Source organism: Streptomyces sp. NPDC060035, from assembly GCF_042736635.1.
GTDB lineage: Bacteria > Actinomycetota > Actinomycetes > Streptomycetales > Streptomycetaceae > Streptomyces.
Window position 1 is genome coordinate 1 of sequence record NZ_JBHWVO010000024.1, and the last position, 114,834, is coordinate 114,834.

The window sequence follows — 114,834 nt, forward strand, 5'->3', positions numbered from 1 at the left end:
GCCCCGGGGCCTCCGTGGCCCGCCGCGGACTTCCCTGCCGCACCGACAGCGGGGAGAGAGACGGCGCGGCAGGTCCTACGAGCGGTCAGCTCCGGTAGACGCCGAACTCGTAGAGCGAGTAACCCCAAGGGGTGCCGCGTACCGAGGTGTTCACGCGTACGTAGCGCGCGTCGCCCGCGACGTCGATGTCATCGATCCCGCCGTTGCCCTCGGTGACGGTGTGCACGGTGGTCCAGTCCTGGCCGTTGTCCGAGGTCTGCAGGGTGTACCCCTTGGCGTATGCGGCCTCCCAGGCCAGCTGCACATGGTTGAAGGCGGTCCTCCCTCCGAGGTCCACCTGCAGCCACTGCTGGTCGGCCCATTCGCTCGCCCAGCGGGTGTCGAAGGACCCGTCGACGGCGTTGCCCGCGGGGCAGGGGCAGCCGACACTGCCGGGCTGGAAGGTGGACGCGGTGGCGGGCTTGCCCGCCGCCACGTTCGTACCGCCGACTTCCGGGGGCACGACCGCGAAGGACTTCGTCTCGATTCCGACGTTGCCCCTGCCGTCCGAGGTCTTGAGGTAGACCTTCCACACACCGAGCCGGTCGGGCGCGGTGATCTCGAAGGTGCCGTTGCCCTTGTCCGTGAACCGCGCGTCCGTCAACTGACTGCTGTCGTCGACGTACTTGCTGCCGAGCAGCACCTGATGGGTGAGCGCGTCACCGTCCGGATCGGAGACCGATGCCTTCACGGTGAACGGCTTGCCCGCCTGGACCGCAGAGGCGTTGTCGACGGTCATGCCGGTGATCACGGGCGGCGTGTTGTCGCCCGAGGTATCTGCTCCGTACGCCTCCTTGACCGCGTAGTACGAAAGCCTCTTCTGGCCCGCCGGGAGCAGGTTGAACCAGACACCGCCGAAGTCGTACTCGGTGCCGTAGTGGAAGAGCGTCGCGCCGAGCGCCACTCCGGTGTGACCCGTGATGCACTGCCACGCCCTGCCGTAGCCCTCGGCCTTTGCCACGTCGGCCGGCTCGTCCGGTACACCGTTGGCGTCGTCCGGTACCTCCCACTCGCCGGCGGGGCCGCCCTCGGTGACGATGTAGGGCTTGTCGAAGCCCCCGTCCTGCCAGGTCCGGCGGATGTCGCAGACGGCACCGTAGGAGTTCACGGCGTACAGGTCGAGGTCGGGCGCGTTCTTCTTGTAGTACGGCCAGGCGCCGGTCCACGCGTCCGTCGAGGTGACGGGGTGGTTGGGGTCGACTGCGTGGATCTTCTTGGTGATGTCATTGACGAACGTCGTGTACGCGTTGCGCTGCTGCTCCAGGGCGTCCCCGCTGTAACAGTTCTGGAGGCCGAGTACGGACTCGTTGCCGACGTTCCACATCAGGACACCCGCATGGTCCTTGTAGGCCTCCACCCACCTGGGGAACTCGGCGAGCATGTTGTTCTTGTAGTCGGTGTCCGTCAGGTAGTTGACGCACCCACCGCTTCCCGGCCCGCCGCCCGGCTGGAGCCAGAACCCTGCGATGACCTTGATCCCGTTGTCGGCAGCGGTGTCGAGAAGTGGTTTCGTCGTGGCGTCCGTGCCCCAGGTACGAATGGTGTTGACGCCCATTGACTTGACGTCGGGCATGTACTTTCCGGCGTCAGCGACGGCAGGGCCCCAGGTCAGACCCTTGACCGTGTACGGCGAGCCGTCGACGGTGAGCCGCCAGGCGCCCTGCGATCCCTCGACCTTCACGATGCTTCCGGCCGCCTGCGCTGCGGGCACGGGCATGATGGCCGCTCCGGCGGCGACGAGGGCGGCCACGGCGAGGCGGGCCGTCGTACGCCTGCGGCCGCGGGCCGACAGGTTGAGACGTGGCATCTTCATGGGGGGAGACAGCTCCTTGCGGGAGTCGGTGAACCTTGGAGAGCGCTCTCCCTGATGGGCACACCGCACCCATCAGGGAGAGGCGCTAGGGGTCAGGGAAGTTCGTAGTTCTCGTCCAGGGCGGCACCCTCGCCGGGGTGGTTCTGGTCATAGCCCCGGGCGTCGCACTGGAGACCGCCGACGACGCAGTGGCTGACCATGGCGTTCAGCGTGGCATCGTCCCAGGCGTTGAAGAAGTCGTAGTGGAAGGAGTGGCCCGTACCGCTGGCCAGCCTCACCTGCGACATGTCACCGTTGACCGGCCACGCCATCTTGAACTCGATCATGGGCAGGGCGACCGGATGCGTCGTCGGGCAGACGTTCTGGTTGGCCCCCTGAGCACCCGGATAGGCCATGTGGGCCTTGTGGTCCGGGGTGTCGAGGTTCTTCCCGTCCCAGCAACTGGGCGCCTGCATACGAAGGTTCAGCTGCACGTCCGGGCGGGACGGGCAGGTGACCGGGAAGTCGAAGTTGTTGTAGCTCTCTCCGCACTCCCAGCCCTCCACCTTGCCCGGATGATTACGGAACTCCTCCAGCGTCTGCATCGGACTGCCGACGACGAACCGCAGCCCCTTCGGGAAGGGCCTGACGCTCCTGTAGTCGGTCACCCCTGACTTGTAGTAGATGGTCTGCGGACCGACCGGGCGCACCTCCTGGTCGCCGTTGTAGAGGGTCGGCATCCAGTACGCGGACAGGTCACCGGGTGCCTTGCAGGCGGTACCGCCCGCACCGAGCGAGGCGGTGGTGCTGTTCTCGTCCGTGGTGTCGTTGCCCATGAAGGTGTGGTTGTGGGACTTGCCGGTCTGGCCCGGGTAGACGATCGGGTCCACGGAACCGGTGTGGTTGACCGAGCAGTTCGCCTGGAACTCGTGGAAGTACCGAACCGGAGGGATCTCGGTGGACGGCTGCACCCCGGTGACCGGCGGATTCGCCGGAATGTATCCGTCGCCGTCCGGATCGTCGCCCGACGGAACAGGATCGGCCGCCGCCATGACGTGCCCCTGCAGGACATGCGACGCCGCGGCGGGCCGGCCGGCCGTCTGCGGTGCGGCATCGGCGGTTCCGGCACCGGCGTTCGTGATCGCGGTGAGCCCCAGGGCCACCAGGGCCAGCGCCGTGGCGACGATGAGGGCGGACACCAGAGTGGTTCTGCTGAGTCTTTCGGCCATGCGGACCTCCATGCCGCTCTTCATCCGCGCACATCGGGTGCGCAGTGGGGGGAGAGTGGAGCTGGATGGTGCACCACGAAGAGGCCCGCCCAGTGCGGCTCGAGGCCGGGATCTCCTCGCGGAAACCTTCTGGGAGAGCGCTCTCCAAAGCGGTGCCAGTGTTACGCCGCCGCTGAGAGCGTGTCAATAGTCTGTGAACGGTGCGCCGTGCACAGGCAGTTGGTGCCGGGCCGGCGGAGATGGGCGGGAGTGCCGGAGACCAGACGGTGGACCTGCGAGGAGGACAGCGTGATGCCGCGTTCGGTCAGGTGCGGCATCAGTTCGGCGACGGCGAACATGCCGCGGGCGGCCATCAGCTCACGCGGGCGCCACCAACAGCTGATCCGGCGTGGCATCAGGAGGTTCTTCCCGGCCGCAGAGAGCCTCGACGGTGGCGTCCAGGACGCGACGCAGAGAGCAGGTGCGGAAGTCGGAGGAGACGCCTAAGGGTGGAGTCGGGTATGGAAACTGCCTCAATGCCCGGCCCCGAGAGGCTTTGACTGTCAGGGAGTCGCTGGATGGAGCCCGTACTCGGCCAGCCACTGGAGAAGATCGTGGCGAGAGGTCTCGACAAGGCGGCCTCCGGTGAAGCGGGCGTCGTCAGTCACCTCTGCCACGCACTCCGGAGGCGGCACGAAGGATTGAGCCTCCTCGTCGGTGGTGAACTCGCCCTCTGCTAGGACCAGGCCCTGCAGAGGGCCGTCGAAGACGTCAACACCCAAGGGAGGCACGCTGAAACGCGTCTTGGACAGCACTGCGGCCGGCAGTGGGGCGAGCAGGTCGTACTCGGCCGACGACAAGTACGTATTCGTGATCAGTCCCTGAACCGCGCCTCGCCGAGAGACCGGCACCTTCTGGGTGAGCTTGAGCTCGCAGTCGCCGTCCGACCGCTCGGCGCGTCGCAAACGCAGGCGCGTTCCCACCAGATAGCGGTCGGTGATCATTCGGGTGACCGTCACCGCTGACGGTTCCGGCGCTTCAGCCAGCAAGAACCGCCGCTCCCGCTCGACGCGCGCGTACTTTCCCGGGTGAACCGTCTGACCTTGGACCCCGCCGGCCTTGTCCATCATGAAGACAGCTTCTCAGCTGGTTCTGCTCGCATTGCCTGCGTACTTCAGTGGGATCGACCTCTCCGAGTCGCCGAAACAGCCAGAATTTCCGGGCGAGCAGCTGATTGCGACCCCGTGATCATCACCTCGAAGACCTGCTCGTCCGGCCGCAGCAACGGCAGACCGTTTACCAGGTACAGCCGAGCAGACCCCGGAACGAGGCCGTCTCCGCCCATCCGCCACCACTCTCCGTCTGTGACGCGAGAATTTCGCATCAGATGCAACTCGGAGGCGTCTTCGCAGTTCCATCGCTCGATGGAGTGAGACCCACAGGTGTCCGCCGATGAGACAGCTGCCTTGATTCCCAGGCCAACGTCCCTGATGGGCCGCTTCCATGCGGTCCTGGGCCCACTTCCAGGGCGGGTGTCGCCTATTCGCATCCGATGCAATGGGCGTCGGCAGGAACATCGGCCCAGCGGTTGTCAGTGAGATTGCTTTTGAAGAGGGCCCCAGGTCAACGACTCCCCCAGAGGGTGGTTTGTTAGGCTTTGATTGTTTTACTGTCACCTGATGGTGTGGGCGCGGGCGGAACCTTTCTGTCCCCGATCCTCCAAGGCATGCACGGGCTCCCTCTGAAGACTGCTTCCGGCTGGTCCGTCCAGGTTTTTGTGCCGCGTCAAGGGGCACCGGTGCTCACTGGTCGGGGTCGGACCAAGTCGACACAAGGGCTCGCCGATCCGGAAAGCGGGGACCGGAGACCATCTCCTGGGTCGTCTCACCGTTGAGCCAGCACATGTGCTCGGGGCCGCCGTCGCCGGTGTCGAACAGGCAGCACACTCCGCCGCTGGCGGCGGTGAGGTCGGTGAACACCTCCCTGACGCGGGCCGACCGCGCGAACATGCGGCTCATCGCCGACGTCGCTGCCCAGAACTCCATCGATGCGTAACGAGGGTGCAGAAAGGACTGGAACCGGATCGTCAGGTAGACGTAGCCGATTTCGACTCGCCCGTCCTCCTCGGTTTCATGACCGTATGTCTCTGCGTACTCGCGCACCGCGTCATCGACGCCGAACATGAGGGACGTGTCGAGCTCGAGCGTGCTGCTCGTGGAGCAGTCGACCGGCTCGCTCTTGGCCTGGGATGTGAACGGGAGGACGAGCCGGTCACCGCCGGGCAGTGTCAGCTCGAGCGGCGGCACTCCACGGGTCGGTGGCGCCAGCTCGGCCAGATTGGCCAGCCCCCTGGCGATGTTCCGGGGACGCAGGTAGATGTCGTAGCCGTAGGTCAGCCCCATTCCTCCCCCTCCGCTGGGCCGAACCGCACCTTCTCATGACCCGCCCCTGGGGCGCCTGCCGGTTTCGGTCCTCGTACCTGCCCTTGGTCCATCGGCGAGGTCCAGCCAATTCGGCTCAGCATGTATCACCTCCTGCCGGCCGAGCGGCGGTGACGGCGCGTCGCTGTGCAGCGGGGGTGGGGCAGTCCGTGGCCGCTACCCCACCCTGGGAGGGGTCTGCGGCTGATCCGGGAACACTGCGACCTCGGCTGAGCCGTGCCGACGGGCAAGCGTAGCCGCGCTGTCCGCCGCCTGCTGCGGAGCAGTCGCAAGGGAGGGTCTGCGGGACCGGACAGGGCGGGCGACAGTGGGCCGGGAGTAGTGCACGGTCCCAGTCGATGCGCGAACGGTCTGCTGCGGCAGGGGGCCACCCTGCTGCCGCAGCAGACCGTCGCGTTGCCGCCGGATCGCCGGGCAACCGGCGACGGCGTGGGCCAGGACCGGGTAGGCCCTGCGGAGCGTCAGGCCGTGTGGAGCGTCAGCCCGTACCGGTTGAGGATCTCGTTGATGGGCTGGTGCCAGGTCTCACCGCCGCCGCTGCAGTTGCCCCACCCGCCCGAGGTGACACCCTGCGCCTGGTCGCCGCTGATGAACGAGCCGCCCGAGTCACCCGGTTCGGCACACACGCTGGTCTTGGTCATCTGGTGGACGGCGCCCTGGCTGTAGTTCACCGTCTCGTTCTTGGCGAGTACGTTTCCGCAGTGCCAGTGTGTGGTGGAGCCGGAGCGGCAGATCGAGGCGCCTATCGGAGCCTCGTTGGAGCCGCGGACCAGCTGGTCGGAGACGGTGCCCCAGCCCAGGACGACCGGGACGGTCCACCAGCCGCTGCCCACGTTCACCCAGGCGTAGTCGTTGTCCGGGAAGGACGATCCCTGGAAGTTGCCGATCGCCGAGCCGTCCCAGCCCCTGACCGCGCCACCGGCCTGGCCGCAGTGCCCGGCCGTGACGAAGCCGCCGTGCACCGAGAAGCCGATGGAACAGCGCACGTTGCCCGTGTAGTACGGGTCGCCGCCGACCGTTCCCGCGGCGAAGGTCTGCGGGGCCGCGGCGGTCTGCTTCACCGTGACCGGCCCCGCCTTCCGCGCCTCGGCCACGAAGGCGCGGACATCGTTGTCACCCTGCTCGGAGGCGACGACGTTCACCACGACGCTGTTCGCCCTGGGATCGACGTGCCAGCTGCTGACCCCGCTGGGCGCGGAGAGTGCGTCCAGTCGGCTCTTGGCCGCGTCGAGCTGCTTCGCGGTGTGGTCGACGAGGCGGACGTCCGCACCGGTCGCCCGGACGGAGCGGGCCGTCCCGCTGTCGGTGACGGCCACCGTCAGCCTGCCGCTCTCCGCGTCGAACCAGGAGCCGCCGAACGATGCTCCCGCCGCACGTTGCGCTGTGCCCTGCAGGGCCGTTGCCGACTTCTCGGCGGTGAGCCGGGCCTCGGCCTGGCTTTTCGTCAGACCCAGGTCCTTCTGCATCGCCGCGATCAGGCCTGCGGCGGCCCGGGGTTCGGCGACGGAGGGGGAGTCCGCCGCGCTCGCCTGGGTGAGGCCGGCGGTTGCCCAGGTGCCGATGATGAGCAGGGCGGACAGACCGGTCCGCACCATCGTCGTATGTCTCAAGGGAGTGCCCCTTCGTGTTGTTCCAGCATCGTGGGGGTGGAACAGGAAGCATCCGAGGGTGCTTTGAGAGCGCTCTCAGAAGTGCCGCATCGGACTGTAGTCCAGTTCGATGGACAGGTCCATGCCAATGACAGCTCAGTCGAGTGGTGTAATCATCCGGCGAGTCGTCAGCGGTCCTACCGTCACGGGAAGCACACGCCCGAGAGAGCGAGAGGAGCAGGCGATGGCCGGATCACGCCACAGGCAGCTGAGAGCCGGAATCACCGGCGCCCTGGCCGGCTCGACCGCACTCCTTCTGCGCGCCTGCGGCGCGCGCATCGTGCGCGATGTCCGCGAAGGCAGAGGAGCGCTCAAGTTGCCGCCGCTGCAGTCCGGGAGCCCGGACCGACCGGGTCAGGGTGCCAGCAACGGGAGTCCGGCCCCGCGCCACCCCGTACGGAACCTCTCCCACGCGCCGCCGGAGTCTCCACCGGCGGTGTCCCAGATCCTCACCGCACCCGTGGAACCGCTGACCGGCGGCCAGCCCGGATCGCCGGTTTCGGCGAAGTCGGCCCATGCGCGCATCATGCGCCTCGACAGGTCGTGATCGACGGAAGCCGGAGGGCCTCCCACGAGGAAGTGGACGCTCTCCTCGTCGAGGTTGCCGAAGGCGAACGGGATGTCCGCACAGTGCCAGGCCCGGACCGGTTCGCCACGGCCACCGCGCTGCCGGGCGAACCGGGACAGGAAGGCCCGGCCGCCTGCCCCCGCGTGGGATTCGGCGAGTCTGCTGCTGTACTCGCCGAACAGCATGTCTCCGTACACGGCAAGGTAGACGTCGAGTACGGGAGCACCGGGCATGAGCGTGCGGTAGCCGTCCAATAGCGATGCGGGCAGCCGGAAGTCTTCCGCGAAGACAGCGAGTTGCTCCTCGGTGGTGATCTTCGCGCTGCTGCCTACGGCGTCCAGCAGCCAGTACTCCTCGGTGGTGTGACAGACCAGCAGGTCCACATCGGCCGCTGGGCGGGCGGCGAATGCTGTCAGCGGGTCCAGGGGAAGCGTGTCACCGTCCGCCACCGGTCCGTAGATCGCCGGGTCGTAGTGGCGGCTTCCGGATCCGGGGTCGCGGCGGTAGCCGTCGGCCACGGCGTCCGAGGCGTCGACGAGGTCACCCGGAGAGGCGGAGACCAGGCCGTCGTACGTGGCCGGCACGCCCGCGGCAGCGGCCACCTCCCTTGTGGTGCGGGCGGCGGATTCCGGAGAGGCGCAGGAGTTCACAGCGCTGTGGGCGATGGCGCGGCGGAACAGGCCGCGCGCCCGGTCCATCGCCATCAGGCAGGCCACCGATGTCGCTCCGGAGGACTGTCCGGCCACGGTGACGTTGCCGACGGCGCCGCCGAACGCGGGGATGTGGTCCCGCACCCACTCCAGGGCGGCGATCTGGTCGAGCAGGCCGCGGTTGTCCGGGCAGGACTCCCCGCCGACGGGCGGGACGTGGCCGAACCCCTCGAAGCCGAGACGGTAGTTGAGCGTGACGACGACAAGTCCGTGACCGGCCAGGGCGGTGCCGTCGAAGTCCGGCTGCGCGGAGGAGCCGAAGACATAGGCGCCGCCGTGGATCCAGACGAGCACCGGGAGCGCGTCGCCGACGCCGCCCGGGGTCCAGATGTTGAGGCTGAGGACGTCCTCGTCGCCGGGTGACCAGCCCGGCGCTCCGGGCAGTTGTGCCGACTGCGGGGCAACGGGGCCGAACGCGGCACAGTCCCTGATGCCGTCCCAGGCGGCGGCAGGGCGCGGGGCCCGGAACCGATCGGCGCCGAACGGCGGGGCGGCGTACGGGATTCCGCGCAGCACGACGACTCCGGGGTCGCGCGCGGTCCGCCGTCCCCGGACCGCTCCGGACCTCGTCCTGAACACCGTCATCCGCGCTCCCCCGTTGCGTCTTCGGCCGACCTTCGGACGGCGCGGCGTCAGCCTTTCATCGGGCGGGCGATCCGGGCCAACACCAAGATCGCATCCGTTGACGCATTCCTGATGTGAATCAGCGCCCGATCCGGTGGAGTCGCCTGTCCCGCCGGATCTCGGGATCTACAGCGGGCCCTGCAGCAGGGCGAATTCGCGCACAGTGGCCATGTCGCTGAACGGAAGCAGCTCGTCGCCGACGATCTGGTGGGGCTCGCTTCCCTTGCCTGCGATCAGCACGATGTCGTCCGGGCCCGCCGCGGACAGGGCGAAGCCGATGGCCCTGCGACGGTCGGCGAAACGTTCGAACGGGGTGCCGGACGCCTCGATACCGGGTGCGACCTGGTCCAGGATCGCCTCGGGGTCCTCGTGGCGGGGGTTGTCCGAGGTGAGGACACACAGGTCCGAGTGCGTACCGGCGATCGTTCCCATCTCGGCCCGCTTGGTGGTGTCCCTGTCGCCGCCGCAGCCGAAGACGGTGATGACCTTGGCCCGGGCGAAGCCGCGGATGGTGCCGAGCACTTTGTTCAGCGAGTCCGGGGAGTGGGCGTAGTCCACGATCACCGACGTTCCCTGCGGGGTCGTCAGGCGCTCGAACCGGCCCGGGATCTGCGGCATCCGTTCCAGCGCGGCGACCAGCCCGGCCAGATCGTGCCCCAGGATGTGACAGGCCGCCACCGTGGCCAGCGCGTTGGCCACGGAGAACCGGCCCGGCGAGGGGATCGCCGCCGGGTACTTGCGGCCGTCGTGGTGCAGGGTGAAGCGGGTGCCCGAAGCGTCGACGGTGAGGTCGGTGGCCCGGTAATCCGCATCGGTGTCGAGGGCGTACGTGGTCACCGCACCGGGCATCATCGCGTGGATGCCGGCTCCCACCGGGTCGTCGGCGTTGACCACGGCACGCCGGCACAGCCCCTGGAAGAGCCGGAGCTTCGCGTCCCGGTAGTTCTCCATCGTTCCGTGGTCGTCCAGGTGGTCCTGGCTCAGGTTGGTGAAGACCCCCACGTCGATGAAGGTGCGGTCCACCCGGTGGTTCAGCAGGCCCATCGACGTGGCCTCCAGCACCACGCTGCCCACTCCCCGGTCGCGCATGCACCCCAACAGGTACTGCAGGTCGGGCGATTCCGGTGTGGTCAGCACGGACTGCGGCATCGGGATCAGCTCGTCGCCGATGCGACTGCCCGCCGTACCGATGACACCGCTTCTCACGCCCTCGGAGATCCGGAGCACGGACTCGACCATGTACGAGACCGAGGTCTTCCCGTTGGTGCCTGTGATCGCCACCATGTCCATCTGCCTCCCCGGCTCGCCGAAGTAGCGGGAGGCGAGGACCGCGGCCGCGACTCGGGTGTCCGGAACCCGCACGACGCAGACGTCCGCGTCTGTCACGGGCAGCACACAGCTGTCGTCCACGACGACCGCCACCGCGCCCCGGGCAAGGGCCGGGGCCACGGATCCCGGGCCGCCCTCCACGTGTCCCGGCACCGCGATGAACAGCGATCCCGGTGCCACCCGGTCCGCGTCGAAGGTCGTTCCCGCGGTGATCAAGGTCCTCTCCGGGTCGCCCTGGAGGAGGTCGTGGTCCTGCCCGGCCAGCAGCGCGCTCAGCTTCAAGATGTTCCCTTCGAGGGTGGCTGTGGCCGTGGTGGGGCCGTCGCCGGGACGCAGCGACGGCGGTGCGCCGAAGCTGCGGTGGTGAAGTGGAGCCCGTGCGCTGTGCGACGAGCGAAATGCGACGTGCGATGGGTGAGATGCGATGTGCTCGGCGGAGCAGCGGGACGGGGCAGAGCCCGGTCAGGAACCGCTGAAGATCGCTAGCCGTGCCCGTGCAGGGCGCTGCGGCAGCTCGCGGACGCACCGGAGGCGGCCTGGTGCAGGCACTTCCCCATGACACTGATGCGACCCATGAGCCGAGTGTACGTCCGGTCAGGTGATCCGGATTCCGCTTCGCCTCGGTGAGAGGGCTGTGTGGCCCGGTCAGGGGCGTACGGCCGCCCCCGCCGCGTTGACGCACCGAGCAGCGCAAGGGTGAACGGATGGCTCGGTGCGGTGAGGATCTGCTCTCCGGGGCCCTCCTCGACCACCTCGCCGCCGTCCGGTACGGCGATGCGCGCCGCCGGTGCGGCTGAGCACGACGCAGGGGCCGTCCCCTCGCCGGATCAGTGCGGCGAACAGGTCCAGCAGGGAGCGCCGGGCGACCGGGTCGAGTCCCGAGGTGATCTCGTCGCACACCAGCACCCGGACCGGGGCGCTCCCGGCGCGGTGGTGGGCGACGAGCCGGTCGACCCGCAGCACCTCCGTGCCGGGGCTCCCGGCGGATCTCGTGCCAGGTCCTCATGACGCCAACTCCTGGGACACCCCGTGCTCCACCGCAGTGCGCTGCCGCACGCCGAGCCCCGGCCGACAGGTCGTTCCCACAGAGCCGTCGGTGCCGCCGATGCCGGTCCAGGGGTCGTGGGCGAGCAGCAGGTGCCCGTCGAGGTCGATCCAGCGGGCACGGTCGGCAATATGGACCGCCGGGGCGATACCGAGGGTGCTGGCGGTCAGACAGCCGAGCATCAGGTCCGTTCCGCTGCCCTCGATCAGGGCGGCGATCCGCAGCGCGGCGTGGACACCGCCGCACTTGGCGAGTTTGACGTTGATTCCGTGGACGCGTCCGGCGAGCCGCCGGGCGTCCTCGTAGGTGACCGCGTCCTCGTCCGCGATGACGGGCAGCGGGGACCGGGCCGCGAGTCGCGCCAGGGCCTCCGGGTCGCCGGGGGCGAGCGGCTGTTCGACAGCCTCGATGCCGAGTTCGGCGAACCGGGGCAGGAGCGCGCGCGCCTGGCCGACGGACCAGGCCCCGTTCGGGTCGAGGAGGAGCCGGGCGCCGGGGGCTGCCGCGCGGACGGCGCGTACCCGGTCCAGATCCGATTCCTGGTCCCGGTCGCCTGCCTTGATCTTGATGACGGAGAACCCGGCATCGGCCAGCAGTCGGGCCCGGGCTGCCGCCCTGCCCGGCGAGGTGAGGGAGATCGTACGGGCGGTGGCGGCCCTCGGCGCCTCGGGGGACCCCAGGAACCGGTGTACGGCGGTGGCGGTGCGCTTGCCGACCAGGTCGAGGAGCGCCGCCTCTGTGGCCGCGGTCACCGCGGCGGGGGTGTCCGGGGTGGTGAGCTCGCCGACGCGCAGTGCGTGCAGTGCGGTCTCCGGTCCGGCGAAGCGGGTGAGCCGCCCGCCGATCCCGGCCATGAGCCGTTGCAGAGTGCGGGTGTCGAGGCCGTAGAAGATGCTGGTGACGGCCTCGCCGTGACCGCTCAGCCCTTCGTGTTCGACGGTCAGCCGCACGGCGTCGCGCGCGGTCATGGTCGAGCGTGAGATGCGCAACGGCTCGGCAAGGACGAGCCGGCCGGTGTGCTGGGTGACGTTCACCGCTGCCTCTCCAGGTGTTCCGCGAGCGGGTCGGTGACGGTGGTGCACCTGGCCCATCCGCCGGAGTCGGCGGTGCGCGGGTGCGGGATCTCGACGGGATCGGTGGCCGCGAGGTCCGGGTCGATGCCGTAGGCGGTCGTGAAGTCGTCGTCGTAGACGCTTCCGAGGTAGCGGTGCGGCCCGTCGGGGAAGACGGTGGCGACGGCCGCACCCCGATGGGTCCGGGCGGCCCACGCGGAGACGCGTGCGACGGCGCCGGTGCTCCAGCCGCCGCTGACGAAGTTGCCCCGGGCGAGGCGCCGGCAGGCGTCGGCGGCCTCGGCCGGACCGATCCAGTGGACCTCGTCGAAGGCGTCGTAGGCGACGTTGCGCGGATGGATGCTGCTGCCGAGCCCCCGCATCAGGCGGGGTGCGGCGGGCCGGCCGAAGATGGTGGAGCCGGTGGAGTCGACGGCGATCATCCGCAGGGCGGGCCAGTGCCTGCGCAGTGGTCCGGCGATTCCGGCGCTGTGCCCGCCGGTGCCGACGCTGCACACAAGGATGTCGAGGTGGTCCAGCTGGGTCGCCAGTTCGGCGGCGAGGGAGGCGTAACCGGCGGTGTTGTCAGGGTTGTTGTACTGATCGGGCCAGTACGCGCCAGGCAGTCGGCCGAGCAGGTCGTGCAGCCGTTCCAGCCGGGCGCCCTGCCAGCCGCCCCGGTCCGCCGGACGGTCGACGAGCTCCAGCCGGGCTCCGTACGCACGCAGCAACTGCCGCATGGAAGGCTCGAGTTCACTGTCGCCCACCAGGACTACGGGGTGACCGAGCGCCTGCCCCGCAACGGCGAGGCCCATGCCGAGTGTGCCGGAGGTGGACTCCACCACAGGGGCTCCGGGGCGCAGTTCGCCGCGTTCCTCGGCTCCGAGGAGCATCGACACCGCTGCCCGTGCCTTCATGCCGCCGACGGCGTGCCCTTCGAGCTTGGCCCAGAAGCCGGGGTGGGGTGCCGGGAGTCCTGTCGTGATCCTGGCCAGCGGTGTGCGGCCGAGAAGTGCGAGGAGCTCGCGGTGGGGAGCGAGGGTCCGCAGTGCTGCCGTGGTCACAGGGTGCCCCCGTCGTCCGCCGGGTGGGGGTGGACGGTGCCCGGTCCGCCGTCGTCCGCCGGATGGTGGCGGAACGTACCCGGTCCGCCGTCGTCCGCCCGGTAGCGGTGGACGGTGCCGGGTCCGCCGTCGAGCCAGAAGAAGGGGTACGGCTCCGCACAGACCGCGGCCACTCCGGCGCCGAGGAACCGGGGCAGCACCGCGCTCCCTGTCTGGGCGAACATGACGAGGGGCTTGTCGTGGTCCAGGGCATGCCGGCGCAGCGGATCGAAGGTCCCGTTGCCGAGCGTCATGCCGGAGGCCAGCACCGCGTCGCAGTGTGCGATGGCCTCCAGGGCGTCGGTGGTGACGGGTTCGCCCCATTCGGTGGTGCCGCCCTTCAGGTCGCACGGAAGGCCTGTGAGGCCACGTGTGCGCAGTTCCGCCAGCAGGGAGTTGACGACTCCGACGAGCAGAACCGTGCCGCCGGGGGCGACAGCCAGCAGATCGACGACGGCCTTGGCCCGCGCGCGGGAGCGCTCGATCGACGTCCCGGCGGGGACGTCCACCGCCTGCGCTCCGCCCGCCCGGGTGTGCGGGAGGACGTCCATCAGGTAGGCGTCCAGCGCCGCGACCCGTACCGGCAGCAGCGGGTGGACGAGGAGGCCGGCCACGTCCGCACCGGCGCAGTCGTCGACCGTTTCGGCGGGGAGGGCGCCGGGTTCGACGGAGCACGAACCGATGGCCCGGTCGAGGCGGAGGCTGAGGACCTCGTTGCGGTACCCGCCGCGCCGCCCATCGTGCCGTACGGCCTGGGACGTCGTGAAGGCCACGGCGATCCGGCGGGTTCGGGGATCCGGGCCCAGTTCCCCGTCCAGCGCACGGTGCACGAGCGCGTCGAAGGTGAGTGCCCCGGCCTCGGCGAGAGGGGTCGTCGTCATGACCGCACAAGCCGGGGGCGCAGGCCTGCCAGCAGCAACTCGACGCGGTCGCGGGCACCGAGTCCGGCGGCGTCGCCTGCCATGACGTGGCCCAGATAGGCGTTGTTGCTGTCTACCGCCTCGACCTTCCGTCCCGGTTCGGCGAGCTGGATTTCGAGCACTCCGTCGGCGTCGCGCATCCCGGCGGCGCCCTCGACGGATGCCAGGGTGCCCGTGGTGTCCGGGACCAGGAATCCGATGGCAGCACTGTGCAGCCCGGTGTCGCGCCGACGGAGATCGGGCTCGCGACCGAGCGCCACGTCGACGCAGGCGGCTGCGAGGTCGATGCCGGTGACGTGACGTACGAGTTCGGTGATGCGGTTTCCTGCTGGGCGCGGGTTGACCTCCACGACACGGGGCCCGTCGGCGGTCAGCTTGATCTCGGTGTGCGCCACGACGTCGTCGAGTCCCAGTGCGGCTCCGGCGCGTACCGCGGTGCCGGTGGCGGCAGCGATCCCGTCGGGCGTGAGGTCGGCCGGGAACATGTGGCCGGTCTCGACGAAGGCCGGCGCACCGCCGATGCTCTTGTCGGTCACTCCGACGACATGGGCCGTGCCTGCGTACGTCACGGTCTCGACGCTGACTTCGGGGCCCTGGAGGAACTCCTCGAGCAGGATGTGGGCCGTGCGGCGTTGTCCGCGGGCGTTGACGGGGAAGGCCTGAAGGGCACGGCAGGCCGCGGCCAGCTGTGCCGCGTCGTCCGCACGCCGCACGAGCATGCCCGCGCACAGGTCCACCGGCTTGACCACCAGCGGGTAGCCGATGTCCCGCGCGGCCTCGGCTGCGGCGACCGCGTCCTCGCAGACCGCGAATCTGGGTCCCGGGACGCCGGCGGCGGCCAGGAGTCGGCGGGTGGCGTCCTTGCGGCAGGCGTTCTCCATCGCTTCGGGCTCCGGGCCCCGAAGGCCGAGCCGGGCGGCGATGCGGGCGGCCGTGGGCAGGTAGTAGTCGCAGGAGGTGATCACTCCGTCGAAGGTGAGGGCTCCGTGCAGTCGCTCGGCCGACGGGAGCAGCACACCGATGTCATTGGTGGGTGCTGTGATGACGTTTCGCGCGGTGAGCAGCGGATGGTCCGTGCCCTCGGGTGCGGAGCGGAGGTAGTGCTGCAGGTCGCGGGTGAGGAAGGTGAAGTGATGCCCGCCCTCGTCCAGTGCCCGCGGCAGCAGTCTGCTCATCGATCCGACCCAGCTCTCGACCACCAACAGGTGAGCCACGAGCTCCCCCTTCTCACAGTGCCGTTGGGAATGGCGGCAGGCGGAACCCACCCCCGTGCGGGGGCTGCCCTGTCCGACCCCTCACACGCTATCGATAATCGTTTTCATTGTCATCTAAGGCTTCGTCATGACCTTCCGGACACCGCTTCCGTTGCGGCCACCGCTGGACCGGAGTGGAATTGCATACAGGGACTCGGAAAGGGCGTGACGAACCCCGGCGCCCCGCGGACGCGGCGGCAGCCCCACACCCCCGGAGCGAAAGGAACACACCATGACCGACACCGACCGGGGGGACGACGTCTACCAGCCCCAGGAACCGGAAGCCTCCGACCCCGATGACCTGCTCGATGTGGAGGACACCCTGGACACCTCCGGGATCACCGACGTACTCGACGAGGGGTACTCACCGCCCGATCGGCCATGGGCGGTCGACGACGAGGGCACCACCGCGACGGAAGGGCACACGGGTGAATCCCTCGAGGGCCGCCTGACCAGGGAGATTCCCGAAGTCTCAGAACCCGGAGACGGGCCTGGAGATCTGGCCGACGGTGACGGCGAGCTCTACGACACGGAAGTGGGCACCGACCGCGCCGGACGCCTCACCCAGGAGGGCGACGGCCACGTTCCGGCCACGCTCACCGCCCAGGACGTCGGCATCGACGGTGCGGCGGCATCGGCCGAAGAGGCGGCGATGCACCTGATTCCCGAGGAGGTGGACCTCCTGGGCGAGGAAACAGCCCTCTGAACACCCTTCCGCCGAAACCCGTATCCCTGACCGGCATCCCCGAACAGATTGCAGGAGCACACAGATGAGCGGCACTGCACAGATCGGCGTCACAGGACTCGCGGTAATGGGCCGCAACCTGGCCCGCAACTTCGCCCGCAACGGCTTCACCGTCGCCGTGCACAACCGCACCACCGCGAAGACCGACGCCCTCGTCGAGGAATTCGGCACGGAGGGCACCTTTGTCGCGGCGCATACCCCTCAGGAGTTCGTCGCCGCGCTGGAGCGCCCACGCCGTCTGGTGATCATGGTCAAGGCGGGTGACCCGACCGACGCCGTGATCAAGGAATTCGCCCCGCTCCTGGACGACGGCGATGTCATCATCGACGGCGGCAACGCCCACTTCGAGGACACCCGTCGCCGCGAGAAGGAGCTGCGCGAGCGGGGGATCCACTTCGTCGGCGTGGGCATCTCCGGCGGCGAGGAGGGTGCGCTGAACGGGCCGAGCATCATGCCGGGCGGCTCCAAGGAGTCCTACGCGTCCCTGGGGCCGATGCTGGAGAAGATCGCCGCCAAGGCGAAGGACGGCTCACCGTGCACCACCCACATCGGGCCGGATGCCGCCGGGCACTTCGTGAAAATGGTCCACAACGTCGCGTAGTTTGGCGAAGCCGCAGTTCAGGGCCATGCTCACGGGTGCCCAGTCAGCAAACACCCAGCATGAGTCAGGAAACGCGCACCATGGCAACCCCGCTCGTTCGCGGCATGGGCAGCTTCTTCAAGAACTGCCGCTGCACCCGTCAGAACCGCTGCGCACATCCGTACGTCGTCCGATACCGCGACGGGACGGGCCGTCAGCGTGAAGAGACTGGGTTCACCACCCAGCAGGACGCCCTCGACCGCCTGACCAAGGTCTACAATGAGAAGCGCCGCACACCAGAGCGGCAGGCCGCGTCCCAGCGCGAGATAGGCCGGCACCGATTCGGTCCGTACGCGGCCTCATGGCTGGCCCGGCAGCGTCACTACACGTCTGGCAGCGTCCGCACGGTGAACCAGGTCCTGAAGAGTCAGGTACTCCCCGTCCTGGAATCCCGTCGGGTCAATACCTTCACCTCAACGGTGATCGACGACTTCATCATGTCGATGGAAGAGCGGTCGGTCGGTTTGGGCGCCCAGCAGAACGCCTACGACACCCTCAAGAAGATCTTGCTGGATGCCTATCGCCGTGGAGGCATAGCGGAGGACCCGTTCGTTGGCGTCGTCTCCCCCGAGTACATCCCACGCAAGATCACCATCCCTACCTTGGACGAGATCCGCGCGCTCAAGGAGGAAGGGAGCGAGGAGCTGCGTTTGGTCATCGATCTCATGCACGGCTGTGGACTACGCAACGGGGAAGCCTACGCCGCGAACCTGGAACGTCTTGTGGCTGACGACGTGTACCGCATCACCGAGCAGATCGATGGCAGGACACGCCGAACCGCGCGCCTCAAGCACCGAAAGCCAGGAGAGTTCCGCGAGTCTCCGCTGCCGGCCACCGTGCGCGACTCGGTTCTCACCTTTGCGGAGAACAAGGGAGTGGAGGAGAATGGCTACCTCATCCGCACACAACGATCCTTGCACTGGGGACACTCAACTATGCAGTACCAGTGGTGGTCAGCGAGGAAGAAGGCTGGCATCACCCGAAAGCTCAACCCGTATTCACTGCGACACTTCTTCGCCTCGAACTGCCTCTCCAAGGGTGTTCCGATCACCGACGTCGCAGAGTGGATGGGGCACAGCAACATCAACATGACTTTCAGGATCTACCGCCACCTCATGCCGGCCTCGGTAGGTCGGGCGGCTAGGCTCCTCAACGAGGGACTGTGAAGCACTTAAAGACGAAGGGCCGGGCTTATGCCCGGCCCTTCATGCGGTCTTCTGCTGTTGGGCCCACCGGTCCAGGTCGGCCACCTTGAACTTCAGCTTGCCCCCGAAGTAGTACCTAGGGATGCCGTGCCTTCGGGACTCTTCGGTACATCCAACGTTCCGTCATGTCGAGATAGACCGCTGCGGTAGCGACTCCGATGTAACAACGCTCCATTCACTGTCTCCTCACATGGTCCGACGTACGGTATACACGCCCTCTTCGGCCGCACCAAGTCACCCCCACCTTGAAGGTAGACGCAGCCGACGAAGTACGGGGGTCCGGACGATCTGCACGGGCACCGGCCTGCCCACGACCGCGACATCGCCTTGCGATTCGCCCCGCAGAGATCACCACTACTTGGTGCCGACAAAACGCGCGCCTACGCGTCTCCGAACAGGCCTTAACGTGACGCGCGGGCCAGACCGCGCTCCGCACGGACCGAACGGTCGTGTCACAGAGCGCCGCCGACCATCCGGGGAACATCGGCGACACTATGACAGCCCCCCAGCCCGCGATCGTCTGTACCTCGTAAGCTCGGTAGCCCGTTCCACCATGGCGGTCGACCGAACTGCCGAAGACCACGAAACCGGAAGTAGGCAGAGCCACAATGAGCAGTACAGCGCAGATCGGTGTCACTGGACTTGCCGTCATGGGGCGCAACCTGGCCCGGAATTTCGCACGCAACGGATACACCGTTGCTGTGCACAACCGCACGGCCGCTCGCACCCACGAACTCGTCGAACAGTTTGGCGATGAGGGTGATTTCGTCGCGACCGAGAGTCCCGAGGATTTCGTGGCAGCCTTGGAAAGGCCACGACGCCTGGTTGTCATGGTGAAGGCCGGACAGGCCACGGACGCGGTGATCGCGGAGTTCACGCCTCTCCTGGAACCCGGCGATGTGATCATCGACGGAGGCAACGCGCACTTCGCAGACACGCGCCGCCGAGAGCAAAAGTTGCGCGAGCACGGCATCCACTTCGTCGGCACCGGCGTCTCCGGCGGCGAGGAAGGAGCGCTCAACGGACCGAGCATCATGCCAGGCGGCAGCAAAGAATCCTATGACTCACTTGGGCCGATGCTGGAAAAGATCTCCGCGAAAGCCAAGGATGGCGCCCCGTGCGTCACGCATATTGGCCCTGACGGCGCCGGACACTTTGTAAAAATGACACACAACGGCATTGAGTACGCGGACATGCAGCTCATCGGCGAGGCGTACCAGCTGCTCCGCGACGTGGCCGGATACTCCCCCGCGCAGATCGCGGACACCTTCCGCGCCTGGAACACCGGGCGCCTGGACTCCTACCTCATCGAGATCACCGCAGAAGTGCTCTCGCATGTCGATGCGGCGACCGGTAAGCCCTTTGTGGATGTCGTGCTCGACCAGGCGGAGCAGAAGGGCACCGGCCGCTGGACCGTGCAGATCGCCCTCGACCTGGGCGTTCCCGTCTCTGGCATCGCCGAGGCCGTCTTCGCCCGCTCCGTCTCCGGCCACGCGGCCCTCCGTGATGCCTCACGCCACCTCGCCGGACCGACCGCCCGCAAGCTCGGCGAGGACGAGGCGGCGGCATTCGCCGACCAGGTCGAGCAGGCACTCTATGCCTCGAAGATCGTCGCCTACACCCAGGGCTTCCACGAGATCGCGGCCGGCAGCGAGCAATACGACTGGAACATCGACCTCGGCAAGGTCGCCGCGATCTGGCGCGGCGGATGCATCATCCGGGCCGCGTTCCTCGACAGAATCACCAGCGCCTACGAAGCCCAGCCTCAGATGGCGAGCCTCCTCTCCGACAAGAGCTTCGCCGAAGAGATCGCCGCCGCACAGAACGACTGGCGCACCGTGATCGCCACCGCCGTCACCCAGGGCGTCCCCACCCCCGCGTTCGCCGCCACCCTCGCCTACTACGACTCCCTGCGCGCCGAACGCCTCCCCGCCGCCCTCACTCAAGGCCAGCGCGACTACTTCGGCGCACACACCTACCACCGCATCGACCGCGACGGCGCCTTCCACACCCTCTGGGGCGGCGACAAAACCGAAGTCGAAAGCTGACCGACACCCGCAAGAGCTGATGAGGGTGCATCAGCCCAAAGCATGCGGCGCCCCTCCCCGCTGGGAATGCTTCTGCATCCTTCGATTACTCCCCTTGTACTGATCACGGGAGGGGACGCTGGTCGCTGATTCGTGCCCGCGCCAACTCGCGTGCACGATCGGTTCTCTGCTGGTGGGTCATCTGCGTGGGCAATCCGTCTACCGACGTCTTCGCCGCCAGCAGGTTGAGCAGAACGGGCAGCAGCTCTGCGTAGCCGTCCCGCAGTTACGGCGATCTGCGGCAGGCCGGCCTCCCGGGTGGGCACGGACTGCCGGGCCACACGCTGGAGTTGGGTGAACGCGGACCATGCCCTCCTGTATCCGGCTGCCAGCCGTCGCGATCAGCGGCACGCCGGCATCCGGTGCTCGCGGGACTGTACGTACGCCGCCTCCAGCCGGTCGCCGGTGCGCTCAGCGAGCGAGCCACCGAGGTAGCCGAACTCGAAGGCGATCAGCACGGCGTCCGTGCCCTCGATACGGGCCTCCGGTGGCCCGCAGCGCCCCGGTGAGCGTCAGGAGGGCCCTAGCGGCACGGAGGTCTCGTCGCGCCAGTCCCCGACCAGCGCCCGACGACCTCGCTTAGGACTGCGTCCTGGTCTGTCGCCCTGGTCACATCGACGTATGCCTCGCGCGCGTACACCCGCGACACCCCCGGTTCCACCCCGCACAAGGCACCGCCCCGGCGCTCCACGCACAACAGGACAAATATGAACGGAACGGGCCGCAGAGGCTCGGGCACGCGGTGCCGCGCTCGCGTCAGACGTGGGACGCAGGTTCACCGGCAGCCACTGGGCCGGCACGCATATGGGAGACCCCCTGCCGCAGGCCACACAGATCCACTACGATCTTCACACTAGCTGCACTGACGGGGAGACTCGGTGATGCTTCTCCATCGATGTTCGATGCGCCCTCCAGGGGTCGGGCTTGTTTAGGCGAACACCGCAAGAACGTGAATGGTCGCACCAATGAGCCCCACCCTCTGCATAGACCTCTCGAACTGGCATGCTGGGAAAGCATGTTGGGGATACGGTGGTCGACTTGGGCAAGGCGGCTATTACCTCATAATCAGGCTGTCTGAAGATCCGCACCCTGCGACGAGTTAGCAGACAGGACATGGAAAGGCGTGGTGAACGTCGGTGGCGGCAGCCAACGGATCGGCATCCCTCCAACCGAAGCCAGGACCAAAGCCCGCCCCACCCAAAGTCCAGCGATGGCATCAAACCCGCACCTCCCCGTTCCCCTGGGAGCAGGACGCCCTCGACCACATCAAGCGGCTCATGCCGCAGACAGAGCCCTACCGCGCCTGGGCCACGTTCTCCTTCACCGCCTCCTCCGGGCGCGTCAATGAGTGCGACCTGTTCATAGCCGTCCCGCGCGGCCTTTACCTGGTAGAGCTCAAAGCCCACCCCGGACGCCTCGTCAACAACGGCTCCACCTGGTCCTTCCGGGGTAGCGACAAGACCCGCACCATCTCCAATCCCCTACACCTGACCGACCTCAAGTCCAAGGAGCTCAAGGGGCAGCTGTTATGGGCCGCCCGTCAGCTCTATCCGCGTCTGCGCATCCCGCGCGTCGAGCCTGCCGTCTTCCTCTCTGACCCCGGGCTGGTCAGCCAGCTCGATGAGGTACAGCGCATCCGTGTCTACGGGCGCGACGGCAGCGCCAGCGGTCTGCCCGGCATCTGGCAGGACTTGCTCGGCGCGCCCCCGCAGCGGGAGGAGCAACGCATCACCGCGGAGTTCGCGCGCCACCTCGACGAGCTGATGCGCAAGATCGGCGTGCGGGCCTCCACTGCACACCTCGATTTCGGTGACTGGCGACTGGCGTCGCGCCCTCTTGACGCCGGCGACACTTGGGAGGACCGCCTTGCCAAGCGCGAGGGCCTGGTCCACGAGGAGGGCCGAGTCCGCGTCTACTTGGTAGAGCTGCAGGCCACCGAGGCGGCCCGTCGTTCCACCGAGCGCGCCGCGCTGCGCGAGTACCAGGTCCTTCAGGGCATGGCGCACCCTGGCATTGCCCAGGCGGTCGACTTCCGCGAGCACCAGGGCGGTCCGGCTATCCTGTTCCGCCATCGCCATGACGACCTGCGGCTGGATGACTACCTTGCCGCGCACGGCGCCCGGCTCAACGACGAGACCCGGCGCAACATTGTCCGTCAACTCGCAGATGCACTGCGCTACGCCCACCGCCGCAGCCTCTACCACCGTGCACTGGCCGCCCGATCGATCTACGTCACCGCGCGGCCCGGCGGCGAGCAGCCGGTCTTGCGCATCACCGACTGGCAGAGCGCTGCGCGCGATTTCGAAGCCACCTCGCTGAGGTCACTGGGCAACAGCCCGCTGGGCGGGGAGCACATCCAGGACGCCGCCGAGGTGTATCTCGCCCCTGGCTTCGACGAGGAGTACGCGGACCCGGTCGAACTCGACGTCTTCGGCCTGGGCGCGGTCGCCTACCTCATCCTCACCGGCACCGCCCCTGCCGCCCGCCGTAGCGAGCTGATGGCCCGGCTGGGTGCTGACGGCGGCCTGCACCCCTACGCAGTCAGCGACAGCATCGCTGCTTCCCTGGATGAACTCGTCTATCAGGCCACCCGCGGCGACGCTGCTGACCGTCTGGCTTCCGTCGATGCCTTTCTCAAGCAGCTCGACTCAGCTGAGCAGGACGTCAACGCCCAGGCGGCCACGGCCGAGGCCGACCCGCTCACGGCGGCTCCCGGCCAGGCCCTCGACGTCGAGTGGACCGTGGTCCGGATATTGGGGAGCGGCGCGACGGCCCGCGCCCTACTGGTGCAGGGCGACCCCGAGGCCGGAGCAGGGGCCCCGCAGCCCCGGGTACTCAAGGTCTCCCTGGATGCTGAGAAGGACTCCCGGCTGCATGCCGAGGCAGCGGCACTCAAGCAGGTGGGCGGCGGCCGCATCGTCCGGCTGCTCGACGGCCCGCGCACGCTGGGCGGGCGAACCGTCCTCGAGCTGGAGTACGCAGGCGAGCAGTCCCTCGCCCAGCGCCTGCGCGGCCAGGGCCGCCTCACCTACGACGACCTGGAGAGCTTCGGCGAGGACCTCTTCAAGGCACTGGAGGAGCTCACCGCCAAGGGCGTCCGCCACCGAGACATAAAACCCGACAACCTCGGTGTCCAGCGCGGCGCGGACGCCCGCGAGCACCTGATGCTGTTCGACTTCTCTCTGGCCGACGTCCCTGACCGTGACCTCAAGGCGGGCACGAAGGGCTACCTGGATCCGTTCCTCGACCACGGGCACCGTCGCGAGTACGACGACTACGCCGAGCACTACGCTGCCGCTATCACGCTGCATGAGATGGCCAGCGGCGAGCGCCCCGTCTGGGGCGACGGTACCGGCGACCCGCGCACGACCAGCGACGCGAACCCGGCACTCGCCGAGGACCTGTTCGAGCCCGGCCTGCGCGAGGTTCTGACTGCGTTTTTTGCCCGCGCACTGCACCGCGACACCGCCCGCCGCTTCGACTCCCTCAAACAGATGAGCGCGGCCTGGCGGGAGCTGTTCACCCACGCCGATGCCGTACCGCCCGCCACCACCCCTGCCACAGCCTCGACGGACGCCGACACCCTGCAGGAGATCCGGGACGCGGCGGCGCTGGCGGCCGAGGCGAAGACCGAGCTGATCGCCGCCGGACTGTCCCCGCGGGCTGTCGCCGTCGCCGCCGACCTGGGCGCGAGTACGGTCGGCGAACTGGTGGCCGTGCCACTGCACCGTTTCTCCCAGGCCCGGGGCGCGGGCGTGCTCATCCGCAATGAGCTGAAGCGTCGTCACAAGCAGTGGACTGCGGCGCTGCGTCGCAAGGCCACGTCCGAGGCGGCAGGACCAGGTGCACGCCAGACTGGCACAGCCGTCAAGGCCGTGAGCCCGTCCGGGAAGTCGGCCGCAGCGACCTCCGAGACGGACGCACAGGTCATCGACCAGATGACCGCACGCGGGTCCGTCGACCAGCTCGCCGCGCTGCTCGCACCCGGACCCACCCGCGCCAATTCCAGCAAGTCCGAGGTGCTGCGCGCGACTCTCGGCCTGCCGGGCGACGGCCCCGAGCCCGATCCGTGGGAGGGGAAGCTCGCATCCTGGCCCACTCAGGTCGCTATTGCCGGCGCCCTGGGAGCCGCGCAGCCCACCGTCTCGCGGCACCACGTCGCCGCCATCAAAGAGTGGGCGGCGACCGGGTGGTTGCAGCACATACGCGACGAGCTCGTCGCCGTCCTGGACGCGGGCGGCCGAGTCATGACCGCTCAGGAACTCGCCGTCGAACTGCGTGTCCATCACGGCGCCGGTGTCGACACCCCGGCGCGAACCCTGGCCAAGGCACTCGCCGTCGTCCGTGCCGCCGTGGAGGCCGAGGCCCTGCCCGACGGCCGGGACGAGGAACACCAGCCGCGGCTGGCGGTGCTGCGCCGCGGCGAGCGGGTGCTCGTCGCCCTGGAGTCGCTCCCGGGTTCGGACGCACCCAGCGCCCCCGACCTAGCCGACTACGCCGCCAGACTGGGCGCGAAGGCCGACGAACTAGCGGCCTTTGATCCCCTGCCGGGACGTGCCTCGGTCGTGCGCGACCTGCGCGCCGTCCCCACGCCTGAAGGCATGGCGCCGCTCGCCGAGACCCGCCTGGTCGCCCTGGCCGCGGCGGGCGCGGCGAAGGCAGCGGCGTCGCCCAGACTGGAGCTCTACCCCCGCGACCTCGCCCTGGACCGGGCACTGCGCATCTCCCAAGCCCCTGCGGGCGTCCGGCGCGAACTGGGCATCACGGTCGAGGACCTGCTCGCCAAGGTCCGTTACCGCTTCCCCGAGCTGGACTTCGGCGCGCCCACCCACGTCACGGTCGAGGACGCCTTGAAGAAGGCGGACTTCCCGCTGGAATACGACTCCGCCGCGCACTGCTTCCGGCCGCCCGCACCCTCGGTGAATGGAACCCAGCTGCGCAGCCGGTCGTCCACGGGCACGGTGACCGCCGCTCGCGGCGCGGCGATCGGTGCGGCAGCGGCCGGACGTGACCCCGACCCACTGCTGGCAGGAAAGCTGCGAGGAGCGGTCGAGCGCGGCGGCTTTATGGCCCTGAACGTGCACCTCAAATACCTCGCGGGCGCGGCCGAGGCAGTGGCCGGGGCCTTCCCGGTGGTGCCGGTGAACCTCGCCCAAGTGTTCCTGGCGGAGTTCCGCGCGCTCGCGGGCGAACGCGGGACGGACTGGACGAAGGTGCTCGGCGCGGACACCACCTTCACGCGCTCGGGCGAGCTGCCCGGGGGCCTGCGCTCGTACGTCTCACGGGTGTGGCCCCGGGTCGGTGAACGGATGGCGGAGACCGCCCGAGAGCGGCAAGGCGAAATGGTGTTCGTGCATTCGGCCGGCCTGCTCGCGCGGTTCTGGGAGGCGGGCGGACGCGAGACGCTCGTCGACCTGCAAAACGCCGCACGGCGTGGCGGGACGAGCCCGCATGGCCTGTGGCTGCTGTGCCCGTCGGAGTCCCCACGCGGAGCATCCCACCTCGACAGACGCACGGTGGAGGTACTGGGGGAAGCCGAGCGGGTGGTGCTGGAACGGTCATTCCTCGACACCTTGAGGGCCGACGCGGCGCAACCGCTGGTCGGCTGAGCGACCACCACCCGGGGGGGGTGGTGTTGCTGTCGTGGTCAATGGAGACGAAGAGGGGTCGGGCGAGTGTCCGGGCGTGGCGTGAACCAGACGGAGCTGCTGAAGGACCTGCGCAAGCAGGTGAAGGCACTTGAGGACGACCTGCGCGCGCGTAGCGAGGTCGTAGCGGAGTACAAGGCCAAGCTGGAGGCCGAGTACGCGCAGGCGCGGGAGGCCAAGCGCACGGCGGCGATGTACGGGGCGTGGCGGGACGAGCGGATCACACAGGTCGCGGCGGCGTGGGTGCTGGCGTGCGTGTTCGTCCGCTTCTGCGAGGACAACCGGCTGATCGCCGACCCGTTCCTGGCCGGCCCTGGCGAAGGCCTGAAGGACGCCGAGGACCGCGACACGGAGTACTTCCGGCTATACCCGGAGAAGAACGACCGCGACTGGCTGATTCACGCCTTCGAGTCGCTGGCAGCGAGCAATCCGGCGGTGGCCGGGTTACTCGATCGCGCGCACAACCCGCTGTGGGAACTGGAACCGTCCTACGAGGCGGCAAGCGCGCTGCTGAAGTTCTGGCGGCGACGCGGACCGGATGGTGAAATCGTGCACGACTTCACCGACGACCTGGTGGTGGGCGAGGACGGCGTCGTCGAGCACGAGGGGCTGAGCACGCGGTTCCTGGGTGACCTGTACCAGGACCTGAGCGAGCATGCGCGGAAGACCTACGCGCTACTGCAGACGCCTGAGTTTGTAGAGGAGTTCATCCTCGACCTGACGTTGGAACCCGCGGTTCGTGAGTTCGGGCTTGAGCCAGTGACGGTCGTCGGCGAGAGACGCAAGGGCTTGCGAACGATTGACCCGGCATGCGGGTCCGGGCACTTCCTGCTGGGCATATTCAAGCGACTACTGGCAAAGTGGAGGGTGGCCGAGCCGGGTACGGATGTCTGGGACCTGATCCGCCGCACCTCAGAATCCGTGCACGGCTGCGACAAAAACCCGTTCGCCGTGTCGATCGCGCGATTCCGACTGCTGATCGCGGCTCTCCAGGCAAGCGGAACGAAGCGGCTCGACCAGGCTCCGGCGTTCCCGATCAATGTGGCAACGGGCGACTCGCTACTTCACGGGCGCGGTTCGGCGGGTATCCAGGGCGACCTACTGTCAGACGGTAAGGCGTTCGCCTACCAGACGGAAGACGTCAAAGAATACGTGGAGCGGTGCGACCTGCTGGGAGTGTCGACGTATCACGTGGTTGTGGGGAACCCACCTTACATCACCGTGAAGGACAAGCAAGAAAACGAGAACTATCGTAGGGCGTATCCCTCCTGTTCACGAGAATACGCACTCTCCGTGCCCTTCGCGGAGCGACTTTTCCAGTTGGCGATCCGAACCACGGGTGCAGATAGGTCGGCGGGCTATGTCGGCCAAATCACTGCGAACTCCTTCATGAAGCGTGAGTTCGGGAAGAAATTGATCGAAGACTTCTTCCCGAGCGATCGCACAGGCATCCACTTTACGCACATTATTGATACGTCTGGTGCATACATTCCTGGGCACGGAACGCCCACGGTGATCCTTGTAGGACGTTGCCATATCCCTCGACAGAGTGAGCCAGTGCGAGCAGTGCTGGGCGTGCGCGGTGAGCCATCTCAGCCGAAGGAGCCCGCTTCTGGTGCAGTTTGGAAGGCGATTGTCCAACAGGTTGACCAACCGTGGAGTGAATCCGAATGGATCTCGACCGAAGACTCCGCCCGGTCCCGCTTCGCTACCCACCCGTGGTCGCTCAGCGGTGGAGGAAGCAACGAGACTCTCGAAGCAATTAATATTCAGGCAGTACGACTGCTCGCCTCACGAGCCGCGCTGATGGGGTTTGTTGCGATCACGGGAGAGGATGAAGCGTTCTTTCTCAATAAGTCAACGGCTGACCGTAAAGCCCTGGAAGCAACTTCTCCAATGGTTACCGGCGTCACCGTGCGAGACTACGCCGCACCGGCCAAATCGGTCGCTTGGCCCTACGCGGGGAATCTGACTAGAAGGCCACTATCGGCATTCCCGGGATTTCATCGCTTCGCGTGGCCAAATCGCCGGATCTTGCAACTGCGAAAGCGATTCGGGATATCAATGGAAAAAATCCCCTCGCTTGCATGGTATGAGTATCGCGAGCTCTATAGAGAGAAGCTCCAATCGCCACTGACAATCACATTCGCAGAGGTTTCAACACACAATCACTTCGCATTAGACAGGGGTGGAAGTCTATTCAGTCAGACTGCCCCCGTGATCAAGCTGCCAGAGAGTGCTACCGAAAGTGAACATCAGGAGTTGCTCGGGTTGCTCAACTCATCGACTGCTGCTTTTTGGCTGAAGCAGGTATGCTTCGATAAGGGCAATGGGGGGATTGGTGGCGGGATCTCCGATGAAATGTGGGAGCATCGATTTGCCTTTAATTCGAGCAAAGTAGGGCAATTCCCGCTTCCTTCGAATCTTCCGCTCACCCTTGGTCGCGCACTCGACAACGCAGCGCAAGAACTCGATACGTACGACAGTGCCGCTGTCTGCACCTCCGGCGGGTCGCCAACCCGCGCCGCACTGGACGCCGGCCGCGCCGCCCACACCGCCACCCGTGAGTGCATGATCGCGCTTCAGGAAGAGCTCGACTGGGAAGTCTACGGTGCTTACGGTCTTGTGCAGCTGAACGGGACAAACGATCATCGTCTGACTGCTCCCGACATCGATGCCGTCCCGCCCGTCAAGCTCGGTGAGCGAGCCTTTGAATTCGTTCTCGCACGCAAGGTTGCCGCTGGGGAGCTGGAGACGGCGTGGTTCAGTCGCCACCACTCGACACCCATCACAGAGATCCCCGCCCACTGGCCCGACTGGTATCGGACCATCGTCCAGAACCGCATTGACGTGATCGAGAAGCGCAAGGACATCGCGCTGATCGAGCGTACGGAGTGCAAGCGGCGCTGGGCATCGGAGCCGTGGGAGAAGCGGGAGAGGGAAGCCCTTCGAACCTGGTTGCTCAAGCGCGCCGAAGACCGTCGCCTGTGGTTTGCGCTTCGTGACGGCTTCGAGCAGCCCCGTCCGCTCACGGTCAGCCAGCTTGCCGACGAGCTCGCCAAGCTCGACCCCGACGTGCTGGCCGTCTCCGCGCTCTACGCCTCCGACCACCTCGGCAAGCGCGACCTGTCGCTCGAAGGGGTCCTGGCGGAGGCTCTCGACACTGAGCACGTCCCCTACCTCGCTGCTCTCCGCTACAAGGACAGCGGCCTGCGCAAGCGTGCCCAGTGGGAGGAGGTCTGGGACCTCCAGCGGGAGGAGGACGCGACCGGCCAGCATCTGAACATCCCCGCCCCGCCGAAGTTCGGCTCCGTCGACTTCGCCAAGACCTCCTACTGGTCCAACCGCGGCAAGCTCGACGTCCCCAAGGAGCGGTTCGTCTCCTACCCGGAGGCCAACCCCGACGCCGACCCCACCCTGCTGCTCGGCTGGGCCGGCTGGGACCACCGCGACCAAGCCCAGGCACTGGTGAACTTCGTCAAGGACCGCACCTCCCAGCTGAGCTGGGGCAACGACCGAGTAGCACCGCTCCTCGCGGGGCTGGCCGAGCTGATGCCGTGGGTGCGCCAGTGGTTCGACACCGACGACGAGGAGTGGGGCGGCAACGCCGCCGAGGAGTTCGGGACGTTCCTGGACACCGAGCGCACAAAGCGCGGGCTGACCGCCGAGCAACTCGCGGCCTGGCGCCCCGCGCCGAAGACCCGGGGCCGCAAGACCGCCGCCCCACGCGCCACGAAGAAGACCGACACCTCCGCCGCCGACACGCAGACGGCCTGAGCGGGAAGAGGGAGACCACCGCCCATGAGTTCCTCCAGTGACGCCCTCCACCTGAAGGACGTCCTCAACCTGCCCAAGTCCGTCCTCGCGGGGGACTTCAAAGTCGAACTGTCCGGCGGCTTCGGCGAGTCCGGGCAGAGGGTACGCGAATACGTCGTCACCGACCAGCTCGAACAGGCGTTCCGCAAGTCCCTCGGCATCGTCAAGGCGGCAGTCCGCGACAACGCCTCTCACGCCGCCTACCTGCACGGCTCCTTCGGCTCCGGAAAGAGCCACTTCCTGACCGTCCTCCACGCGATCCTCAACGACAGCGCGGCAGTCGCCCGCGACAAGCCGAAACTGCAGGCGGTCATCGCCGAGCACGCAGACTGGTTGGCCCAGGAGGGGACGAGGAAGCGGTTCCTGATGGTGCCGTACCACCTGGTCGGCGCCGCGTCCCTCGACTCGGCGCTGCTCGGCGGTTACGTCGCCACCGTCCGGCGGCTGCACCCCGGCGCGCCCGTGCCACCCGTCTACCGCGCGGACGCCGCACTCGCGGATGCCCGCCGGCAGCGCGACTTCCTCGCGGACGACGCGAAGTTCATCCAGTGGCTCGGTGACCCCTCCGGCCCGGGCGCCGCTACCCAGGGCGCCGCGAGCGACGGCGGCGACCTGGACGACCTGGACGCGAAGGCCGCCCCCGAATCCGGCTGGACATCCGCCAGCCTGGACTACGCTTTCGCCGCCGCTCCCGGCGATGAGCTGCGCAATGCGCTGATCTCGGCGCTGATCTCGGATTCCGGTCCGATGGCGTCCTACGCCCGCGGCGCGCAGGGCGACAAGAACGCGTTCCTGCCGCTGGAGAACGGCCTCGCCGTCATCAGCCGGCATGCGCAGAGCCTCGGCTACGACGGGCTCGTCCTCTTCCTCGACGAGCTGATCCTGTGGCTGCAGGCGCACCTCACCGAGAAGGCGATGGTCAACGACGAAGTCAGCAAGCTCGTCAAGCTGATCGAGTCAAGCGACACCGACCGGCCGGTCCCGATCGTGTCGTTCATCTCCCGGCAGCGTGACCTGTCCCAGCTCGTCGGCTCCGATGTGGTCGGCGCGGACGTGAAGAACCTCGAGCAGCAGGTCGGCTACCTCGCCGGCCGGTTCGACGTCGTGAGCCTGGAGGACCGCAACCTTCCCGCGATCATCAAGGAGCGCGTCCTCCAGCCCAAGGACGACGCCGCCCGCGCCGCCCTCGGCAGCGCCTTCGCCTCCGTCGAGTCCTCCGACGCCGCTGTCCGGGAGGTGCTGCTAGATGCGGCCGGGGCGACCCGCGCAGACTGGGCGGACTTCAAGGAGCTCTACCCGCTCTCCCCCGTCCTCCTGAACACCCTGGTCGCTCTGTCCGGGGCGCTGCAGCGCGAACGCACCGGTCTGAAGCTCATCCAGGAGATGCTCTACCGCCGCCGCGAGGACATGAAGCTCGGTGACCTGATACCCCTGGGCGACCTGTGGGACGTCCTCGCGGACGGTTTGGGCGAGGCGTTCACCGACCGCCTGCGCGCCCAGTCCGAGGCCGCGATCCGCTTCCACACCAAGGTCCAGGCGTTCCTCCTGCAGAAGTACGGCTCCATCGAGGATGCCGGCTATCGTGCCGACGACCGCTTCGTGAAGACGCTCCTCCTCGGCTTCCTCTCCCCGGAAGTCCCCGCCTTGACCCGCCTCACCGGTGGACGACTGGCCGCACTCAACCACGGCTCGCTGCGCTCCCGCGCCGTGACGCCGGGCGAGCTGGCGGTGCGTCGGCTCCGAGAGCTGCAGGCGGAGTTCCCCGGCGAGCTTCGCAGCGACGGCAATGACGCCGACCCGGTGTTCACCCTCCATCTGTCCGACCTGGACGTCGAGCCGATCCTTGACGCGGTTGGCGAAAAGGACAACGTCGGGCAGCGCCGCATCTGGGTCAAAGAGCGGCTGTGGGAAGCGCTGAGCGTCCGCGACACGGGCGCCTTCGTGTGCGAGCACGAGGTGGTGTGGCGCGGTACCAAGCGCATCGCCGAGTTCGTCTTCGAGAATGTCAAGGAGCCGGCGACCATGCCGACGACGCAGTTCTCGCCCAGCGTCGAGGGCCGCGTCCGCTTCGTCGTCGACTATCCCTTCGACGAGTCCGACGGACATCCCAGCGATGACACCGCGCGTATTCAGCGGCTGCGGCAGGAGGGCTTCGAAGCTGCCACTGTCGTGTGGCTGCCCTTCTTCTTCTCCCCGCAGCGCTCCGCGCAGCTCGGCCGCCTGCTGAAGATCCAGTACCTGCTGGAGCGGGACCGGCTCGCCAGCTACGCCGCCCATCTGCCCTCCGACGACCAGGTCCGGGTCAAGCACCAGCTCGAGGCCCAGCGCGACACCCTTACCAGTCAGCTCACCGACGTGCTGCGGCAGCTGTACGGGATCGCGAGTGTGGATGAGACGAACGTCGGCGCGGAGACCCCGGACGGGTTGCACGTGTACTCCCTCTACCCGGGGCACTCTCCGCAGCTGCAGGGCGGCGCGCCCTTCGCGTACAACCTGGGCAAACTCGCCGACGGGCTGTTCTCCGCGCTGTACCCCAAGCATCCGGACTTCGACCCTCAGGAGACCCGGAAGCCCGTCACCGCTGGCGAGCTGAAGACGGTCTACGGGTGGATCGCGCGGGCCATGGAGGACGGGTCGCGTCGCGTCGTCGTGGACAGCAAGCAGCTGGGGCTGGTCAAGCGGATCGTGCATCCCCTGGAGCTGGGTGAGGTCCACGATGGGCCGCTGAACGTCGGCACCGAATGGCGCCGCCGCATCGAGCAGCACGCCACTGCGCAGGGTGTCACCGGCGACTACGAGGTCGAGGACATCCGTCGCTGGGTCGCCGAGTTGGGCTGGACCGGCCTTGACAAGGCGGTCAGCAATCTACTGATTGCCGTGTACGTGCTGGTCGCGGACCGCTCCTGGGTCTTCAACGGCTCCTCGGCCGCGGCCCCCGACCTGGACCGTATCGGCCCCGGGTGGGCGCTGCGGGCGCAGGAACTGCCCAGTGAGCAGGAGTTCACGGCCGCGCACGAGCGCGCCGCGGCGCTGTTCGGGGAGAGCGTGCCCCGGGTTCGCTACGCCCGTAACGTCAACGACCTCGCGGCGAAGGTCCGGGCGAAGGCGCAGGGCTGGGAGGCTGCCATCAATGGGCTGCGACGGTCCCTGGCCAACCACCGCGTAGCTCTCGGTCTGATGGACGAGCAGAACGCCCGCGAGACCTCGGTGCGCGACGCCGCCGACCTGATCGCCCGCCTTGTCCGGCACAAGGACGCCACCGCGCTCGTGCGGGAGCTGTCCGCACTGGCCTACCGCACTGCGGACGACGCTCTGGCGAAGGCCATGTCCTCGGCGCAGCAGACGCTGGACGCGCTGGACCGCGTCAAGTGGCAGCTGCTCGACAGCGTGCGCGGCCTCACCAGCCGGGGTGACGGTCTTGCCGACCGGGCAGAGCGGCTGCTTGCGGAGATCGCCGAGACGGCTGCGGCCATGGAGCGCGACCGGGAGCTGGCTCCGGTGCTGAACGGAGCCGAGAGCCGGGCTGTGGACATCATCAGCGAGTCCGGGCGGCTGAACGCCCTCGCCGCGCCCGCGCCCGCCCCGTCACCCACGGCGGCGTCTGTTCCGGACCCGCGGGGTGCGGACCAGGTGAGCCTGACCGTCCACGGCCAGCCCCCGCTACCCGCTCAGGCGCAGCCAGCACCCGAGGCGCCCGCAGCACCCACTGCCGCCGCCGTTCCCCCCGCCCGGCGGCGCCGCCTGATCGTCGCGACCAGTCCCGGCAGTCTCGGGCCCGAGCTCGAGCAGGTTCTGGCCGAACTGGCCCAGCAGATCCGCTCCCACACGGCTGCCAAGCCCGGCACCGCCATCGAGATCGGCTGGCAGGAAGTGGAAGGTGGTGCGTCATGACCCAGGCGAGTACGGGGACCACGGTCCCCGAAATCGACCAGCGTGCTGTCGAAGCCCTGCTGTGGACTGCGCTCCCGCACGCCAAGGGCTCTCGTCTGGTGCTGGTTCGCGGCCGTTACCGCGAGGGCGCACCGGGTGAGTTCACCACGCGTCTCGTCACGGATACGGCGGTGGACGGTAATCCGGAACAGCGCCGGGTCCATGTCAGCCACCAGTCTTCGGTACTCGGCATCGTGGACGCCTGGCAGAGCCATCTCGCCCGGCATGCCGACGGCGTTGGTGGCCGCGACGTCCTCGTCATCACCACCGACGCTCCCGACACCCGGCCGATGCCGCTGGACTTGCGCGGGGAGGCCATCGGCCGCTCCCTGCTCACCGTGGACCGCGTCGAGATCGTCAAGCAGCGCTTCAGCGCGGTGGACGTCGACCCACGTATTCGTCGCGAGCCCTGGCTCGCCGACGCACTGCTCGCCGCAGAGCCGGCCGGCGGATGGCTCCCCGTGGGCTCCGTGCTAACCCTGGACGCTGCCATGCTCGCCCTGGTGCACGCCCGGATCGGCCTGGGCGACGGCCTTTCGACCGACGCTGTGCCGCTCGATGTGGAGGCCCTCCTTTCTTGGTCCCGCTCCCCCGGCGGCCCGGCACGCTTCGCGGACCTGCAGGTCGAGGAACGTGCTGGCCTGACCAACTGGCTGGAGCGCACGGTCGGCGACTCGGCTCCCCTGCTGCTCGCCCTGGCGCAGGCCGGACGCGGCGAAGACGCGATGGCCCTAGGCATCGTCGCCGCCGCCCTCACAGGGCCGAGGGCCACCGCGGACGCAGCCCTGGCTGTGGGAGCTTTGTTCGGTTCCGTTCCCTTCCGGCCGGACGAGCTGCGCCACTACACCCTCGCCGTGGAGGGCGTCCTCGCCCGGTGGGTCACCCAGGCCACAGCGGGTGGTCCGCGAAGTGCCGAGGCGCGCACCCGAGTTCTGGATGTCTTGGAGCAGGCCGACCGCTTGGCGGATCGGGCAGGTCTGCGCGAGGCCCTCGCCGACAGCGGATTCCTTCCCTCCGGCTTCCGCGCCCGGCTTAGGGCACTCGCCGCCGCTCTCACCCCGGCGCCCGACCAGCGCACAGTTGCGGCAGGTGAAGCCGCCCTGCACCAGTTGAAGAGTCATCACCTGGCGGCCCTGCTGTTCTCCGAGCAGGTACACCTCGCCGAGATGGCTGTACGCCTCGAGCGCTGGCTAACGACCCCGGAGGCCGGTCTTGCATCCGGCTCCGGGGCGGTGGGCGCAGCAGTTCACGCCCACCTCGGCGACTGGGGCTGGGCCGACCGTGCCCTGAACCGGCTGTGGGCGGGGGACGGGGCAGCGGACCCACACGTCAACGAGGCATACCGAGTGGTCCACGACGCCGCCCGTGCCCGCCGTGACCGCCTGGACCGCACCTTCGCCAAGGCCCTGGCGGCCTGGGCGCAGCACGCCACCAGCACCGCTCCCGACGGGGCGCTGCTGGTGGAGGACGTGCTGCGGCGCGTCGCTGTGCCGCTCGCTGCGAAGCGACCCCCGTTGGTCCTGCTTCTCGACGGCATGAGCAGCGCGGTCGCCACCCAGCTCGGTGAGGAACTGGGCGCGCCGCGCTGGATGGAGGCCGCGCCGGATGCCGGCCGGCGGGCCGCCGCCGTCGCCGCGATCCCGTCGATCACCACTGTCAGCCGCGCCACGCTCCTCACCGGCGGCCTGGTTTCTGGCGGTCAGAGTGTGGAGAAAGACGGGTTCGTCGCGTTCTGGCGCAAGCGGCGGCATGAGGCGGTGCTGTTCCACAAGGCCGACCTGCCCGGCCCGGCCGGGCACCGGCTCGCGCCCGAGGTCGTCGCGGCCCTCGCAAGCGACGGCGTGGTCGGCGTGGTCCTCAACACCATCGACGACGCGCTCGACCATGGTCAGGAGAACTCTCGGGGCGACTGGACGGTCGGCAGCGTGCGCTACCTGTCCGAGCTGCTCGACGCCGCGCGCGGCCAGGGACGCCCGGTGGTACTGGTCGCCGACCACGGCCACATCCTGGACCGCACCACCGAAGGCCCTGTGCCCGCCCACGGCGTCGAGTCGGCGCGCTGGCGGATCGCCGGGCCCGCAGAGCAGCCCGGTGAGGACGAGGTCCAGCTGGCCGGCCCGCGCGTGCTGGAGGGCAGCGGCACGGTCACCGTGCTGTGGCGGGAGGACCAGCGCTATACCCCCCGCAGAGCCGGCTACCACGGCGGCGCGGCTCTGGCAGAGATGACCGTGCCGGTGTTGGTGCTACTGCCGTCAGTGGAAATCCTGCCAGCCGGCTGGTCGGTGTTGGCCCCGGAAACGGTCACCCCGCAGTGGTGGTACGACTCCGGCCGCGGGCATGCATCCGCACCGCAGCCCACCGTGAAGTCCGGACCGGTCGCGAGGAAGAAGTCTGAGCCGACCCACGCCGGCAACGTTGCGACGTCAACGTCCCTCGGTGCGCTGGTCGTGGACACCGGAGTCTATGCGGCGCAGAAGCAGTTCGTCCGCAAGGGTCCCGAGAGGAAGGCCGTCTCTGCTGTCATCGACGCTCTCGTCGCGGCAGACGGTACGCTCTCGCTCGCCGCGGTGAGCACAGCCGCCGCGTCCTCGGGCGGGCGGGCCCCGCGCAACGCCGAATTCTTCGTCGCGGCGCTGCAGCGGTTGCTCAATGTCGAGGGCTACCCGGTCCTCGGCCTCATCGACGCGGGCGCACGCGTCAAACTCGACATCACACTGCTGAAGGAACAGTTCGGGGTGAAGGCGTAGATGAGCACGGTCTCTGCGGTCAGCCCGGCCCGCCGACGCGAGGTCGTGGACGCACTGCGGCGCGGCACCGTGCCGCAGTCGGGACTCGACCTGTTCGCCGTCGGCCTGGACCGCTTCTCCGGGGCCCTGGACGACGACCTGGCCACCGTGGCGCGCGGCGGCGCCGCCTTCCATGCCGTCCGCGGCGAGTACGGCTCCGGCAAAACCTTCTTCGCCCGCTGGCTCGCCGAGCGCGCCAAGCGCGCCGGACTGGCCACCGCCGAGATCCAGATCTCGGAAACCGAGACGCCTCTGCACAAACTGGAGACCGTCTACCGCCGCCTCACCGAGCGCCTAACCACGGCCACCCACCCGCCGAGCGCGCTGCGAGCCGTGATCGACTCCTGGTTCTTCACCCTCGAGGAAGAGGTCCTTGACGCGGGCGAGACCGACGAGGACGACGCCGACGCGCTCGCCACGGCCGTGGACGTCCTTATGGAACAGCGCCTCGTCGACGTCGCCCGGTCCACCCCGGCGTTCGCCGCAGCCCTGCGCGGCTACCACCACTCCCGCGCAGCAGGCGACGCGCCCACCGCCGAAGCGCTGATCGCCTGGCTCGGTGGACAGAAGTCCGTCGCCGCCGCTGCCCGGCGCTCCGCTGGAGTGCGCGGCGACCTGGACCACTTCGCCGCCCTCGGCTTCCTGCAGGGCCTGCTAGCCGTCCTTAGGGACTGTGGCCAGCCAGGGCTCCTCGTGGTTCTGGACGAGATCGAGACACTGCAGCGGGTCCGCAGCGACGTCCGAGAAAAGGGCCTCAACGCGCTACGGCAGCTCCTGGACGAGATCGACGCCGGACGCTTCCCCGGCCTGTTCCTCGTCATCACTGGAACCCCCGCCTTCTACGACGGGCAGCAGGGCATCCAGCGGCTGCCTCCGCTGGCGCAGCGCCTGGCCACGGACTTCTCGACCGACCCGCGCTTCGACTCGCCGCGGGCCGTGCAACTGCGCCTGCCTGGCTTCGACCTGACCCGGCTCTGCGAGCTCGGACGCAACACCCGCGACCTCTACGCCGGCCAGGCAACCCACCCCGAGCGGATCGCCGACGCCGTGGACGACGTCTACATCGCTCAGCTCGCCACAGCGGTCACCGGCGGGCTCGGAGGCAATGTCGGCGTCGCGCCCCGACTGTTCCTGCGCAAGCTCGTAGCTGACGTCCTCGATCGCGTTGACGAGTTCAAGGACTTCGACCCACGCAAGGACTATGCCCTCACCGTCTCTTCCGCGGAGCTCAGCGACATCGAACGCAATGCCGCCGCATCGAGTGCCGACGACATCGAGCTGGACCTGACGTGACTCGCGCCGAACCGAACGACCCGGTCAGCCGGCTCAACACCGTACTGCTGCACCACATCGTCAATTCCCTCGGCTGGACGTCGCTGCGCCCGCTCCAGCAGGAGGCCATCGACCCGCTGCTGTCCGGAACGGACACGGTGCTGCTCGCCCCCACCGCGGGCGGCAAGACGGAGGCCGCCACATTCCCCCTGCTGTCCAGGATGGCTGCCGAGAACTGGACCGGCACATCCGTGCTCTACGTGTGCCCGCTCAAGGCACTACTCAACAACCTGCTGCCACGCCTTGAGACATACGCATCGTGGCTCGGGCGCACCGCCGCGCTGTGGCATGGCGACGTCTCCCAGCCCAAACGCAAAGCCATCCTCCGCCAGCGCCCCGACATCCTACTGACGACCCCGGAGTCGCTGGAATCGATGCTGGTGAGCGTGAATGTGGACCACTACGCGTTCTTCGGCGGCCTGCGCGCCGTCGTCGTGGACGAGGTCCACGCCTTCGCAGGCGACGATCGCGGCTGGCACCTCCTCGCCGTCCTGGAACGCCTGCAACGCATCGCCGGACGACCCGTGCAGCGCATCGGGCTGTCGGCCACCGTCGGCAACCCCAAGGAACTCCTGAGCTGGCTCCAGGGCTCAGCCGTTGGCACCCGCCCCGCCCAAGTCATCGCCCCACACCTGCGCGCTCAGCCCGAGCCGCCGTCAGGAACGCCGACGGGGCCTCCTCCCGGCGAGGTACAACTCGACTACGTCGCCTCGCTGACCAACGCAGCCACGATCATCGCCGCCCTCCACCGAGGTGAGAAGCGCCTGGTCTTCTGCGAATCCCGACGTCAGGTCGAAGAACTCGGCGAGAGCCTCCGCGCCAAGGGCATCACCACCTTCCTCTCCCACGCCTCCCTGTCCGTGGACGAGCGACGCCGCGCCGAGGAGGCTTTTGCCGACGCCCGCGACTGCGTCATCGTCTCCACCAGCACCCTCGAACTGGGCATCGACGTCGGCGACCTGGACCGTGTCATCCAGATCGACGCCCCCGGCAGCGTTGCCTCCTTCCTCCAGCGCATCGGACGCACCGGACGACGCCCTGGCTCCACGCGCAATTGCCTCTTCCTCGCCGTCGACGAGGGCGGCCTGCTCGCCGCTGCCGCCCTGCTGCTCCAGTGGTCCCGCGGCTGGGTCGAACCCGTCGTGCCCCCGCCCGAACCACGCCACATCGTCGCCCAACAGATCCTTGCCCTGTGCCTGCAGGAACACCGCATCGGTGACAGGCTCTGGCAGGAGTGGTGGGGCGGGCTCGGCCCCTTCGGCTCCGCCGCCGAGCCCATCGTTCGCCACCTGGTCCGCGAGGGCTACCTCGACCAGGACGGCGGGATGCTGTTCATCGGCCCCGAGGCCGAACGCCGTTTCGGATACCGGCACTTCATGAACCTCACAGCCGTCTTCACCGCTGCACCCGAATTCACGGTCCTCAACGGGCGCACCGAGATCGGCAAGACCGACCCCACCCTCCTCACCGAAGAGTGCGCCGGACCGCGACGCCTGCTGCTCGCCGGACGCAGCTGGCAGGTCACCTACATCGACTGGAACCGCAAACGATGCTTCGTTGAACCCGTCGACGGCGGCGGAAAAGCGAAGTGGAACAGCGGCGCACTGCCCATGGCCTCCTTCGAACTTGCCCGTGCCGCCCGCAAGGTCCTCCTCGGCGAAGACCCGCCGATAGCGTTCACCAAACGCGCCGAAGGAGCGCTCGCCCAGCTCCGCCAAGAAAGCACAGAAACCGTCCACCCCGGCGGCAATCTCATCATCCGCGATGGCGAGGGCAAGGACCTGCGGTGGTGGACCTGGGCCGGCCACCGTACGAACGTCACGCTAGCCGCCACCCTGACCCCCATCGCCGACCCCCTCCAACGCGGCAACGACCTCTACGTGCGACTGCGCTCCGACCTCACTCCGCAGATGTGGAAAGAAGCCACATCGCAGGCTGCAGACAGCCTCAGCCTGCCCGAGGTCGACCCTCGCGCCCTCAACGGCCTCAAATTCAGCGCTGCCCTACCCGAACGCCTCGCAGAAGCAACCCTCGCAACACGCCTCGCAGACCTAGACCACGCCGCCCAGGTCCTCACCGAGCCCACACGTTTCCTCAACGTCCACGCCTGACATCAGACGTGCCGGGACGCGCGCTTTGCTGCGCTCGTGGTCATCTCGGGCACCAACAGCACCGTGCGTCGCCTCGCCGAGCCACCGCGCGACGCCTTGCCGATCCGCACATACACCGCGCCGAACTGCCCGAACCGGGCCATGCGCGGCACCCGCCGGAAGTCAACCAGATCCAGGCCGACCGACTCCTGCCGTCGCAACCCGAACGCGTACAGCGTCTTGATCAGCGCGGCATCCCGCATCGCGGGCAGCGCGCCCTTCACCCTGCGCGCCCGAATCGGCTCCACCCGGCTGTCCACCGCATCGAAAAGGTCTGCACCTCGTCATAGTGCAAGGGCCGACTCCGCGGATTACCCTCGTGCTCCGCGACGTGCGGCACCGTGTTCCACTCGTGGAGGACCTGCTGCGGCACCATCCCGAAGCGTCGCTCGCGCTCCTCCGGCCACCCGTAACGCGGATCGCCGACGAAGGCGCAGAACATCTGGATCAAAATCTCGTACCCGTGCGCGGCGGACACTATGATCGGCCGGGTTCCCGAACGTAGATGGCTGATGAACGCCTCTGCCTCAACCGGAGTCCACTGCCACGGGTACAGGTTGGCGCAGTCCGCAAGCCGGCGAACCAGTGCCAGCCGCGGAGCGATCGTCCCGCTCTCCTGCAGGAACCGTGCCCGCTGCTGCCTCCCCCAGCCGTCCAGCATTGCCTGGAACACCGCCGCTTCCGGATCCAACGGACGGACATTCCGAGGCAGGCCGAAGATCGCGGGCTCCGGAGACCTCCCGATCGGCATCGCCCCACCGCCACCGGAGCCCCGACCCTCGACGCGCTACTCGGCCTCTGGACCTGCGAGAACGAAGTCCTCCTGTGAACGCATTTGTTGCATCGTCTGCAATAGCCGCTCATTGGCCACGTCTGCGTAGTGCGCCGACAGCTCGACGCCCACGAACCGACGCCCCTCACGAAGAGCCGCGACGCCCGTTGAGCCGCTGCCGGTAAATGGGTCCAGGACGACTCCGTCCTCGGGGCAGATCTGCACGAGCTGCTGCATGATCTCGACCGGCTTCTGGGTGATGTGCACCCGGTCCTTGCGCGGCTGGGAGGCGATGAAGTGGCCGGGCAGGTACAGGTCCCGGTCCTTCGCTAGGCTGCCCTTGACACCCCAGGTAATGAACTCGGCGGACTGCTTGAACCCGCCCTTGCGCGGCCGGCTGGCGGGCTTGATCCACGGAATCGTGCCGCTCCAGGTCCAGCCCGCCATCTGCAGGGCGTCGGACGTAGTCGGCTCCTGGCGCCAGTCCGAGAAGACGATGGCGACCGAGTGCTCGGTCGAGGCCCGGTACGCCTCGGTGAGCAGGGCAGTCAGCCAGCTCCGATAGCTCCTCTGGTCACGGTTCTCTCCGGGGAAGTTCTGGAGGTCGTGCGCACTGTTGCTGGTGACGTACTTGGCGCGGGCGGTGCGCCCGGTACGGTCCGAGCTGGTCCGTCCGCCGGAGTTGTACGGCGGGTCGGTGATGACGGCGTTGACGCTCTCGTCCGGGAGGGACTTCAGCACGGTGAGGGCGTCGCCTCGGTGCAGCGTGTAGCTCATGTGTGGGGGCCTCTTTCAGGGCACGGCCGGGACTCGGCTCGCTCCGGATGGCGGTCAACAACGTTCGCCTCGAGCAGGGCTGGGCCGGAGGTTAGCCGCGTTTTCCGGCCACACCCAACGAACCAAGTCGTGCTCCGGGACGGGGCCGGGAGCTGTTTGGTGCGGCCGGAATCCCGATCTACTGTCTCACCATGTCATCGGGCCGGAGCCTCGCTCCACCCCAGCTGACCTGTGCTTATCCGTGTTGACTCGTCCGAACGAGCAACGCGGAAGCCCTGATTCCCACTCGTTCCACATGCCGTGAGGAGACCCGGTGTACTGCCTGAGATTACGAGCGCGGCTGGCTGCCGCGCCTGACCTGAGACCGGCGTCCCGGGAGCTACCAACTCCGCTGAGTCGGGCCGCCTCGAGAGGCGGATTCACATCGGCGCGGTGCCGACGGCTTTGCACGAGAAGTCAGCACCGCGCCTCCTACGAACCGCGAGGAGCCGCTGCGATGCAGCATGCCCCGATACCCCCACGCCCCCGCCCAACGCCGTTGCCCGGCCGGCACCGCCGCCTCGGTGAACGGCGGCGGCGATGAAGAAGACCACCGGAGCCATCGTCGGTCTCTTCGCATCCGGTCCGCTACTCCTGGCCGTCCCGATCCTCGCCATCGGCGCCGGGTCTGCCTCGGCCTCCTGCTCGATCGACGGTGCAGAAGCTGTGGATACCGCAGCCGTGGCCGGTCAAGTGAAGGCCATCCTGGACGGCGGCGACATGAGCTCGGTCTCCGTGCCAGGACTGGACGATCCGGCCGAGCAGGTGCCCAACGCCAAGACCATCCAGGCCACCGGCGTCGCGATGAACATTCCGGCCCGCGGGCAGGTCGTGGCCCTGGCGACTGCCCTGCAGGAGAGCGGTCTGCGGAACCTGGCCTACGGCGACCGTGATTCGCTGGGTCTGTTCCAGCAGCGGCCGTCTCAGGGCTGGGGCACCGCGAACGAGATCCTCGACCCGGTGCACGCCTCGACCAAGTTCTACGAGGGGCTGAAGAAAGTCTCGGGCTGGCAGTCGCTGTCCGTCACCCAGGCCGCCCAGGCGGTGCAGAGGTCGGGCTTCCCGAACGCTTACGCCAAGTGGGAGTCTCTGGCCGCTGCCTTGCAGCAGGCCATCGAGCACCTGCTGTCGAAGACCGGCGACGCGTCACCGCGTCCTTCGCCGGCGGGCTCTGCCAGCACGGGCAGCCCTTCACCCAGTACCGCAGGTGGTTGTACTGCCGACGGGGACGGGACCGACTTCGGAACCATCCCGCCCGGCGCGGTGCCGGCCGAGTACAAGATCCCCGCCGACGCTGCGCCGAAGGTCCAGACGGCGATCCGCTGGGCACTCGGCCAGCTCGACACGCCGTATCAGTGGGGTGGGAGCTGCACCGACTCCCATGGGGAGGACCCAATGGGGCGCTGCGACTGCTCCTCCTTGATACAGCAGGCGTACAAGACCTCCGGGGTCACCCTGACACGGACAACGTACACGCAGGTCAAGGACGGTAAGGCGGTGTCGGTCGACGCTCTCCGGCCGGGTGACCTCCTCTTCACCGAGGGGACGGCCGAAGTGCCCGAACACGTCGGCATGTTCATCGGCCAGGGCCTGATCATCCACGCCCCGCACACCGGTGACGTGGTGCGCATCGCGACCCTCGCATCCTGGAAATCGCAGATTCTCGCGGCCCGCCGAGTCGTCTGACCGGCGCTTTCTCCCTCCCCCTTCTTCTTGCACCGCCGCTCCGCCCGCTCGGGCTTTGGGGCACCTAACTCGAACTGGAGTTCGTAAATGTATCTCGCCGACAAGGTCGTCCAGCTCGCCTACGACCCGGGGATCAAGCCGAACGGGGGCGGGCTGCCCGGCCTTGCCGTTCTCAAGCAGGTGATGGGCTCCATCAATCTCTTCGGCATCATCGCCGTGGTCGGCGCGCTCGCCGTCAGCGCGGGCGTGTGGGCTTGGGGCCATCACTCAGGCGGTCACCAGGCCGAGGCCAGTGGGAAGAAGGGCGTGCTGGTCAGTGCGGGTGCAGCCCTCCTGCTGGGTGCCGCAAACGGCGTGGTCGCCTTCTTCAGCACGCTGGGGACGCAGGTCCGCTGATGCCTTCCCGCTCCTCGAGCCCTGGTGGCGCATCTCGCGTTCGCCGCCGGGCGTTGCTCGGCACCGCCGTCCTGGTGGTGCTCGTCGCCCTCGCCGGCCTGGCCGCGTATCTCACCCGCGATGGCAGGGAGCCCTCAAAAGCCTCTGCGGCGCACATGAGTTCACCCTTGCCCTCCTCTTCGACCGCTTCGCCGTCTGGGCCGCCCACACCGAGCGCTCACCCTCATGCCCTGCCGGCCCCGCCGAAGACCCACGACCCGATCGCGTTCGGGAAGGCAGCCGCAGCAGCCCTGTGGTCCTACGACACCCGCGCGTACTCCCAGGCAGAGCTGCTGACCGCTTTGCACGCGTGGCTGACCACCGAGGCCAAGTACGCCGACCCCGCTTCGGTCGACAAGGTCGTTCCCTCGCCTCTTCTGTGGAAGGAGATGGCCGCCAACGGCCAGTTCGCCACCACCAAAGTGAACGAGGGGCACTTCCCGGACTCGTTCACCCAGGCCCTTCAGGCAGACCCCGGGGCGCTCACACAGGCGTACGTCTACGCCGTCACGGTCTCCGGCAAGCAGTCGATCGCCTGGAAAGGGGCGCCCGACGGCGGTGCGGAGAGCCGTGTCACCACCCTCGCGGTCCAGTGCCGACCCAACCAGCCCTGCGCCCTGGTCGGCGTCATGCCGTCCGTCGCGCCCTGACCCCCATTAAGGAAGGAGGTACCGCCATGGGAGTCTGCGACCTTCCACTGATGGACAAGGTGTGCGGCGCCGTCGACTTCGCCACCAACCCCGCAGGAGCTGTCACCGACGGCATCGGAGCATGGATCGCGAGGTCGGCAGGCGAACTGGCCGCCAGCGCTGCGGATCTCGCTGCCAAGACCGTCAATGCGACCACTGCCATCGATCTCAACGCCGGATGGTTCCGGGACAACTACGAACTACTGCTGCCTATCGGGCTCGCGCTGACCGTCGGCACGTTCTGCATCCAGGTGATGTTCGCGGCCTGGCGCCGAGACGAACGCGCCCTGGCCCAAGCGTTCGTCGGCACCATGACCGGCGTCCTCTTCAGCTTCTGCGCCATCGCCTTCACATCCGTCGCCATCACCGTGGTCGACGCCTTGTCTGACGGCCTGTTCCAAGCAGCCAACAGCTCAGTCGACGACGCGATCCGCCGTGTGGTGAAGGTCAACCAGCTGGGAGCGATGTACGGCCTCGGCTGGGGAGTCCCAGCCCTGGTCGCCCTCGGATGCGCGATCGGCGCGTTCCTGTACTGGGGGGTGATGGTCGCCCGCAAAGTCGGCGTCCTGGTCATGGTCGCCCTCGCCGTCTTCGCCGGAGCCGGCGGAGGCTGGGAGGTCGCGAAGAAGTGGCGGCGTGGCTGGATCGAGGCCACCGCGACCCTGGTCGTCTCCAAACTATTGATGACCGTGGTCTTCCTCATCGGCGTCTCGGCTATGGGTAAGTCGGATGCCACGGACGGCATGTCGGCGCTGTCCGACGCGATGGCAGGCATCGTCGTCATGGTTCTGGTTCTGCTGTGCCCGTACGCGACGTACAAGTTCGTCCACTGGGCGAGCGACGGTGGCGGCCACGACGACCTGCACCGCACCGGCGTCGCCGGCATGGCGATCGCCGCAGGAGCGGCGAAGACCGCAGGCAGCCTCGCGATGCAGGCCGGCACCGGGACTCCCGCTCCGCATGGCCCGAGCGAGGTCCCCGGCGCGGGCAGCGATGGTGTCGCCTCCGGCATCAACCCCTCCGGCGGCAACCTCAGCAAGGAGGGCATCGATGCCGGGCCGTCCAAGCCGCAGACCAGCTTCCGGTATGGCGAAGACCCGAACGCTACTGGCGACAAGGGGCGAGCCCTGATCCAGCGACCCGGCATCCCGCCGCTCATCACCCGACCTGACGAGGGCGAAACGGGGGTGCCGCCAGGGGACGCCAGTAGTGTCGTCAGCAGCGCCGGCCAGCTCTCCGGTGGGTCAGCTCCGGTCGGCAGCATGACCCGCGCGGGCACTGCGCCGCCGTCCGGCCCCGCACCTGCGGGAACAGGCAGCCCTGCCGCGCCGCCGCTTTCCACCGGACCGTCGGCCACCGGTTCCCCAACGCCGACGAACTGGATGTATCCCACCCAGCCGCCTTCGGGTGCCTGACGACCACAGCCGGGGGCGGGCTGCGCTCCGCAGCCCGCCCTCCACCCCGCCCGGCCCATCGCCAGAACCGGAGCCCCGCCTTGACCTCCAGAAGAGCGCCGCGTGCCTCGCCCTCCGCCCGCTCCCACTGTCTGGAACCACTATGTCCGGCAAGTCCCAGGCCGAAGCCACCCCGGCCACCGTGAAGTTTCCCCACCGCAGCAGGCGCGGCATCCTGCTCGGCCTGACCGCCCCGCAACTGATCGTCGTAAGTCTCACCGGCCTTCTCCTGCTCGCCGTGATCCTCACCCGCGGCGTGGTCGGTGCACTCGAACTCATCCCCCTCTGGGCCGTCATCGCCCTCCTCGCTTTCGTCCGCCACCGGGGACGCGCGCTGGCCGACTGGGCTCCGATCGTCACTCGATACGTCCTGCGTCGGATGCGGGGCCAGCTCGTCTGGCTCACGCGGCCCTCGCGGCGCCCGGTCCGCGAAGGGCTCCTCCACCTGCCCGGCACCGCGGCCAGCCTGCGCGTGGTCACCGCACCCGACGGCCGATACGGTGCGGTCCACAACCCCCACACCTGCACGCTGACCGCCGTCGTCAACGTCTCCTCCCGCGCCTACGCGCTGCTTGACCCGGGCACCCAGAACGCCAACGTCAACGGGTGGGGACGGGTGCTGGCCGCGCTCGCCCGCACCGGGCAGGTCGCCCGGATTCAGGTGATCGAGCGCACCGTCCCGGACTCCGGTGACGCGCTGCGCCGGTACTGGGAGGAGCACGGCCAGCCCGAGGCCTCCGTGGCGGGCGCGATCTACAGCGAGCTGATCCAGAATGCGGGCCCGGCGGCGGCTCCGCACGAGGCGTACGTCGCCATCTCACTGGACGCCAAGGCCGCACGGCGACTGATCAACCAGGCTGGCGGCGGTCTGACCGGGGCCTTCAGCGTCCTGGCGCAGCTGACCTCGACCTTCGAGCAGGCCGCGCGAACCGCCGGGCTCAACCCGACCGGCTGGCTCACCGCCCGCGAGATCGCGGCCGTCGTGCGAACGGCGTACGACCCCAAGGCCCTTGCAACGCTGGACCTTTGGTCCGCCGCCGGTCGTCCCGAGGCTGAGCCGGCGGCTGCCGGCCCGGTCGTGGTGGTCGAGAAGGCTGACCACATTGCGACCGACTCGGCTGTCCACGCCACGTATTGGGTGGAGAACTGGCCCAGGACCGAAACGTCGGCGGGCTTCCTGCACCAGCTCCTGTTCACTGCCGGGGTCCGGCGCACTCTGTCGCTGTCGTACGAGCCGAAGGGACTGGACGCCGCCCTGCGCGACGTCCAGCGCAGGAAGGCCAGCGTGATCGCCGACGCCGCCGAACGGCACCGGCGCGGCCAGGTCGACTCAGAGGCGGACTCGATCGAGTACCAGGACATCAAGTCCCGTGAGCGCCAACTCATTGCGGGCCACGCAGATGTCGCCCTGACCGGCCTGATGACCGTCTCCGCCGACTCCGAGGAAGAACTCCGTTCCGCCTGCGCGGTCGTGGAGACCGCGGCCGTCGGCGCCCAACTCGACCTCCGGCCGCTCACCTGGCAGCAGGCCGAAGCGTTCACCGCCGCTGCCATGCCGCTGGCCCTCGCCGCCTGATGCCGGCCTCCCTTCCCTCCGAAAGAGCACCCTCATGTCCCGCACCGCCAGCCCGACAGCGCAGGACTTCGTGCCCTTCGCCACCGCCGCGCTCGACTTCCACCGCGCGCTCAACCTTCCGGGCGGCCCTCTCGTCACCACCCGCCCCGAGCTGGACGCCCTGCACTCCCATCTCGTCTCGCTGCACGGCCTGCTCGACGCCCACACCGCCCGCACCGGACAGCTCGTCCCGACCGAAGGCGACCAGCTCCGCGCCGCCCGCACGCGAATCTGGCAGGCCGCGGACCACCTCCACGCCGCCTACCACGCGGCGCCTCGGCCGGGCTCCGGTGAGGTGCCGGAGCGCGAGGCGTGCCAGGCCGGCCTGCCTGCGGGAGCGCCGGAGCTGACCATCTGCCAGCGCCATCAGCGCACCGCGCACCTGGTGCGCCGCCGCACCACCCCGGCCGACCTTCACGCGCCTTTCACTGGCCTCGTCCGCCGCTGACCCGCCTTCCGTCTGGAGAAACCTTCATGCCTCGCACCCGCGCCAGCGCCTCCCACCTGTTCGTCCCCCGCAAGGCATCACGCGCCGAGCAGCGAGCCGCCCGCGCCGGTTTCGCCGAGGCTCGCCGCCAAGCCCGCCTCGCCGGAGCACCGCCCAAGCACCGCGCCGAGGAAGCCCTCGACCCGGAACTGCGGCCGGCCTACCCGCCGTCCGGACGCCCCGGCTCCTCCTCGGCTCGGGGCGGCAGGCTCAGCCAGCCCGCCCACCGGATGACCACCGCCACGGTGTCCGGGGCCTACCCCTTCCTTGCCGAGGGCGGCCTGGGAGCCGAAGGGATCTTCATCGGAAGGGACGTGCATGCCGAGGCAGCGTTCTGTTACGACCCGTTCTCGCTGTACAGCAGCGGCCGGGTCGAAGGCTTCACCAACCCGAATGCCGTTCTCGCCGGGATCATCGGCATGGGTAAGTCAGCTCTGGCCAAGTCGATAGCCACCCGGGCGATTGCCCACGGCTACCGGGTCTACGTTCCCTGCGATCCCAAGGGTGAGTGGACGGCAGTCGCACAGGCCCTTGGCGGCTACAGCATCGCCCTGGGGCCGGGACTCCCGGGCAGGCTGAACCCCCTGGATGCCCCGGCCCAGCCCGCCTCGGTGAGCGAGAGCGACTGGTCGACCGAGGTCCGAAAGCGCCGCCTCCTGCTCCTGGCGGGCCTGGCTCGCACCGTACTGAAGCGCGATCTCCTGCCGATGGAGCACACCGCCCTGGACCTCGCCCTCGACCTGGTCGTCGCCGAGGCCGACGCCAACGGCACAGTGCCCCTGCTCGGCGAAATTGCGCACGCCCTCGGTTCTCCCGAGCGCCTCGACCGAGCCCTCGGCGACCAGGCCGGGCACATGGGGCCCGCCGCACAGGACCTTGCGCACGCCCTGCGCCGACTGGTTCACGGCGACTTGAGCGGAATGTTCGACGCCCCCTCCACGGTGACCTTCGACCCGACCACCCCCATGCTGTCCATCGACCTCTCCCGTCTCGGCGGCTCCGGCGACGACACCGCCTTGGTCCTGGCCATGACCTGCGCTTCGGCGTGGATGGAAAGCGCGCTCGCCGACCCGGACGGCGGCCGACGCTGGGTGATCTACGACGAGGCATGGCGCGTCATGCGGCACGTCGGCCTGCTGGAGCGCATGCAGTCCCAGTGGAAGCTCTCCCGCGGGCTCGGCATCGCCAACCTCATGGTGATCCATCGCCTCAGCGACCTGCTCAGCGCAGGCGATGCCGGCTCACGCGGCCGGGTACTGGCCGAGGGCCTCCTGGCCGACTGCTCCACCCGCATCATCTACCGCCAGGAGCCCGACCAGCTATCCGCTGCCGCCTCGCTGCTCGGCCTCACCGGCGTCGAGACTCAGGCGGTGTCCGCCCTGACCAAGGGCCGGGGCCTGTGGAAGGTCGCGGGCCGAAGCTTCATCACCCAGCACATCCTCCACCCGGCCGAGCGCGAGCTGTTCGACACCGACGCCCGCATGTTCGCCTAGCTCAACTAACGTTCCCGCAAAGGGAGTTGGCCAGCTCAGTCAGCCATATCCGAGCAGACCACCGAGTCCACGCCTGCCGTCCGTTCGCTGCCGCGTTCTCGGTGAGCACAGGCATAGAAACGAGGACCGACCGTGCCCACTTCTCCCGCTTCCAATGAGAACCAGCCACTGACAACCCCCGAGCACCTGGCCTGGCGGCAGCACGTCCCAGCGTTGGCCTCTGCCGCCGCCGGCATCAGGCAGGCGTCCGATGCCTGGGATGCAGTCTCGGACTCCTTCTGCGACGACGACGGCTGGCCCATCAATGAGAAGGGTTATGCGGACGGCAAGGTGACGCGCGACGCCGAAGCGTGGAATCACGTCGAGGTCTTCCTCGCCCACGGCCCCAAGGTGCTGGCCGGTGTCCGCGCCGCCGCCAGCAGTGCCGACTACGTCGAGGGGCCGATCAGCGAGGACCTCCGGCGGCTGCGCGGAATCGACACCACCCTGGAACAAGCAGGCCAGATCCAACACGAGTGGGATCAGGTCATGGCACTCATGGACGGATCGCTCCCCGGCTCGCGAGAGATCTACGCCCGCCGGGCGCAGGAGATCCGCAACTCCGAAGGCTGGCACTACGCCGACGAGTTGTCTTTCCAAGGCCCGGCGCTCGCTCGGGCTGGCGACTACTTGGCCAACCGGGCGGACCCAGGACAGCCCTCGCAGACCGAACGTGCCCAGGTAGCCCTCGCTCGGTCCGCATCCAGCAACCGCGGGACTCCCCCCGCCTCGCCTCCTGCACCGCCCGCGTCAAATCCGACGGCCCCGCGCCGTTCCCGCTGACGCCTGCAGCACCGAGATCTGGCGGGACCAAACCGGCCGATCGCCGAATCCTCATGTAACGCCACCACTCCTACCGCCCCACCGCCTGCGGCTCGCGTCGTCGGCTGCCGGGGCACCCGGCCACGGAGAAGCCACATGCACCCCGATCAGTCCTTGGCCCCCTCCGACGGGAGGGCACGGGCATCACCGCACGCACCAGCAATCCTCCTCCTCTGTAAGCCACTGCCGCCCCGGAGGCGGAGCACGGGTACGGCCGCCTCACCGTTCCTCTTCGGCAGCGCGGATTGGAGTGCACCGACGAGTACGGCCTCAGCGACTACATCGTCCACGTCGGGCTTCCCGACGGTAGTTCGCTGTTCATCTCGCCGCCCCAGGAACCGTCGGGCGACCATCCACCCGGGCATCCCGAGAGCTGGTTGGTGACCCGCGGGCATCCCGACGACTCCGCAGTCCACGAAGTGATCTACGACTCGGAACCAGACGGCCCCCACGCCCCGCACGGCGGCAGTACCCCGAGTCTGCTCGCCGCCGTCGATGCGCGTCTTGATCAGCTCGACGTGCCTCCACGGCTGGCCTCCGCCTCGCCGCGAGTGAGTGCTGCTCCCGCACTCTCGCCGACCTCCCAGCGCACGCCCCCAGCACCGCTGCCAGCGGCTTCGGCCGTACGCCCCGCGCTGCCGCCCGCCCGGCCCTCGTCCATACCCGGTCGCTGACCACTTCCCCCTCGGAGTACGTCATGTCCCGCACCAGCAGAACCATCCCGGCCCTCGACCGCTCCTGCCCCCGAACTTGCACCGGATGGATCAGCCATGCCCACCCACTACGACTCGCTTCCCGACGTCGCAGTCGGCCGCCACCCCGACTACGGCATCGTCGCTGCGAACCCGAAACAACTTGCCGCCAGCACATGGATGTTGAAGGGATTCGGCTTTCACCCCGTACCGGACCAGCCGACGTTGTACGCACTGACCGACCAGCAGCGTGACGGGCAGGGCCGCGCCACCCGGGCGGTTGCGCTGCTGCGCGAGGCCGGCTACCAGGTCGACGTGGACGCCGCGTTCGATCCCTCGCTGGCCTCGGGTGCATCTCCCGCCCGTATCCGGCCCCCGCGTATAGACCCCGACGTTGCGTTCGCCGAGCATCCACAGCTCGGCATCGTCGCGGCCACCAGTGACCACTTCTCCGCACTCGGCGGCCGACTCATCCTAGAGGAACACGGCTGGCGGCTTAACCCGAACCTGGACATCTACACGCTGCCCATCGCCACCAGCCACAGCGAGGCCCTGGAGAAGGTCGTCGGCGCCACAGTGTCGATGCACCGTTCCGACCTCCAGGTCGCGGTGCAACCCCGCCTCGCGCAGAACGTAGCAGCGCGCCGCCCTCCTGCACCCACAACGGCCACGCGCCACGAGCGCGACCAGGGCGTCACCACCCACAGGGTCCCCCTCAGCGGCGCCGCGCTCGCCGCCAGCCCAGCCCGCGCCGGCCTCCTGGACAAGGCACCGGTTCCCGCTCCTGCCGCCTCCGTTCCGGCGGCCCGTCCGGTCGACCCACGCATCGCGTTCCCCCGCAACCGCTGACCCACCTCCCGTGAGGAGCAGTTCCATTGCTGTAGCTGGTAGTTCCGGCTACCAAAAGTTGCGCAATGCGCCAAAGTCCACGGCTCGATATTCTCCGTCCTCGTGGCGGTAGAGACCGGCGGGTGCAACTGCCAGTGGCTCCTGCCAGGCTCTCTGCACAACGACGCTCACCTCGCCCGCATCGCCTGCGCGAACTTCGCACACCGCCACGGCCAGGACGCCCCGGAGCGAGCAGCGGCATCTATCAGCGAGCTCCGGCCGAGCGAAATCGCGGATTCTACGGATCCTCTCTCCCTGACAGCCCGATCACCTGGGCACCTGTTCTCCATTTCCGTTCGAGGTGGACGCCGTGTTCGCCCACCTGCAGCGCGCCAGCGACACCGCCGGTCTGCTCGCGCACCTGTACGGGCCGGGCGAACGCGGAAACCACTCCCGTCCCCGGCTGATCGCGGGCGACGGCCACGGCGCCCCGATCGAACTGCTCGCCAAGTCTGGTTCGCTGCCCTACTTGGCCCATGCCCTCGACGAACCCGTCGAGCGTCTCGGGGCCCGCGCACCGGAACGGCCGACATGGGTCTGCTCGGTCCGCTCCGACCCTCGCCTGCCGGACCTCACCGACTCGCAGTGGGCCACCGTCGCTCGACGCCTGGTGGCCGCGACCGGGGTCGCCCCGCACGGTGATCCGGACGCCTGCCGGTGGATCGCCGTACGCAACACCAGCCCACCGCTCCACACCCGCCACCCCGCGCCCAGGAGACCTACGTGCCTGCACCCTCCATCACCATTACCGCCGAGTTCAGCGGCAGCGTCTTGGCAAAGGGCGCGAGCGACGACCTTTCCGCCACGCTCCTCAAGCACGCCGGCTTTCAGCAGATCGAGGACTGGTATGGCCGACGCCATCGCCTCCCCACCAACACCTCGGCCACTGACCAGGTCGCCATCGCCACCCACGCAGCCGAGATGCTCCGTGCCGCCCGCTACGGTGTCGACCTCGTGCCCTCCCTCGACGTGGCCCCGATGAGCACCCCTGCAAACACCCTCGGGCCCTACGCCGCCGGAGCGGAACTACTCCAGCTCACGGACCGGATCAGGTCAGCCGGGAACGGTATTGACCTGCAGCGGGCGGTCGACCACCTCCTTCATCCCGAGCACGGCGCACTGGAACGTGTCCGGGAAGCGCTGGAGGCGGCAGGCGAGCAGATCAACGGCCTCGACGACGAGGCGTACCAGCTCGCCGACCGGTTCAGCTTCGCTGCGGAGTTCGTCAGCTCTGCTCAGTCGGAACTCGTCGACTCGAATTCCGAGTTGCGTCGTATCGGCAACTCGCAGCATCCCCAGACCGAGACGCGGGCGCTCCCCCCGAAGCTCCCCGGCCCCCGCAGCGCCGCTCTGGCCACGTCGCCCGCATTGGCCAAGGCCAAGATTCCCTCGAACCTCGGCGCCGGCACAGCGGACACCAGCGCGACCGTACGTCCGTCACAGGCTCCCGGCCCTCGGACGCGGTGACCTAGATGATGACCAGTAGAAGAGCGCCGCGCGCCCCGCCCCATCACTCGCCTGCGCCCACTCCCAGGACCCACCATGCCCGCACCGCGTACCAGCGCGCCCTCGACCACCACCGGGTCGGACGCGCTCCTCTACCTCCTCTTCGGCATACTCAGCATCGCGCTCGCCATCGGTTCGCTGGCGTGGCTGACCGGCAGTGTCAGCAACTCACTCTTCGGTTCCGGGCCTTGGGCCCCGTTCAGGGCCACCGACGCGGTGCTTCACCCCGGTGTGCTGTGGCCGCACCTGAGCACCACCGCCCTGCTGGTCGGCGCGCGGATCATTCCCGGCCTGCTGTCCCTCTTCCTCACCATCCTCGGCCTGGTGCTGTGGGTGCACCTGCGCGGAGGCGCGAAGAACGGCCTCGCCCGGAAGGCCGAGCTCGCCCCGCTGCTGGACAAGGAGATCACCGCCAAGGCCCGGAGCCTGCGGCCATCCCTGAGCGGCCGGGAGTGTAAAAGAGGTCGCTCCTGCTGACCGCGGCATTCTGCTCGGCACCCTCTCCCCGGGGCGGGCTGATGTCCGCGCGTCCTGGGAGGACGTGATCGTCGCGATCATGGCTCCGCGAAGCGGTAAGACCTCCGGCCTGGCGATCCCTGCAATTCTCGCGGCGCCCGGCCCGGTGCTGTTGACCTCGAACAAGGCCGCGAACGATGCCTTCACCGCGACGGTGGACGCGCGCGCCGAGGTCGGCACGATCTGGACCCTTGACCCCCAGCAGATCGCCCACCACCCGCGCGAAATGTGGTGGGACATCCTGGCCGACGCCCGCGACCTGACGGGGGCCAAACGTTTGGCTGGACACTTCGTCGCCGCCAGCGTGGACGAGTCGCACGGATCCGACTTCTGGTCCACCGCCGCGAGCAACACGATCGGCGCGTTGTTCCTCGCTGCCGCCAGCCACCGGCGGCCGATCACCGATGTCCTGGCCTGGCTCGCCAGCCCCGCCGACCGGACCCCGGTGGACCTGCTCACGGATTCCGGCCACGACGCGGTCGCCGCCCAGCTCCAGGGCACCGTCTCCGGCGCGACCGAGACCCGCGATGGCATCTATGAGACCGCGAGGCAGTACGCGAGCTGCCTGCTCGACCCGGACGTCGCCGCCTGGGTCACGCCGAGCAAAGCCCTCCCCGAGTTCGAGCCATTCGCGTTCGCCACGTCTCGCGACACGTTGTACCTCCTCAGCAAGGACGGTGGCGGCAGCGCGAGCGCGATCATCGCGGCAGCGGCCGACGCCGTGATGCGCGCAGCCGTGGTTGTCGCCGAGCGCTCCGGCGGACGGCTCGACCCGCCCGCCCTGTGCGTCCTCGACGAGGCCGCCAACGTGTGCAAAATCTCGGATCTCCCCGACTTGTACAGTCACTTGGGCAGCCGAGGCGTCATCCCGATGACAATCTTGCAGTCCTACCGGCAGGGCCAGCGGTGCTGGGGTGAGGCCGGCATGGACGCCCTCTGGTCCGCCGCCACCGTCAAGATCATCGGTTCGGGCATCGATGACGCCGACTTCGCCGACCGCCTCAGCAGGCAGGTCGGTGACCACGACGTCCAGACCACCTCGGTGTCGACCAGCGACGGCGGCAAGTCCACCTCGGTGAGCATGCGCACCGAACGGATCCTGCCGCCCGACGCGATCCGCGCCCTGGCAAAGGGCAAGGCACTGCTCATGGCCACCGGCATCCGGGTTGCCATGCTCGACCTGCGGCCCTGGTACAAGGAGCCCTCCGCAAAGGTGGTCGGCCCGGCCTCCGCCCGCGCGACGAAGGCCATCACCGAACGGGCCATCGCGAAGACCGTCGGCCCCGACGACTCCGGGCTATCGGCATGAGCGCGACCACGCCGCGTCCCGGGCGGCTCGTACGCTCGCCGGTCGTTCTGCGCGACGGCCAGTGGTGGTTGGTCAGCAGGGCCGGCTCGATTCTTGCCACCGATCCCGCGTTCACCAGCATGCTGGACGGCTTCGCCGAGGCGATGGCCGCTGCCGACCAGGCGGTCACCGACCTCCGTGTCCGGCAGAGCGCGCCTCCTCCTTCCGGCGCAGGGGGTCAGCGATGAACCCGCTGGCGAGCGCCGAGCAGGCGGTACTCGGCTCCGTGCTGCTCGACCCGGGCCAGCTCTCGCATCTTGACTGGCTCGCGCCTGATCACTTCTACCGGCCAGTCCACCAAGCGCTGTTCGCCGCGTTGCGCAAGCTCCAAAACGACGGCCACCCCGCATTGGCAGCCGAGAAGGCCGTACCGCTGTCATGGGTGACCGATGCGGTGGACGAGGCCGGCCTCCACGTTCGGGGGCTGACCGCGGTGTATGCCCACACCCTGATCTCGGCCTGCCCGCGTACCGCACACGCTCCGGCGTACGGCCGCATGGTGCTGGAGGGCGCGATCCATCGCAGCATCACGGAACACGCGATCCGCTTTCACCAAGCGGCTCGCGCCGACGCCCTCCAAGGACAGGTCGAGGGAGCCCTGCACTACGCGGACGTTCTGTCCGGGGTGCTCAGCGATCTCGCACGACGTTGGGGAACCGAACCGCGCCCGGTCGCGACTGCAACGCCGCCGGCCACCGCCTCCACCGATCCGCCGCTAGTCCGGGCAGGCCAGGTCGCCGACGACGAGCGGTTCCTTCTGGCCGTCCTGGCTGAGCGGCCGAGGGCCATGGACGAGATAGTGGACTGGCTCCGGCCGAAGGACTTCGCCGACCCAGCCCACGGGCAGCTCTACCGCTGCCTCGGCGCGCTGCACCACCGGGGCGAGCCCATCGACCGCATCACCCTGCTCTGGGAAGCCCAGCGACGCGGTCTACTGGCCGACGGCACGCTGTCCAGCAATCTGCTCACCACCATCTGCGACGGTGTGGGCTCCGGCAGCGCCGAATGGCTCGGCGAGCAGGTCGTACGCTCCTCGGTCACCCGCACCGCGGCAACCTCCGCTCGTGCAATCCGGCACCTGGCGGAGAACGAGGCCCTGGCCCCCGGGCGGCTCATCAATCACGCCCTGCACGCGCTCGGGCCCCTCAACGAAGTGCGCGCTCGCTGGCAGACCGCGAACGGGCACCCCGCTCCGACGGCCCCGGCTCCTTCTACGAACGGGCCTCCCCCTACGCGGATGCACGCCGCCCTCGCCCGCAGCACGCCGCGCCCAGCCCGGCCACCCTCGGCCCGGCCAGGCTCTGCGCCCAGCCCGGCCGCCATGCGACCGCCCTCACGCGGCCACAGCTGAAGCCTCCCCCAGCCCGCCACTCATCCTCTCTCTGGAATTCACCGTGAACAGCACCCCCAGCTCTGACATCCGTGCCATGCGTGCCACGGCCTCAGCCTTCGACGCCCAGCGCCGCAAGCTCCCGGTCCCCGGGAACCACCGCCGCTCGCTCGACGTCGTCGCCAGGCAGATCTCCGAACTCGGTGAGCTGATCACGGACCTGGGCAACGAGATCCTCTTCCGTGACGCCGCACAGGACCACGAAGTCCACACTGCCAGGGTCATCACCAGCTTCGCCTCCGCTGTGCGACCCGTCGGCGAGGCGGCATCCGCGCTCGGGGCAGTCGCCCACCAGCTCTCCTTCCTGGACCAGACCGAGCATCTCCGCGACCAGCCCGGCGCCCAGGATGCTCGGGAGGCCGCAATGCGGGTGATGGACGACGCGCTCGGTACGGCGGACACGGCCCTACGCGATGCGGCCGACTCCCTTCACACCGCGTCGGCGACGGTGTCGCCTCCGTCCGTGCGGCTCCGGGCCGCCCGTAGCCGGTCCACGACCACAACTACCGCTCCCCGGCCCACGCCCCCCGCTGGCACCCCGGCAGCAGCAGCTTCTCCGGGCCGGATCCTACGGAGCCGGTGACATGCAGACGACCATCGCGCGCCCTCCTGGCGGACTGGATCTCGGAGTGCAGTCCGCCCTCGGCGGCACGCTGGCCTGGCACGCAGAGGTCAATCCGGATGCCTCGCGCATCCTGGCCCGCCACTGGCCCGGGGTCCCCAACCTCGGCGACATCACGACCGTCGACTGGTCCATCGTCCCCCGGGTGTGCGTCCTGACGGCGGGTTTCCCCTGTCAAAGACATCTCGGTCGCCGGCCGACGGGCCGGACTCAACTCCCAGACCCGTTCAGGGCTGTGGCTTCACGTCGCCCGTGCAGTCGAGGCCCTCCGACCCTGCTTGGTGGTGATCGAGAATGTGCGCGGCCTCCTCACTTCACCCGCCGGTTCCCCTGGCGACGTGGAACCCTGCCCGTGGTGTCTGGGAGACTCCCCGGGCCAGCCTCCTCTGCGGGCACTCGGTGCCGTACTCGGATCCCTGGCCGACCTCCGGTACGACGCAAGGTGGCTCGTGCTTCGCGCCTCCGACATTGGAGCCCCGCACCGCCGCGAGCGCACCTTCCTCGTCGCCTGGCCCACCGAACCCCCTGCTCAAGACGCCGACCAGCAACATGACGAAGAACGGCGGCTCACAACACCCCTCCAAAAGGAAAAGCGGGGGCCACGGACCGAACCCGGCCAACGAGGTGGAGTGGCTCCTTCTGCCAACCCCGAAGACGTCGGACGACACCAACGGCACACCCAACCAGCGACACGGCAACGGGGACATGGCCCTGCCGAGTGCAGCGGCGTCACTGCTGCCCACACCGCGGGCCAGCGACACGGGCACCCCGGGCCGCCGCCCCAGCAAGGGATGGCGGCCTCCCTCGTCGGCGGTGGTCCTGCCGCTCTGGACGGAATCGGCTCCGGGGGCCGGGCAGCAGACCGGCGATGGGGCGCATACGCAGGCGCCATCACCCGATGGGAGATGCTCACCCGTCCCGCGCCGGCGCCCACCGATACGGCCGGTCGGCTCCGTGCCGACTTCGTCGAGTGGATGCAGGGCCTCGATGACGGTTGGGTCACTGCCACCCCGGGACTCGGACGACCGGCCCAGCTCACCGCGCTCGGCAACGGAGTCGTGCCTCAACAGGCCGCTCGGGCTGTGCAGTTGTTGGCCTCACCACTCCCGCGTTGCCCTCGCTGCACGGCGGCGTAGCACTTCACTACCGGGATTTCCCGGCCGGACCAAGTCGCGGTTTCTCCGGATCCTCTCCCCCATGCCGCCGTCTCACAGATGGAGCACGTCCCCATGGCCGACACCAGCACGACCGCCCCCGTCCCCGAGCCGTTCCGCGTCCCCGACGGGGATCTAGACGATCTCGCCAGCACCCTCGCCAAGACCATGGCCGAGGTCAGGCAGCACGGCGTCATCCTCGACCGCCTGGGCTCCGAGCCCGCTCCGCCCCGGCCCACTGACGAGGCCCCGGCAGCAGAGGCGGCCGACTTCGAGCAGGCAGATGGCCCCACCTCGGTGTTCATCCTCGCCCTGGGTGGGGAGGCCTACGCCGTCGAACTCGCCGCACTCAGCGACTGGGTGAACTACCTCTTCCTCCCGGTGTACGGCCGAGAGATCAGCACGAGTCGCCCGTGGTGCGCGCAGTGGCACGAACACCCTGAGGCCGTCGCCCGGCTCCATGCCCTCTGGCTCGCATGGCAGCAGTTCACTGATGCCGAGGCCGGCCTGTCCGGCCCTTCGTCCTGGCACCGCGACCACCTGGACCAGACGCTGGTTCATCTCCGTGCTCCCGACGGTCCATTCGCCGCGTGCACGACCAGCCCGACCCGGCCCAACCATCGCGTGCTGGCCACCCCCACGCCCGAGCAGTCGGGGCTGGCGGCATGAGCAACGTACTCGACTTCCACCTCGACGACCTCTTGCCTGCCGATGCGGACTCCGAGTACGCAGAGCAACAGTTCTGGGCCGGTGACCTGACGGTTCTAGCCGAACACCACACCACTCCGAACGGCTCCCGCAGCTACGTCGTCACACACGACGGATCGACAACCTGGGGTGTGCCGGGCGAACCTCAGGTAGCTGCGATCAAGGTGGCGCGGGATCTCAGCCTGAACACGTTCACCTTCGAGTTGAGTTATCACGCCACCGTGCCCTTCGCCCAGAACTGGTTGATCGAACGTGGCTGCCCGCCCGAGCGCATCACTCAGGTCCGCGAGGGCTTCATGGACCCCGCCGACGATCTCACTGTCCGGATCGAGCAACAGATCCAGGAGTCGGGTGCCCGGTACGAGGTCCTCGACAGCGAGACATCGGACTTCGACCCGTGTGAGACGTGGACGTTGACCCGCGACTCCAACGCCGATCAGGCACCGATTCGTGCCTTCCTCGAAGTGGGCTACGACGCCCACACATACACGCTGCGCGAGGGTGCCTTCGCCGACGAGGGCGCTGCCCGGCACTGGCTGGACGAACGCAGCCGCCCGCTGCCTCAGCCGCCGGAATACCGCGGTGACGGGTCCGCCCTCCGGACCCGAGCTGCCCTCACCCGGTCGGCCGGCGCCTCCGCGATACCGAAGGCCGGCCTCGATGCGGACAGCGCGCCGTCAGCAGGTACGGCCCAGCGGCCGAGCCCTCGGAGGTCGATATGAGCCGCGCCAGCTTCGCCTTCGCCGCACATCCCGATGCCATCGCCGACCTTCGCGAACTACCCGATGCCATACGTAACTTGGCCCTGCTGGAACTGCAGAACCTGGTCCACGGAAGTGACGACTGCTTGCCTTTGAAGGGCCGTCTCGCAGGCTTTCACAAGGTCTACGTCGACCCGCCCGTCTCCTACCGGATGGTCATCCAGATCCGCTCGGCCCCGCCCAGTTCGAATCACAAGCGCGAGATCTATCTCGTCGCCGCCGGCAGTCGGAAGGACTACGCGGTCTACCGCTCGGCGCACCTGCGCACCGGCCCTCAGCCGGACACCGAGGCAGCCTCCGCCACCGAGGCGCGCGTGCAGGCTGCTCGGTCTCGTTCTCCCCTCGCAGTCGACCAACTGACGGCTGTCCCGACGACTTCTCCAGCGGCAGCCCAGCCCATGGCCGCTGCCTCCCGAAAGGCTCCCCAGCGATGACCGTCGACCGCTCCCCTCTTGCCCGTACCGAACTGGCGGACCTTCTCACCGATGCCGCGCAGAGCGTCTCCGGGATCCTCACCGCCGAATACCCGAAGGCCGCCAGCCGCTCCTACCTGCACCCCGTACTGGGTGCGCTGTCCGCCGGGCCCCGGGTGGTCTGGGAGCTGAACGATCGGTTCGAAGGGTTCGTGGCCGACGAGCCGCGCCCAGCCAAACCGGCGGGTCTCTTCGCTCTGGCCTCCTACGCCTCTGCGCTGGGATGGCTCACCGAGTCCATCGCCGAGCTGACCACCTCGGTTGACCAGATCTGCACGCGCGTGGGCATCCCCACGGAACCGTCGGACCCGGTCATCGCCGCGCCCATCGGTGCCGAGCAGGACACCGAGTTCGATTTCGCCTTCAGCGCGCTGGAGTTGGCGACGATCCGCACCGCTGCCGAGGCTGCCGGTCTCGCGCCTGCCACCTACGTCGAGGTGCTCTCCGAGTCGCTGCTCGCAGCCTCCCGGATCACCGACGCCTGCATGGAGATCTCCAGCGGCCTCCTCGAAGACGCCGCGTACGTCCTCGGCGAGGCGACCGACGACTGCTGGATCGGCGACGGCCCCGACAGCCTGCCCACCCTCGTCCGTTCGCTGCTCGCCCGGATGGAGGCCGCCGAATGAACCCCATGACGCGACCAAGCAGCCCGGCGCCCACCTGTTGCCGAGATGCTCGGCGTCGCACTTTTGGCGAATCGTTGTCTCCGGTTCACCGAGTCCTGTCGGACTGGTCCCGCGCCCACCTGTCGCTCGGTGGCACCGTCATCATCCAGGTCTTCGACGCGGGCCCCAAACGGCCCCACCGTTGATTCGCTGGGTTCGGACGGCATCCAAACCGCAGCTGCCCCGCGCCGAGTGCCCTCTTCAGCCATGCGCCGCAGCCGCAACCGCGGGTGCCGGCGGCCGTGACCGCCCAGCCGGCCCCGTCCCGGGGCCGGTGATCCGGGTGGCACAGAGAGCCAGCGTGTCTCCTCGTTGACCCTGCGCGCCTGTGCAGTCCAGCTGTTCGTTCCGCTGCGCACACGGCCGCAGTCCTCTCCCACGCCCCGGAGTGACTATGAGCACCCGTAATGCCTACGACCCGTACCTCTACCAAGACGTATGGGTCAGCCCCATGTACCTGGCTGGCTCCAACGGGACCGGTGACGCTGGCTTCGCCCCCATCGCCCACTGGCCGCACCACAACCTCGACGACGGCCCCTGCCAGCTCCTCGTCACCTCGCCCGACCAGCGGATTCGGATCGGCTGGTTCGGCGACGACTTCGAGCTGTGGAAGATCACCGCAGCCGAGGACCCCGTTTCCGCACCCCGCTGGACCGCAACCTTCAACCATGTCACCCCGGCCGAGATCGTCGCCGGTCTCACCACCACTCTGGCCCACGACTACAGCGAGGCCACCGACAGCAACGCGCGCTTCCTGACGAACCCGTCGCTGTACTGGGCCGACGCCGTCCGACCGCTGACCGATGCCGGTTGGATCCGCGACGGCGGGGCCGAGCGCGGCACCGTCGAGATCATCGCCCCCGACGGACAGGCAGGCGTCCTGATCGACAACCGTCTCTCGGACTGGGACGACGAAACCATCACGCTCTGGGCCGGCCCACCGGGCTGGGGCACTCGCGCGGAGGCGGCCTTCACGGCCCGCACTCCGTCCCACCTCATTGCCGCGACTGCAGCCGCGATGACGGATGTAGCCCCGGTGATCCGTGAGCGGCATCAGATCGATCGCAAGGTGGAGCACCTGGTCACGATCACCCCAGTCAGCCCAGCCGCCCCTCAGACCCCAAGGGCTCCGACGCCGCTCGACGTGCACCGCACTGCTGTCGCCCAGGCCGCCGATCGCGCCGCACGCGCCGCACGCGCCCCGCAGACTGCCGCCGACCTCCGCGCCATGGCCGCCCGCAGTCGCACCGCGACTTCGACACAGATGCGGTCGAGCAGCCCCGCGCCGGCTCTCGGGGCCAGGCCGCTGGGGAGCACAGCGGTTCCGCGCCACAACCGCTGACCACGGCCCCGGACCTGCCGGGACATCACCTGGACCAAAGCCAGCACCTCCGAAGGCCGGGAGCTCCGGCAATGCCCGACGTCACCGCACTCCACCAGGCCACAACCATGATCGAGAAAGCCTGGGGTCATCCTATCGAGATCTGGAATCCCTCGCGGTCCGTCGCCCCAGCGATGACCCGCTCCTGCGCTCGGCCATGCGCATCCGCTCGGCCCTGGTCATCACCAACAATGCGGTGGACGTGCACCAGGAACGTCTGCACACCCTTACCCGGCCCGGCCCCGTGCCGGCCTCCTACGACCTGGGACGGATCACCAGCTCAGCGGCGGACCTTCGCGTCGCCCAAGCGGTGAGCCGTACGTACCTACAGGCGATCAGCCACGTGATCGAGGCACGTGCAACCGCCGCGAGCGCGGACCGGGCCCCAGCAGTCCGGCTGGCCCAAGCCGCTGTCGCCCCTCCGGGAACGCGCCACGCGCCCTGGGCCAGGTACCCGACCAACCCGCTTCTTCGGCCGCTGTCGGCCCGTCGGTGGCCACCCTCGGGCCGCGCCGCTGATCAGTCAGGCAAGGTCCTCGTAGCGGTGAGCGTCTCCGAAGCGGGAGCCCACCGCGCGGGCCAGCTCCTCCAACGTCAACTCGACCCGACGCCCCTCCGCGACCCGGTGCTCCGCCACCGCGTCCTCGTCCCGCCATCCGTCGGGCTGCGCACCGACAGCCCACTGGCCGTCAGCGACCATCGCGATGTCACCCACCGTCCACGGCCGCCCGGCAGCGCGGATCTTGCCCTCCAGCCCGGCCCCGTCCCAGTGTTTACTCGGCTCCGCCATCCCTGCGCCCCCTTCGGTCCCGTGCGGCCCCTTGCCGCAACCCAGTTACGACGACTGCGTCCGCCGATCCATTCCCGGGGCCGCGCGCCCTCTGCTGACGGCCGCCAGTTCGCCCACGGCAAACGCCGCTTCCCGGGAAAGGACTACGTACTTCGGCACACCGCATGTCAACGTACGGATGTTGGGAAAAGCCACAGGTCAGCGAAGGGATCGTCCAACCGTGAACGCCGCCGCCACCCTCCCGCCCGCCCGCCGTCGTGCGCCCCCCGCCGTGGAAGGCCGCTGCTGGCTCTCCTTCGACCACTGCGCGGGCCCGGTGCTCGACCTTGTCGACGCCCTCGGCTGGGCAATCGTCGACACCCCGGAGGCCAACGTCCACGCGACGAGCCCGGACGGCCGTGTCTACGTCGGCTGGCTCCCCGAGGACACCGCCGCCTGGAAGCGCGGCATCGTCTGGCAGGTCCGGGTACAGCCCACCGAAGGCGACCCGTGGGCCCAGGAGTTCGGCCTCTACACCCCCTCCGAGGCCGTTGCCGGTTTCCCCGCCGCGCTCATCGCCATGCCCAGCCGCTGACCGCGCGCTCCCGACCCCTGTCTCGGAAGGCCCCATGGCAAATACCGCGCCCTTCTCACCAACCACCACGCCGACGGCACTCTCTGCCCGGCGGACCACAAGCACACCAGCTCCAGCAAGCCGCTCCACCTCGACTGCCCCGGTCGCGCGTACACGCAGGCCATCTGCTCGCGCGGCGGCTGGCACATGAAGAAGTCCGGCCAGGGCTACGTCAACGAGAGCCGCAAGCGGCACCTGGCCAGCCACACCCCGGGGCCGAAGGTCCTTCGTGACCTGCTTCGCCTCGACGGTTCCTGACGCCCCACCACCAGCCCCACCTTGCAATCCCGTACCGCTCTCGGAGGTCCCATGCCCCACCACCTGACCGTCGGCCACCTGCTCCGCCAGCTCCAGGACCTTGACCCCAACATGCCGATCCGCCTCGCCATCAACCCTGACTTCCCCTTCACCCACTACCTGGGGGCGGAGGTCGTCGTCCGGGACGGCAAGGCGTTCATCCCCGACGACGGCCAGGAGAACTACCTCCCGGCGGCGGTCAGCGACGCCCTCGCCTGGGCCTGACCCGTCCCACCGACATACCCCGGAGGCTCCTATCTCGTCGCGATCCCGCCCTTCGTACGTCCTTCCGCTGCACTGCCTCGTCGTACGACCCATGCCGAGCAACGTGCGCGGCGCGCTGGTCCAGCGCGTCTCCGCCCTGCCCGACGGACCGCTCGACGTAACCTGGCTCGCCGCCGAAACCCCGAGACTCCCTCTTGGCCGCATTCGCCTTCACTGGGAGCCAGCCTCCCTCGCAGTCTGGGACGTCACGGCCCATCTGGGCCTGGCCACCACCGAGGTGCATCTCGCCTCCTGGCCCGCTGCACCGGACGACTGGCCGCGCCCGGTCCGCCCGACCATCCACGAGGTGCTCGGCCTGTGCGCGGCCCTCGCGGTCGCGGGTCTGACCGAAACCAGAGAAGGCCGCCCCGCGCCCTGCCGCTCACGCGGCAGGGCCAGAACCCAAGATCTTCATGAGTCTTCTAACGGTAGGCGCTGATGGCTGCCAGGTACAGAGCGCACGCGGTGCCGGTCGCGCTGCCTCCGATCAGGAGGGTGAGGGCTGGGCGCGTGCCGCCACGCCAGGCAGCGAAGGCGGCTGCGCACCCGATGTGCAGGGCGAGGGACATCGCCAACAGGAGGGCCAGTACGTGCAGCTGCGTCATGGTGGTCTCTCCGTCATGTGAGTGGGCCCTTCGCATGAGCTGATGACGGAAGACGCTGCCTGTCCTGGGGGCCGTCCTGCCACGCGCTGCAGAGGGTTGGACAGAACTGGTGTTGTTGAGCTGCTGGTCATGGACCTGGCCTTGTAGTGTCCTGTCATGTCCGTTCAGGACATCGGAGAGGCCACGGGGGACGCGGTGGGCAAGGAACCGGACATCTACGAGGACCTGCGGCGTGTGGGCGCGCTCAAGCGGGACAAGATGGACGGGGAACCGGCGGACAACTCTTTGTCCCGGATTCCGGGGGCACCGGCGTCCCGCGACACCGTCGGGGCATGGCTGCGGGGCGACCGATTGCCCCAGAAACCGGGGCCGTTGCTGACCGTTCTGGCGGCGATCCGTGCTGAAGCCGAGGCCAGGGGGCTGTTGCGGCAGCGGGTGGACTCCGGCACAGATGAGACCGTTGCCGATCTACTGGAGCCAGCGCGCTGGCGGCGGAAGTGGGACGCTGAACCCAGGCGTCCAGCGGAGACATCGCAGGACGACGCTGCGCACACGATGGCCCCGGAGCCGTTGGCAAGGGAGGAGTTACCGCGGGCACGCCGCGCCGTGTGGGAGTGGAGTCCACGCAGGCTCGGTGTACACCCGGCCATTTCAGGGTCCGTCGAGGTGACCGAGGATGCCGAGTTCGTTCTGCCGTGGTTCATTCTCCGGGCGCACGACGCTGAGTTGCGTGCCCGCCTGGGGAGTGCGGTGGCTGCCGACGCGGAACCGGTGCTCGTCGTGGTGCAGGGCGGGTCGTGCGTGGGAAAGACCCGTTCCGCCTTCGAGGCTGTTCGGGCGGTGGTGCCGGACGACTTCGCACTTCTCCTTCCGGCGGACGCGGCCAACCTGCTGGAGGTACTGGACGCGGACGCGCTCGGTCCGCGTACCGTGCTGTGGCTGGACGAGGCTCAGCAGTATCTGGATGGCCCCGCGGGCGAGACCGTGGCCGCCAAGCTGCTGCGGCGGCTCGACGCGGTGGGGCCGCTCGTCGTGCTCGCCACGCTGTGGCCCGATCACCACCGCCGTCTCTCCACCGCGCCCTCGGAGGGCCAGAGCGACCCGCACCCGCTTGCCAGGAAACTGCTCGCCCAGGCCCACCGCATCCACGTTCCTGCCACCTTCGTGAGCGAATTGGAGGCGGTACGCCAGGCGGCCCGCCAGGACCGGTCGCTGGCCGCTGCCCTCCAGGCGAGCGACGACGGCCTCGCTCAGGTGCTGGCGGCCGGGCCGGACCTGGTCAGCCACTACGAACATCCGGTCGGTGTCCACGGCGCCTACGGCAAGGCCCTGATTAGCGTGGCCATGGACGCGTACCGGTTACGCGTCGACGGGCCGCTGCCGCTTGAGTTCCTCGAAACCGCCGCCCCCGACTACCTCAGCGACGTCGAACGCGCCGCCGCCGGGCCCGACTGGTTCGACGGCGCCCTCACGCACGCCCGCACCCTCATCAAGCAGACCTCCAGCCCGCTGCAGCCGGTCCCCCGCCGCTCCGGCATGGGCGCGCAGCCCGGCGTCGTACGCCTCGCCGACTACCTTCAGGAGCACGGCCGCCGCACCCGGAAGCTACTGTGTCCACCTGCCTCCTTCTTCCACGCCGCCGCCCGTCACCTCCCCGAGCCGTCCGATCTTCTCCACCTCGCGCTCGAGTGCCGATTCCGGGCGCGGTACCGGCACGCCGCGGAGCTGTACCGTGCCGCCGCCGACTCCCACATCACGGAAGCCCTGACGGCGCTGGCGGAGTTGCGGGAGCATGCTGGAGACCGGGAGGGGGCGGAGCGTACCGCCCGCGAGGCGGCCGACGCCGGGAGCACCAATGCCCTGATGAAACTGGCCCAGTGGCGCGGGGCCTACGGGGACCGCGCGGAGGCCGAGCGGCTGTACCGTGCCGCCGCCCACGCGGGGAGCGCGGAAGCCCTGATGGTGCTGGTACGGCTGCGGGAGCACGCCGGCGACAGAGAGGAGGCCGAACTCCTCGCAGGCCAGGTGGCCAAGGCCGGAAACGCGCACGCCCTCGCTGAACTGGCCTGGATGCGCGACAAGACCGGGGACCGTGCGTCGGCCGACCGGCTGTACGGCGCGGCCGTCACTGCGGGCGGCACCGACGTCTTCATCAACCTGGCCTGCCGGCGCGTGCGCGCCGGAGACGTGCGGGAGGCCGAACGGTTGTACCGGGCCGCGGCCGATGCGGGGAGCACAGAAGCCCTCGTACTGCTGGCCCGGCAGTTGGAACGACATGGGCCACCGTCCGCCAGCTGGTACGAGGCCGAACGACTCTACCGCGCCGCCATCACCGCCGGCCGGACCGACGCCCTGGTGGACCTGGCGGGACTGCGGGAGAACGCCGGTGACCGGGACGAGGCCGAACGGCTCTACCGCGCCGCCATCGCAGCGGGCCGGACTGACGCCCTGGTGAGTCTGGCCCGGCTGCGCGAGAAGGTGGGCGACCGGACAGAGACGGAACGCCTGCACCGGGTCGCCACCCACGACCCTCGCCTCCTCGAGTCCTTAGTCTTCCTGCGCGACATGGACGGGGACGCGGAGGGAGCCGAGGAGCTCGCCCGCCAGCTCGCCAACGACGACAACCCCAACGCACTGGAGGAGATGGCGTCCCGGCGTCTCGCGCTGAAATCGACCGGGGCTGAGCGCCTGTACAGGGCCGCTGCCGACGCGGGGAGCAACGTGGCCGTGAGGGCTCTGGTGAAACTGCACGCGGAGGCCGGCAGCCACGAGGTAGCGGAGAGGCTCGCGCTTCAAACCGCCGTCGGCACCGAGATGTACGTTCTGGCCGATCTGGCGCAGTTCTTTGAAAAGGTCGGCGACCGAGAGCGCGCCGCGCGGCTGCACCAGGAAGCCGTCGACCGTGGCTGGACGGATTCCTTGGACGATCTGGCAAGGCTGGGGGAGGACGCCGGCGACCGGCAGGAAGCCGAGCGTCTGAGACGGGCTTCCGCCGACGCGGGGCACTACCTCTTCGTCGTACCCCTTCCTCCGACCTCGTACGGCCTGAATGCGGACGGATCGCCCGCCGAGCCGTGGACGTGGCCAGAGCCGGGCCTGTCACATCTCTGACGAAGGATGCCCTGGCCTCACAGGACCGGTTTGGGGCGCGGCCGGAGTCGGAGTAAGCCCTGGTCGGCAAACTCGTACTGTTCGAGCAAAGCGCGTACACAAGGGGAATGGGTAGGGGCCTCGTCAACCCAGACGACGACTGAGTCCAGTTCGGCTCGGACGTCGCTGCCCTCACGGTCTCCAGGCCTCGCAGTGTGTCTCGAGGGACGCGGCCGTCTCAAAGTCATGTGACGAGTGGTTCGAACGGGAGACGGCGGCGAAACAGAGGCTGGACCGGGGATTCCAGGGGGTGGCGAGGGAGGCTCTGAGCACGGAGCAGTAGTGACTAGTCCAGGTAGGTGCCGGCGAAGGCCCCATCGAAGCCGAGCGCGGCGAGGCCCTGCTCGACGCTGGGGTAGGTCGTCCCGTCCGGGATGGCGATCAGGGCGTCGAAGTCGGCGCGGCTAATCTCGGGTTCGAGCCACTGGTTTTCTGTGTCAAGTCCGAGCGTGTTGTGCTGGTAGCCCCTCAGAGCCCGGCCGGGTGGCTGGAGAGCCAGGAGGAGTGCCGGTCGCGAAGCCGGTCCCGCTCTTCGGCCGTGGGGAGGAGAACGTCTGCACCGCCGTCATAGGGATGGTAGATGCGCTCCATTCGGGCGTCGGCGATGAGGACACCAGCCGTCTTGTAGTCCGCAACCTCACGTAGCAGGGCGTCGACGCATCCGTGCTGCCAGGGCCGGCGGGCGGCGAAGAGGTGAGAGTAGGTACGGAACTCCGGGTCTGGATCGTCCTGCGTCAGCAAGGTCTGCCAGTAGTCCGCGTCCGGCTGGTGCTCAGGAACGTCGGGCTCCGCTGTCCAAGCGGACGTGATCACATAGACGTCTTTGCTGGCGAACAGCTCGTCCAGGACAGTGTTGTAGCGTTCCAGGATGACGGCGTACTCGTTCTCGTCATCGGCGTACCGCTTCGAGCCTGGCAGGCTGTGGAAACGCACCCACACATCGCGATACCAGTCGCGGAGCATGTAGCCGATGGGAGGACACGCGGGCCAGCGCTGCTGCCACATTTCTGTCAACGCCATCTGTTCGTTCCCAGACACCTGCGGCACTCGTCCTCTCGCCCGGCTGTGCATCAGCAAGCATGATGCCTGCGGCTGATCATCGAAGGAAGCGATTTCCTACTGATGCCGGGCGGCTTCGCCGAGCAGGCTGTCCTGCGGCGGAAGCTGGGCTTCGATGATGAGCACGGTCATGCCCGTGTCGGTCCAGGTCTCGTGTTCCTCGCCGGCAGCCCAGCAGGCGGCCTGGCCCTGAGCCAGAGCCTTGGGTTCGCCGTCCGTGCCGCTTGCCCAGCCCTGGCCGTCCGTGACGATGAGGACCTGGGGAACTGGCGCGACATGCCGGCCAAGGCGTCCCCCTGGGGCGATGTCCATGATGTTCACGGAGGCAGGGCCGCCTCCGCCGTGGACACGGACGCGTCGGACACCGCTGCTGCCGTAGGCGCTCGTCTCCGTGCCAGCGATCGCGTTGATGTTGAGGATCTTCATGGGGTGATTCTGCCGTCGCTCGGGCTGTCGCGGGGAATCACGGCGACCATGGCAGCACCTAAGAGGAACTGCCGGCGGCTCACTCCCGGTTGTGGAGCGGCAGCACGACGCCCCCGGGTTGGCACTGTTCGCGCAGCTGGTGGTTCTCCACTTCCAGGACGTGGATGATCCTGGCGTACTGGTCGACGCGATTGGCGAGCTCGCTCCGGTCGGCCTGGGCCTTCTTCAGCTTCTCCGTGAGGGCGGTGTTCTCCTGCTGCAGTCGGTCCGCGATCTTCGGGCGGCGGTCCTGGGCCTTGACCAGGGCATAGAACAGGTCTTTCAGCCCGGTGTGCTTATGGGTGAGCTTGTTGCGTCTCAGTCCTGCCTCGACGGCCAGGGTTTTGACCGTCAACTGGCCGTCGGAGTGCAGCGGCAGGCCGATCAGGAGGCGGATCATCGCCTGGGCGATCTGCTGGACTTCAAGCGCGTCCTCGGGCTTGAGTGGTCCGGCATGGGTGGCTACTGCATAGACGACGGCGGCAAGATCCGCTTTGTTGAAGGCGGCGGTCTGGGTTGGTGCCTGGGTCTCGGTCACGACAGGCTCTCCGGTGCCGGGAGCGGGCGGGCGGCGGTGGCATGGTGATCGGCGGCGATCTGTTCGAGTTCGGCTCGTCGCTGCTGGAGTCTTTGGCGGATGGGCAGGGGCGTCAGGTCAGCGGCGAGTTCTTCGTCGATGTGGGTGATCTCCTCGCGGATCCGGTGGATGTGGCTGTCGGTGCGGGAGATGTTCGCGCATCCTTTCTGGCAGCGGTTGTGGCTCGGCGTGGTCTGGGCCTGCTTGCCGGTGCCGTTCCTGTCGATCGCGCAAAGTGCTTTCGCTGGATCGTAGTTGCAGGCCAGAAGGGCTTGGTCGTGGTCGAAGACCTGCAGGCGGTAGTTGGCCAGCAGGGCCTTGTGCTGACGTGCGGTGAGGAATCCGCCCGCATAGGTGGCCTGGAACTCGGTAGCGGCTGCGATGTAGCGTCCGGCCGCGGGTCCGCTGACGCCTTCCCCGGCCCGTAGCCGGTCCGCGGCCTGGGCGAGGGCGTCGGCGGTGGCGAGGGCCCGTTCCAGGTCGAGGATCTGAAGCATGTCGACGCGGGAACGTCCTCCGTAGGACTCGGCCAGGGCCGCGGTGAGGTGTCCGTACTGAATCCCGAGAGCGACTCGTCCGCCGGGGCGGCGGTGGACGAACCAGGCGAGGGTGCGCCGGAAGCGGGTCAGGGTGACCGCGCCGTCCGGATCCCCGGGGATCGTCTCGTGGGGCCGGCCGTGGTCCTGGGCCAGGTTGTTCGCCCAGGCGGTGAAGCGCTGGATGTGCTCGCTGGCCATCGAGGGCGTCATCGCGCCGCCGCCGTGCGTTCGGGCGGTCAGGGGCCTCGACAGCTGCCGCGGGAACAGCAATTGTCCGCCCTGGAGGGCTTCGAGGACCTGGACAGCTTGGTGGACGGGCTCGATCGCGGTCCACGGATGTGGGCGAATCTCCCCTTCGGGGATGGTGTTGCCGTCACTGTCCTTGACGCCCTTGAAGTGGCGTCCGGTGATCCGGTAGCGGATGGTGCCCTCGGGCTGCGGCTCGGCGGTGCCGCAGCCTCGTTCCAGGTGTAGGACCTCCTTGGGGCGCATGCCGGTCAGGTAGGCGACCGTGATCAGAGCGGCGGTGCGAAGGTGGCCGGCCAGTTCCATCGCCTCCTCGAAGTCCACCGGCCCCCGCCAGGGACGGCCATCCAGCTGGGCGGTGATCGACACCTGCAGCGGGGCACCGTTCCCGACCACCACGCCTTGGAATTCTTGGGGGCAGTGCTTCGCCACTCCGTGGACCTGTCCCGGGGACACGCCGAGCGCCCCGGCGACGAACCCGGTGTGCAGAAGCGGCGGTTGGCCGTACTGGACTGGCCACCGGCCGGGCTTGCGGATCGCCGCCGCGACGGCCGTCATCCGCGACGAGACGGTGTAGGTCGGCAGCGGCTCTCCGCTGTCGCGCAACTGCCGCAGGTATTCACGGATCCGGGCGCGTCCGCCTTTCACCGAGCCCTCGGCCCGGTTTGCGAGCAATCGTCGCATCTCGTGGTGGGCGGCCAGAATGTCCGGGGCCAGGTCGGTGACCGTGCGAATCGCCCAGACCAGGAGCGGTGACATGACGGCCGGGTGGACGGGGAGCGTGGTGTTCTCCCCGGCGCTGTCTCCGCCCGGACCATAGAAGTCGCGGATCCCCACCGCCAACCAGGGCGGCTGCGGGATGCGGTCGCCCGGCGGCAGGAACGGGGCGTATGCCCACAGCCGCAACAGCGCGAACAGGTCGCGCTCCGCGCTGGTGCGTCCGGTATACCGCAGTCGCAGGACCTGGGCGTACTCCTCCAGCGCGGGACCTGTCACCTGGTCCAGGCTGGCGCAGTGCGGCTCCAGCCACTGAGCGAAGCGCTTCCACGCCTGCAGCGTGTGGAAGCTGCTGGACGGCGACAGCCTCGGCCGGGAGGTGCTGCCCGAACGATGCAGCAGCACCTCCGGCGTGGGAAGGTTCAACAGTGCCCACCCGGCCCGCATGAGTCCGGGCCGAAGAGCCGACGGGACCGCGTCCCAGCCGAAGCTGAGCGCCTCCCCGCTCTCGCTGTGGTCCAGCATCCCCAACGGCCAGCGCATCGCCGCGAAGCGGGGCCGATCCTGCGGCGGAATGCCGGGACGCATCCGCTCCGGCGGGAACAACACGGTGCCAGGACCGGGAATCACCAGCGCCGGGCTGACCGGCCCGCCGGCGTGGGCGGCGTTCGGTGTCACGGGTCGAGTCTCCGTTCGAGCATGTGGTCGATCAGTTCCCGGTCGCGGTCGGTCAGACGGCCCAGCAAAACGGGGAGGGCATGTTCGCTGGTGTGCTCGCGCAGCAGGTCACCCACGCGGGTGTGGTGGTCGGCCCAGTCCGCTCGCCAGGTTGCCGCGTCCACCGCCGAGCGCACTGCGCCAAGAGCCTGGTGGAGGTAGGCGATCCGGGGAAGGTGATGCCCGGTGGCCAGGGCGTTCGGGCAGGCGAAGCACAGCAGGAAGGAGACCGCGCAGGGTCCTATGGCGGTGAACGGGCTGTGCTCGAAGTCCAGGCAGGCGGCCACTGCGGTGTCCAGTGTGCCCGCGGCCACCTGCCCGGCAGTTTCGGGGCTGATACCCGCGTCCCGGGCCACCCGGCCGGCATCGACCGCGTCCGCCCCCGCCTCAGCGGCGACCACGCGCATCCGCAGCCGGGCCCGCGCGTATTCGACCGCCTCAAGCTGGGCGTCGGCCACCACGGCGCCGGACTCCTCACGGACCTGGGCGTCGCGCAGAAGGTAGACGTCCTCGTGCGTCCGCACGGTGTTGTGACGCGGGCCGCCGGACAGCACCTGCACTGTCCGCCGCAACCGCTTCGCGCTGACGTGCAGAGGCTGTCCCTGGCTGACCAGGCCGACGGTGCGGGACCAGTGGTTCACCGCGTGCTCCAGCGACGCGCCGTCGGCGAACCGGTCACCGCCCGGCGTCGCCTTGGTTCGGCGGGCGAACAGGAGCCTTCGCTCCGGCGGGCCGTCGTTGCTCAAGGTGGCCCTGGCCTCGGCAGTAATCTGCAGGACCTGCCGCATCGCCCGCCCCGCCGTTCCCTCGCCCAGGTCCACAAGGTTGTTGCTGCCGTGCCGTAGACGGGGCCCGCGACGGGCCTTGTCCGTCTCCACCCGGTGCACCACGGGAGCGGCACTGTCGCCGTCGGCGTTGGGCCACTGCTCGGGGACATGCATCGTGGCCAGCACGGACAGGTTCCAGCCCTCATGGCAGATCAGCAGAACGGCTGCCGCCGCCATCTCCAGATACGTCGGATACAACAGTGCAAAGCAACCCATCGTGCCGGCCTCCCCCAGCAGACCCCGCACCGGGCGCGAGAGTCTGCGAGCTCCGCTCGTGCCCACCACCGTGTACCGAGCCACGTCCCCGGTCCGGCTCACGTGGTCGAGCAGTCGGCCCCACTGCCACTCCGTGCTGCCCTCGTCGAGCTCGCCGGCCCGCCATCGCTGGAGCAGGTCCACACCCTCGGCGATGCGGATCTCAGCGGCCCTGACCGCCCGCGTCGCGGCGGCGCGGATCATCATGAACTCCGCCCGCGAGTACGACTGCTGCGGTCGGGAGGCAGGACGGGCAATGGGCCGGTCGATGGCCGACCGGGTCTCCGCCGGCAGGCCGTCGACATGCCGGAGCACGGACCGCAGTCGCAGCCGCCGTCGGCAGGGCAGCAGCCACTGCCACCACACTCCCGCACTCAGCTGCGAGACCCGCGCCACTGGCGAGTCAATTTCCGCAGCGAAGCGGAGGAACTGACGCAGCGTCCGCGCCTCGGTGCCGCACGTTCGCGCGCTGTTCCAGAACACCGATGCCCGTGCGAAACCCGCCGCCAGCTCGCGCCGGAAGCCCTCCGGCCCCGGGCAGGCCCGGAAGTCGTAGCTGCCCAGGTCCTGCCCGCCCTGCCCGACCACGTGGACCACCAGGCCGTCCGCGCTGACACGCTCCGGCCGCCGGTAGCCCGCCGACGGCAGGCTCGCCGCCCGCCCGCTCACGCCGACACCGGCTCTGCCACGTCCAGCACCAGGCCGGTGCTGCGGGCCAGCCTGGCCAGCAGTTCGGTATTGTCGGGATGCTCCTCGTCGTTGAGCAGGTTCTCCAACTGCAGCCCCCGCAAAGGCTCCAGATAGATTTCGCGGGTCGTATCCTCGGAACGGTGACCGAGCAGGTCACGGACCATCGACCAGACACTGCCGTAGACGTTCTCGTAGCGTGCCCGCTCCGCCGGGCTCAGCCCCAGCCGCCGGTCCAGAGCATGGTGCAGAGCGACCAGCATGCGCAGAGCCGCGCTGTGCCGCAGCATGTGCGGCGTGGCATACACCCCCAGACCCAGCCGCTGGCACCGCTCGCTGGCGCGGGCGAACACCCGGTTCCAACTGCGGTAGCCCATCGGCATACCGCTCTCTGTCAGCCACAGCATCAACGGCTCCAGCCCCTGCGGGGTCCGGGAGAACAACAGCATCCGCTGCCGGTCGTCCAGCTCGTTCAGCGAAGCACGGCCCATCCGGCCGTCCGCCCCGCTCCAATGCACCTCGCCGCGCTGCCCGATCTCCTCCACGATCCGCAGACCCGCAAGGCGCTCGTACGTTCCGCGGCTCTGAGCTACCGCGACAGCCTGGGCTCGGGTCGACAGCCGGTAGCCATGCGCCGCCCGCAGCGCTGCCTGGCCGATGTAGCAATAGCGTTCCGCCCGCTTGGCCACCGCCCGGCCGATCCGCATCGCGTAGTAGCGCTGCCCCTCCACCTGCGGCAGTTCAGCGGTCAGCAGCGTCCCGCCCTCGCGGCGCCGAACTCCCGTGGAGAACAGCACGTCTGCGAACGCCATGTCCCGGCCGTCGTTGCGGCCCCGGAAGCCCTCGCGCTCCAGCCCATCAAGCGCGCGCCCGCCGAGCCCAACGTCACGCCACAACCGATACGCCCGCGGAGTAAGCCACTTCACGTCCGAGGACCGCACATCACGTGGCGCCAACTCAGCGACCAGCACATCCTCACCCGCTCGGGAGCGGACCGCTCGCATCCGTACCGGACTCGACTCGACATGGCCCCGCAGTTCGGCCCACTCGTAGAGCAGCCGGAGCGCGGCCAGCTCCCGCCCCCACTTCGCTCCACCGATCAGCCGGTCGTTGCCCTGCCCGCGTAGCCGCCAGTCCGCCCAGTTCTCCAGATCCTCGGCCCGCGCCCGGTCCCAGTTCCGCCCCGTCTGCCACAAGAACGTGAAGAACAGCCGGTAGTCCAGGACGTACGACTCCTGCGTCCCCAGCGCCGAGGAAGCGAACCGCGACCGGCGGAAGAACTCGCTCAGCCGGGCATCCACCCGGCCCTCGGGCGAGACCAGGATCGGCTGCTGGCCCCGGAACCCCAAGGCCCGCTCTCGCTCACCGAGGCCCTCCCAACCCGGAACCCTGGAAGCCGAACCGCCCCCGTCCCCGGTCCAGAACAGCGACCACTCACCCGCCACACGCACCCCTCAGATCAGCAACACGACCTGCTGCAACACGGGGAACGTACACGGAAGTGGTGGCTGCAGCGGCAGCAGACCCAGACGTTGCGGCCGTGGTTGATGAGCAGCCAGTCGCGCCGGGCACGGCAGTCCGAGCACATCACGGAGATCCCTCGAAGGGCCAGCTCGCGCGGGTGGCTGAGGCAGCGCGTCGCGCCGGGGCCACTGGGCGGCTGCGTCTCGTACTCGAGCTGCAGCAGGGGATCGGTGCCGCCGGGGAGGACGGGCAGCACGGGTGTCGGCTCTGCGGGGCGGTCGGTGGTTCTGAGCACGAGCGTCATCTCCCGGTCGAGGGCCTTCTGTTTCCATCCGTAACAGCCGGTGGAACCGGTTGTTCATGGGTTTCGCGGAGTCCGGCAGGCCGGTGACCGGCCTGCCGGACTCTGGTCAGCGGCGCAGTGGGCAGTTGCGCGGGTCGGAGGCGGCGGGGCGAGGTGCGGTCGTGGGTGCCGTCCGCGTGCTGGTGCGGTTGGCCGAGGTTTTGGGCTGGCTGGTGCCGGCCTGCGGGCGGCGGGTCGCTTCGCCCGGGTGAGCGGGGAGCTGGGCGAGACGGCGCAGGCGCCATACCAGGACGTCGTTCACGTCCTCGGCGGTGTCGAGTTCGCGCATGTCGATGGCTTGCTGCAGAAGGGCTTTGGGGGCGTGGCCTGCCTGCTCGGCCTGGGCAAGGGTAGCGGCCAGGGCATCGGTCTTCGTCGACGAGCTGACTGCTCGCAGCCCCTCTTCCGGCAGGGCTGCACGGATGGTGGCCTCGTGGGTTCGGCGTTCGGCTTCAGGCAGAGCGCGGCCTTGGTCGCGCAATGCCCGCATGGGCGCGGCGGCAGCCTGGCGGTAGGCGGCTCGCAGGTGCTCGGCGGCCTGTCGGGAGGCGTGGGCCTGCTGGGCGTGGCCACGCGCGGAGTGCCAGCGGGCGGCGGCGAGAGCGACCAGGACCAGGGTGGAGACGAGCATGGCGGTTGTGCCGCCGTCCTCGCCACGGCCGAGAGCGCTGCCGGCCTGGATGATTCCCCGGGCGGCCGAGCGGATCGCCCGGGTGTCGGCGCGTTCCGCTCGAACGTGGCTGCGGGTGGCACGCTCGAAGGCTCGGGCGGCTGCGCCCAGCTCGGCGCGGGTGGCGGCCGGGGAAGTCTGTGCGACCGAGTCCAGGAGCGCTCCGAGCCCCACGAGTTGAGTGGCGGCTTCGTCGTTGTTGCTGTCGAGCACGATGGCGGCCTGCTCGGCGATATCGGTGGCGCTGCGTCGTTCGCGGGCGGGTGGTGACCAGTCCGGTCGGCCGTTGGTGGTGGCCGAAGGTGGTGTCTGGTCAGCAGTGCCGTCGGCCAGGCGGAGGCGGATCTTGGGGAGTGAGAGGTCGGGGGCCAGGGTGGAGCCCGCGAACCAGATGGGCTCGTGGTCGCGATTGCGGTCGCCGGGGAGTGCGACGTTGTAGCCGATGGCATCGCCGGACGGAGCGTTTCGTATCTTCACGCGCAGGCCCGCCTCTCGCAGCCTGCTGAAGAACTCCTCTTCGGTCGCGGCCCCAGCGAGGGCTTGGCGGACGGCTTCGCGGAGCGTCTCGCGCGGAGCCTCAGGTCGGCCGGTGCGCTCGGCCTTGAAACGTTCGGCGCTGGTGGGTGTCTTGGCTCCAGTTCCGTCGCCGGGCTTGAGCCGACGCAGGCCCATCTCCCCCTCGATGCGCCGGCATTCGGCCTGCGCCTTCCTGAAGTCGTAGTTCATCCGGGGCCGGCGCAGATCGCCCCGGACCATGGTGGCCAAAATGTGGATGTGGTCGCCGGCGTGCCGCACGGCGACCCAGCGGCATCCGTCTGGGTCGCCTTCGGGGGCGAGGTTGACGGCGTGGACCAGGCGGCGGGCGACGGTGTTCCACTCGGCATCGGTCAGGGTCCGGTCGCCGGGGTCGGTGCGGACCGAGCAGTGCCAGACGTGTTCGGCCGGTGCTGTGGTGCCGGCCTGCTTGACGCGCAGGTCCAACGCGGCGGTGAGGCGGGCGAGGGTGACCTTGGGGTCGGGGTCAGGGCTGGGGTCGGGGGCAAAGCCGTCCCAGCTCCCGACGAGGTGTGCGTCGATGTGTTCGTCGCGTTTGCCGGGGCCGTACAGGTAGACGAGCAGACCGTGGGTTCGTGAGCCGCGCCGGATCTTGGGGACCATCAGAGTCGCTTTTTCACCAGGGTGTCGGCCGTGTCGTCTATGCGGGCCAGGATTCGGGTCAGGGTCGTGAGCGCGTGGTCGAGTTCGCCGGGGCGGGGTTGCCCTCCGGCGTTGTAGACGTAGGCGATCTGATTGATGTTGTTGCCGATCCGGGAGAGGGTGGTGCGTAGGGCGGCCAGCTCGTCGATGGCGGTGTCGAGTTGTTCGTTGGTGTGCAGGGCAGTGGAACCGCGGGCGGTGGCGAGGCCGGCGGCGGCGAGGAATCGGGCGACGGTGACGCCGCGCTGCGCGGCGGCGGCGACGATCTCAGCTTTCTCGGTATCGGAGAGACGCGTGGTCGTCTTGCGGGTGCGCTCGCTCGGGTTGCGGCTGCGGCGGCGCGGCTTGCGGTCGGGAAAAGGGTTCGTGCTCGGGCTCGGCTGCTCGCGGTGGTCGTGGCGGTCTGCTTCTCCCCCTGCGACCGGCGCCCCCTGGTGCCGGGAGTCCGGCTGGTCCCCGTGCGCCCTCGCTCGGGGGCCAGCGGGGCTTCCTCCGCTCTCCTGGGCGGGGGCAAGTGCGTACGACGGGCCGTAGGACCGTCGTACGCGACAACTTGCTCCGCCAGGAGCCGTCGTGGGGTCACGCTGCTGTCCGGCCATGGTGACCACCGGATCGTTGGCGGTCACCGGCGTGCCTCCGGATTCTCCTGCCGGATTTCGCGGACGAGTTCCTCGATCCAGTCCATGGCCAGGACCGGATGGTGCAGGGTCCAGGAGCGATAGTCCCGGGTTCGTTGCACGGTCCAGGTGTTGTCGGCGCTGGATTGAGCGCGGTGCAGGTGGCCTCGCTGGTGCAGGACGGTCAGCCAGGAATCGACCTCGGCAGGTGTGGCCGGGTGGGTGCGCATGGGGTGGTCTCCGCTTCGCTTCGGAAGGACGTGGGGCGTGTGTCCGGGAGCGGGTGACCGGCCGGGGTGTCCGGCTCGGTCACCCGCCTCGTGCTGTCCGGTCAGTTCCGGGCGGGGGTGACCGGCTGTCCGTGCTGCTGGCGGAGTTGGGCCATCAGGGCGGTCAGCGTGTCGCTGGACAGCGGGATCTGCTGACCTCGGATCGCCTGGGCGACCACCTTGCGGGTCAGCTTGTCCTCGGCCCTGACCGCTGACCGGGCGATCTTCAGCAGCTCCTCGGTGTCTGGGTCAGACCGCCGGTCACCGGTTGCCCGGGCGTCCCGGCCAGTGACTGGCAGCGGGGTGACAGGCGAGAGGTTGTCCTGGTGGCCGGTGACCGACTCGGTGCCGGCTGGTCGGTCAGTGACCGGCGGCGCGGTGTCCGACTGTCCGGGCAGGTCAGCGGCCTCGTGCGGCCGCCCGCAGTCACCGGTGACCGGGCTGCTGCTGTCCGCCGGGACGCTGTCCCCGGTCAGTGACCGAGGAGTCGAGGTCTGCTTGTCCAGGGACAGTCGCGGCCGGTCGGTCAGGGCCGTGACCGGCTGCCCGACGCTGACCTGACCGGCCTGCGGCGGCTGCTGACCGACCCGGTCAGTCCGGGTGACCGCGATGCCCTCAGGTCGGTCAGCCTGACCGAGGTCCTCGCGGTCACTGCCCTTAACCGGTCCTCGGGCGATGAGGATGTAGAGGTGAACTGCTCCGGCCAGCGCGAGCGGGGCGATGGTGGACAGCACTGCGACCACCATGTCTCCAAGCCGGAGCCCAGTGGCCGAGGACGCTTCCTCGTTGAGCCGTACCGCGTGGAGCGCGTTGGCCCAGATGCTGGCGGCGGTGGCCGTGCCGAAGAGCGTCCAGACGTAGAGCCGGGCGCGCAGAGGCGCGTCGCGGAGGACCAGGAGCGCCCGTATGCCGTAGGCGATGAACCCGTCGATCACCAGCGGGAAGAGGTAGGTCAGGAAACCGCGGATGTGGATGGCGATGGCCATCTGCTGGAGGGCGTCGTACGACAGGGCGCATCCCGCGCCGCCCAGGGCGATGACGACCGCACGGTCCCAGCCGGAGATGTGCGCCGCCTTCGGTGCGCTCGCAGTGCTCACGCCGCCGTCCCGAAGTCGTCGCGGCCCAGGCGCTCGCCGTCGGTCTCGGGTGGCGGGACGGTCTTCGTGGTCTGCTTCAGGTCTCGGTTGCGCTGGGCGCGGCGGGTCTCGCGGTACAGCTTCTGGGCGTGTTCCTCGGTGATCTTCAGGAGCCAGGCCAGGCGCTGCTCGGGCAGGCCGTGGCGGTAGGCGGCGTGGACAACCGCGCGGCGCTCGGCCTTGGTGAGGTGGACGTCGCGTCCGGCGATGGTGGCGTTGACTCGGCTGTAGTCGAGGCGGTGGGCAAGCTTTTCGTGCAGCGGTCCGCGCTCCTCTTCGGTCAGGCCTCCCCGGATTCCGTCGGTGTCGTTGCTTTCCAGCGCGGCGTCCAGGCAGGCGCGGCGGACCGGGCACTGTCCGCACAGCGACTTCGCGACGGTGATCTTGTGGGTCTCGTCGGGCTCCGGGAAGAAGGTCTCGGGGTCCACCGGGTTGTATTCGGTGCTCTGGCAGACGGCCTGGTCCTGCCAGGTGTGGTCGCCCAGCGACCGGTGGCGGGCAGGGGTGATCGTCGTAGGGGTCATGCGGGTTGCTCCGATCGCTCTCCGCGCGCAGGGGCGTCGGCGGAGGGGTGCGCTGGGTCGGGAGGTGCATGGGGCGGCGCGCTGAGGGCGCGGCCCGGCGTGGCGGCCTGCGGTGGGTCAGGCGGCGGTGCGGTGGCGTCTGCGGTCGACCGGCTCGAACTCGACGCGGGTGGTCATCTGCGCGAGCCTGCTGGTGACGCGGTCGCCGAGGTATGCCCGGAGGTCCTTGATCGCGAGGTTGGTGGTGATCAAGGTCGGGAGCATGTGGTTGTACCGGCGGTTGATCAGCCGGTACGTCACTTCTTCGACCCACTCGGACGCCTTGGCCGCGCCAAGGTCGTCGATGATCAGCAGTGGGCAGCGGCTGACGGCCGCCAGCTCCCGCTCGCTGTCGACCCCGGGCCGGGGCCGCAGGTCGGCGTACAGGTCGGCCGCGGTGGTCGCACGCCAGCGCACGCCGACCCCGCTCTGCCCGAGCTGCCGGACCGCGCCGTACGCCTGGTGCGTCTTGCCTGCGCCGACGACGCCCGCCATCAGCAGGCTGGGTCCGGTGGCGACCTGACGCCGGGCTCCCAGGCTGGGGGCGACAGCCGCCTCGGCGACCTCCCGGGCCCAGGCCAGGATCTGCGGGTGGTCGGCGACCGCACCCTGGTAGCGCGGGGGCATCCCAGCCGACAGGGCGTCCAGCTGGGAGAAGGGCTCGGGCTCATCGGCCAGTGCGGCGACGGCTGCCGGGTTGATGTTGCGACCGGCCAGGATCCGGGCCATCCGGTCCAAGGTGCCCTCGCCGAGGGTCCGGGGTTCGCGGTTACGGGTGCGCATCACAGCTCCTCGGCGTAGGCGGCGGCAGCGTTGGCCGGGTTGGTCCACGCCTGGTGAGCGGGCACGTTAGGCCGGTTCCCCGGCCGGGCCAAACCGCCGGCGCGCGTGTTCATGGCTTCGTTGACCATGCTGGTCAGCACGCTCGGGTGCTTGGGGTTGGCTGCGAAGTTCTGCAGTCCGGCCCGAATGTGCTCGGGGGTGATGCCCTCGCCCAGGAGCTTCTTGGTGATCCGCCCGAGGTGTCCGATCACATCGCTGGGCGGGCGCTCGTCGCAGGCAGCGACGTACTCGCCGACAAGCTGGCTGGCCGAGACGGTGGCTGCGGGCGCCGTGCGCCCCGTAGGGGAAGAAGATCCAGGATCCAAGATCCTAGATCCAGGAGCCGAGCCCTCTCCGAGGCTTCGGGGAAGGTCCGGGGAGCCCTCGGCGAATGCGTCCTGACCTGCGCTTTTCGCTCCTGCGCGGCTAGGGGTGCCGGCCATTTCGTCGAAGGCGTCCTGCTGGGCGGCTAGTGCCTGGCCTGCGTGGCCGGGAGGCGTCACAGCGGGCTTCGCGGGCAGATCGAGGGCTCGGGGAGCGTTCGGCGAATCCTCGGCGAGCCCTCGGGTAGGGGTGGGCGACTCCTCGGTCCGCTTGGTGCACGTGCCCTTACAGGGGGCACACCGGTCGGCACCGTGGTGCCGTGAGCAGGAGGGAAGCCGGGACTGGCTCGGCTTGTCGATCTTCTGGTGCTCGAACCAGGTCACGATGTGGAGGTAGCGGCGGCCGTCGCAGCCGGTGTACCGGCAAACCAAGTCGGCGTTCGCGAGTTGCTGAAGGTCGTCCTCGACTTTCACCGAGTTGTGCTCGGCTCGCAGGGGCCAGAGAAGCCCCGCGATGATGGCGGCGTTGTCGCGGTGGCGCCCGTGGTCGTCGGCCTGGGTCAGCAGGCCGAAGAAGGTCCGCTCCGCTTCGACGGTCACCTCGGCGAGCGACTCGGAAAAGAAGGCCTCCGGCTTGACGGTGCGTATGCGTGCCATATCAGCGGCTCCGGCGAGCGGCAGCGACGGTTCCGCAGGTGAAGGTCGCTGTGCCGATGTCGAAGGTGTGAGGCTGGTTCCAGTCGGCGCCCGGCCAGGCGCGCTGAACCCAGCGGGCCGCCACCTGGGCTGCCGTCCGGTGCAGTTCGATCCGTTGCCCGGACGCATCCAGCGCGATGGCGTGGGGTTGGGGCCACGTCCGCGTGGGGTCGGTGAGGCTGACACGAATGGCCACTGCCCCAGGGGCTATGTCGCTGACCTGTGCCGCGAGGCGCTCGTTAGGCGCATCCGCGCATGCCGGCTTGTCGCTCGTCGTGGCGAGCATGCGATACTCCCGTGTTTGTAGGAGCGCGGTGCGGTGGTTCTCGTGCAAAAGCCCGCCGCCCGCGAGTTGTGAATAGGTGCCCTCGGGCCCTTGGGCCGGCGCTCGGGAGTTGGTAGCTCCCGGCGTCGGACTACTCCGGGCCTGATGCGGCTATGCCTCCTGTGCTGGCATCGCCCTCTCCTCCTGTAGGTCTCGCCGCCCCTCGGTCGGGGACCAGGACCATATGGCCGGCCCTGGCACAAGTCCAGGGGCGCACCCGCCCCGAGCAGCCATGGAACACTGCACTGGACGATTACATGGACGAACGTACACTGCAATTGCGCCACTACGTCAACTGCAATGGCGACTACGAGGCACCCCACGTGCATGATCACCATTGGAGTGGATAGGGTTGCGGTCATGACGGAGGGCTGGAGATGACCGAGAAGAGCTTCGCCGAGTTGCTCGACTACCTGTTCAGAGAGGTGCACCCGAAGGGCCGCGGACCGTACACGTACGCGGAGGTGTCGAAGGGCATCAAGGAAGCCTCAGGGACGGCCATCTCAGCGAGCGCCATCCAGCAGCTCCGCAAAGGGATCAACTCGAACCCGAAGATGCAGACGATCCGAGCCCTGGCCGGCTTCTTCGGAGTGAATCCGGGCTACTTCTTCGACGAGGAAGAGGCCACGCGGCAGCGCGCCGAGATTCAAGTGGTTGCGGCGATGCGCGACCACGACGTGCGACGGGTCGCGTTGCGCGCCAACGGGCTCAGCACGGCGAGTCTGAACATGCTGAACACCGTGATCGACCAGGCCCGTCGACTAGAGGGTATGACGGACGACTCAGCGCTGCTCGATGATGAGTGAAGCTCCCCCGGCCTGAACTGAGATGCGTAGGGACCCGGCCGGACTACGCGCCGACAGCCCGACCACTCTCCATCAGCACGTTCACCCGCAGCCGGTCGCTGCGCATGAGACGCAGGGCAACGATCCGGACGGACACTTCTCGACCTCGGTGGCAGGGAAGCCTGAGTCTGCGCAAGTCACCGTCGGCGTGCTCGTGCACCTCGCGGAGGTTCCACATCTTCCGCGCCTCTGCAGAACGAGCGAGAATCTCGCGCTCCAAGCTCGCCAGGGCCTCGTCGTCGGGATGCTGCGCACGGGCATACCGGATCTGCCCGAGGTAGGGACGAGCCCAACTGCCCTCCCAGTCGACGAGCTGCTTGCGGGCCTGCGGAGCAAGAAGAGCCCACAGCATCTGATTGCCCTGCTGCGCGGCCCAGGGGAACCACTCCCGCAATGGGTCGTTCCAGCCGATCACGTTCCACGCCAGGTCCGTCACGAAGGCAGGGTTCGGGGCTTGGTTGTCCAAGAACTGCTGGAGCGTAAGGTCCATCCCTGCAGCTGCGGCCGAGCCCGGCGCAACAGCCGACGTCGGCGGTCGGCCGATCGCTCTCAGATAGAGCGCGCTCCGCTCGGCCTCGCCCAGCCCCAGAGCAGAGGACAGGCGGTCCAGGAAGCCCTCCGAGTACTCAGCTGGCTCCCCCCGCTCCAGATTGCCGTACCAGCGCTCGCTCACGCCTGCCAGGCGCGCAAGTTCCCGCTGCGTCAACCCGGAGCGCCGTCGCCTCGGAGCGGCGGTCTCGGAGACTTCACGCGGATAGGCGCGATTCCGCCAGGACCGCAGGAGTTCGGGCAGTGACTCTCCGTCGGGCGCATCGTTGCCACCCAGGCCACCGGGGAGTTCCATAAAGCAAGAATAGATCGGACAGTTCCGTGAAACGCCTCACACCGCACGATGAATAGGCGCCTAATGATCATGCAGCTGTCATTCAGCGTAGCCAGGCATACCGGACAGTCCCCTTTTCAACCACGCCCAACGGCGGCCAGCAGACCATGCGCGTCGCCCGGAATTTCGGCCTCCAACAGGAGTCACCGAAATTCAACAAGCGTGACCGTCTTCGCCGGGGACGGTTCGAGCGTCACCATCCGTAACCGGAACTGTCACTTCCGATGAGTTCGGCTTCCAGGTCTTCCTTGGCATGCTCTTTGGCGTCGCTCAGCAGCGAGTTCACGTACGGACCGAAGAGGACGCCGATACCCTTGCCAGAAATCGACGAGCGTCGACTGCGCACATCATGTGAGGAGCAGGTCGACCAGCTGAACCTGCCGCACCGCTTCAGTACACGCGAATTCCGCGACTCGATCGCCGCCCGTCGTGGTAAACCGATCATCGTTAAGCCACTCAACACGCTCGGCACCATCGACGCTCCCTGCGGCATTCGCCTGGAAACGCCTGAGATCGACTTCCTCTACTACGAGGAAGGAACCTCCGTGCATCACCAGAGGCACATCTTGACGCATGAGCTGTGCCACGTGCTCCTCAACCACCCCGGGAGCCTGGAGCTTGACTCGGGCACGGCCCACACACTCGGCGTCAACCCCACGCTGGTGATGCGCATGTCGGGGCGTACGAGCTATTCGACCGCCGACGAACGCGAGGCGGAGATGATGGCGACCGTCGTCCGGCAGCGCATATATCGCGAACGTGAGTGCCCTTCTCGTGACCCAGAAAAGGGTCGCGAGAGCTGGGATGCCCTCTTCACCCAGTCTGTCAGGAAGGGCCGGTCTCGCACGCAATGAATGGGGTCTTTCTCGGAGTGGCCTGCGTGCTCACTGCCGCCTCCCTGTATTGGACATTCGGGCGAGGCACACCTCGCCCCGCTGGCACCTGGGCTATGGGGAGTCTTCTCACCTCATTCGCGCTCTCCTTCTTCTCCTACGCACCACTGTTCGCCCATGCGATAGAAAACGTCGTACCCCACGCGGCACGCCTGTTGAGCAACTCGGCCTCCCTGGCCGCCGCTACGTCAGTCCTGGCCCTCTCCTTCCAGGTAAATCTCGAATCGGCAGAGGCCCGGCGCCGCATTCGCCTGCGCATCAGCCTTCTCGCCGCAGCTATAGGCTGCATGACGGTGCTGTTTGCGGTGGAGCAGTCGACGAGCCGCTCCCCACAGGTGCACGCCCTGTATTCGCTCGTCTACATCGCCTACTTGGGCTTCGCCGTCGTCGAATTCCTCCGGCAGTCTCTGCGCCAGTCGGCGTCGACGGGTAGAAGCAGCGTCAAAGTCGGTCTCCGTATCGCGGCGACCGGCTGCGTGTTCGCCATGGTCTACGTCGCTTACAAGGTCACGGGGCTCGTGTCCCTGATGTTCGGACTGGGACTCATACCCGAACACGGAAAATGTTCCTCGCCGGTCGCCTCGACTTGCGCCTTCAGCGTGGCGTCCCCAGCACTCGCCGTACTCCTGATCTGCCTGGGCCTCACTCTGCCTGCTGTCGTGTACCCGATCCGCCAGTCTCGGCGCCACCGTTGGGAAAGGCGCTCACTGGAGGAGCTTGGCCCACTCTGGCGGGACCTTTCTGCCGCGATGCCCGAGATCGTGCTGCCGGCCGGGGACGTCGATGATGGTGACTTCCTTCTCCAGCGGTGTGTCATCGAGATCAGCGACGGCATCCTCGCCCTCCGTGCCTACAGCTCCCGGCAGATACAGGAAGCCGCCGAGCGATCAGTTGGTGTCGGTACGCAGGCGGGGGCAGCGATCGTGGAGGCGGCTGTCGTGAAGGGTGCACTGGCTTCCATGCGGGCGGGTCGTCGCCCCAAGGAGATCGCTGCCCTGCCGGGGAGCTATGCCGCAGATCGGAGGGACCTGCGCGCGGAGACGGATTGGCTGCTCCAGGTCACGCGTGCCTACATGAACCGTCCCCTGCCGCGTGTCGCCGATGACGGCCTGTCATATACGGTTGGAGCCTGACACCATGAACGACGCCGCCAAGGACACTCAGTCCGCACACGACCCTTATCCCGCATACGCCGCCATGCGCTCCGAGTGCCCCGTGCAGGCTGTGGCATCCGGATCCAGCGGACGTCACAGCTACCTGGTCACCGGATATGCGGAAGCCCGGCATGCTCTCAGCGACTCCCGGCTTTCCAAGGACACCGCCGCCTTCTTCGCCGGCAAGAATTCAAAGCGTCGGCTGCATCCCGCGGTCGCGCACAACATGCTGGCCAGCGACCCGCCCCAGCACACTCGGCTCCGCAAGCTGGTCACCGGTGCGTTCACGAGCGGCGCTGTCGCCGGGCTCCGCCCCTTCATCACCCGGCTGACCGACGAACTGCTGGACCAGTGGCCCGCCGAGGGCCCCGTCGATCTCGTCGCCGACCTCGCTGTTCCTCTTCCAGTCATGGTGATCTGCGAGCTGCTGGGTGTGCCTGAGATCGATCGGCCTCAGGTTCAGCGCTGGTCCGCCGCATTGTTCGCCGCCGGAGAGCCCGAGCGCACCGACGCTGCCTCGTACGCCGTCGCTGATTACATGACCGGCCTGATCGCGTCGAAGCGCCTTCGCCCAGGCGATTCGCTCCTGGATCGCCTCATCGCCGCGCGCGACGGCGAGGACCATCTGAACGAGGAGGAGCTGGTCTCCCTGGCTGTGCTGCTGCTCGTCGCCGGTCACGAGACGACCACCCACTTCCTCGGCAACGCCGCCCTGGCCCTGTTGCAGCACCCGGCCGAGCTGGAGCGTGTGCGCAGCAACCCGGATGCCATCCCGCAGGCACTGGATGAGCTACTCCGCTTCGACGCACCGGTCAGCACATCCACCTTCCGGTTCACCACGGAAGCCATCACCCTGGGCGAAACCGAGATCCCCGCAGGCGTCCCCGTGCTGGTCGCCCTCGGAGCCGCCAACCGCGACCCGGACCGCTTCCCGACGCCGGACCAGCTCGACCTAGACCGAGACGCGACCGGTCACCTCAGCTTCGGCCACGGCATCCACCGCTGTGTGGGCGCACCACTCGCAAAAGCCGAAGCCCACATCGCCCTAGGCGCGATTCTGACCCGCTTCCCCGAATTCCGACTCGCCGTACCTGCTGAACGGTTGGTTTGGCGGCACACCCGTCTCGTTCGCGGGCTGGATTCTCTTCCCGTCCTGCTCTGAAAAACGCCACGTCGATGAGCGGACGAGTCGGTAGTCAGTGAGCTTCTTCAGCGTTGCCTCTCCAGCGTGAGGATGGCTTTGGCGATTGACGTCATGCGGTTGGGACTGCATCGGGACCTGCGGAAGATTCGCCAGGACTTCAGGCTCGCGACGCCGCGTTCGACGGGCGCTCGTGCTGCGGCCAATGCCTGGTTGAGGGTCTTTTCGGTGGGGGTGAGTTCCTGCAGGGGCCTGCGCTTGATGCCGGTGGTCAGCCACGGGCCGGCACCTTGGTAGGCGAGATCGGCCAAGATAGGAACGCCCTGGCGCTCGCAGATCCGGATGATCCGGTGGGTACGGGCAGCGGTCAGGTCGTGGGTGCGGCCCGGCAGGGCGGGCGAGAGCCACAGCAGCCGGCCGCCGGGGTCGGTTACGACCTGCACGTTCACGCCGTGACGCCGGTGTTTGTGGGAGTAGTCGGCCCGGCCGTCGCCGACGCGGTCGCACTCTGCGAGGGTGCCGTCGAGCAGGACGAAGTCGGGTTCGTGCTCGCGCAGCGTCTTCAGCAGACCTGGTGCACGTTCGGCGAGCAGGTCGACGACCGCGCTGGTGTAGGCGTGGGCGGTGGACTCGCTGATCCCGAACCCGGCGGCGATCTTCGCCAGAGTGGTGTGTTCGCGCAGGTACACCAGTGCCACCATCGCGCGCTGAGACGGACGGAGCTTGCAGCGCCGGTCGCCCTCACGAGTGATGATCAGCATGGTGACCCATTCCACGAGCGCGTGCGGCAGGTCGAGTGCGGCAGGATGGATAACCAACGAGGCCCCCGAGCAAAGTGATTGAGACGTCAGACATCTCGATCAACAGCCCGGGGGCCTCGCTCGTTGCGCTTCACGGCCATCACCCGATCGGTGGCCAACTCGAAGAAGCTCAGTCAGCCGGCCAAGCCGAGTCGGCCGCCTGAGGCGCTCGCCTCCGACACCGGAGACGCACCCCCTTGCCTCGGGCGCCTCCCTAGGTGATGCGGAGTCAGCAATTCTCAAGCGACCTTAGGGAGATTCGTCGGCTGCGGGCCGCTCACTCGCGTTCGCCCAGTAGCTCGGATCGAGCATTTCGCCGGGCCAGGCTGGCTGACGGACGGCACCTCGCGGCCCCATCTGCTCGAAATAGGGCCCCAGGTCGATCACGGGGGTTCCGTCCACCGCATCAAGGTCGGTGACCAGGAGGTCCCGGCCGTCCACATCGAGCAAACGCGGATAGCTGATCGCAAGCTGGTTCGGCCTGCGGTGATTGCGGTGGACGAACGTCCCCGTCGCCGGCCACTGCGGGTTCCCACGCGGGCTCCGGGCGTGCAGTTGCACGTCTTCAAGACGCGCCAGATGGAAACGCCAGATCACCGTCAGGTGCGAGAACTCCTCAATTCCCTGCAGCGTTTCGAGTGGGTACGTGCTGTGGAAGCGAATGATCGACTGCACGCCACCCTGATGATCGTCCAGAACACGAGAGTGTCCCCCCACGACCGTCGCGATCGAGCTGACCTCGTACGTGGTCATCGTTCTTCGCTCTCCCTCCGCGTTACAGCTGGTACAGCGGGCCGACGGCGGGTCGGCCGCCATGATCTGCGATCAGCCTATGGTGCGCAGCATTTCGCGTGCGCGGCGGTCCAGTTCCGCTACGTGCCGGCCGCCCCGTTGCCGGACGGGCGAGAGATCGCTCTGCATGCGAACGATGACGTCGCGGGCTCTGCCGGAGTGGATACCGGACATTGCGTCGAGGGCTTGGTTCCAGGTGGAGCAAGCCTCGTCGAGGCGTCCTTGCTTAACCTGGACTGCGCCGAGGTATCCGAGGGTCACGCTATGGGTGCGAGCGTAGAGCTGACGGCGGCGGGTCGCGACGCTGCGCTGGAAGTGGATCTCTGCGTCACGCGGCTGGCCAAGGTCGCGCAGTGCGCAGGCTGTCTCGTGGGCCAGCGAGGCTTCCTGAAAGAATTCCACGCGGTTCGGGGCCTCACTGGCGTCGGCCTGGGACAGATCGCGTTCGGCGCGACTAATGGCCCCGAGGGTGCCTGCGTGGTCACCGGCTGCTGCCAGGGCACGGGCGTGAACGATACCGAGGAGGGCTCGTTCCCTAGGACGAGCCTGGCCGTAGCGGTCGGTCGACATGGAGGCGCTGGCCAGTTCGAGGGCTCGGTGGGGGTGGCCCAAGTCCACGGCTTGGTGGGCGAGGGCTCGCAGAATGTGGCCGCTGAGCGGTCCGTCGCTCGCTTCGGCTGCGATGTGGGCCGCGAGGGTGAGGTAGCGCTGGGCCGTACGGTGCTCGGAAGCGTCGAAGGCCATCCAGCCGGCGAGGTAGGTCATTTCGGCAACGGCCGAGTACGTCTCGCGCCGCATCGTCTCGGTGGTGAACCGACTGCTCAGCAGCGGTACGGCGTCCTCCCGCAAGTATCCAACGAGCGCTCGACGTCCTCTGCCCCCACCGCGCTGTTGGTCGCGGGCGGAGAAGTAGCTGGTCAGGTCGCGCAGATCGTCGATGTCTTCGGCAACCACCCTCTTGGAGGAGACCGGCAGCCGGCCCTTGGCCACGGCCGGCGCGGATTCCCACCAGGATGAGTCGGGAAGCGCAAGGCCGGCTACGGAGTAGGCGGTCGATGCCAGCAGCTTGCGTCGGTGCATGTCCAGGTCGTCGCTTCCCAGTTCGGCCAGCAAGATCAAAGGGTCGACGCTCCAGTCGGAACCATCTTCCGAGTGCCCGGTTGACCCGGCGAGCCCGATCTCCGCCAGAGTCACCCGACGGCCGAGCTTGCGCGACAGCGTCTCGCAGAGGATATGGGGCGCCTGACCGCTCGGGCGTGTGCCCAACACCCACATCGAAATATGCGAGCGCGAGATTCCCAGCAGATCACGTGCCCCGCTCTCCGACGCAACTCGGACGAATGTGGCAGCTGTTTGTGTCTGCGACCAGCCGGTCTCCGCGAGCACCGCGGCGAGGGCGGTGTTGCGTGTACGGGCCATGGCGTGCCCCTCGGTTCCGAAACGATCTTTGGCGGCTTTGGCGGCCTTGGCAACCGCTCAGGGATGTCCCTCTCCGTGAATCCACGGTTAGCTCAACGTAGTCGCCGCGTCGCGCACTTTGCACTTTGTCTGGGCAACTCATCCCCCAGTTCCGCACGCAACCTAGCTGATAACAGAAGGGAGTTCCGCCATACCCAGATCTCCGACGGTCCCTCCTGACCAGCTCCCCACGGTTCGTCGTGGCAGCGGAGATGGCAGGCCCCGAGCACCTGAATCGATCACGACGCACGGAGGGGCCACCCATGGCGCCTGACAACGAAATCAATTCTCTGTCTGCCACTTTGGCGCTCGGGGCCCCCACGATGTCGCGACGGAGAAGCAGGCGTCCCGCGACTGAATGGACGTTGACAACGCTCAGACCCGGACGTGGCACCGCGCCCATCGGAGCGTCCACCAGGAGCGCACAGCTTCTTCGGCTCCGCCAACTGTCCCGTTGCGAGGTCGCCCAGTGGTGACCGCACGGCAGAACTCGCCTGACAAGCGGCTGGAACACGCAAACGGCGCATCACGACCTGCGGAAGGACTGGGTATGACCGCGACCGCGGCCGGCAATACGGCCACAGTGCAGCAGCGCCCCAGCAGCACCTCCCCCGTTCGGCTGCTCGGTGCAGCCGGTCGAGATATGGACCTTTGCATCCCCCGCTCCTCCCGGCCAGGCTTAGGCAGTGCCGGAGAAATATCCAAGAGGGACAGTCTGTGGCCCGGCCGCGTCCGCCGTATCGGCAGGGCGCAACTCCGCAAGTGGAAGCTCAACGCCCTGTGTGAGCCCGTTGAGCTGTGCCTGAGCGAACTGGTCACCAACGCTCTGGCATACGGCCAAGGGGGCGTTGTGGGCGTACGGCTGTACCAGGCCGACTCGCACCTCGTCATCGAGGTGACGGACGGATCGCCCGACAAACCCGTCCTCAGGGTTGCCGACCCGGACAACGAGAGCGGCCGCGGCCTGGCTCTGGTCGACGCCATCGCCGAAACGTGGGGCGTAACCGATGACGGCACCTGCACCTGGTGCCGTCTGAGCGTGCCTAGGGAGCAACCGTGACCGCCCCGACTCAAGTTGTTCCGTGGGCACGTCCTGCACAGGAGACGCTTCGGCTGCAGGATCCGGTGACATCGGAAGCATGGCATCCGCCGTTCGACTCCGCGGAGTTACAGAGCATCCGGCGGAGGATGCATATGTGGGAGCCGTTCGACGCCGATGCCCTCCTCGACGATGTCGGAACTGCACTCGACGAAGTCCCGCCATCTGAGGAGGGATCGGAGGAGTTGGCGCAGCGGCTCCGCGGCCACCTCATGCGACTCATCGCGATCGCCGTCAGCGGCGAAGCCGACCGGAAAGACAGCGTGGCTCTCCGACTTCTCGAACAGGCCCGCACAGTCTGGTCCCAGGACATGCCTGGCGACCGCAGGACGGCCATCGGACACGTTCGCCGTATGGCATGGACCGTCAACGAACTCCTTGAGCGCCTGCTGGCAACCAGGCACGTCACGAATGTGAACGCGAGATGACTTCGCTGCCCGAACACCTCACCCAGACACAGACGAAGGAAACGAACCGCCCTGTGCGCCCGACCGCCGTTCCCTTCATCACGCAGCGGAAGGGAGAAGAGGCAGCCCCAAACAATCTGATCTTGTTGGGCAGCCACAGCCGCTACCGGCTCTTCTACCCGGACGAGGACCCCAAGGACCGCGACTACCGCCAGGTCCTGTGGGGCCGGGTGTCGTTCAACCCTGTTGACGAGCGCCGGCGGCCCACGGGGGACCCTGAGTGGAAGCTGATGCACCCGTTCCGGCAACGGATCACCATGGAGACTCTGCGCTGCCAGATCTGCACGGACCCGGCGACGACGCCCATAGGAACTATCTTCCTCGCCGGCCACGCGGACTACGAAACCCGGCAACAGCCGCTCCTTACGAATCAGCCGCCTGTCTGTGCGAGGCACGTCCGAGCCGCAACCAGTCTGTGCCCGCACCTTGAGGAAGACCCCGTCGTGTTCCTTGCTACGAGCGCGCCGCTGTATGGCGTCCTCGGCACGATCTACGGTCTGGTCGAGGGCAAGGTCGAGGTCGTGGCGCAGCCCAAAGAGCCCCTCCCCTACAGGCACCCGAACCTGCCAATTCTCCTCGCGTCGCAACTCATCCGTCGGATGGCCAGGTATCGCATCCTCACGGTGCGTGAGCTGATGCAGGAGCTGGCCGCAGTGCAGAAGTAGCCCTCTGCCCGACGGCCCGATGTGCTGTGCGGCCGGTCTCACATCCCGCCCAGCGGTTGCACCCAACTCTGTTCGCTCCATCACCGACTCCGGCTGCATGGCACCCGCGTGCAGCCGGTTCCGCCAGGCAACCCCGAAATCCGCCGGGCGGATGGAGGCCCGCGCCGTTTGCGGCTCCCCCAGCGACGCGGGCCTCACCTTCCCAACGAACTGGAGAATTTCATGCTCACAGCACCGACCTTTAGCAGTGTGGAGGGTGCCTATCTGGCCCTGCTGGAGTTAGCTACCGGAAGCGCGGAACACCACATCGCAGCCCGCGGAAATGAGGCCCGCGAGGTGCTCGGAGTCGGATTCCGGCTACCCGACCCCCGCCAGCGTCTTCCCTATCTGGTGACGCGCAAGGCCAACCCTGTCTTCCAGTTCGCCGAAGCTCTCTGGTACCTGGCCGGCCGCCGCGACCTGGAGATGATCGGCTACTACGCGCCGTCCATGAGAGCCAGCTCAGCCGACGGCATCAATCTAGGCGGATCCGCGTACGGCTACACGCTCTTCACCCCGGCAACAGGCGAGTCCGTCTCCCCGTTCGATCGCGTTCTGGAGCTGCTGCGCACCGAGAACGACAGCAAGCGCGGTTACCTCCCCGTTTTCTCCCCAGCTGAACTGGCCATCGGCGACAACCCCGACATGGCGTGCCTGGCCGGACTGCACCTCTTCGCACGCGGCGGACGACTGCACATGGTCTGCAACATGCGGGCCAACGACCTCGACGGCGGCCTGCTCTCCGACGTCTTCAGCTTCACAATGATCCACGAATACGCCGCCGTGCAGCTCGGTCTGGAGCTGGGGAGCTACACCCACCTCATCGGCTCCGCGCACGTCAACGACCGAAACTCTGAGCGCGTCAAGAAGGTGCTGGCCGAAGCCGCCGTCCGGCGCCACCCGCAGCACTTCCCGTTCCCTGAGATGCCGACGGGCACCACATCCGCCACAATCGCGCGGGTCCTCAAACACGAGGATCTGCTCCGTACGAACAGGGCTCGGTACAGTGCCGACGACATTGCCGGCCTCAACCTGGACGCGTACTGGCAGCAGGCTGTCCTCCTGTTCGAGGTCTACCGGCAGATCCAGCACGACCGGGCCTACACCGTCAGCCGCGATGTACTCGATGCTCTGCACCCGGGCCTGCGCTGGCTCGTCGGGCACCGTTGGTCGGCCTGCGCCACCACGGAACAGTGAGCCGGAAGCCGCCGAGCGGCACCGTGGTGGACGGCGTCGACTTCGCCCGGTGGGCGGTCGTCCTGTGCAAGCCCGACGCCGTCGAACGCAACCTGGTGGACGCCGTACTCAAACGGATCACCGCCACCGGAACCACGGTCGTCAACCGCCGAGACCTCACTGCGAAGGCGTGGCAGGCCCACGTCCACTACTGGGATCTGCTGGTGGACGCGGACTGGTTCCCCGGCAGGAAAATCCCGGCGTGCCTGGACGCCATGTACGCCGACCGCCCCGTCTCAGTCGCACTGGTCCACGGCGAACCCGGATTCCATGAGCAACTACGCCAGCTCCTCGGCCACTTCGACCCGACCCACGCGGAGCCCGGCACAATCCGCGGCGACCTTGGCGACGACAGCCTGCAAGCCGCCCTCATGGAGCAGCGCCTCGTCCGGAACCTCGTGCACACCTCGGACGACCCCGGCGCCGCACGCCGTGACTTCGGCACATGGTTCGGGGCCGGCCGCCGCGAACTCCTGACGCCGCCCGCCCCGCTCCGGACCACTCCCGCTGATGCGTAGCTTCTTCGTCCTCTGGAGGACCTTATGACTGCACCCGCAGCCCCGGCCCGGCGCGCGCTTCCGATCCTCACCCCCGACAAGATCGGCGGGCTGAAGCCGGAACTCGCCGACGTGATCGAGTACCGCAAGTCCGGGCTGTCGCTGAACTGGATCGTCGGTTGCCCGCTGGAATGCGGGTACTGCGTCCGGCACCTCTTCGACAACTTCGAGATGAAAGTCCCCCGGCGCCTCATGAGCGACGAGGAGGCCGTCACCCGCCTCGTCTCCCACTCCTACTTCCGGGCCCACAAGACGCCCATCCAGCTCCTCAACCGCGCCACGGACCCGATGTTGCCCATCGTGAAGCCGCACGTGTTCGAGGTGCTGCGAAAGCTCGACGAACAGGGCCTGACCAATCACGTCCTGGTCATCACGAGGTGGCGCGTGAGGCCCGAGGACTGCGCTGTTCTCAACAGCTTCAAGCACCTGCGCCTCACCGTCCTGGTGACGCACTCCAACATCGCCGACCCGGCCATCGAGCCGGTGGACTCGCGTATCGCCGCCGAGAGCCTGCGCACCCTCTACGAGCACGCAGAGCGGTACCGCACCGTCCTGTACTGGCGGCCGATCGTGCCCGGCCTGAACGACTCGGACGCCCACATCGAACGGGCCCGGGAGCTGTCGCAGCACGCGCACGCCACCGTCTTCACCGGTCTGTTCTTCCGGGAGGAGATCGCCGCCTACTACGAGTCGCACGGCCTGCCGATGCCGTACAACGACACGGCACGGCGAAAGATCATGCCCGAGGAAGCCGAGCAGCGGATACTCGACGCTTTCGATCAGGGCGGTTCCTGGGGGGTTCTGTTCCGCAAGACCTCCTGCGGGGTGGCGTACGCGCACGGAGAGGCCGACTACAACGGCCATTACGGCGTGCGGGAGTTGTGTGACATCTGCCCAAAGGAACAGATCGCCCGGTGCCAGGCAGCGTGGGTCAAGCCGGATCTGACGGCCGTCACGCATGAGGCCCGAGTCCTCGGCGCGCGGGGTGAGGTAGAGGTCAACGAGCGTGCCATCGTCGTGGAGGGACTGGACGAACCGCCGCGCTACTTCCTTCAGCACGGATTCAGGTTCCAGTGCCACGACCGCGACAAGCCTCACCACTACCGCCAGCACGGCCGGGCTGACATCGGCTGGCAGGCGGGGGACGGAACCACCGCGTGAACTTCTCCACTTGGCCCGCGCTGCTCGTAGTCGATGTCGAGGGCAACGGCACGAACCCGCCCGACCTGGTCGAGGTCGCCGCTCTCCCCGTACGCCAGGGACGGCCGGATACGAGCACGGCTGGGGCGTGGCTGACGAGGCCGCGGCGCCCCGTCACGCCCTTCGCCGCGCGTGTCCACGGTCTGACCAACGAACGGCTGGCGACGGAACCGGGCTGGGATGAGATCGCCGATCAAGTGCACACACACCTGAACAACTCCTGGGTCTGCGCCCACAACGCGCACGTGGACTACCGGGTGCTGGCAGCGCACCTGCCGCTGTGGCAGCCGGCCGGAGTGCTCGACACACTCCGGCTGGCCAAGGCCACCCACCCCGATCTGCCGAAGTACTCGCTCGACGCGCTGATCGAGCACATCCGGCCGGACCTGAGCACGGCCCCCGCTCACAGGCACCGCGCCACATTCGACGCCTACGCCACGGCGCAGCTCCTTATCGCCATGGCCGCCCATTTCGACACCTGGGACCAGCTGGTTGCAGCGGCCGTGCCGCCCGGCCTGCCCGGTGCCCCCGAACCAGAACAGGACCCCATGCTGTGGTGACACCGAACCAGCAGCCCATCCGCGTCGGTGTTATGGGCACCCACTCCACCGGCAAGACCATGCTCCTCAAGCGGATCGAGATGGAGCTGCGCGCCCACGGCGTTCCCGTGACCCGCACCGGCAGGATCGGCCGGCGCGCCGCGCACATCGGCCTACCAAAGATGCAGAAGCACACCGAGGCGTCCACCGAGTGGGTCATCGCGCAGGGCATCGCCGACGAGCTCGCCGCAGCCGCGCAACTCGACCCGGGGCCCGCCCAGGTCGTTCTCGCCGACCGTGCAGCGCTCGACGCCCTCTCCTACTTCCATGCCGCTCAGGAATGGCGCACGGAGCACCCGAACCGGTTGGAACGCGAGCGCCTGCGCCTGCTCGCGTTCACGCAGGCCCCAAAGTACGACCTGCTCCTGGCGACCGTCCTCGATACGGCCGTGCAGGTCGAGCCCAAGCATGACTACGACGCCCGCTATCGCATCCTGGTCGATCAGCACACGCACCGGATCCTCGCCGAGGACGCGCTCTCGCACCAGCGCGTCACCAGCGACCCCGACAGCCAGGCCCGAGCCGTCGAACGCGCCCTTGAGATCTGCCTCAAGGAGAACGAGGTATGAGCGGCGACCCGCCCGCGGGGACGATCAGCATCGCGGGGAAATCGTCTCCCGCCTCGGGTTCGGCACCATGCGCCTGACCTGCCCCGGCACATGTGGCTTCCCCACGGCCACCCTGTGTACCTCCGGGCCTGCGTCGAGGCAAGCCTGCGCCGCCTCGGCGTCGAGCGGCTGGAGCTCTGCTACCTGCACGGCATCGACAGGGAGGTCCCGTTCGCCGCTCAGATCGGCACCCTCCGCGCTCTTCAGGGACGAAGGGAGGCTAGAGCACATCGGACTGTCAAAACTTGGCCCGGAAGACTTCCGGCAGGCCGACAACGAGATAGAGGTCGCAGCCGTGCAGAGCGTCCTCATCATCAACGACCGCTACGACCCCGTGCTGGAGGTCTGCCTGGACCGGGGCATCCCCTACGTGCCCGTACCGCCCCCTGGACGCCGGGAAGGCCGCTCGGGACGGGGACCTGTCCCTCCTACAGGGCTTGGGGGGCGGCAATGGGATCCTTGAGGAAAGAGACGGGCCATCAGGAGTCGTCGACCGGTGGACGGCCGACGGATTGTGCGGGCAGTTCCGGGCAAGGGGACGGGGGGACGGACGACCGCGCGTGCGATCGTCCGGATCCGTCCCCCTGCCTACGGGGACGGATCAGCCCGCGGGCTGCGGCGGCGGAGTGAAACGGTGGCCCCAGAAGGCGCCTTCGGTGATCTCGTAGACGGGCACGGGCTCGGGGACCTTCAGCCCGTTCCAGCCGAACTCGATGGCGTAGTTCTCCGGCGACCAGACATAGAAGGAGACCATGTGGTCGTTCGTGTGCTTGCCGAGCGTGTGCATCATGGGGATCTCCTGCCGCTGGGCCCTGTCGAGCGCAAGCCCGACGTCGTCCAACGTGGCCGACTCGACCATCACGTGCAGCAGGCGCCCGGGGCCCGGCATGGGCGTGATGCCCAGGGTGTGGTGCCTCGGGTTGCACCCCATGAACCAGGTGGTGCCGCCCTGGGAGCGCATCGTGTTGCGTTCGATGAAGCCGAGGACGTTCACATAGAAGTCGAAAGCGGCCTTCGCGTCCTCGGCGGAGACGATCGCGTGCCCCAGCCCCATATCACCGGTGACGAACTTCGACACCAGCGGGGTGCGGACCGGCTTGTGGTCGAGGACAGCGCCGTAGTAGAGCTCCACCGGGTTGCCGCCCGGGTCGCTGAAGCGGACGAAGCCGGTGACCCGGCGCTCCGTGCATTCGGCCTCGGTACCGGCTGTCACCTTGATACCGGCCTTCTCGACGGCTGCGGCCAGGCTCGTGAGCTCCCGCTCGTCGAGGACCTCGAGGCCCAGCGCCGTCATGCCGCTCTGCGGCCCCGGGGAAACCGCGATGCGGGTCGGGTGGTCGTCCATCCTGAAGTACAGCGATTCCGGATCGCCGCCCTCGACGGGCATCAGCCCGAGGAAATCGCCCCCGAACTGCTTCCATTTATCGATGTCGGTGGATTCCAGCCTGACGTACCCGAGTGAGCGAACACCCATCGGACTCTCCAATCACGGTGGTTACGTGAAGGCCGCTGCGGGCCTCCGGTCACGTGACGCGGGTGGCAGTAGCCAATCCCCCGCGCACGTCGTCTGTGCTGTTCCGTTCAGTGGTCCGCTCCTGGCGGGGTTCCCGGGGCAGCCCGAGTCCCCGCTCGGCAACCCGCGCCCGCAGAACCTCGTTCGGCCCGCCGGCGATCCTGTACGTGGGTGAGTACAGGTGCACGTCCTGCCACCAGCCGACGGATACGGCATCCGGGTCGCCCTCGGTGAGCAGCCCTCCCTGCCAGCAACCGCACGGCGTAGGCCGTCAGGTCGTGGTTGCGCTCGCCGCAAAAGACTTTGTCAAGCGGGGCGTCGGCGGGCTGCTCTCCCTGTGGTGCAGCATCCGCGACTGGGCGAGGTCGACCATTGCGGCATTCACGTGCACCTGGGTGGCGAGCTCGCCGACCGCCGGACGGAGGAGGGGAGACCTCGAGTGCGGGCCGGCCGCCGACCGAAGTGTCAACGGCAAGCCGCAGCAGGTCATCGAGCGCGGCGAACACCTCGACGCCATGCGCTGCGACGCCGGAGCGTTCGTGGCCGAGACTACTCATGGCCGCCCGCCAGTCGGCGTTCACCACCCCGATCACATTTGCTGCTGAGATTCGGACGCCGTCGAGGAATCCCTCGTTGAAGTCGCTGGACCCGGTGATCTCGCGCAACGGACGTACGTCGGCGCCGGCGTGCTCCTTGATGCACAGGCCGTGCTCGGCGACGAACACCCGCACCTTCTTCCGGAACGCCGCACACTCCGGCGTGGACTCCAGCCGCATCACTGTTCACCCCCCAAGTCCTCGACCGCCTCGGAACTGATTATGAGGCTACTCTTATTGCGCCGTCGACCGTTGATCGCAAGTTTTTCCGACCACTTCTCGACCTCACCCCACAAAAGAGGATACTTTCAATGCCTCGACACCGTAACCGATGCGACAGCACGAACTCGGGTGGCGACTGGTGGCCTTCGAGCTCGACGACAAGCGGGTGACGCTGCGTACGGTGTCGCGCGGCCTGCTCCACGAATGCGCCCGACGTCCACCCTGCGGGCGCAAACCTGTAAGCAGAGGACGTCGACCCCGCGCTCTAGCGACCCGTCGGCCGAGCTCGGCCGATTCGGCCTGGGCCTGCCTGAGGAACACGGCGGCACCGGCCTGGGACTGGTCGAACGCGCCCCGTTCGCTCAGGAGATCGACCGCGCCGCCGCCCGCGGCCCCTTCCTCCCCACCTCGCTCGTCGGACCGGCGGGCCGGCTGCTGGTGTCGGGGCTGCTGTCGACCGAGCCCCCCGGCGTCCCGGAAGCGCAGTCGGACATGACCGTCGAACACACGAAGGCGCGCGTTCAGTTCGGTCGCCCACTGGGCATCTTTCAGGCCGTCAAGCACAAGTGCGCCACCATGGCGATGCACGTCCGCGCCGTCCGGACCGCCGCCTCCCACGCCGCGACGGCCACCGACACGGGACCCGCCGACGCAACCCCTCCCGTGTGCGCCGGCCGCCTCGCACGCGAGCGCCGCGGCCGGCGAGGTGCCCGTGCTGGAGCGCCCCAGCTCGGCCGACACGACTGACCCCACGGACGCACTGGTGGCCGCCGTCGCTGTCACTCCCTGGCGCGACAGCCAGGTATGCACGTGGGCGGCGGGCGAGGCCGGGATGCTCCGGCCAGTGCGCCGCCGGTTCAAGGACCGCGGCGTGGAACACAGTTACACCGACGTCGCCGGCTACTGACGGGCGGGCAAGTCGCAGCAGGACAAGGCCCACTTCCTGCACCGGCTCCACCACATGTCCGACCTCGCCGTGCCACACTGCGCTGCGCGCCGCCGTCAGCCTCGACCTGGCCATGCACATCACCGACGGGCACGCCGCCCTCGACGCGTCGGCCGCCCTGGGCCCTGGCACCGTACTGCGGCTGCTGCAGCTCATTGCGCATGAGGGATTGTTCGCGCTGACGTCCGATCCAACAACTGCTGAGGAGCGGATCGGCCTGACCTCCTTCGGCTCGGCCCTGCTCGAGGACGCCGCCCACAGCAAGCTCGACCGCCGCAACGGCTGGTCACGGCTCGACGACGCCCGGGGCTACTGCACACTGCCCCCACCGGGCAGTCCGGGGCAGAGCAGGTGCGCGGCCACTTCTTCCGGGAGGAACTCGCCACCGAGGCGTGCCTCGGCCACGCCTTCGACGAGGCACTCGCGACGGGCGCAGCCTACTGGGCCGAGAAGACCGTCAAGGCGCTCGAACTGCACCGGGTCGGCCACCAGTTCCCGGGGTCCTGCTCTTCCGCGTCCGCGACCTGACCGATCGGCCCGTTCGCCCGGAGCGCGGGGTCCTGCCCCACCTACCCCGGCGTTTTGCACCGCGGCCCACTGTCCCTTGCCCTGCGACAGCAGCTCGACCCCACTCGTCGCACGGTCCGTCGGCGAACTCCGCGCCCGCACCGGCGTTCGCCACAATCCTCTGGGTACTGTCGGAGCGCGCGGCGGCCGCGAGGTCCGCTCGGCCGGTCAGGCGTCATAGTTCCGGCCGGCACTGGCCCAGATGCGGCATTGCCGTCTCCAGCCACCGGCCGTCGGACGTCCGGTAGGCGCCGACCAGCGGTTGGTCGGCGCCTGGTTCACCGAGTACACGTAAACGATCGAGGGCTCGCCCCTGGTGGGTGGGCCGGTGATCTTGTGCGAGCTGACGTCACTAGCCCGCACAAGATCACACTCCGGGCTCCTGCGCCCCGGACACCCCCGCCGCTCCTCAGACACCGGCCCTCAGAGGGAGCAACTCCTCCAAGTCCGCCTCCCCCGCACTGTCCATGAGCTCACGAGTCGAACGCGTCGTCGTGCATGACCAGCGGGATCATCACGATGCTGGAGGTGTCCAGTGTGTCGCTGGAACCGAGCCCGGAGGTGAACAGCCTCGTGCGCGCCTCCTCCGCTGAACCCTCCACCTCGTAGATCGTCGCGTAGCGGTAGGGGATGCCGTCCGTCGATGTGTCGGCTGCCCGGAGGCGACGTACACCTACGAAGCCGGGCAGAGCCAGGATCTCCGGAATGTGCGTTCCCCAGTACCAGTCCTGGAACTCCTTGTCCTTCCCCTCGACGGGGTTGGTGAGGGCCAGCAGGACTTCGCGGCGCGACTGCCCTGTGTCACTCATCGTGTCTCCTGAAATCGTGTGTCTCCTGGAAGGGAAGCCGTCGTGAATCCCCACGGGACGCCGAGGCTGGTGGCCGGATCGGTCACGAGGGCGGTGTCGGAGCGGTGGGCGATGCGCACACGCTCGGCGTCCAGGTGCTTGGCCACCCGCTCCAGATCGGCAACCGTCCAAGTGATGGCGTGGTATGTGTCCAGCGGCTCGTTCCCCGACGCGCCCTCGGCCCGTTCACCGCAGGGATCCGGTGTGGCGAAGTGGAAGACGGCGTCGGCCAGCTGGACGTACGGCCCGTAGACGCCGCGCAGCTCGTCTCGCCCCGTGTGGATGACCTTGCCGCCGAGGACGTCGACGGTGAGCTTGAGCGCGCGCTCCGGCCGGGTGGTCAGGACGGTGTGATGCGACGCGTGCACGATGCCGAGCGGGTCGTCGTCAGTGACCGCGGGGATCGTCCATCCGTCGGTCACCCGCGGGTCGAGGGGGAAGGGGAACATCTCGAAGAAGCGGTACGGGAGACCGGAGTCGTCCTTCAGGCTCTGGAACGGCGACGGGCCTCCTGCCCACTCGTCCGCCTCCAGCACCTCGTCGCGCGCGTCCACGAGGCGAAAGCCCTGTGCACGCAGTTCCTTGTAGAGCTCCTTGACTCCCTCGACGTACCAGCCGGTCGTCTTCAGCTGCGGTGCAGCGACATCCGGATACCTCTGCACCCCGCCGGTGAGGTAACGCTTCGGTGCGAGGTTGTCGATGAGCACATCGCTGATCGCCGTGAACGTCGAGTAGCCGACGGAGTGCCCCGGCGCCGGCGGATCCGGCATGACGACGGAGAAGTTGGTGCTCGGGCGGCCGAAGACCCTGTTGTAGAAGTCCTCCGCCTCGTCGAGGCCGGGCACGTGGATCACGGGCTGGTACAGCATCCGCACACGAAAGGGGCGGTCGGTGCCGGTCACTTCGTACTCCTTTCCCTGGTTTCCGGCCGTTGGCAGCGCCCGCTACCCGGCATGGGCAGTCTCGTTCGCGCGCGAGAGAGCGCCGCCGAAGTCCTCGGTCGACGTCATCTCGTCGAGCATCTCGTGGAGCTTCGCCCGTCCGCCGGGGTTGAGGAGGAACTTGCGTACCTTGCCCTCGACGTTGGCCCCGTAGTAGTGACTGTGCTCGGCCGAGAAGATCGACTGGGGGGCGAGCGTCTCGATCATCGTCATCCACTGGTCCTGCTGCGCGGCGGTCGGCTCAAAGACGTTGTACCCGTGGTCGCGCGCGTGGATCAGCGTCTTGGTGATCCAGTCGATCTGGTCCTGCGAGTAGCGCGGGTAATTGCCGCCGCCGGCGCCGTGCGGACCGCCCGGGAAGAAGAAGTTCGGCAACAGGTGCGCGCTGAAGCCGGCGAAGTCGGACGGCCCGTCCTCCCAGTCGGTGCTCAGGTCGAGATTCTCGCGCCCCCTGATGCCCATCCGGGTCAGCGCGCCGGTGCCGAAGTCGAAACCAGTCGCGAACACGATGATGTCGTAGTCCCGGTGCTGCTCGGTGGTCTCGATCCCGGTGGCGTCGACCCGCACGAACGGCGTCTCCCGCAGGGAGATGAGCGAGGCGTTCGGCTTGTTGAAGGACTCGAAGTAGCCGGTGACGAACGGCGGCCGCTTCGCACCGAAGAGGTGGTCCTTCGGGATGAGCCGCTCGGCGGTCACCGCGTCCCTGACGATCGAGCGGATCTTGTTGGCGAGGAATGCACAGAACTCGAGGTTCACCTCGCGGTTCGTTGTCATGTCGTAGTAGTTCGACGTGAGCTTGGCGAAGCCGGGGCTCTTCCAGATCTTCTCGTAGAAAGCCTGGCGTTCCTGCGCCGAGTCCGCCGACGAGAACTTCCCGGCCGGCTCGTGGAGGAAGCCCGTCGGCGACGTGCTCAACGTCTTGACAATGTCCTCGAAGTTGTCGCTGAGCCATGCCTGGCGCTCGTCCGAGATCGGGGCATTGTTCAGCGGCGTAGTCCAGGTCGGCGTGCGCTGGTAGAGATCCACGGCCTCGACGGTGTCGACGATCGCCGGAAGGAGCTGGGCGCCGCTAGGGCCGTTGCCGATGATGGCGACCCGCTTGCCGGCGAAGTCGACGGGCGTGTGGGGCCAGGCGCCCGTGTGGTAGGCCTGGCCGCCGAAGTCGCCGAGTCCGTCTATGTCGGGATAGTTCGGCACGGACAGTCCGCCCGTCGCGGAGACGACCCAACGGGCTCGGACGACACTGCCCTTCTCCGTCCGCACCACCCATGCCTGGCCTGCCTCGTCGAACGAGGCGGAGACGACCTTCTCGCCCGTGCGGATGTGCCGGCGCAGGTCGAAGCGGTCGACGACGTGGTTGAGATAGCTCTCGATCTCCGGCTGCGTCGCGAACTCCTCCTTCCACCGCCACTCGTCGAAGAGCTTCTTGGAGAAGATGTACGCGTACGTGTAGCTCTCGGAGTCGAAGCGCGCGGACGGGTAGCGGTTCCAGTACCAGACACCGCCCACCCCCTCACCGGCCTCCAAAGTCTGCGCTGTGAAGCCCGCGTCGAGCGCCTGGTGGAGCGCGTAGATGCCGACCACGCCGGCGCCGATCACCAGCACCTCGACGTCAACGTCAACGTCGTTGTCGAACTGTCCTGCCACTTTGACTCACTCCCACTTGGTACGACTGCTCCAGCGGCGGCCAGCCATAGATAAGCACAAGTGCTGAAAAAGTGAAACCACCTGTGCAGCACAAGACCTTCTCCCCTCCACGGGGATTGTCTAATCTGAGCACTCATGATGAAATCCCGCCACGATCACTGTCGAAGGAGCATGATGAACGCCACCCCTGACTTCCGGTTCGACGGACGAGTCGCCCTCGTCACCGGCGCCGGTCGAGGCCTCGGCCGGGCCCATGCGCTACTGCTCGCCCAGCGGGGCGCCAAGGTCGTCGTCAATGACCTCGGCGGGACCAAGGAGGGCGAAGGCAGCGACACCGGACCGGCCAACGACGTCGTCCGGGAGATCACGGCCGCGGGTGGTGTCGCGGTCGCCGACACCAACAACGTGGGCAAGGAGGAGGGCTGCCACGCGCTCGTGGAGACCGCTGTTCGCGAGTTCGGGCGCATCGACATCGTCGTGAACAACGCCGGCATCTCCCGCTTCGCCACGTTCCCCGAGGCTGACGCCGAGAATCTGGACCTGACACTCGACGTGCACCTGCGCGGCACGTGGCACACGACGCGTGCGGCCTGGCCGTACATGGTCGAGCAGGGCTACGGCCGGGTGATCACGACGACATCGACCGGCATGTTCGGGCTCCCGGACAACCTGGCGTACGCGACCGCGAAGGGTGCGCTGATCGGGTTCACCCGGAGCCTGTCGCTGGAGGGCGTTTCGCACGGCATTCGTGTCAACTGCGTTGCACCGAACGCGATCACGCGTCCGAGCACCTCGGCGGCGAAGCCGAACATCACGACCACCGCGCTGAACGACGCCCACCTCCAGGCGCTGCGCACCGACCTGGTGTCACCGATGGTGGCCTACCTGGCGCACGAGAACTGCACGGTGAACGGCGAGATCCTCGTGGCGGGTGCGCAGCGGTTCGCCCGGTGGTTCCTCGCCGTCAGCCCCGGATACCACTCGGCCGGGACCGGGACACCGACGGTCGAGGAGGTCGCCGGAAACTGGAAGGAAATCACTGACGAGAGCGACTACTACGTGCCCGCGAGTCTGCACGACTGGACGTCAAAGTTCATGGCTCACCTCGGCGCCTGACAGAGGGTCGACCCGCACAGCGAAGGAGCCCGGTCATCGACCGGGCTCCTTCGCATGTCCGTCATGGTGGCCACTGCCGAGACGTTGTGCCGGGCTCAGCCGCCTGCGGTCGCCCTCGGATCGCCCTCGACGAGCGGTGCGGTGAGTCCCGCGCTGAGGAAGGCCACCAGATCGTCGACCAGGACGTCGATCTTCGCGGGCAGGTGGGAACGCTTTCGCTGCGCCGCTTGGTACCGCGCGAGCGCGTGCACGGCACTCGTCAGAATCATCCACCATCTCTCTTCCAGTACCGCCTCGGGGACCTGCGGTGCGAGCCGGCTGAGGAGAGTCCGCAGTGTAAGGACCGACGCGCCGGTGCGGATCTCGCCCAAGCCCTCATATCCGCCCTCTTCGATGATGAAGTGGGACAGGAAGGCAAGGTAGTGGTTGTCCTCCCGCAGATGGATCGCGAGGGGCCGCACGAACGCGCCGACGACGTCGACGACGGTCGGCGGGGCCGTGCCGAGCATGAGATCGGCGACGATGCTGGTCCGGCTGGCCTCGCTCTCGGCGCCGCGCAGCTCCATGATGGCCTTCACGACCTCGTCGCGGTCACCGAAGTGGTACTGGACAACGGCATGGTTTCGCTGACCGGCAGCGATTCCGATGTCGCGCAGCGGCACGGCCGAAATGCCGTGCTCGGCGAACAGATTCTCGGCCGCGGAGAGGATGAGCTGACGCGTCGCCTCACCGCGAACGTTCTTGCGCCCTTGCCCGGTACGGGAGCCACTGCGCCGAGAGGCCTGATGGGGCGGGGATGACGACATGACCTAGGAATCTAGCAGGACGAGGGCGTCGAGCGGCGCGAGCTCGGAGCCGGGCGAATAGACACCGCCGAAGAGCTCGGCACCGGCGTCGGTCAGGCACGGGACGAGGCCGATCCAGCGGATCACGCCGTTTCCCTCCGCAGGGCAGACGGGCGCCATGGTGGCGATGGTGAGGCGGTCGCCTCGCGCGGTCATGACACCGAGGGCTCCGCCGCGTGGGTCCGCCGGCAACGTGAGTTCCAGTCCACGGAGCTCGACGTCCAGGAACCCGTGGTGGGCCGAGAAGCGCGCGCCTCCGCCGAAGCGCAGCGACCAGCCGTCTGCGTTCGGCGACGCCTCGGTCAGCGGGAACTGGAACACCCCGTCCGCGTCCAGTTCAGCCCCGTCGGCAACCTCGCAGGTGCCAGCCGCGATCGCCCGGACGTAATGGACGAACGACGTTTTCACCTGCCAGCGCAGCACCCCCCGGCGCGCAGCGCGGCTCACCGGCCACGCCGGTGACCGGCCGGGAATCCGGTCATGCCCGGCTCCAGCTCCAGGCCGAGCGTATTGAACGCCGTGCAGTGCATGTCGTAGGTGCCCACGGTGAACACGAAATCGATGAGCTGCTCGCGCGAGAAGTGCCTATCGAGGGCAAGCCATGTCTCGTCCGAGACGTTCTTCACGGTGCACATCTCGTCGACGGCCCGGACAACCGCGGAGTCGGCGTCCGACCATCTGGCGGCGTCGAGGTCTTCACCGAGCGCGTCGATCTCGGCGTCGGTGAGAAGGCCGCCCGCCCGGCTCATGCGGACGTGCTGGGCCCACTCGTACTCGCCGAAGCCAAGCCAGGTCGTCCGGATGATCGCTATCTCGCGGACGCGGTCGGAGAGCGTGGAGTGCCGCAGATGGTTCGAGAAGGGCATCCACCCACGGATCAGATCCGGGTGCCAGGCGTAGATGCCGAGGATGTGGGACTGCGGGCGCGTAGCGGGCCCGCTGGGCGCGGCGGCCTGCGTGCCGGGCGCCTGAGCGCGCAGTACGGACAGAGCTTCGTCGACCTCGTCGGTCCAGTCGTCGACGGGGCGCGGGGGAATGCGTGGCTGAGTCATGTAATCACCCGATGAAGGAGCCGCCATTGACACTGACGGTCTGGCCGGTCACGTAGGAGGCCTCGTCCGAGACGAGGTAGGAAACCGCGGCGGCGATGTCCTCGCCTGTGCCCATCCGCCCGACGGGGATGTACTTCGCCATGTCCTCCGCGGACGGTATGGCGCCGGTAGCACGCTTCTTCTGCACGCTCGGGGTGTCGATCGAGGACGGAGCGACCGTGTTGACCGTGATGCCCGACTTGGCGAACTCGACGGCGAGCGCCTTGGTGAGAGCCATCTGCCCGCCCTTGGACGCGGCGTAGTGGGCCATCTTCGGGGCCCCGCGCTGCGCGCTCGAGGAGGCGATCAGCACAACGCGCCCCCATGCGGCATCAAGAAGGTCGGGGAGAGCGGACTGGACGACGTTGAACGACCCGGTCAGGTTGATCGACAGGGTGCGGTTCCACTCGTCGAGCGTCATGTCCAGGAACGCTCGCTGCGGGGCGACCGCAGCGTTCGCGACAACGGCAGCCAGCGGTCCCAGGTCGGCACGGGCGGCGGTCAGCGCCGCATCGACCTGGTGCCGGTCGCTCACATCGGCGCGGTATCCGCGCGCGTGGCCGCCGACCCCGGCGATCGCTTCAGCGGCCTGCTGTGCCGCACCATCGACGACGTCGAGGATCGCGATCCTGAATCCGTCCTTCGCCAGGCGCTCGGCGATCGCCATGCCGATGCCCGCGGCACCTCCTGTCACGACGGCCACCCGGCCTGCGGCCGTCATCGGGTCTCTCCGCGAGAGTGTCGAGCGGTGTGCACCCTGGTCATCGGGATAGGTCCTCATTCCTCTTGGGTGAGCATCTCGGAGAACGGAACACGCGTTCCGTTGACAGGAGCCTCAGCATGGCGTGGCGCGAAATGGGATGTCAACCCTTCCTGCGATAACCGCCATTGACGCGCGACGCAACGGTGCCCAGCACCTCTCTGGTGCTTTGTAAAGATTTGACGTTCCCTTGAAAGGGCGGCCCTCTCAGTAGGTGAAGTTCGGGCCCTGAACCAGGCACGCCGGCTGCTGTCCACGGCGCGCGTGTCGGGCGACAGCATCGTCGACACGGTCCAGCGGTCGGCTTGAGCTCTCTGTCGGCGGGGCGCCCGCCCCGCCCCAGATCGTTTCTGACAGGTCGTACACGTGTCATCCCTCCCTGCGACCGTGAGCAGCCGACGCCGCGAGAATCGCGGAGCCGGTCGATCGGCGCGGCCTACTTGCCCGCGCCGGAGGCGCGTGTGAAGCCGTCCGGGATGTGCAGGTCGTCGGGGCACAGCTCGTGGACCGAGGAGTGTCCGAGGCCCAGGACGGCGGAGTCGAGTCCGCCGCGCAGGATGTCCAGGACGTTTCCCACGCCCGTCTGTCCGGCGGCGGCCAGTCCCCACAGGTAGGCGCGGCCGATCAGGACCGCACGCGCCCCCAGAGCCAGGGCCTTGGCTACGTCCCCGCCCCGGCGCACCCCGCCGTCGAGAAGGACCTCGATCTCGTTCCCGACCGCTTCGGCGATCGGCGGCAGCAGGCGGATGCTGGCGGGTGTGGTGTCCAAGTTGTTCCCGCCGTGGTTGGACACCGAGATAGCGCTCACTCCGGCGTCGACAGCCCGCTTGGCGTCGTCCACCCGGGAGACTCCCTTGAGCAGGAACGGGCCTCCCCACTCCTCGCGCATCCACTTGATGTCATCCCAGGTGGGCGGCGTGGTCTGCATCCACTCGTAGTAGGCGCCGAAGAAAGTGGGCGCCTTGCCTCCCGGGGGCTTGAGGTTGGGGGCGGTCAGGTCCGGGATCCGCCCGGACCTGGCGAACGTCCACAGCCAGCGCGGCCGGGGCAGCACGTCCGGCGCGAACTTGATCGCCGCCCTGAGGTCGATCTTCTCCGGGATGGCCGGGCTTCCCCAGTCACGGCCGTTGGAAAAGGACCAGTCCAACGTGGCGATCAGGGCCTTCGCCCCCGCCGCTCGCGCGCGTTCCATGCGCTGCACCATGGACTCGCGGCTTCCGGTCCAGTACATCTGGTAGAAGGTGTTCGGGTTGGCGGCGCAGACCTCTTCCACAGGCTTGCTGGCGAACGAGCTCAGGCCCATGATCACGCCACGTTCGGCCGCAGCCCGGGCCACCGCCACCTCGCCGTCGGGGTGGACGGCCTGTACCCCGGTCGGGGATATCACCACGGGGAAAGCGGAGTCCACCCCGAGCACGGTCGTCGAGAGGTCCCGGTCGGCGTGGAAGCCGGCCACTCGCGGGGCGAAGCCCAGCTCCGCGAAGGCACCGGTGTTGTCATCGATGGTGTGGCCTCGTTCCGAGCCGGCCACGAGGGCACCGTAAACGGAACTCGGCAGGTACTTCTTCGCGCGGCGCTGAGCCTCCGCGACCGTCTCGAACCAGGGATCCTTGCCCATGTGCGGCTCCTACTTCAGTCTTCGGTCTTCAGTGCTGGTCGTCGTGGGGGGTGGGACGCGAACTGCGAGCGCCCGAGGCCCCGGCCTCAGAGACTGATGCCTGCGAGCGGGTCCTCGGCGCAGGCGCTGACCGGTGGCCGGTCCAAGCCGGGCCGGCGGGTCAGCTCCAGGGCAACCGGTCCGGATCCCCGTGCGGGGCGGGTGCGGTGGGAATGGTCGCCCGTCGACTTCGGGATGTCGCCGCCGTCCTGCGGGCGCTGAGCCAGCAGTTCTTCGCCGTAACCCCTTACGCATTCGGGGTCGGGGCCGTCGAGCGGCAGTCCCGTGAAGAACTTCGCCGCCATACAGCCGCCCTTGCAGGTGTCGTAGAACGAGCAGGAGGCGCATGCCCCACCGCTCTGCGGTTCGCGCAGCTCGGAGAACAGCTCCGACTCCCGCCACACCTTCGCGAAGCCGCCCGGCCCGCGCACATTGCCCGCGAGGAACTCGTCGTGGATCGCGAAGGGACACGCGTACACGTCACCGACCGGGTCGATCAGACACACCACACGGCCCGCACCGCACAGGTTCAGCCCTGGCAACGCCTGCCCGTACGCGGAGAGATGGAAGAAGGAGTCGCCCGTGAGCACGCTGTCGCCGTGGGCCACCAGCCAGTCGTACAGCTGACGCTGCTGCTGCGGCAGCGGGTGGAGTTCGTCCCACACGTCCGCCCCGCGCCCGGAGGGGCGCAGCCGGGTCAGCCGCAGCTGTGCGCCATACCGGTCGGCGATCGCCTTGAACTCGTCCATCTGCGGGATGTTGTGGCGGGTGCACACCACCGAGATCTTGAAGTTCCGCATCCCGGCATCGGACAGGTTCCGCATCGCGCGCAGCGCCGTGTCGTACGAACCCCGTCCCCGCACCGCGTCGTTGACCTCTGCGGTCGCGCCGTCGAGCGAGATCTGGACGTCCACGTAGTCGTTGGCGGCGAGCCGCTCGGCGACCTCGGGGGTAATCCGTACGCCGTTCGTGGAGAACTTCACGCCCACGTGGTGGGCCGTGGCGTAGTCGAGCAGCTCGAAGAAGTCAGGGCGGACGGTGGGTTCGCCGCCGCCGATGTTGACGTAGAAGACCTGCATGGCCTCCAGCTCGTCGATGACGGCCTTGCACTCCTCGGTGCTCAGCTCGCGCGGGTCACGCCGCCCGGAGCTGGACAGGCAGTGCGCACAGGACAGGTTGCAGGCGTAGGTGAGTTCCCACGTCAGGCAGATCGGCGCGTCCAGGCCGCACTCGAAGAGATCCACCAGGCGGGAGGGGCCCGGCGTCGGTGCGGACCCCGGAAGGGGTGCGGTAATGGTCATGAGGTCTCGGTCCTTTCGACGACCATCGACGACTGGGCAAGCACCGCGAGTGCCTGCCCGTACCGCGGCAGATCTGCCTCGGCGACGCCCGCGGCGGCACAGGCCGACCGCGCGGTGGGCGCTGCCGCCAGCGCCTGGACCACCGCGAGCAGCGTGCGGTCCTTGAGGAACGACAGCTTGCGGGTGCCGAAGTGGTACAGCAGCGCACCAAATGGTTCCGGCCGCACCGAGACCTGCTCGTGCAGGTCCCAGGCGCGGTCCATATTCAGCGTGGCCATGTCCGCGGCCTAGTAGACGCCGCACATGCCGTCGATCGAGATCTCCTCGATCAGGTCATCGGCCTCGATGAGTTCCTCCGGCGAACCCGCCGCCTCGGGGATGTTCTGCTCGGGCTGGGCGGAGTTGATGACGTTGCTCATGGTGTTCTCCCTGTGCGGAGGGCCCGTACGGGTACCTGCGGGCAAAGGTGATCAGGCGATACGGCGGCGTACGCGGCCGTGCGTGCGTACGTACGACGCATCGCCGGCAGGGCAGCCGGGAACGCCGGACGTTCCCGTGGCCGCTGAGCCTGCCGTATGGACACCCGGAGCGTATTGGCACGCGATGCCAAAATGGAAGACCCATGCCGCGGGCCGTTTCCTGGCCCGCCCGCCGGAGTCCCGCTCCGTGCGGAACTCCCTCGCGCTACAGCCCGCCTCCTCTTGACACGCGGGGCAGGCCTACCGACACTAGCGCCGTTGAAAGGATCGCTCGTTCCGTTGAATGATCCACCGCCTTGGAGGCTCGCCCCGACGCCGGTGGTGCCACATCTGCCGCGGGCTTCCCTTCCCACTGTCGACGGATACCAGGGAGAACAAGTGACCTTTGTGGTGACACAGGCGTGCGTGGACATCCAGGACAAGAGCTGCGTGCAGGTATGCCCTGCCGACTGCATATACGAGGGCGGCCGGATGATGTACATCAATCCGGACCAGTGCATCGACTGCGGTGCGTGCGAGGAGGTCTGCCCGGTGTCGGCCATTCGCTACGACGCCGACCTGATGGGTGACGACGAGCAGTTCCTCGACCTCAACGCGCACTTCTTCGACGCCCTGGACTCCCCCAAGGGCGCCCGCAAGCTGGGAAAGATCGACCACGATGTCGAGTTCGTCGCGGCCCTCCCCCGCAAGGAGGCCTAGCGATGGCGCCGCTGCGAGTCGCCATCGTCGGCTCCGGCCCGGCAGGGGCCTTCTGTGCCCAGATCCTGGCCGAGGACACCACGCACGATGTCTCTGTCGACGTGTTCGAGCAACTGCCCACGCCGTTCGGGCTCGTACGGTATGGCGTCGCTCCAGATCACCAGAAGATCAAGTCGATCGTCGCATCCCTGACCGAGATCTTCGAGACCCCCTCCGTGCGGTTCCTCGGCAACGTGACCGTCGGCTCGGACATCACGATGGATGAACTGCACACGCACTACGACGCGGTGATCCTGGCCTCGGGGGCGCCGCTGGACCGCCGCCTCGGCACTCCGGGCGAAGACCTCACCGGTGTGGTCGCCGCACGCAACTTCGTGTCGTGGTATAGCGGTCACCCCGACGCGGCCTTCGATACCTCGGTTCTCACGGCGGAGCGGGCCATCGTGGTCGGCGTGGGAAATGTGGCACTCGATGTCGCTCGCATGCTGGTGCGCACACCCGACGAGCTAAGCAGGACCGATGTACCCGAGCATGTGATCGACACGCTGGCCGGCCACCGTGTCCGCGAGGTGTGCGTGGTCGGCCGACGAGGCCCCGAGCACGCCAAGTTCACGAACAAGGAGTTGCTGGAACTGGCCGAGGTGGAGGGTGCGGACCTGATCGTCCCTTCGGGCGATCTGGCGCTGTCCCAGCAAGCGCGGGCGGACACCCGGCCGGCGACCGCACGCCTGCTCGCCACCCTCCAGAAGATCGCTGACCGCAAGCCGCAGGGGCGGCCACGCTCCATCCGCTTCCTGTTCAACCGCACGCCGGTGGAGTTCGTGGGTGGCAGCTCGGTCTCCGCTGTACGTCTGGCTCACACGACACGTCCCGAAGTCGTCGAGGATCTCCAGTCCGGACTAGTGCTGCCCGCCGTCGGCTATCGCGGTGCCGCCCTGAGCGGGGTGCCCTTCGATGACACATCGGGCACCATCCCCCACCGTGACGCGCGAGTCCTCGATGGTGATCGGGTCCTGCCCGGCCTCTACGCAGTCGGCTGGGTCAAGCGGGGCCCCAGCGGTGTCATCGGGACGAACCGGCTCTGCGCGAGCGAGACGGTGGCCGCCCTCCTCAATGACGCGCCTGACTTGGCGGGGAAGGGTTCCGGTCCCTCGGGAGTCGACGCGCTCCTGCGCTCGCGTGGCGTCGCTGTCGTCGACTGGAGCCGCTGGCGGGCCATCGAGGCCGCCGAAGTCGCCCGCGGTGAGGCCATCGGCCGAACGCGCGTGAAGCTGCATGACAGGGCCGAGATGCTGCTCGCCGCCGGGGCGGCGTAGGGCGTCACCACTCGGCGTCCGGGCCCGTTCGAACCATCTGTGAAGTAAGAGGCCTCCCCGCCTTCGAGCAGGGGAGGCCTCTTGCGTTGCCGCCCCGGCTGGGGGCGACAATCGACCATAGGCAATCAAGCGAGCAAGAAGCCGCCAGCCTGATAGCGTTCTCTTTAAAGGAATCAAGTTTCTGCTATGCGGGACTCGGCGTACAGAAGGAGCAGGGAGTGGCGACGCAGAACACGACCCAGGACACGGTGGCCGCGCCTGAGCGCCAGCGCCATCCACTCGCACGTGGCATCGAGATCATCACCTTGATGATCGACGGTGGCGAGAAGGCCTACGGGGTGCGAGAGATCGGCAACCGACTGGGCGTCAGCGCGAGTACCGCTCACCGGCTCCTGGGCGACCTGGAGGAGCTGGGCATGGTCGGCCGCACGCCGGCGGGGAACTACCGGCTCGGGATGGAGTTTCTGCGCCTGGCCTGGACCGCGAACGCCCGCTTCCCCCTGCGCGAGGCCGCCCTCGATATCCTGTCCGACCTGGCGCAGGGCAGCGGCGAGTCATCCTTCTTCGCCGTAGTCAACGAGCAGCGCCGACAGATGATGTTCGCCATGTCGGTGGAGTCCTCACACCCCTTGCGGTACACGGTCCCGCAGGGTGTCTGGCTTCCGCTCCACGCGGGCGCGAGCGGTCTCGCCATTCTCGCCTTCCTCCCTCCCGAGACTCAGCACGTGATCACGCACGGCAAGCTGGACGCTCTCACGGACCGCACGTGGATCGACCCGGATCGGCTGGCAGAGCGTCTTGCCGGCATCCGCCGTGACGGCTACGCCATCTCCCACGGGGAGCGCATCGACGGAGCAATCGCCATCGCGGCGCCGGTTCTCGGACCGTCGAACGTCGTGATCGGTGACGTGGGCATCACCATCCCCGAGACCCGGTTCAACGCCGCCTCGACCCAGGAGCTCACCGCGCTCGTGCTGAAGTCCGCGGAGGCGTTGACGGCCCGGTTCACGGGCAACCGGCCCGGGGCGCCCGAGACGGAGCCCGACGACGTCTGAGGGCCTGTGGTGGACACCGCGGTGCCGCCACAGGCCCTCGGCGGACGCAGGAGCGCCCCACCGGTTACGACGCGTCGTAACC

At 68.5% G+C, this 114,834-nt stretch carries 99 protein-coding genes and 4 pseudogenes; 55 read left to right on the forward strand and 48 right to left on the reverse strand.

The annotated features are described in order from the left end of the window. Positions 1-85 precede the first annotated feature (85 nt). The 8 genes from ACFWBQ_RS29725 to ACFWBQ_RS29760 all read right to left on the reverse strand — a co-directional run bounded on the left by ACFWBQ_RS29725 (position 86) and on the right by ACFWBQ_RS29760 (position 10,642). Positions 86-1,852 (reverse strand): discoidin domain-containing protein, encoded by a 1,767-nt coding sequence (locus tag ACFWBQ_RS29725; protein ID WP_385502397.1) that lies wholly within the window; start codon positions 1,850-1,852, stop codon positions 86-88. 92 nt (positions 1,853-1,944) lie between these two features. Continuing rightward, positions 1,945-3,060 (reverse strand): DUF1996 domain-containing protein, encoded by a 1,116-nt coding sequence (locus tag ACFWBQ_RS29730; RefSeq protein ID WP_385502401.1) that lies wholly within the window; start codon positions 3,058-3,060, stop codon positions 1,945-1,947. A gap of 161 nt (positions 3,061-3,221) precedes the next feature. Beyond that, complete coding sequence (locus ACFWBQ_RS29735; protein WP_385502405.1) at positions 3,222-3,455, reverse strand: hypothetical protein; 234 nt, start codon at positions 3,453-3,455, stop codon at positions 3,222-3,224. A 147-nt stretch (positions 3,456-3,602) separates the two neighbouring features. Beyond that, on the reverse strand, positions 3,603-4,169 hold the full coding sequence (locus tag ACFWBQ_RS29740) for a hypothetical protein (RefSeq protein WP_385502407.1): 567 nt from the start codon (positions 4,167-4,169) through the stop codon (positions 3,603-3,605). A gap of 672 nt (positions 4,170-4,841) precedes the next feature. Next, positions 4,842-5,441, reverse strand: a complete 600-nt coding sequence (locus ACFWBQ_RS29745) for a hypothetical protein (protein WP_385502411.1) — start codon at positions 5,439-5,441, stop codon at positions 4,842-4,844. Positions 5,442-5,941: 500 nt separating this feature from the next. Continuing rightward, positions 5,942-7,075, reverse strand: a complete 1,134-nt coding sequence (locus ACFWBQ_RS29750; protein WP_385502810.1) for a S1 family peptidase — start codon at positions 7,073-7,075, stop codon at positions 5,942-5,944. Positions 7,076-7,483: 408 nt separating this feature from the next. Then, positions 7,484-8,992 carry a carboxylesterase/lipase family protein gene (locus ACFWBQ_RS29755; RefSeq protein WP_385502416.1) on the reverse strand — a complete coding sequence of 503 codons (1,509 nt, stop codon included), beginning with the start codon at positions 8,990-8,992 and terminating at the stop codon, positions 7,484-7,486. 165 nt (positions 8,993-9,157) lie between these two features. After that, complete coding sequence (locus tag ACFWBQ_RS29760; RefSeq protein ID WP_385502420.1) at positions 9,158-10,642, reverse strand: UDP-N-acetylmuramoyl-L-alanyl-D-glutamate--2,6-diaminopimelate ligase; 1,485 nt, start codon at positions 10,640-10,642, stop codon at positions 9,158-9,160. A 414-nt stretch (positions 10,643-11,056) separates the two neighbouring features. Between ACFWBQ_RS29760 and ACFWBQ_RS29765 the strand changes: the two genes are divergently transcribed. Continuing rightward, complete coding sequence (locus ACFWBQ_RS29765; RefSeq protein ID WP_385502424.1) at positions 11,057-11,368, forward strand: hypothetical protein; 312 nt, start codon at positions 11,057-11,059, stop codon at positions 11,366-11,368. Here ACFWBQ_RS29765 and ACFWBQ_RS29770 read toward each other — a convergent pair. Genes ACFWBQ_RS29770 through ACFWBQ_RS29785 form a run of 4 tightly spaced genes read right to left on the reverse strand, consistent with a single transcriptional unit; the run spans position 11,363 to position 15,694 of the window. Beyond that, complete coding sequence (locus tag ACFWBQ_RS29770; protein WP_385502428.1) at positions 11,363-12,439, reverse strand: enolase C-terminal domain-like protein; 1,077 nt, start codon at positions 12,437-12,439, stop codon at positions 11,363-11,365. The two genes, ACFWBQ_RS29765 and ACFWBQ_RS29770, sit on opposite strands and share 6 nt — an antisense overlap. Next, entirely contained in the window at positions 12,436-13,521 is a 1,086-nt protein-coding gene (locus ACFWBQ_RS29775) for a PLP-dependent cysteine synthase family protein (RefSeq protein ID WP_385502431.1), read from the reverse strand. The genes ACFWBQ_RS29770 and ACFWBQ_RS29775 overlap by 4 nt, the downstream gene beginning before the upstream one ends. Beyond that, positions 13,518-14,441: a Rossmann-like domain-containing protein gene (locus ACFWBQ_RS29780; RefSeq protein ID WP_385502436.1), complete on the reverse strand. Its 924-nt coding sequence runs from the start codon at positions 14,439-14,441 to the stop codon at positions 13,518-13,520. Before ACFWBQ_RS29780 ends, ACFWBQ_RS29775 begins: the two co-directional genes overlap by 4 nt. Further along, positions 14,438-15,694 (reverse strand): ATP-grasp domain-containing protein, encoded by a 1,257-nt coding sequence (locus tag ACFWBQ_RS29785; protein WP_385502440.1) that lies wholly within the window; start codon positions 15,692-15,694, stop codon positions 14,438-14,440. The genes ACFWBQ_RS29780 and ACFWBQ_RS29785 overlap by 4 nt, the downstream gene beginning before the upstream one ends. A gap of 271 nt (positions 15,695-15,965) precedes the next feature. Between ACFWBQ_RS29785 and ACFWBQ_RS29790 the strand changes: the two genes are divergently transcribed. The 4 genes and pseudogenes from ACFWBQ_RS29790 to gndA all read left to right on the forward strand — a co-directional run bounded on the left by ACFWBQ_RS29790 (position 15,966) and on the right by gndA (position 20,371). Next, positions 15,966-16,439 carry a DUF5709 domain-containing protein gene (locus ACFWBQ_RS29790; protein ID WP_385502444.1) on the forward strand — a complete coding sequence of 158 codons (474 nt, stop codon included), beginning with the start codon at positions 15,966-15,968 and terminating at the stop codon, positions 16,437-16,439. A 64-nt stretch (positions 16,440-16,503) separates the two neighbouring features. Further along, positions 16,504-17,070, forward strand: a pseudogene (locus tag ACFWBQ_RS29795) (NAD(P)-binding domain-containing protein); the annotation flags it as partial. A 68-nt stretch (positions 17,071-17,138) separates the two neighbouring features. Beyond that, complete coding sequence (locus ACFWBQ_RS29800; protein ID WP_385502447.1) at positions 17,139-18,284, forward strand: tyrosine-type recombinase/integrase; 1,146 nt, start codon at positions 17,139-17,141, stop codon at positions 18,282-18,284. Between the two features lie 647 nt (positions 18,285-18,931). Beyond that, positions 18,932-20,371 (forward strand): NADP-dependent phosphogluconate dehydrogenase, encoded by a 1,440-nt coding sequence (gndA, locus tag ACFWBQ_RS29805; RefSeq protein ID WP_385502453.1) that lies wholly within the window; start codon positions 18,932-18,934, stop codon positions 20,369-20,371. Between the two features lie 266 nt (positions 20,372-20,637). On the opposite strand, the pseudogene ACFWBQ_RS29810 reads toward gndA, so the two are convergent. Then, positions 20,638-20,895: pseudogene (locus tag ACFWBQ_RS29810) on the reverse strand (carboxyl transferase domain-containing protein); the annotation flags it as partial. A 651-nt stretch (positions 20,896-21,546) separates the two neighbouring features. Here ACFWBQ_RS29810 and pglW point away from each other — a divergent pair. From pglW to ACFWBQ_RS29840, 6 genes are all read left to right on the forward strand, one after another. Beyond that, positions 21,547-26,019: a BREX system serine/threonine kinase PglW gene (gene pglW / locus ACFWBQ_RS29815; RefSeq protein WP_385502458.1), complete on the forward strand. Its 4,473-nt coding sequence runs from the start codon at positions 21,547-21,549 to the stop codon at positions 26,017-26,019. Between the two features lie 81 nt (positions 26,020-26,100). Next, positions 26,101-29,835 (forward strand): BREX-2 system adenine-specific DNA-methyltransferase PglX, encoded by a 3,735-nt coding sequence (gene pglX, locus ACFWBQ_RS29820; protein WP_385502466.1) that lies wholly within the window; start codon positions 26,101-26,103, stop codon positions 29,833-29,835. A gap of 24 nt (positions 29,836-29,859) precedes the next feature. Next, positions 29,860-33,765, forward strand: coding sequence for a PglY protein (locus ACFWBQ_RS29825; protein ID WP_385502471.1), 3,906 nt, complete (start codon positions 29,860-29,862; stop codon positions 33,763-33,765). Beyond that, positions 33,762-36,551, forward strand: a complete 2,790-nt coding sequence (gene pglZ / locus ACFWBQ_RS29830; protein WP_385502476.1) for a BREX-2 system phosphatase PglZ — start codon at positions 33,762-33,764, stop codon at positions 36,549-36,551. The genes ACFWBQ_RS29825 and pglZ overlap by 4 nt, the downstream gene beginning before the upstream one ends. Beyond that, complete coding sequence (gene brxD, locus ACFWBQ_RS29835) at positions 36,552-37,883, forward strand: BREX system ATP-binding protein BrxD (RefSeq protein ID WP_385502478.1); 1,332 nt, start codon at positions 36,552-36,554, stop codon at positions 37,881-37,883. Beyond that, on the forward strand, positions 37,880-40,033 hold the full coding sequence (locus tag ACFWBQ_RS29840) for a DEAD/DEAH box helicase (protein WP_385502484.1): 2,154 nt from the start codon (positions 37,880-37,882) through the stop codon (positions 40,031-40,033). The genes brxD and ACFWBQ_RS29840 overlap by 4 nt, the downstream gene beginning before the upstream one ends. Positions 40,034-40,035: 2 nt before the next feature. Here ACFWBQ_RS29840 and ACFWBQ_RS29845 read toward each other — a convergent pair whose 3' ends face one another. From ACFWBQ_RS29845 to ACFWBQ_RS29855, 3 genes are all read right to left on the reverse strand, one after another. Further along, positions 40,036-40,296: a hypothetical protein gene (locus tag ACFWBQ_RS29845; RefSeq protein WP_385502487.1), complete on the reverse strand. Its 261-nt coding sequence runs from the start codon at positions 40,294-40,296 to the stop codon at positions 40,036-40,038. Continuing rightward, entirely contained in the window at positions 40,293-40,763 is a 471-nt protein-coding gene (locus ACFWBQ_RS29850; protein ID WP_385502489.1) for a hypothetical protein, read from the reverse strand. Before ACFWBQ_RS29850 ends, ACFWBQ_RS29845 begins: the two co-directional genes overlap by 4 nt. 96 nt (positions 40,764-40,859) lie before the next feature. Continuing rightward, positions 40,860-41,621 (reverse strand): DNA-methyltransferase, encoded by a 762-nt coding sequence (locus tag ACFWBQ_RS29855; protein ID WP_385502491.1) that lies wholly within the window; start codon positions 41,619-41,621, stop codon positions 40,860-40,862. A 579-nt stretch (positions 41,622-42,200) separates the two neighbouring features. Here ACFWBQ_RS29855 and ACFWBQ_RS29860 point away from each other — a divergent pair. The 21 genes and pseudogenes from ACFWBQ_RS29860 to ACFWBQ_RS29960 all read left to right on the forward strand — a co-directional run bounded on the left by ACFWBQ_RS29860 (position 42,201) and on the right by ACFWBQ_RS29960 (position 62,445). Next, positions 42,201-43,346, forward strand: a complete 1,146-nt coding sequence (locus ACFWBQ_RS29860; RefSeq protein ID WP_385502495.1) for a C40 family peptidase — start codon at positions 42,201-42,203, stop codon at positions 43,344-43,346. A gap of 87 nt (positions 43,347-43,433) precedes the next feature. Next, positions 43,434-43,742 carry a DUF6112 family protein gene (locus tag ACFWBQ_RS29865; protein WP_385502502.1) on the forward strand — a complete coding sequence of 103 codons (309 nt, stop codon included), beginning with the start codon at positions 43,434-43,436 and terminating at the stop codon, positions 43,740-43,742. Continuing rightward, complete coding sequence (locus tag ACFWBQ_RS29870; RefSeq protein WP_385502506.1) at positions 43,742-44,431, forward strand: hypothetical protein; 690 nt, start codon at positions 43,742-43,744, stop codon at positions 44,429-44,431. The genes ACFWBQ_RS29865 and ACFWBQ_RS29870 overlap by 1 nt, the downstream gene beginning before the upstream one ends. A gap of 26 nt (positions 44,432-44,457) precedes the next feature. Further along, complete coding sequence (locus ACFWBQ_RS29875; RefSeq protein WP_385502509.1) at positions 44,458-45,885, forward strand: ATP-binding protein; 1,428 nt, start codon at positions 44,458-44,460, stop codon at positions 45,883-45,885. A 142-nt stretch (positions 45,886-46,027) separates the two neighbouring features. Continuing rightward, complete coding sequence (locus ACFWBQ_RS29880) at positions 46,028-47,500, forward strand: SCO6880 family protein (protein ID WP_385502513.1); 1,473 nt, start codon at positions 46,028-46,030, stop codon at positions 47,498-47,500. 34 nt (positions 47,501-47,534) lie between these two features. After that, complete coding sequence (locus ACFWBQ_RS29885) at positions 47,535-47,987, forward strand: DUF6238 family protein (protein WP_385502516.1); 453 nt, start codon at positions 47,535-47,537, stop codon at positions 47,985-47,987. A gap of 26 nt (positions 47,988-48,013) precedes the next feature. Continuing rightward, positions 48,014-49,519 carry an ATP-binding protein gene (locus ACFWBQ_RS29890; protein ID WP_385502519.1) on the forward strand — a complete coding sequence of 502 codons (1,506 nt, stop codon included), beginning with the start codon at positions 48,014-48,016 and terminating at the stop codon, positions 49,517-49,519. A 132-nt stretch (positions 49,520-49,651) separates the two neighbouring features. Continuing rightward, positions 49,652-50,341: a hypothetical protein gene (locus ACFWBQ_RS29895; RefSeq protein WP_385502522.1), complete on the forward strand. Its 690-nt coding sequence runs from the start codon at positions 49,652-49,654 to the stop codon at positions 50,339-50,341. Between the two features lie 809 nt (positions 50,342-51,150). Then, positions 51,151-51,921, forward strand: coding sequence for a hypothetical protein (locus ACFWBQ_RS29900; RefSeq protein WP_385502523.1), 771 nt, complete (start codon positions 51,151-51,153; stop codon positions 51,919-51,921). Between the two features lie 762 nt (positions 51,922-52,683). Continuing rightward, positions 52,684-53,427: a hypothetical protein gene (locus ACFWBQ_RS29905; protein WP_385502526.1), complete on the forward strand. Its 744-nt coding sequence runs from the start codon at positions 52,684-52,686 to the stop codon at positions 53,425-53,427. A gap of 75 nt (positions 53,428-53,502) precedes the next feature. Next, a pseudogene (locus ACFWBQ_RS29910) lies at positions 53,503-55,291 on the forward strand (type IV secretory system conjugative DNA transfer family protein). Then, positions 55,288-55,518, forward strand: a complete 231-nt coding sequence (locus ACFWBQ_RS29915; RefSeq protein WP_385502529.1) for a hypothetical protein — start codon at positions 55,288-55,290, stop codon at positions 55,516-55,518. Before ACFWBQ_RS29910 ends, ACFWBQ_RS29915 begins: the two are co-directional and overlap by 4 nt. Continuing rightward, a complete protein-coding gene (locus tag ACFWBQ_RS29920; RefSeq protein ID WP_385502533.1) occupies positions 55,515-56,681 on the forward strand; it encodes a DnaB-like helicase N-terminal domain-containing protein in 1,167 nt (388 codons plus the stop codon). Before ACFWBQ_RS29915 ends, ACFWBQ_RS29920 begins: the two co-directional genes overlap by 4 nt. A gap of 43 nt (positions 56,682-56,724) precedes the next feature. After that, on the forward strand, positions 56,725-57,303 hold the full coding sequence (locus ACFWBQ_RS29925; protein ID WP_385502536.1) for a hypothetical protein: 579 nt from the start codon (positions 56,725-56,727) through the stop codon (positions 57,301-57,303). Position 57,304: 1 nt separating this feature from the next. Beyond that, a pseudogene (locus tag ACFWBQ_RS29930) lies at positions 57,305-57,454 on the forward strand (hypothetical protein); the annotation flags it as partial. Between the two features lie 121 nt (positions 57,455-57,575). After that, entirely contained in the window at positions 57,576-58,478 is a 903-nt protein-coding gene (locus ACFWBQ_RS29935; RefSeq protein ID WP_385502811.1) for a DNA cytosine methyltransferase, read from the forward strand. A gap of 93 nt (positions 58,479-58,571) precedes the next feature. Beyond that, positions 58,572-59,165, forward strand: a complete 594-nt coding sequence (locus ACFWBQ_RS29940; protein ID WP_385502541.1) for a DUF4913 domain-containing protein — start codon at positions 58,572-58,574, stop codon at positions 59,163-59,165. Beyond that, positions 59,162-59,926, forward strand: coding sequence for a glycosyl hydrolase (locus ACFWBQ_RS29945; protein WP_385502544.1), 765 nt, complete (start codon positions 59,162-59,164; stop codon positions 59,924-59,926). The genes ACFWBQ_RS29940 and ACFWBQ_RS29945 overlap by 4 nt, the downstream gene beginning before the upstream one ends. After that, complete coding sequence (locus tag ACFWBQ_RS29950) at positions 59,923-60,399, forward strand: hypothetical protein (protein ID WP_385502547.1); 477 nt, start codon at positions 59,923-59,925, stop codon at positions 60,397-60,399. The genes ACFWBQ_RS29945 and ACFWBQ_RS29950 overlap by 4 nt, the downstream gene beginning before the upstream one ends. Further along, positions 60,396-61,064: a hypothetical protein gene (locus tag ACFWBQ_RS29955; protein ID WP_385502551.1), complete on the forward strand. Its 669-nt coding sequence runs from the start codon at positions 60,396-60,398 to the stop codon at positions 61,062-61,064. The genes ACFWBQ_RS29950 and ACFWBQ_RS29955 overlap by 4 nt, the downstream gene beginning before the upstream one ends. Positions 61,065-61,497: 433 nt before the next feature. Then, positions 61,498-62,445 (forward strand): DUF317 domain-containing protein, encoded by a 948-nt coding sequence (locus ACFWBQ_RS29960; RefSeq protein ID WP_385502553.1) that lies wholly within the window; start codon positions 61,498-61,500, stop codon positions 62,443-62,445. 562 nt (positions 62,446-63,007) lie between these two features. On the opposite strand, the gene ACFWBQ_RS29965 is transcribed toward ACFWBQ_RS29960, so the two are convergent. Then, positions 63,008-63,274: a hypothetical protein gene (locus ACFWBQ_RS29965; protein WP_385502555.1), complete on the reverse strand. Its 267-nt coding sequence runs from the start codon at positions 63,272-63,274 to the stop codon at positions 63,008-63,010. A 220-nt stretch (positions 63,275-63,494) separates the two neighbouring features. Between ACFWBQ_RS29965 and ACFWBQ_RS29970 the strand changes: the two genes are divergently transcribed. After that, positions 63,495-63,848, forward strand: a complete 354-nt coding sequence (locus ACFWBQ_RS29970; protein ID WP_385502561.1) for a DUF317 domain-containing protein — start codon at positions 63,495-63,497, stop codon at positions 63,846-63,848. A gap of 348 nt (positions 63,849-64,196) precedes the next feature. After that, on the forward strand, positions 64,197-64,409 hold the full coding sequence (locus ACFWBQ_RS29975; protein ID WP_385502568.1) for a hypothetical protein: 213 nt from the start codon (positions 64,197-64,199) through the stop codon (positions 64,407-64,409). A 461-nt stretch (positions 64,410-64,870) separates the two neighbouring features. Here ACFWBQ_RS29975 and ACFWBQ_RS29980 read toward each other — a convergent pair whose 3' ends face one another. Further along, positions 64,871-65,053, reverse strand: a complete 183-nt coding sequence (locus ACFWBQ_RS29980) for a hypothetical protein (RefSeq protein ID WP_385502571.1) — start codon at positions 65,051-65,053, stop codon at positions 64,871-64,873. A 156-nt stretch (positions 65,054-65,209) separates the two neighbouring features. On the opposite strand from ACFWBQ_RS29980, the gene ACFWBQ_RS29985 reads away from it, so the two are divergent. Continuing rightward, positions 65,210-68,164 (forward strand): tetratricopeptide repeat protein, encoded by a 2,955-nt coding sequence (locus ACFWBQ_RS29985; protein ID WP_385502575.1) that lies wholly within the window; start codon positions 65,210-65,212, stop codon positions 68,162-68,164. Positions 68,165-68,671: 507 nt separating this feature from the next. On the opposite strand, the gene ACFWBQ_RS29990 is transcribed toward ACFWBQ_RS29985, so the two are convergent. The 14 genes from ACFWBQ_RS29990 to ACFWBQ_RS30055 all read right to left on the reverse strand — a co-directional run bounded on the left by ACFWBQ_RS29990 (position 68,672) and on the right by ACFWBQ_RS30055 (position 82,678). Further along, on the reverse strand, positions 68,672-69,223 hold the full coding sequence (locus ACFWBQ_RS29990; protein WP_385502577.1) for a hypothetical protein: 552 nt from the start codon (positions 69,221-69,223) through the stop codon (positions 68,672-68,674). A gap of 96 nt (positions 69,224-69,319) precedes the next feature. Further along, positions 69,320-69,688, reverse strand: a complete 369-nt coding sequence (locus ACFWBQ_RS29995) for a cupin domain-containing protein (RefSeq protein ID WP_385502580.1) — start codon at positions 69,686-69,688, stop codon at positions 69,320-69,322. A 79-nt stretch (positions 69,689-69,767) separates the two neighbouring features. Further along, positions 69,768-70,265 carry a hypothetical protein gene (locus ACFWBQ_RS30000; protein ID WP_385502582.1) on the reverse strand — a complete coding sequence of 166 codons (498 nt, stop codon included), beginning with the start codon at positions 70,263-70,265 and terminating at the stop codon, positions 69,768-69,770. Then, positions 70,262-72,484 (reverse strand): hypothetical protein, encoded by a 2,223-nt coding sequence (locus ACFWBQ_RS30005; RefSeq protein WP_385502585.1) that lies wholly within the window; start codon positions 72,482-72,484, stop codon positions 70,262-70,264. The genes ACFWBQ_RS30000 and ACFWBQ_RS30005 overlap by 4 nt, the downstream gene beginning before the upstream one ends. Then, positions 72,481-74,274, reverse strand: a complete 1,794-nt coding sequence (locus ACFWBQ_RS30010) for a hypothetical protein (RefSeq protein ID WP_385502588.1) — start codon at positions 74,272-74,274, stop codon at positions 72,481-72,483. The genes ACFWBQ_RS30005 and ACFWBQ_RS30010 overlap by 4 nt, the downstream gene beginning before the upstream one ends. Beyond that, on the reverse strand, positions 74,271-75,737 hold the full coding sequence (locus ACFWBQ_RS30015) for a site-specific integrase (protein WP_385502593.1): 1,467 nt from the start codon (positions 75,735-75,737) through the stop codon (positions 74,271-74,273). Before ACFWBQ_RS30015 ends, ACFWBQ_RS30010 begins: the two co-directional genes overlap by 4 nt. Before the next feature lie 429 nt (positions 75,738-76,166). Beyond that, complete coding sequence (locus ACFWBQ_RS30020; protein WP_385502596.1) at positions 76,167-77,927, reverse strand: relaxase/mobilization nuclease domain-containing protein; 1,761 nt, start codon at positions 77,925-77,927, stop codon at positions 76,167-76,169. Beyond that, positions 77,927-78,592: a MobC family plasmid mobilization relaxosome protein gene (locus ACFWBQ_RS30025; RefSeq protein WP_385502602.1), complete on the reverse strand. Its 666-nt coding sequence runs from the start codon at positions 78,590-78,592 to the stop codon at positions 77,927-77,929. The genes ACFWBQ_RS30020 and ACFWBQ_RS30025 overlap by 1 nt, the downstream gene beginning before the upstream one ends. Beyond that, entirely contained in the window at positions 78,589-78,813 is a 225-nt protein-coding gene (locus ACFWBQ_RS30030; protein ID WP_385502607.1) for a hypothetical protein, read from the reverse strand. Before ACFWBQ_RS30030 ends, ACFWBQ_RS30025 begins: the two co-directional genes overlap by 4 nt. Positions 78,814-78,914: 101 nt before the next feature. After that, the gene (locus tag ACFWBQ_RS30035; RefSeq protein ID WP_385502612.1) at positions 78,915-79,949 is read right to left on the reverse strand and encodes a DUF2637 domain-containing protein; all 1,035 of its coding nucleotides are present in this window, start codon (positions 79,947-79,949) and stop codon (positions 78,915-78,917) included. Beyond that, the gene (locus ACFWBQ_RS30040) at positions 79,946-80,512 is read right to left on the reverse strand and encodes a WhiB family transcriptional regulator (protein WP_385502615.1); all 567 of its coding nucleotides are present in this window, start codon (positions 80,510-80,512) and stop codon (positions 79,946-79,948) included. Before ACFWBQ_RS30040 ends, ACFWBQ_RS30035 begins: the two co-directional genes overlap by 4 nt. A 117-nt stretch (positions 80,513-80,629) precedes the next feature. Next, positions 80,630-81,334: an ATP-binding protein gene (locus tag ACFWBQ_RS30045; RefSeq protein ID WP_385502619.1), complete on the reverse strand. Its 705-nt coding sequence runs from the start codon at positions 81,332-81,334 to the stop codon at positions 80,630-80,632. Next, on the reverse strand, positions 81,334-82,353 hold the full coding sequence (locus ACFWBQ_RS30050) for a hypothetical protein (protein WP_385502622.1): 1,020 nt from the start codon (positions 82,351-82,353) through the stop codon (positions 81,334-81,336). Before ACFWBQ_RS30050 ends, ACFWBQ_RS30045 begins: the two co-directional genes overlap by 1 nt. Position 82,354: 1 nt before the next feature. Further along, entirely contained in the window at positions 82,355-82,678 is a 324-nt protein-coding gene (locus tag ACFWBQ_RS30055) for a transcriptional regulator (RefSeq protein ID WP_385502625.1), read from the reverse strand. A gap of 416 nt (positions 82,679-83,094) precedes the next feature. On the opposite strand from ACFWBQ_RS30055, the gene ACFWBQ_RS30060 reads away from it, so the two are divergent. Beyond that, the gene (locus ACFWBQ_RS30060; protein ID WP_385502630.1) at positions 83,095-83,523 is read left to right on the forward strand and encodes a Secondary metabolite protein; all 429 of its coding nucleotides are present in this window, start codon (positions 83,095-83,097) and stop codon (positions 83,521-83,523) included. A 43-nt stretch (positions 83,524-83,566) separates the two neighbouring features. Here ACFWBQ_RS30060 and ACFWBQ_RS30065 read toward each other — a convergent pair whose 3' ends face one another. After that, positions 83,567-84,406: a helix-turn-helix transcriptional regulator gene (locus ACFWBQ_RS30065; RefSeq protein ID WP_385502636.1), complete on the reverse strand. Its 840-nt coding sequence runs from the start codon at positions 84,404-84,406 to the stop codon at positions 83,567-83,569. A gap of 353 nt (positions 84,407-84,759) precedes the next feature. On the opposite strand from ACFWBQ_RS30065, the gene ACFWBQ_RS30070 reads away from it, so the two are divergent. Genes ACFWBQ_RS30070 through ACFWBQ_RS30080 form a run of 3 tightly spaced genes read left to right on the forward strand, consistent with a single transcriptional unit; the run spans position 84,760 to position 87,654 of the window. Beyond that, the gene (locus ACFWBQ_RS30070; protein WP_385502641.1) at positions 84,760-85,299 is read left to right on the forward strand and encodes a regulator component; all 540 of its coding nucleotides are present in this window, start codon (positions 84,760-84,762) and stop codon (positions 85,297-85,299) included. Between the two features lie 26 nt (positions 85,300-85,325). Beyond that, positions 85,326-86,471: an MAB_1171c family putative transporter gene (locus ACFWBQ_RS30075; protein WP_385502646.1), complete on the forward strand. Its 1,146-nt coding sequence runs from the start codon at positions 85,326-85,328 to the stop codon at positions 86,469-86,471. 4 nt (positions 86,472-86,475) lie between these two features. Further along, positions 86,476-87,654, forward strand: coding sequence for a cytochrome P450 (locus ACFWBQ_RS30080; RefSeq protein ID WP_385502650.1), 1,179 nt, complete (start codon positions 86,476-86,478; stop codon positions 87,652-87,654). Positions 87,655-87,701: 47 nt separating this feature from the next. Here ACFWBQ_RS30080 and ACFWBQ_RS30085 read toward each other — a convergent pair whose 3' ends face one another. The 3 genes from ACFWBQ_RS30085 to ACFWBQ_RS30095 form a co-directional block, all read right to left on the reverse strand. Next, positions 87,702-88,451 carry a transposase family protein gene (locus ACFWBQ_RS30085; protein ID WP_385502654.1) on the reverse strand — a complete coding sequence of 250 codons (750 nt, stop codon included), beginning with the start codon at positions 88,449-88,451 and terminating at the stop codon, positions 87,702-87,704. Positions 88,452-88,682: 231 nt separating this feature from the next. Next, the gene (locus ACFWBQ_RS30090) at positions 88,683-89,186 is read right to left on the reverse strand and encodes an SAM-dependent methyltransferase (protein ID WP_385502659.1); all 504 of its coding nucleotides are present in this window, start codon (positions 89,184-89,186) and stop codon (positions 88,683-88,685) included. 72 nt (positions 89,187-89,258) lie between these two features. After that, the gene (locus tag ACFWBQ_RS30095) at positions 89,259-90,644 is read right to left on the reverse strand and encodes a Tat pathway signal protein (RefSeq protein WP_385502664.1); all 1,386 of its coding nucleotides are present in this window, start codon (positions 90,642-90,644) and stop codon (positions 89,259-89,261) included. A gap of 589 nt (positions 90,645-91,233) precedes the next feature. On the opposite strand from ACFWBQ_RS30095, the gene ACFWBQ_RS30100 reads away from it, so the two are divergent. The 9 genes from ACFWBQ_RS30100 (at position 91,234) to ACFWBQ_RS30140 (ending at position 97,783) form a co-directional block, all read left to right on the forward strand. Beyond that, positions 91,234-91,743: an ATP-binding protein gene (locus ACFWBQ_RS30100; RefSeq protein WP_385502671.1), complete on the forward strand. Its 510-nt coding sequence runs from the start codon at positions 91,234-91,236 to the stop codon at positions 91,741-91,743. Beyond that, complete coding sequence (locus tag ACFWBQ_RS30105; protein WP_385502677.1) at positions 91,740-92,210, forward strand: DUF6415 family natural product biosynthesis protein; 471 nt, start codon at positions 91,740-91,742, stop codon at positions 92,208-92,210. Before ACFWBQ_RS30100 ends, ACFWBQ_RS30105 begins: the two co-directional genes overlap by 4 nt. Then, positions 92,207-92,914: a hypothetical protein gene (locus tag ACFWBQ_RS30110; RefSeq protein WP_385502682.1), complete on the forward strand. Its 708-nt coding sequence runs from the start codon at positions 92,207-92,209 to the stop codon at positions 92,912-92,914. Before ACFWBQ_RS30105 ends, ACFWBQ_RS30110 begins: the two co-directional genes overlap by 4 nt. Before the next feature lie 222 nt (positions 92,915-93,136). After that, entirely contained in the window at positions 93,137-94,150 is a 1,014-nt protein-coding gene (locus ACFWBQ_RS30115; protein WP_385502692.1) for a thymidylate synthase, read from the forward strand. After that, positions 94,147-94,707, forward strand: coding sequence for a nucleoside-diphosphate kinase (locus ACFWBQ_RS30120; RefSeq protein WP_385502699.1), 561 nt, complete (start codon positions 94,147-94,149; stop codon positions 94,705-94,707). The genes ACFWBQ_RS30115 and ACFWBQ_RS30120 overlap by 4 nt, the downstream gene beginning before the upstream one ends. A gap of 24 nt (positions 94,708-94,731) precedes the next feature. Beyond that, positions 94,732-95,907: a radical SAM protein gene (locus ACFWBQ_RS30125; protein WP_385502704.1), complete on the forward strand. Its 1,176-nt coding sequence runs from the start codon at positions 94,732-94,734 to the stop codon at positions 95,905-95,907. Next, entirely contained in the window at positions 95,904-96,506 is a 603-nt protein-coding gene (locus ACFWBQ_RS30130; RefSeq protein WP_385502710.1) for an exonuclease domain-containing protein, read from the forward strand. Before ACFWBQ_RS30125 ends, ACFWBQ_RS30130 begins: the two co-directional genes overlap by 4 nt. Further along, the gene (locus ACFWBQ_RS30135) at positions 96,500-97,114 is read left to right on the forward strand and encodes an AAA family ATPase (protein WP_385502715.1); all 615 of its coding nucleotides are present in this window, start codon (positions 96,500-96,502) and stop codon (positions 97,112-97,114) included. The genes ACFWBQ_RS30130 and ACFWBQ_RS30135 overlap by 7 nt, the downstream gene beginning before the upstream one ends. A 90-nt stretch (positions 97,115-97,204) precedes the next feature. Then, positions 97,205-97,783, forward strand: a complete 579-nt coding sequence (locus tag ACFWBQ_RS30140; RefSeq protein WP_385502720.1) for an aldo/keto reductase — start codon at positions 97,205-97,207, stop codon at positions 97,781-97,783. Here ACFWBQ_RS30140 and ACFWBQ_RS30145 read toward each other — a convergent pair. After that, positions 97,755-98,627: a VOC family protein gene (locus ACFWBQ_RS30145; protein ID WP_385502724.1), complete on the reverse strand. Its 873-nt coding sequence runs from the start codon at positions 98,625-98,627 to the stop codon at positions 97,755-97,757. The genes ACFWBQ_RS30140 and ACFWBQ_RS30145 overlap by 29 nt on opposite strands. 1,061 nt (positions 98,628-99,688) lie before the next feature. Between ACFWBQ_RS30145 and ACFWBQ_RS30150 the strand changes: the two genes are divergently transcribed. From ACFWBQ_RS30150 to ACFWBQ_RS30160, 3 genes are all read left to right on the forward strand, one after another. Beyond that, positions 99,689-100,231: an acyl-CoA dehydrogenase family protein gene (locus ACFWBQ_RS30150; RefSeq protein ID WP_385502731.1), complete on the forward strand. Its 543-nt coding sequence runs from the start codon at positions 99,689-99,691 to the stop codon at positions 100,229-100,231. 16 nt (positions 100,232-100,247) lie between these two features. Continuing rightward, positions 100,248-100,391: an SIP domain-containing protein gene (locus ACFWBQ_RS30155; RefSeq protein ID WP_385502735.1), complete on the forward strand. Its 144-nt coding sequence runs from the start codon at positions 100,248-100,250 to the stop codon at positions 100,389-100,391. Positions 100,392-100,781: 390 nt separating this feature from the next. Then, on the forward strand, positions 100,782-100,958 hold the full coding sequence (locus ACFWBQ_RS30160; protein WP_385502739.1) for a hypothetical protein: 177 nt from the start codon (positions 100,782-100,784) through the stop codon (positions 100,956-100,958). 512 nt (positions 100,959-101,470) lie between these two features. On the opposite strand, the gene ACFWBQ_RS30165 is transcribed toward ACFWBQ_RS30160, so the two are convergent. Genes ACFWBQ_RS30165 through ACFWBQ_RS30175 form a run of 3 tightly spaced genes read right to left on the reverse strand, consistent with a single transcriptional unit; the run spans position 101,471 to position 104,433 of the window. Further along, positions 101,471-101,806, reverse strand: coding sequence for a hypothetical protein (locus tag ACFWBQ_RS30165; RefSeq protein WP_385502742.1), 336 nt, complete (start codon positions 101,804-101,806; stop codon positions 101,471-101,473). Further along, entirely contained in the window at positions 101,803-102,747 is a 945-nt protein-coding gene (locus ACFWBQ_RS30170) for a VOC family protein (RefSeq protein WP_385502747.1), read from the reverse strand. Before ACFWBQ_RS30170 ends, ACFWBQ_RS30165 begins: the two co-directional genes overlap by 4 nt. A gap of 42 nt (positions 102,748-102,789) precedes the next feature. Beyond that, on the reverse strand, positions 102,790-104,433 hold the full coding sequence (locus ACFWBQ_RS30175) for a flavin-containing monooxygenase (RefSeq protein ID WP_385502751.1): 1,644 nt from the start codon (positions 104,431-104,433) through the stop codon (positions 102,790-102,792). 174 nt (positions 104,434-104,607) lie between these two features. Here ACFWBQ_RS30175 and ACFWBQ_RS30180 point away from each other — a divergent pair, with 174 nt between their 5' ends. Continuing rightward, a complete protein-coding gene (locus ACFWBQ_RS30180) occupies positions 104,608-105,549 on the forward strand; it encodes an SDR family NAD(P)-dependent oxidoreductase (protein ID WP_385502756.1) in 942 nt (313 codons plus the stop codon). Between the two features lie 95 nt (positions 105,550-105,644). Here ACFWBQ_RS30180 and ACFWBQ_RS30185 read toward each other — a convergent pair whose 3' ends face one another. The 8 genes from ACFWBQ_RS30185 to mftA all read right to left on the reverse strand — a co-directional run bounded on the left by ACFWBQ_RS30185 (position 105,645) and on the right by mftA (position 111,622). Beyond that, entirely contained in the window at positions 105,645-106,355 is a 711-nt protein-coding gene (locus tag ACFWBQ_RS30185; RefSeq protein WP_385502760.1) for a TetR/AcrR family transcriptional regulator, read from the reverse strand. Between the two features lie 3 nt (positions 106,356-106,358). Then, a complete protein-coding gene (locus ACFWBQ_RS30190) occupies positions 106,359-106,841 on the reverse strand; it encodes an HtaA domain-containing protein (RefSeq protein WP_385502764.1) in 483 nt (160 codons plus the stop codon). Then, on the reverse strand, positions 106,838-107,446 hold the full coding sequence (locus tag ACFWBQ_RS30195; RefSeq protein WP_385502768.1) for a carboxymuconolactone decarboxylase family protein: 609 nt from the start codon (positions 107,444-107,446) through the stop codon (positions 106,838-106,840). The genes ACFWBQ_RS30190 and ACFWBQ_RS30195 overlap by 4 nt, the downstream gene beginning before the upstream one ends. A gap of 4 nt (positions 107,447-107,450) precedes the next feature. Further along, on the reverse strand, positions 107,451-108,206 hold the full coding sequence (locus tag ACFWBQ_RS30200; protein WP_385502770.1) for an SDR family oxidoreductase: 756 nt from the start codon (positions 108,204-108,206) through the stop codon (positions 107,451-107,453). Between the two features lie 475 nt (positions 108,207-108,681). Beyond that, on the reverse strand, positions 108,682-109,863 hold the full coding sequence (gene mftD, locus ACFWBQ_RS30205; protein ID WP_385502775.1) for a pre-mycofactocin synthase MftD: 1,182 nt from the start codon (positions 109,861-109,863) through the stop codon (positions 108,682-108,684). 86 nt (positions 109,864-109,949) lie between these two features. After that, positions 109,950-111,203: a mycofactocin radical SAM maturase gene (gene mftC / locus ACFWBQ_RS30210; RefSeq protein ID WP_385502780.1), complete on the reverse strand. Its 1,254-nt coding sequence runs from the start codon at positions 111,201-111,203 to the stop codon at positions 109,950-109,952. Continuing rightward, positions 111,200-111,481 carry a mycofactocin biosynthesis chaperone MftB gene (gene mftB, locus ACFWBQ_RS30215; RefSeq protein ID WP_385502785.1) on the reverse strand — a complete coding sequence of 94 codons (282 nt, stop codon included), beginning with the start codon at positions 111,479-111,481 and terminating at the stop codon, positions 111,200-111,202. Before mftB ends, mftC begins: the two co-directional genes overlap by 4 nt. Positions 111,482-111,490: 9 nt before the next feature. Beyond that, positions 111,491-111,622, reverse strand: coding sequence for a mycofactocin precursor MftA (gene mftA, locus ACFWBQ_RS30220; protein WP_385502793.1), 132 nt, complete (start codon positions 111,620-111,622; stop codon positions 111,491-111,493). A gap of 438 nt (positions 111,623-112,060) precedes the next feature. On the opposite strand from mftA, the gene fdxA reads away from it, so the two are divergent. The 3 genes from fdxA to ACFWBQ_RS30235 all read left to right on the forward strand — a co-directional run bounded on the left by fdxA (position 112,061) and on the right by ACFWBQ_RS30235 (position 114,752). Next, the gene (gene fdxA, locus ACFWBQ_RS30225) at positions 112,061-112,381 is read left to right on the forward strand and encodes a ferredoxin (protein WP_385502799.1); all 321 of its coding nucleotides are present in this window, start codon (positions 112,061-112,063) and stop codon (positions 112,379-112,381) included. A 2-nt stretch (positions 112,382-112,383) separates the two neighbouring features. Continuing rightward, positions 112,384-113,697, forward strand: coding sequence for an FAD-dependent oxidoreductase (locus ACFWBQ_RS30230; RefSeq protein ID WP_385502802.1), 1,314 nt, complete (start codon positions 112,384-112,386; stop codon positions 113,695-113,697). Positions 113,698-113,915: 218 nt separating this feature from the next. After that, positions 113,916-114,752: an IclR family transcriptional regulator gene (locus ACFWBQ_RS30235; protein ID WP_385502808.1), complete on the forward strand. Its 837-nt coding sequence runs from the start codon at positions 113,916-113,918 to the stop codon at positions 114,750-114,752. Positions 114,753-114,834: the final 82 nt, after the last annotated feature.

Bases quoted from the DNA above. Each gene is read 5' to 3' on its own strand.
- ACFWBQ_RS29725 (WP_385502397.1), bottom strand. From the start codon at position 1,852: ATGAAGATGCCACGTCTCAACCTGTCGGCCCGCGGCCGCAGGCGTACG.
- ACFWBQ_RS29730 (WP_385502401.1), bottom strand. From the start codon at position 3,060: ATGGCCGAAAGACTCAGCAGAACCACTCTGGTGTCCGCCCTCATCGTC.
- ACFWBQ_RS29735 (WP_385502405.1), bottom strand. From the start codon at position 3,455: ATGCCACGCCGGATCAGCTGTTGGTGGCGCCCGCGTGAGCTGATGGCC.
- ACFWBQ_RS29740 (WP_385502407.1), bottom strand. From the start codon at position 4,169: ATGATGGACAAGGCCGGCGGGGTCCAAGGTCAGACGGTTCACCCGGGA.
- ACFWBQ_RS29745 (WP_385502411.1), bottom strand. From the start codon at position 5,441: ATGGGGCTGACCTACGGCTACGACATCTACCTGCGTCCCCGGAACATC.
- ACFWBQ_RS29750 (WP_385502810.1), bottom strand. From the start codon at position 7,075: ATGGTGCGGACCGGTCTGTCCGCCCTGCTCATCATCGGCACCTGGGCA.
- ACFWBQ_RS29755 (WP_385502416.1), bottom strand. From the start codon at position 8,992: ATGACGGTGTTCAGGACGAGGTCCGGAGCGGTCCGGGGACGGCGGACC.
- ACFWBQ_RS29780 (WP_385502436.1), bottom strand. From the start codon at position 14,441: ATGACGACGACCCCTCTCGCCGAGGCCGGGGCACTCACCTTCGACGCG.
- ACFWBQ_RS29790 (WP_385502444.1), top strand. From the start codon at position 15,966: ATGACCGACACCGACCGGGGGGACGACGTCTACCAGCCCCAGGAACCG.
- ACFWBQ_RS29800 (WP_385502447.1), top strand. From the start codon at position 17,139: ATGAGTCAGGAAACGCGCACCATGGCAACCCCGCTCGTTCGCGGCATG.
- gndA (WP_385502453.1), top strand. From the start codon at position 18,932: ATGAGCAGTACAGCGCAGATCGGTGTCACTGGACTTGCCGTCATGGGG.
- ACFWBQ_RS29825 (WP_385502471.1), top strand. From the start codon at position 29,860: ATGAGTTCCTCCAGTGACGCCCTCCACCTGAAGGACGTCCTCAACCTG.
- pglZ (WP_385502476.1), top strand. From the start codon at position 33,762: ATGACCCAGGCGAGTACGGGGACCACGGTCCCCGAAATCGACCAGCGT.
- brxD (WP_385502478.1), top strand. From the start codon at position 36,552: ATGAGCACGGTCTCTGCGGTCAGCCCGGCCCGCCGACGCGAGGTCGTG.
- ACFWBQ_RS29855 (WP_385502491.1), bottom strand. From the start codon at position 41,621: ATGAGCTACACGCTGCACCGAGGCGACGCCCTCACCGTGCTGAAGTCC.
- ACFWBQ_RS29860 (WP_385502495.1), top strand. From the start codon at position 42,201: ATGAAGAAGACCACCGGAGCCATCGTCGGTCTCTTCGCATCCGGTCCG.
- ACFWBQ_RS29865 (WP_385502502.1), top strand. From the start codon at position 43,434: ATGTATCTCGCCGACAAGGTCGTCCAGCTCGCCTACGACCCGGGGATC.
- ACFWBQ_RS29870 (WP_385502506.1), top strand. From the start codon at position 43,742: ATGCCTTCCCGCTCCTCGAGCCCTGGTGGCGCATCTCGCGTTCGCCGC.
- ACFWBQ_RS29875 (WP_385502509.1), top strand. From the start codon at position 44,458: ATGGGAGTCTGCGACCTTCCACTGATGGACAAGGTGTGCGGCGCCGTC.
- ACFWBQ_RS29880 (WP_385502513.1), top strand. From the start codon at position 46,028: ATGTCCGGCAAGTCCCAGGCCGAAGCCACCCCGGCCACCGTGAAGTTT.
- ACFWBQ_RS29885 (WP_385502516.1), top strand. From the start codon at position 47,535: ATGTCCCGCACCGCCAGCCCGACAGCGCAGGACTTCGTGCCCTTCGCC.
- ACFWBQ_RS29890 (WP_385502519.1), top strand. From the start codon at position 48,014: ATGCCTCGCACCCGCGCCAGCGCCTCCCACCTGTTCGTCCCCCGCAAG.
- ACFWBQ_RS29900 (WP_385502523.1), top strand. From the start codon at position 51,151: ATGCCCACCCACTACGACTCGCTTCCCGACGTCGCAGTCGGCCGCCAC.
- ACFWBQ_RS29915 (WP_385502529.1), top strand. From the start codon at position 55,288: ATGAGCGCGACCACGCCGCGTCCCGGGCGGCTCGTACGCTCGCCGGTC.
- ACFWBQ_RS29920 (WP_385502533.1), top strand. From the start codon at position 55,515: ATGAACCCGCTGGCGAGCGCCGAGCAGGCGGTACTCGGCTCCGTGCTG.
- ACFWBQ_RS29940 (WP_385502541.1), top strand. From the start codon at position 58,572: ATGGCCGACACCAGCACGACCGCCCCCGTCCCCGAGCCGTTCCGCGTC.
- ACFWBQ_RS29945 (WP_385502544.1), top strand. From the start codon at position 59,162: ATGAGCAACGTACTCGACTTCCACCTCGACGACCTCTTGCCTGCCGAT.
- ACFWBQ_RS29950 (WP_385502547.1), top strand. From the start codon at position 59,923: ATGAGCCGCGCCAGCTTCGCCTTCGCCGCACATCCCGATGCCATCGCC.
- ACFWBQ_RS29955 (WP_385502551.1), top strand. From the start codon at position 60,396: ATGACCGTCGACCGCTCCCCTCTTGCCCGTACCGAACTGGCGGACCTT.
- ACFWBQ_RS29960 (WP_385502553.1), top strand. From the start codon at position 61,498: ATGAGCACCCGTAATGCCTACGACCCGTACCTCTACCAAGACGTATGG.
- ACFWBQ_RS29965 (WP_385502555.1), bottom strand. From the start codon at position 63,274: ATGGCGGAGCCGAGTAAACACTGGGACGGGGCCGGGCTGGAGGGCAAG.
- ACFWBQ_RS29975 (WP_385502568.1), top strand. From the start codon at position 64,197: ATGCCCCACCACCTGACCGTCGGCCACCTGCTCCGCCAGCTCCAGGAC.
- ACFWBQ_RS29980 (WP_385502571.1), bottom strand. From the start codon at position 65,053: ATGACGCAGCTGCACGTACTGGCCCTCCTGTTGGCGATGTCCCTCGCC.
- ACFWBQ_RS29985 (WP_385502575.1), top strand. From the start codon at position 65,210: ATGTCCGTTCAGGACATCGGAGAGGCCACGGGGGACGCGGTGGGCAAG.
- ACFWBQ_RS29990 (WP_385502577.1), bottom strand. From the start codon at position 69,223: ATGGCGTTGACAGAAATGTGGCAGCAGCGCTGGCCCGCGTGTCCTCCC.
- ACFWBQ_RS29995 (WP_385502580.1), bottom strand. From the start codon at position 69,688: ATGAAGATCCTCAACATCAACGCGATCGCTGGCACGGAGACGAGCGCC.
- ACFWBQ_RS30020 (WP_385502596.1), bottom strand. From the start codon at position 77,927: ATGGTCCCCAAGATCCGGCGCGGCTCACGAACCCACGGTCTGCTCGTC.
- ACFWBQ_RS30030 (WP_385502607.1), bottom strand. From the start codon at position 78,813: ATGCGCACCCACCCGGCCACACCTGCCGAGGTCGATTCCTGGCTGACC.
- ACFWBQ_RS30040 (WP_385502615.1), bottom strand. From the start codon at position 80,512: ATGACCCCTACGACGATCACCCCTGCCCGCCACCGGTCGCTGGGCGAC.
- ACFWBQ_RS30045 (WP_385502619.1), bottom strand. From the start codon at position 81,334: ATGCGCACCCGTAACCGCGAACCCCGGACCCTCGGCGAGGGCACCTTG.
- ACFWBQ_RS30050 (WP_385502622.1), bottom strand. From the start codon at position 82,353: ATGGCACGCATACGCACCGTCAAGCCGGAGGCCTTCTTTTCCGAGTCG.
- ACFWBQ_RS30055 (WP_385502625.1), bottom strand. From the start codon at position 82,678: ATGCTCGCCACGACGAGCGACAAGCCGGCATGCGCGGATGCGCCTAAC.
- ACFWBQ_RS30060 (WP_385502630.1), top strand. From the start codon at position 83,095: ATGACCGAGAAGAGCTTCGCCGAGTTGCTCGACTACCTGTTCAGAGAG.
- ACFWBQ_RS30065 (WP_385502636.1), bottom strand. From the start codon at position 84,406: ATGGAACTCCCCGGTGGCCTGGGTGGCAACGATGCGCCCGACGGAGAG.
- ACFWBQ_RS30080 (WP_385502650.1), top strand. From the start codon at position 86,476: ATGAACGACGCCGCCAAGGACACTCAGTCCGCACACGACCCTTATCCC.
- ACFWBQ_RS30090 (WP_385502659.1), bottom strand. From the start codon at position 89,186: ATGACCACGTACGAGGTCAGCTCGATCGCGACGGTCGTGGGGGGACAC.
- ACFWBQ_RS30095 (WP_385502664.1), bottom strand. From the start codon at position 90,644: ATGGCCCGTACACGCAACACCGCCCTCGCCGCGGTGCTCGCGGAGACC.
- ACFWBQ_RS30100 (WP_385502671.1), top strand. From the start codon at position 91,234: ATGACCGCGACCGCGGCCGGCAATACGGCCACAGTGCAGCAGCGCCCC.
- ACFWBQ_RS30110 (WP_385502682.1), top strand. From the start codon at position 92,207: ATGACTTCGCTGCCCGAACACCTCACCCAGACACAGACGAAGGAAACG.
- ACFWBQ_RS30115 (WP_385502692.1), top strand. From the start codon at position 93,137: ATGCTCACAGCACCGACCTTTAGCAGTGTGGAGGGTGCCTATCTGGCC.
- ACFWBQ_RS30125 (WP_385502704.1), top strand. From the start codon at position 94,732: ATGACTGCACCCGCAGCCCCGGCCCGGCGCGCGCTTCCGATCCTCACC.
- ACFWBQ_RS30140 (WP_385502720.1), top strand. From the start codon at position 97,205: ATGTGGCTTCCCCACGGCCACCCTGTGTACCTCCGGGCCTGCGTCGAG.
- ACFWBQ_RS30145 (WP_385502724.1), bottom strand. From the start codon at position 98,627: ATGGGTGTTCGCTCACTCGGGTACGTCAGGCTGGAATCCACCGACATC.
- ACFWBQ_RS30150 (WP_385502731.1), top strand. From the start codon at position 99,689: ATGCGCCCGACGTCCACCCTGCGGGCGCAAACCTGTAAGCAGAGGACG.
- ACFWBQ_RS30165 (WP_385502742.1), bottom strand. From the start codon at position 101,806: ATGAGTGACACAGGGCAGTCGCGCCGCGAAGTCCTGCTGGCCCTCACC.
- ACFWBQ_RS30180 (WP_385502756.1), top strand. From the start codon at position 104,608: ATGAACGCCACCCCTGACTTCCGGTTCGACGGACGAGTCGCCCTCGTC.
- ACFWBQ_RS30185 (WP_385502760.1), bottom strand. From the start codon at position 106,355: ATGTCGTCATCCCCGCCCCATCAGGCCTCTCGGCGCAGTGGCTCCCGT.
- ACFWBQ_RS30195 (WP_385502768.1), bottom strand. From the start codon at position 107,446: ATGACTCAGCCACGCATTCCCCCGCGCCCCGTCGACGACTGGACCGAC.
- ACFWBQ_RS30200 (WP_385502770.1), bottom strand. From the start codon at position 108,206: ATGACGGCCGCAGGCCGGGTGGCCGTCGTGACAGGAGGTGCCGCGGGC.
- mftD (WP_385502775.1), bottom strand. From the start codon at position 109,863: ATGGGCAAGGATCCCTGGTTCGAGACGGTCGCGGAGGCTCAGCGCCGC.
- mftC (WP_385502780.1), bottom strand. From the start codon at position 111,203: ATGACCATTACCGCACCCCTTCCGGGGTCCGCACCGACGCCGGGCCCC.
- mftB (WP_385502785.1), bottom strand. From the start codon at position 111,481: ATGGCCACGCTGAATATGGACCGCGCCTGGGACCTGCACGAGCAGGTC.
- mftA (WP_385502793.1), bottom strand. From the start codon at position 111,622: ATGAGCAACGTCATCAACTCCGCCCAGCCCGAGCAGAACATCCCCGAG.
- ACFWBQ_RS30230 (WP_385502802.1), top strand. From the start codon at position 112,384: ATGGCGCCGCTGCGAGTCGCCATCGTCGGCTCCGGCCCGGCAGGGGCC.